General features: G+C 69.7%; 77 protein-coding genes, 6 pseudogenes and 2 riboswitches (1 of these 85 only partly in view). Of the genes and pseudogenes, 46 read left to right on the forward strand and 37 right to left on the reverse strand.

From position 1 onward, the window contains the following. Both ACF08M_RS23375 and ACF08M_RS23380 read left to right on the forward strand, forming a co-directional pair. Positions 1 to 7678 carry the 3' portion of an amino acid adenylation domain-containing protein gene (locus ACF08M_RS23375; protein WP_392187203.1) on the forward strand. 3251 nt of this gene lie to the left of the window's left edge, so only the last 7678 of its 10929 coding nucleotides appear in the window; its start codon lies off the left edge, out of view; its stop codon occupies positions 7676 to 7678. Further along, complete coding sequence (locus ACF08M_RS23380; RefSeq protein WP_392187204.1) at positions 7665 to 9365, forward strand: ABC transporter ATP-binding protein; 1701 nt, start codon at positions 7665 to 7667, stop codon at positions 9363 to 9365. The genes ACF08M_RS23375 and ACF08M_RS23380 overlap by 14 nt, the downstream gene beginning before the upstream one ends. 48 nt (positions 9366 to 9413) lie before the next feature. On the opposite strand, the gene ACF08M_RS23385 is transcribed toward ACF08M_RS23380, so the two are convergent. Further along, complete coding sequence (locus ACF08M_RS23385) at positions 9414 to 10526, reverse strand: alpha/beta hydrolase-fold protein (RefSeq protein WP_392187205.1); 1113 nt, start codon at positions 10524 to 10526, stop codon at positions 9414 to 9416. 346 nt (positions 10527 to 10872) lie between these two features. Here ACF08M_RS23385 and ACF08M_RS23390 point away from each other — a divergent pair, with 346 nt between their 5' ends. Then, entirely contained in the window at positions 10873 to 11082 is a 210-nt protein-coding gene (locus ACF08M_RS23390) for an MbtH family protein (protein WP_392187206.1), read from the forward strand. Between the two features lie 44 nt (positions 11083 to 11126). Next, positions 11127 to 11687, forward strand: coding sequence for a GNAT family N-acetyltransferase (locus ACF08M_RS23395; RefSeq protein WP_392187207.1), 561 nt, complete (start codon positions 11127 to 11129; stop codon positions 11685 to 11687). Positions 11688 to 12032: 345 nt separating this feature from the next. Here ACF08M_RS23395 and argB read toward each other — a convergent pair whose 3' ends face one another. The 5 genes and pseudogenes from argB to ACF08M_RS23420 all read right to left on the reverse strand — a co-directional run. Beyond that, positions 12033 to 12884, reverse strand: a complete 852-nt coding sequence (argB, locus tag ACF08M_RS23400) for an acetylglutamate kinase (protein ID WP_392187276.1) — start codon at positions 12882 to 12884, stop codon at positions 12033 to 12035. A 325-nt stretch (positions 12885 to 13209) separates the two neighbouring features. Further along, positions 13210 to 15528 carry a 5-methyltetrahydropteroyltriglutamate--homocysteine S-methyltransferase gene (metE, locus tag ACF08M_RS23405; protein ID WP_392187208.1) on the reverse strand — a complete coding sequence of 773 codons (2319 nt, stop codon included), beginning with the start codon at positions 15526 to 15528 and terminating at the stop codon, positions 13210 to 13212. Positions 15529 to 15687: 159 nt separating this feature from the next. Then, a riboswitch (cobalamin riboswitch) is annotated at positions 15688 to 15907 on the reverse strand. Between the two features lie 583 nt (positions 15908 to 16490). Beyond that, on the reverse strand, positions 16491 to 17885 hold the full coding sequence (locus ACF08M_RS23410) for an esterase/lipase family protein (protein WP_392187209.1): 1395 nt from the start codon (positions 17883 to 17885) through the stop codon (positions 16491 to 16493). A 619-nt stretch (positions 17886 to 18504) separates the two neighbouring features. Next, positions 18505 to 19338: an alpha/beta fold hydrolase gene (locus ACF08M_RS23415; RefSeq protein ID WP_392187210.1), complete on the reverse strand. Its 834-nt coding sequence runs from the start codon at positions 19336 to 19338 to the stop codon at positions 18505 to 18507. A gap of 130 nt (positions 19339 to 19468) precedes the next feature. Further along, positions 19469 to 19708, reverse strand: a pseudogene (locus ACF08M_RS23420) (IS701 family transposase); the annotation flags it as partial. Between ACF08M_RS23420 and ACF08M_RS23425 the strand changes: the two are divergent. The 4 genes from ACF08M_RS23425 (at position 19696) to ACF08M_RS23440 (ending at position 22882) form a co-directional block, all read left to right on the forward strand. Continuing rightward, complete coding sequence (locus tag ACF08M_RS23425) at positions 19696 to 20001, forward strand: hypothetical protein (protein WP_392187211.1); 306 nt, start codon at positions 19696 to 19698, stop codon at positions 19999 to 20001. The pseudogene ACF08M_RS23420 and the gene ACF08M_RS23425 sit on opposite strands and share 13 nt — an antisense overlap. Before the next feature lie 105 nt (positions 20002 to 20106). Further along, a complete protein-coding gene (locus tag ACF08M_RS23430) occupies positions 20107 to 21384 on the forward strand; it encodes an alpha/beta fold hydrolase (RefSeq protein WP_392187212.1) in 1278 nt (425 codons plus the stop codon). Positions 21385 to 21397: 13 nt separating this feature from the next. After that, complete coding sequence (locus tag ACF08M_RS23435) at positions 21398 to 22054, forward strand: MBL fold metallo-hydrolase (RefSeq protein ID WP_392187213.1); 657 nt, start codon at positions 21398 to 21400, stop codon at positions 22052 to 22054. A 48-nt stretch (positions 22055 to 22102) separates the two neighbouring features. Beyond that, positions 22103 to 22882 (forward strand): exodeoxyribonuclease III, encoded by a 780-nt coding sequence (locus ACF08M_RS23440; RefSeq protein WP_392187214.1) that lies wholly within the window; start codon positions 22103 to 22105, stop codon positions 22880 to 22882. Positions 22883 to 23048: 166 nt separating this feature from the next. Here the strand turns inward: ACF08M_RS23440 and ACF08M_RS23445 are convergent, their stop codons facing one another. Then, complete coding sequence (locus ACF08M_RS23445) at positions 23049 to 24338, reverse strand: Cmx/CmrA family chloramphenicol efflux MFS transporter (RefSeq protein ID WP_392187215.1); 1290 nt, start codon at positions 24336 to 24338, stop codon at positions 23049 to 23051. A gap of 819 nt (positions 24339 to 25157) precedes the next feature. On the opposite strand from ACF08M_RS23445, the gene ACF08M_RS23450 reads away from it, so the two are divergent. From ACF08M_RS23450 to ACF08M_RS23470, 5 genes are all read left to right on the forward strand, one after another. Continuing rightward, positions 25158 to 25598: a DUF6278 family protein gene (locus tag ACF08M_RS23450; protein WP_392187216.1), complete on the forward strand. Its 441-nt coding sequence runs from the start codon at positions 25158 to 25160 to the stop codon at positions 25596 to 25598. A 123-nt stretch (positions 25599 to 25721) separates the two neighbouring features. Beyond that, entirely contained in the window at positions 25722 to 26465 is a 744-nt protein-coding gene (locus ACF08M_RS23455; protein ID WP_392187277.1) for an amino acid ABC transporter ATP-binding protein, read from the forward strand. Positions 26466 to 26478: 13 nt separating this feature from the next. After that, complete coding sequence (locus ACF08M_RS23460; RefSeq protein WP_392187217.1) at positions 26479 to 27390, forward strand: glutamate ABC transporter substrate-binding protein; 912 nt, start codon at positions 26479 to 26481, stop codon at positions 27388 to 27390. A 17-nt stretch (positions 27391 to 27407) separates the two neighbouring features. Beyond that, entirely contained in the window at positions 27408 to 28052 is a 645-nt protein-coding gene (locus ACF08M_RS23465; RefSeq protein WP_392187218.1) for an amino acid ABC transporter permease, read from the forward strand. After that, entirely contained in the window at positions 28049 to 28921 is an 873-nt protein-coding gene (locus ACF08M_RS23470) for an amino acid ABC transporter permease (RefSeq protein ID WP_392187219.1), read from the forward strand. Before ACF08M_RS23465 ends, ACF08M_RS23470 begins: the two co-directional genes overlap by 4 nt. A 225-nt stretch (positions 28922 to 29146) precedes the next feature. On the opposite strand, the gene ACF08M_RS23475 is transcribed toward ACF08M_RS23470, so the two are convergent. After that, positions 29147 to 30361: an Ig-like domain-containing protein gene (locus ACF08M_RS23475; protein WP_392187220.1), complete on the reverse strand. Its 1215-nt coding sequence runs from the start codon at positions 30359 to 30361 to the stop codon at positions 29147 to 29149. A gap of 119 nt (positions 30362 to 30480) precedes the next feature. Here ACF08M_RS23475 and ACF08M_RS23480 point away from each other — a divergent pair. From ACF08M_RS23480 to ACF08M_RS23495, 4 genes and pseudogenes are all read left to right on the forward strand, one after another. Beyond that, positions 30481 to 30948: pseudogene (locus tag ACF08M_RS23480) on the forward strand (peptidoglycan bridge formation glycyltransferase FemA/FemB family protein); the annotation flags it as partial. Beyond that, positions 30945 to 32606, forward strand: a complete 1662-nt coding sequence (gene murJ / locus ACF08M_RS23485; RefSeq protein WP_392187221.1) for a murein biosynthesis integral membrane protein MurJ — start codon at positions 30945 to 30947, stop codon at positions 32604 to 32606. The pseudogene ACF08M_RS23480 and the gene murJ, both read left to right, overlap by 4 nt. A gap of 300 nt (positions 32607 to 32906) precedes the next feature. Beyond that, on the forward strand, positions 32907 to 34715 hold the full coding sequence (gene ggt / locus ACF08M_RS23490) for a gamma-glutamyltransferase (RefSeq protein WP_392187222.1): 1809 nt from the start codon (positions 32907 to 32909) through the stop codon (positions 34713 to 34715). A gap of 146 nt (positions 34716 to 34861) precedes the next feature. After that, entirely contained in the window at positions 34862 to 35614 is a 753-nt protein-coding gene (locus ACF08M_RS23495; protein ID WP_392187223.1) for a glycoside hydrolase family 75 protein, read from the forward strand. A 21-nt stretch (positions 35615 to 35635) separates the two neighbouring features. Here ACF08M_RS23495 and map read toward each other — a convergent pair whose 3' ends face one another. Then, positions 35636 to 36403 (reverse strand): type I methionyl aminopeptidase, encoded by a 768-nt coding sequence (map, locus tag ACF08M_RS23500; protein ID WP_392187224.1) that lies wholly within the window; start codon positions 36401 to 36403, stop codon positions 35636 to 35638. 41 nt (positions 36404 to 36444) lie between these two features. Here map and ACF08M_RS23505 point away from each other — a divergent pair, with 41 nt between their 5' ends. Beyond that, positions 36445 to 36714 (forward strand): helix-turn-helix domain-containing protein, encoded by a 270-nt coding sequence (locus ACF08M_RS23505; protein ID WP_392187225.1) that lies wholly within the window; start codon positions 36445 to 36447, stop codon positions 36712 to 36714. A 226-nt stretch (positions 36715 to 36940) separates the two neighbouring features. Here the strand turns inward: ACF08M_RS23505 and ACF08M_RS23510 are convergent, their stop codons facing one another. From ACF08M_RS23510 to ACF08M_RS23520, 3 genes are all read right to left on the reverse strand, one after another. Next, positions 36941 to 38032, reverse strand: a complete 1092-nt coding sequence (locus ACF08M_RS23510; protein WP_392187226.1) for a Rieske 2Fe-2S domain-containing protein — start codon at positions 38030 to 38032, stop codon at positions 36941 to 36943. Positions 38033 to 38324: 292 nt separating this feature from the next. After that, a complete protein-coding gene (locus ACF08M_RS23515; protein ID WP_392187227.1) occupies positions 38325 to 39593 on the reverse strand; it encodes an aminotransferase class I/II-fold pyridoxal phosphate-dependent enzyme in 1269 nt (422 codons plus the stop codon). 177 nt (positions 39594 to 39770) lie between these two features. Then, a complete protein-coding gene (locus ACF08M_RS23520; protein WP_392187228.1) occupies positions 39771 to 40529 on the reverse strand; it encodes an SMI1/KNR4 family protein in 759 nt (252 codons plus the stop codon). A 293-nt stretch (positions 40530 to 40822) separates the two neighbouring features. Between ACF08M_RS23520 and ACF08M_RS23525 the strand changes: the two genes are divergently transcribed. Together ACF08M_RS23525 and ACF08M_RS23530 are read left to right on the forward strand one after the other, a co-directional pair. Next, positions 40823 to 41665 (forward strand): nitrilase-related carbon-nitrogen hydrolase, encoded by an 843-nt coding sequence (locus ACF08M_RS23525; protein ID WP_362197193.1) that lies wholly within the window; start codon positions 40823 to 40825, stop codon positions 41663 to 41665. After that, positions 41662 to 42945 carry an aspartate aminotransferase family protein gene (locus ACF08M_RS23530; protein ID WP_392187229.1) on the forward strand — a complete coding sequence of 428 codons (1284 nt, stop codon included), beginning with the start codon at positions 41662 to 41664 and terminating at the stop codon, positions 42943 to 42945. Before ACF08M_RS23525 ends, ACF08M_RS23530 begins: the two co-directional genes overlap by 4 nt. A gap of 100 nt (positions 42946 to 43045) precedes the next feature. On the opposite strand, the gene ACF08M_RS23535 is transcribed toward ACF08M_RS23530, so the two are convergent. Continuing rightward, positions 43046 to 43351 (reverse strand): hypothetical protein, encoded by a 306-nt coding sequence (locus tag ACF08M_RS23535; RefSeq protein WP_392187230.1) that lies wholly within the window; start codon positions 43349 to 43351, stop codon positions 43046 to 43048. A gap of 387 nt (positions 43352 to 43738) precedes the next feature. Further along, positions 43739 to 44686, reverse strand: a complete 948-nt coding sequence (locus tag ACF08M_RS23540) for a hypothetical protein (RefSeq protein WP_392187231.1) — start codon at positions 44684 to 44686, stop codon at positions 43739 to 43741. A gap of 284 nt (positions 44687 to 44970) precedes the next feature. Here ACF08M_RS23540 and ACF08M_RS23545 point away from each other — a divergent pair. After that, positions 44971 to 45946, forward strand: a pseudogene (locus ACF08M_RS23545) (site-specific integrase). 126 nt (positions 45947 to 46072) lie between these two features. On the opposite strand, the gene ACF08M_RS23550 reads toward ACF08M_RS23545, so the two are convergent. Next, positions 46073 to 47032: an alpha/beta hydrolase family protein gene (locus ACF08M_RS23550; RefSeq protein ID WP_392187232.1), complete on the reverse strand. Its 960-nt coding sequence runs from the start codon at positions 47030 to 47032 to the stop codon at positions 46073 to 46075. Between the two features lie 85 nt (positions 47033 to 47117). Between ACF08M_RS23550 and ACF08M_RS23555 the strand changes: the two genes are divergently transcribed. After that, complete coding sequence (locus tag ACF08M_RS23555; RefSeq protein WP_392187233.1) at positions 47118 to 47708, forward strand: helix-turn-helix domain-containing protein; 591 nt, start codon at positions 47118 to 47120, stop codon at positions 47706 to 47708. Between the two features lie 89 nt (positions 47709 to 47797). Here ACF08M_RS23555 and ACF08M_RS23560 read toward each other — a convergent pair whose 3' ends face one another. Then, positions 47798 to 48085: a Tn3 family transposase gene (locus ACF08M_RS23560; protein WP_392187278.1), complete on the reverse strand. Its 288-nt coding sequence runs from the start codon at positions 48083 to 48085 to the stop codon at positions 47798 to 47800. Positions 48086 to 48271: 186 nt separating this feature from the next. Here ACF08M_RS23560 and ACF08M_RS23565 point away from each other — a divergent pair, with 186 nt between their 5' ends. Together ACF08M_RS23565 and hydA are read left to right on the forward strand one after the other, a co-directional pair. Next, positions 48272 to 48490, forward strand: a complete 219-nt coding sequence (locus tag ACF08M_RS23565) for a hypothetical protein (protein WP_392187234.1) — start codon at positions 48272 to 48274, stop codon at positions 48488 to 48490. Between the two features lie 144 nt (positions 48491 to 48634). Beyond that, positions 48635 to 50026, forward strand: a complete 1392-nt coding sequence (gene hydA / locus ACF08M_RS23570) for a dihydropyrimidinase (protein WP_392187235.1) — start codon at positions 48635 to 48637, stop codon at positions 50024 to 50026. A 185-nt stretch (positions 50027 to 50211) separates the two neighbouring features. On the opposite strand, the gene ACF08M_RS23575 is transcribed toward hydA, so the two are convergent. Continuing rightward, positions 50212 to 51081 carry a helix-turn-helix transcriptional regulator gene (locus ACF08M_RS23575; RefSeq protein ID WP_392187236.1) on the reverse strand — a complete coding sequence of 290 codons (870 nt, stop codon included), beginning with the start codon at positions 51079 to 51081 and terminating at the stop codon, positions 50212 to 50214. A gap of 148 nt (positions 51082 to 51229) precedes the next feature. On the opposite strand from ACF08M_RS23575, the gene ACF08M_RS23580 reads away from it, so the two are divergent. Further along, positions 51230 to 52144 carry an SDR family NAD(P)-dependent oxidoreductase gene (locus ACF08M_RS23580; RefSeq protein WP_392187237.1) on the forward strand — a complete coding sequence of 305 codons (915 nt, stop codon included), beginning with the start codon at positions 51230 to 51232 and terminating at the stop codon, positions 52142 to 52144. Positions 52145 to 52501: 357 nt separating this feature from the next. Here ACF08M_RS23580 and ACF08M_RS23585 read toward each other — a convergent pair whose 3' ends face one another. The 3 genes from ACF08M_RS23585 to ACF08M_RS23595 are packed head-to-tail and all read right to left on the reverse strand — an operon-like array spanning position 52502 to position 57537. Continuing rightward, the gene (locus tag ACF08M_RS23585; RefSeq protein WP_392187238.1) at positions 52502 to 54025 is read right to left on the reverse strand and encodes an amino acid permease; all 1524 of its coding nucleotides are present in this window, start codon (positions 54023 to 54025) and stop codon (positions 52502 to 52504) included. Positions 54026 to 54058: 33 nt separating this feature from the next. After that, positions 54059 to 54508 (reverse strand): hypothetical protein, encoded by a 450-nt coding sequence (locus ACF08M_RS23590; protein WP_392187239.1) that lies wholly within the window; start codon positions 54506 to 54508, stop codon positions 54059 to 54061. Continuing rightward, positions 54505 to 57537 (reverse strand): glycoside hydrolase family 2 TIM barrel-domain containing protein, encoded by a 3033-nt coding sequence (locus ACF08M_RS23595; protein ID WP_392187240.1) that lies wholly within the window; start codon positions 57535 to 57537, stop codon positions 54505 to 54507. Before ACF08M_RS23595 ends, ACF08M_RS23590 begins: the two co-directional genes overlap by 4 nt. Positions 57538 to 57749: 212 nt before the next feature. On the opposite strand from ACF08M_RS23595, the gene ACF08M_RS23600 reads away from it, so the two are divergent. From ACF08M_RS23600 to ACF08M_RS23610, 3 genes are all read left to right on the forward strand, one after another. Continuing rightward, positions 57750 to 58742 carry a LacI family DNA-binding transcriptional regulator gene (locus ACF08M_RS23600; protein ID WP_392187241.1) on the forward strand — a complete coding sequence of 331 codons (993 nt, stop codon included), beginning with the start codon at positions 57750 to 57752 and terminating at the stop codon, positions 58740 to 58742. A gap of 144 nt (positions 58743 to 58886) precedes the next feature. Continuing rightward, a complete protein-coding gene (locus ACF08M_RS23605) occupies positions 58887 to 59588 on the forward strand; it encodes a hypothetical protein (protein ID WP_392187242.1) in 702 nt (233 codons plus the stop codon). 217 nt (positions 59589 to 59805) lie between these two features. Further along, on the forward strand, positions 59806 to 61215 hold the full coding sequence (locus ACF08M_RS23610) for a cellulase family glycosylhydrolase (RefSeq protein ID WP_392187243.1): 1410 nt from the start codon (positions 59806 to 59808) through the stop codon (positions 61213 to 61215). Between the two features lie 76 nt (positions 61216 to 61291). On the opposite strand, the gene ACF08M_RS23615 is transcribed toward ACF08M_RS23610, so the two are convergent. Then, positions 61292 to 62014: an IS6 family transposase gene (locus ACF08M_RS23615; RefSeq protein ID WP_392187244.1), complete on the reverse strand. Its 723-nt coding sequence runs from the start codon at positions 62012 to 62014 to the stop codon at positions 61292 to 61294. Positions 62015 to 62202: 188 nt separating this feature from the next. Further along, positions 62203 to 62976, reverse strand: a complete 774-nt coding sequence (locus ACF08M_RS23620) for an IclR family transcriptional regulator (protein ID WP_392187245.1) — start codon at positions 62974 to 62976, stop codon at positions 62203 to 62205. A 253-nt stretch (positions 62977 to 63229) separates the two neighbouring features. Between ACF08M_RS23620 and ACF08M_RS23625 the strand changes: the two genes are divergently transcribed. Both ACF08M_RS23625 and ACF08M_RS23630 read left to right on the forward strand, forming a co-directional pair. Further along, on the forward strand, positions 63230 to 64570 hold the full coding sequence (locus tag ACF08M_RS23625; protein ID WP_392187246.1) for a phenylacetate--CoA ligase family protein: 1341 nt from the start codon (positions 63230 to 63232) through the stop codon (positions 64568 to 64570). A gap of 56 nt (positions 64571 to 64626) precedes the next feature. Next, positions 64627 to 65961, forward strand: a complete 1335-nt coding sequence (locus ACF08M_RS23630) for an MFS transporter (protein WP_392187247.1) — start codon at positions 64627 to 64629, stop codon at positions 65959 to 65961. Positions 65962 to 66554: 593 nt separating this feature from the next. Here ACF08M_RS23630 and ACF08M_RS23635 read toward each other — a convergent pair. Next, positions 66555 to 66968: a MarR family winged helix-turn-helix transcriptional regulator gene (locus ACF08M_RS23635; protein WP_392187248.1), complete on the reverse strand. Its 414-nt coding sequence runs from the start codon at positions 66966 to 66968 to the stop codon at positions 66555 to 66557. A gap of 170 nt (positions 66969 to 67138) precedes the next feature. Here ACF08M_RS23635 and ACF08M_RS23640 point away from each other — a divergent pair, with 170 nt between their 5' ends. The 4 genes from ACF08M_RS23640 (at position 67139) to ACF08M_RS23655 (ending at position 71035) form a co-directional block, all read left to right on the forward strand. After that, entirely contained in the window at positions 67139 to 68050 is a 912-nt protein-coding gene (locus ACF08M_RS23640; RefSeq protein ID WP_392187249.1) for an SDR family oxidoreductase, read from the forward strand. Position 68051: 1 nt separating this feature from the next. Beyond that, entirely contained in the window at positions 68052 to 68939 is an 888-nt protein-coding gene (locus tag ACF08M_RS23645) for an amidohydrolase family protein (protein ID WP_392187250.1), read from the forward strand. Positions 68940 to 68949: 10 nt separating this feature from the next. Further along, entirely contained in the window at positions 68950 to 70509 is a 1560-nt protein-coding gene (locus ACF08M_RS23650; protein ID WP_392187251.1) for a long-chain fatty acid--CoA ligase, read from the forward strand. Positions 70510 to 70576: 67 nt separating this feature from the next. Further along, positions 70577 to 71035, forward strand: coding sequence for a MaoC family dehydratase (locus ACF08M_RS23655; protein ID WP_392187252.1), 459 nt, complete (start codon positions 70577 to 70579; stop codon positions 71033 to 71035). A 188-nt stretch (positions 71036 to 71223) separates the two neighbouring features. On the opposite strand, the gene ACF08M_RS23660 is transcribed toward ACF08M_RS23655, so the two are convergent. From ACF08M_RS23660 to ACF08M_RS23695, 8 genes are all read right to left on the reverse strand, one after another. Next, entirely contained in the window at positions 71224 to 72252 is a 1029-nt protein-coding gene (locus ACF08M_RS23660) for an aldo/keto reductase (protein ID WP_392187253.1), read from the reverse strand. After that, positions 72249 to 73223, reverse strand: coding sequence for a Gfo/Idh/MocA family oxidoreductase (locus ACF08M_RS23665; RefSeq protein WP_392187254.1), 975 nt, complete (start codon positions 73221 to 73223; stop codon positions 72249 to 72251). Before ACF08M_RS23665 ends, ACF08M_RS23660 begins: the two co-directional genes overlap by 4 nt. 1 nt (position 73224) lies before the next feature. After that, a complete protein-coding gene (gene ligA, locus ACF08M_RS23670) occupies positions 73225 to 74532 on the reverse strand; it encodes a protocatechuate 4,5-dioxygenase subunit alpha (protein ID WP_392187255.1) in 1308 nt (435 codons plus the stop codon). A gap of 23 nt (positions 74533 to 74555) precedes the next feature. After that, entirely contained in the window at positions 74556 to 75476 is a 921-nt protein-coding gene (locus tag ACF08M_RS23675) for an amidohydrolase family protein (RefSeq protein ID WP_392187256.1), read from the reverse strand. Further along, positions 75476 to 76165, reverse strand: coding sequence for a 4-carboxy-4-hydroxy-2-oxoadipate aldolase/oxaloacetate decarboxylase (ligK, locus tag ACF08M_RS23680; protein ID WP_392187257.1), 690 nt, complete (start codon positions 76163 to 76165; stop codon positions 75476 to 75478). The genes ACF08M_RS23675 and ligK overlap by 1 nt, the downstream gene beginning before the upstream one ends. Positions 76166 to 76180: 15 nt before the next feature. Further along, a complete protein-coding gene (locus tag ACF08M_RS23685; RefSeq protein ID WP_392187258.1) occupies positions 76181 to 77206 on the reverse strand; it encodes an amidohydrolase family protein in 1026 nt (341 codons plus the stop codon). Positions 77207 to 77232: 26 nt separating this feature from the next. Then, complete coding sequence (locus tag ACF08M_RS23690; protein WP_392187259.1) at positions 77233 to 78441, reverse strand: 4-hydroxybenzoate 3-monooxygenase; 1209 nt, start codon at positions 78439 to 78441, stop codon at positions 77233 to 77235. A gap of 104 nt (positions 78442 to 78545) precedes the next feature. Continuing rightward, entirely contained in the window at positions 78546 to 79313 is a 768-nt protein-coding gene (locus ACF08M_RS23695; RefSeq protein ID WP_392187260.1) for an IclR family transcriptional regulator, read from the reverse strand. A gap of 75 nt (positions 79314 to 79388) precedes the next feature. Here ACF08M_RS23695 and ACF08M_RS23700 point away from each other — a divergent pair, with 75 nt between their 5' ends. Together ACF08M_RS23700 and ACF08M_RS23705 are read left to right on the forward strand one after the other, a co-directional pair. Continuing rightward, entirely contained in the window at positions 79389 to 80084 is a 696-nt protein-coding gene (locus ACF08M_RS23700) for a substrate-binding domain-containing protein (RefSeq protein ID WP_392187261.1), read from the forward strand. Between the two features lie 83 nt (positions 80085 to 80167). Next, positions 80168 to 80854, forward strand: coding sequence for an XRE family transcriptional regulator (locus ACF08M_RS23705; protein WP_392187262.1), 687 nt, complete (start codon positions 80168 to 80170; stop codon positions 80852 to 80854). Between the two features lie 219 nt (positions 80855 to 81073). Here ACF08M_RS23705 and ACF08M_RS23710 read toward each other — a convergent pair whose 3' ends face one another. The 3 genes and pseudogenes from ACF08M_RS23710 to ACF08M_RS23720 all read right to left on the reverse strand — a co-directional run bounded on the left by ACF08M_RS23710 (position 81074) and on the right by ACF08M_RS23720 (position 82788). Then, positions 81074 to 82060, reverse strand: a complete 987-nt coding sequence (locus tag ACF08M_RS23710) for a hypothetical protein (RefSeq protein ID WP_392187263.1) — start codon at positions 82058 to 82060, stop codon at positions 81074 to 81076. 165 nt (positions 82061 to 82225) lie between these two features. Next, a pseudogene (locus tag ACF08M_RS23715) lies at positions 82226 to 82450 on the reverse strand (SDR family oxidoreductase); the annotation flags it as partial. A gap of 35 nt (positions 82451 to 82485) precedes the next feature. Next, a complete protein-coding gene (locus ACF08M_RS23720) occupies positions 82486 to 82788 on the reverse strand; it encodes a helix-turn-helix domain-containing protein (RefSeq protein ID WP_392187264.1) in 303 nt (100 codons plus the stop codon). Positions 82789 to 82891: 103 nt separating this feature from the next. Between ACF08M_RS23720 and ACF08M_RS23725 the strand changes: the two genes are divergently transcribed. The 6 genes and pseudogenes from ACF08M_RS23725 to ACF08M_RS23750 all read left to right on the forward strand — a co-directional run bounded on the left by ACF08M_RS23725 (position 82892) and on the right by ACF08M_RS23750 (position 88973). Further along, positions 82892 to 83815, forward strand: a complete 924-nt coding sequence (locus ACF08M_RS23725; protein WP_392187265.1) for a glutaminase — start codon at positions 82892 to 82894, stop codon at positions 83813 to 83815. A gap of 310 nt (positions 83816 to 84125) precedes the next feature. Beyond that, a pseudogene (locus tag ACF08M_RS23730) lies at positions 84126 to 84650 on the forward strand (IS6 family transposase); the annotation flags it as partial. A 102-nt stretch (positions 84651 to 84752) separates the two neighbouring features. Next, positions 84753 to 85688, forward strand: a complete 936-nt coding sequence (locus tag ACF08M_RS23735; protein ID WP_392187266.1) for a GNAT family N-acetyltransferase — start codon at positions 84753 to 84755, stop codon at positions 85686 to 85688. Positions 85689 to 86632: 944 nt separating this feature from the next. Then, entirely contained in the window at positions 86633 to 87124 is a 492-nt protein-coding gene (locus ACF08M_RS23740; protein ID WP_392187279.1) for a transposase, read from the forward strand. Continuing rightward, a pseudogene (locus ACF08M_RS23745) lies at positions 87025 to 87960 on the forward strand (amidohydrolase family protein); the annotation flags it as partial. The gene ACF08M_RS23740 and the pseudogene ACF08M_RS23745, both read left to right, overlap by 100 nt. Before the next feature lie 11 nt (positions 87961 to 87971). Continuing rightward, positions 87972 to 88973: a TIGR03842 family LLM class F420-dependent oxidoreductase gene (locus ACF08M_RS23750; RefSeq protein WP_392187267.1), complete on the forward strand. Its 1002-nt coding sequence runs from the start codon at positions 87972 to 87974 to the stop codon at positions 88971 to 88973. A gap of 204 nt (positions 88974 to 89177) precedes the next feature. Here ACF08M_RS23750 and ACF08M_RS23755 read toward each other — a convergent pair whose 3' ends face one another. Continuing rightward, positions 89178 to 89957, reverse strand: a complete 780-nt coding sequence (locus tag ACF08M_RS23755; RefSeq protein ID WP_392187268.1) for a hypothetical protein — start codon at positions 89955 to 89957, stop codon at positions 89178 to 89180. Between the two features lie 208 nt (positions 89958 to 90165). Between ACF08M_RS23755 and ACF08M_RS23760 the strand changes: the two genes are divergently transcribed. Next, a complete protein-coding gene (locus tag ACF08M_RS23760) occupies positions 90166 to 90519 on the forward strand; it encodes a hypothetical protein (protein ID WP_392187269.1) in 354 nt (117 codons plus the stop codon). Here ACF08M_RS23760 and ACF08M_RS23765 read toward each other — a convergent pair. Continuing rightward, complete coding sequence (locus tag ACF08M_RS23765) at positions 90510 to 90662, reverse strand: hypothetical protein (RefSeq protein ID WP_392187270.1); 153 nt, start codon at positions 90660 to 90662, stop codon at positions 90510 to 90512. The genes ACF08M_RS23760 and ACF08M_RS23765 overlap by 10 nt on opposite strands. A gap of 188 nt (positions 90663 to 90850) precedes the next feature. Between ACF08M_RS23765 and ACF08M_RS23770 the strand changes: the two genes are divergently transcribed. Both ACF08M_RS23770 and ACF08M_RS23775 read left to right on the forward strand, forming a co-directional pair. Beyond that, positions 90851 to 92326, forward strand: coding sequence for an amidase (locus ACF08M_RS23770; protein ID WP_392187271.1), 1476 nt, complete (start codon positions 90851 to 90853; stop codon positions 92324 to 92326). A gap of 457 nt (positions 92327 to 92783) precedes the next feature. Then, on the forward strand, positions 92784 to 95357 hold the full coding sequence (locus tag ACF08M_RS23775; protein ID WP_392187272.1) for a SpoIIE family protein phosphatase: 2574 nt from the start codon (positions 92784 to 92786) through the stop codon (positions 95355 to 95357). Positions 95358 to 95437: 80 nt separating this feature from the next. Here the strand turns inward: ACF08M_RS23775 and ACF08M_RS23780 are convergent, their stop codons facing one another. Then, entirely contained in the window at positions 95438 to 96502 is a 1065-nt protein-coding gene (locus ACF08M_RS23780) for a biotin/lipoate A/B protein ligase family protein (protein ID WP_392187280.1), read from the reverse strand. A 275-nt stretch (positions 96503 to 96777) separates the two neighbouring features. Then, positions 96778 to 96974, forward strand: a riboswitch (cobalamin riboswitch). A gap of 27 nt (positions 96975 to 97001) precedes the next feature. Between ACF08M_RS23780 and ACF08M_RS23785 the strand changes: the two genes are divergently transcribed. Beyond that, positions 97002 to 98090: a HoxN/HupN/NixA family nickel/cobalt transporter gene (locus ACF08M_RS23785; protein ID WP_392187273.1), complete on the forward strand. Its 1089-nt coding sequence runs from the start codon at positions 97002 to 97004 to the stop codon at positions 98088 to 98090. Positions 98091 to 98381 lie beyond the last annotated feature (291 nt).

A 98381-nucleotide genomic window follows, 5' to 3' on the forward strand; every position in this document is an offset into this window, starting at 1 on the left:
CGCCGGTTCCTCCGGCGACTGGCAGCTCACGGGCACCACCGGTCAGCTGGGCGAGAGGCGCGATCCGAGGATGCGGCTGCCGCGCGCCCTGGAATTCAACGCGATCGCCGAACCCGACGCCAGTGGCGCGTACGAGCTGGTCACCACCATCTCCTGGCCCGAGGGGATGTTCACCGACGAGGACATCACCACCCTCGGCGAGTACTTCCGGGCCGCTCTGTGCGCGCTCGCCGTGCTCGAAGAAGGCGGCCACACCCCCAGCGACTTCGCCCTGGTGCGGCTCACCCAGGCCGATGTCGACGACCTGGACGGCCCGGCGCTGCGCGACATCCTGCCGCTGACCCCCTTGCAGGAGGGCCTGTACTTCCACTCGGTCTTCGACGACGACGCGTCGGGCGCCTACGTCGAGCAGCAGCTGCTGACGCTGGACGGCAAGGTGGACGCCGACCGGCTCGCGGCGGCGGCCACCCGGCTGCTCACGCTGTACCCCAACCTGGCCGCCCGGTTCACGGCCCTGGCCGACGGCCGGGTCGTCTCCGTCGTCGAGAGCGGCGCGGAAGCACCCTTCACCACGCTGGACCGCCCCGGCCTCACCGACGACGAGATCCGTGATCACGCCGAGCGGGACCGCCGTGCCGGATTCGACCTGGCCGCCGGGCCGTTGATGCGGTACACGCTCATCCGCGCGGGCTCCGGCCACAACGTCCTGGTGCAGACCGTCCACCACATCGTCGCCGACGGCTGGTCGGTGCCCCCGATGCTCCGCGCGCTGCTGGCCGAATACCACGCGCCGGGGAGCGTGTACCCGGTCGGCGGCTACCGCGACTACGCGGCCTGGCTCGCCGAGCGCGACCACGACGAGAGCGACCGGGTGTGGCGCGAGGAGCTCGCCGGCCTGCCCGGCCCCTCCCTGGTGGCCGAGGGGCACACACCCTCCCAACGGTTCGCCGACACCGCGGCCGTGCCCGCCGTCGGCATCGACGACGCCGCCCGGTCGGCCGGTGTGCCCCTGAGCGTGGCCGTGCACAGCGCGTGGGCGGTGACGCTGGGCGGCATCCTGCGCGGCAGGGACGTCGTGTTCGGCTCCACGGTCTCCGGGCGCGACGCGGAGGTGCCCGGCATCGGGGACATGGTCGGGCTGTTCATCAACACGATCCCCGTGCGGGCCCGTTGGGACGGCGCCACCACGGCGCGCGAGCTGCTCACCGCGGTGAAGGAACACCAGAGCACGGTGCTGGCGCACCAGCACGTCTCGCTGGCCAGGATCGGCCGCCGGGCCGGCACCGGCCCCCTGTTCGACACCCTGGTGGTGTTCGACGTGGCGACCGACGTGGACGCGCTGGGCGGACCCGGCGACGCATGGGGCATCACCGACATCGTCAACGAGGGCGCCCCGCACTACCCGTTGACGCTGGTGGTGGAACGCGCCGCCGACGGCCGTCCGCGTTTCAACCTGATCTACGACGGGGAGCTGCTGCGCCGGGAGAGCGCCGAGGCGATCCTGGGCACCTTCACCCGGACCCTCACCGGTCTGCTCGACCGGCTGGACGCCCCGGTCGACGAGCCGGCCCCCGAGCCCGGCCGGAGCCCGGCGCGGGTCTCCCCGGCGACCCTGGGCGAGCTGTTCGACGCCGCCGCGGACCGCGACCCGGCAGCCACCGCCGTCACCCAGTGCGCCCTGGACGGCGCCACACGGTCACTGACCTACGGTGAACTGGCGGACACCAAGAACGAGTTGGCCTCGGTCCTGCGCGTGGCCGGTGCCGGGCCGGGCACGCGGGTCGCCGTCGCCGTACCGCGCTCCCTGGAGCAGGTCGTCGCCCTGGTCGCGGTCGTCACCGCGGGCGGCGCGTACGTACCGCTGGACCTGGCGTACCCGGACGAGCGGCTGGAGTACATCCTCGCCGACGCCGCCCCGCAGGTCGTACTGGTGGACCGTGAACAGCGGGACCGTCTCACCCGCCTGCTGGCCCGAGCGGGCGTGGAGGCCCGCGTGCTCGTCCAGGGCGACGAGCCGGCGCAGGCCACCACTGCCGGGCCCGGGGCCGGCCCGCACGACCCCGCGTACGTGATCTACACCTCCGGTTCGACCGGCCGTCCCAAAGGCGTAGCCGTCCCGCACTCCGCCGTGGTGGCGCTCCTCGCGAACACCCGGCCCGGCATGGACTTCGGCCCGGGCGACGTATGGGTCCAGTTCCACTCCTTCTCCTTCGACTTCGCGGTCTGGGAGCTGTGGGGCGCCCTGGCGCACGGCGGCGAACTGCTGGTGCCGGAGTACGGACTGACCCGCTCGCCGGTCGACTTCCACCGGCTGGTCCGCGAGCGCGGGGTGACCGTGCTCAACCAGACCCCGTCGGCGTTCTACCAGTTCATCGAGGCCGACCGGCTCGCCGCCGAACCCGTCACGGCGCTGCGCCGGATCGTCTTCGGCGGCGAGGCGCTGGACCTCGGACGGCTGCGCGGCTGGGTCGAGCGGCACGGCACCGGCGCGCCCGAGCTGGTCAACATGTACGGCATCACCGAGACCACCGTCCACGTCACCCACCGGGTGCTGACCGACCAGGACTTCGGCCCCGGAGACGACGTCAGCCCGATCGGCGGTCCGATCCCCGGCCTGGCCGTCCATCTGCTCGACGACCGGCTGCGGCCGGTGCCGCCGGGCCGGGTGGGCGCCATCTACGTCGTCGGCGACCAGGTGTCGCTCGGCTACCTGGGCCGGCCGGGGCTCACCGCGGGCCGGTACGTGGCGAACCCGTTCGCGGCCGACGGATCCCGCATGTACCACACGGGCGACCTCGCCCGCCGCACCCTCGACGGCGAGCTGGAGTTCGCCGGCCGTGCCGACGACCAGGTGCAGCTCAAGGGCTTCCGCATCGAGCTCGGCGAAGTGGAGTCCGCGGTCAGGGAACTCGACGGTGTCGTCGACGTGGCCGTCACCGTGGCGGACAGCGGCGACCACCTCGTCGCCCACGTCGTGGGCCGGGTGCCCGGTGACTTCACCGGCCTGCTGTCCGCCAAGCTGCCCGTGCACATGGTGCCGGGCCGGGTGCTGCCGGCCGATGTGCTGCCGCTGACGGTCAACGGCAAGCTGGACCGCAAGGCCCTGACCGAGCGCGCCGCACAGGACGACCCCCCGCCGGCCACGGGGTCCGCCGAGCTCACCGCGCCGGACGGTACTTCGGTGGCCGCGAGCGACTCCGTACTCACCGCGCTGATCGACCTCTTCGCCCGGACGCTGCCCGGCGTCGCGGTGGATGCCGACACAGATTTCTTCGGCGCGGGAGGCGACAGCATCGTCGCCATCACCGTCATCAACCGGGCCAGGGCGCTCGGCCTGCCGATCGCCCCCCGGGACGTGTTCCTGCTGAAGACACCGCGTGCGCTCGCCGGCCATCTGGCCGCGCACACCCCGCAGCCCGTGGCATCCGCACCGTCCCACCGCGAGGACGGCCCGCTGCCGGCGACACCGATCATCCTGCGCCAGCGGGAACTGGGCGGATCGCTCGCCCGGTTCGCCCAGGCCAGGACGCTGGTGGCAGCCGAGGGCACCGGCCTTGCCGACGTCCGGCGCGCCGCGAACGCCGTCGTGGCCGCACACCCCGTCCTCCGGCTGCGGCTGCGCGCCGAACACGGCGTGTGGGCCCTGCGCACCGAACCCGCCCGCGAGGTCACCGTCGCCCGGACGAACGCCGCCGACGCGACGGCCGCGGCGAACGAAGCCGCCGGGCGGCTCGATCCGGAGTCCGGGGACGTCATCGCCTTCTCCTGGCTGGAGGCGAGCCGCACCCTGGTGATCACCGTGCACCACCTCGCCGTCGACGCGGTGTCCTGGCTGATCCTCCTCGACGACCTGGCCACCGCCCTGAGCGGTGCGGCCCTGCCACCGCCGACCACGTCCTACGCCGAGTACGCCGAGGCACTGGCGGTGCGCTCCGCCCAGGCGGCCGACGGCCTCGGACACTGGGTCACCACGCTCCGGGCGCCCGCGCTGCTGCCCGCGGTCCGGGGTCTGCGCGAGACCACGGTCGTGCTCGCGCCCGAGGCGAGCGACCGCGTGACGCGCGACGCGCCCGCCGCATTCGGCGTGGGTCTCACCGAATTGCTGTGCGGCGCGCTGCGCACCGCGCTGACACACATTCAGCCCACGCCCACCGACCTCGCGATCGAACTGGAGCGGCACGGCCGGGTCCCGGCCCTCGAACACCACGACTACACCCGCACCATCGGCTGGTTCACCGCGATCGCGCCGGTGCGCCTCACGGCGCACACCGACCCCGTCGCGGCGGCGCACGAGGTCGCCGAACGCCAGCCGGACGAGTGCGGACACGTCGCCTACGGCCGGCTCAGATACCTCAACCCGCAGACGGCCCCGCTGCTGCACGCCCGACCGCAGGTGCTGTTCAACTACCTCGGCCGGGGCAGCGAGTCCCAGGCGCTGCACCTCACCGGCGGCGATCACGGCAGCCCGTACGCCGTCGAGGTCAACGCGTGGACCGACGAGGCCACCGGAAGTCTGCACGCGGCCTTCACCCTCGCCGAGGGCATACCCGACGAGATCACCGAGCACTGGCGCAGCGCACTGGAGCACCTCGCGGGCGCCGCCGCGACGGCCGAGCGCACGGCACCGGTCACCCCCCTCCAACGGGGCCTGTTCTTCCAGGCCCAGATGGCGGGCGCGGCCGGACACTACGTCGCGCAGAGCTGGTTCACCTTCGACCGGCACCTGGACGCCGACGCGCTGGCCGAGGCGATGGCGTACGTGATCGCGCGGCACCCGGTGGTGGGCGCGGGCTTCACCACCGGCGACGACGGAGACCCGGTCCAGGTCCTCAAGGCGGGCCGGCGGGTCGACGTCCGCACGGTCGCTCCGAGGACCGACGCGGAAGTCGAGGCCCTGCGCACCCGGGACCGCGAGGCAGGATTCGACCCGGGCGAGCCGCCGCTGATCCGGCTGACCGTGGTGCGGCTGCCCGACGGCCGGGACGGCCTGCTGCTCAGCTACCACCTGCTGCTCTGCGACGGCTGGTCCCGCGAAATCGTGCTGCGGGACCTGTTCGACGCGTACGAGGCCGTCGTGGCGGGCGAGCCGCCGGTCGCGGTCCCGGCCGTGCCGGGCTTCGAGGACTACGCCCGGACGCTCGACGCCGAGGACCCCGCGGTGTCGAACCGCTTCTGGGCGGAGCACCTGGCCGGCCTCCCGGGCCCGACGCTGCTCGCCGGACCGGCCCCGTCCCTCCCGGACGACCTGCCGCGCGCTCTCGTGCACACGATGTCCGTAGAACTGTCGGACCTGCTGCGGGACGCGGCCAGGGTGCACGGCGTCACGCTGAACTCGGTGCTGACCGGCGCGTTCGGCCTTCTTCTCGGCGCGTACACGGGCCGCAGCGACGCCGTGTTCGGTGTGACCGTCTCGGGCCGGGAGGGCGAGGGCCACTCCGGCATCGTCGGCGTGCTGCTCAACACGGTGCCGATGTGGACGCGGGCCCGGCCCGACGACACGATCGGCGCATACCTGTCGGCCGTACAGGCGGCCCGGGTCGAGGCAATGGAGCACGAGCACCTGGGGCTCGGCGAGATCCAGCGGGCCGTCGGCCACGACGCCCTCTTCGACAACCTGTTCGTGCTCCAGAACTTCCTGGACCTGGACGCGTTCGCCGAGATGAACGCCCGGCACGGCATCACCTCGGTGCAGGCCGACGACTCCACGCACTACCCGTTCACCTGGGTCGTCACACCCGGAGACCGGCTCACGGTCAAGCTGGAGCACCGCGGCGACGATCCCGACGGCGCCCGCCGTCTCCTCGACGACTACCTCCGCGTACTGGAGGACCTCGCCCGGTCGACGGGGCCGGTGGGCGCGCTGCCGGGGCTCGCCCCGGCCCCCGAGCCCGCCGGGCGCACCGACATCGGCACGGACACCGTCGTCGACCGCTTCGACCGGGCGGCGGACCGTGATCCCGAGCGGGTCGCGCTCGTCGCCCACGGCTCGCCCATGACCTTCGCCCGGCTCCGGGACCGCAGCCGCGCGTTGGCCGGTGTGCTCGCCCGCCGGGGCATCGGACCCGGGACGGCCGTGGGCCTTGCGATCCCGCGCTCCCTCGACTCGATCGTGGCGCTGTTCGCCGTGCTGCGCGTGGGCGCCGCGTACGTACCGCTGGAACTGGACCACCCGGACGAGCGGCTCGCGGCGATCGTCGCGGACGCCCGGCCCGAGGTGATCCTCACCGTGAGCGCCGTGTCGCCCCGGCTCGGCGGCGAGCTGATCGAGCTGGACCGGCCCCTGCCCGAGGCCGACCCGTACGTCACGTTCGCACCCGACGACCCGGACCGCCTGCGGCACCCCGCGTACACGATCTACACCTCCGGGTCGACCGGGAAGCCCAAGGGCGTGGTGACCGAGTACGCCGGGCTCACCAACATGCTGATCAACCACCAGCGGCGGATCTTCGAGCCGGTCCTGGCCCGGCACGGCCACCGGGTCTTCAGGATCGCGCACACCGTGTCGTTCGCGTTCGACATGTCGTGGGAGGAACTGCTGTGGCTCGCCGACGGCCACGAGGTCCACATCTGCGACGAGGAACTGCGCCGTGACGCCCCCCGTCTGGTCGAGTACTGCGGTGAGCACGGGATCGACGTCGTCAACGTGACCCCGACCTACGCGCAGCAACTGGTGGCCGAGGGCCTACTCGACGACCCGGCGCAGCGGCCGGCGCTGGTGCTGCTGGGCGGCGAGGCCGTCACCCCGACGCTGTGGCGGCGGCTCGCCGAGACCGAGGGGACGGTCGGCTACAACCTGTACGGGCCCACCGAGTACACCATCAACACCCTCGGCGTCGGCACCTTCGAATGCCAGGACCCGGTGGTGGGCGTGGCGATCGACAACACCGAGGTGTACGTGCTGGACCCGTGGCTGCGGCCCCTGCCCGACGGAGTCGCCGGTGAGCTGTACGTATCGGGCATCGGCATCGCGCGCGGCTATCTCGGTCAGAGCGCCCAGACCGCGCACCGCTTCGTCGCGTGCCCGTTCGGCGGACCCGGCGAGCGCATGTACCGCACCGGCGACCTGGTGGTCCGCCGGCCCGACGGGAACCTGACGTACCTGGGCCGCACCGACCAGCAGGTCAAGATCCGCGGGCACCGGGTCGAACTGGGCGAAGTCGAGGCCGCGTTCGCGGCGCACCCCGCGGTGCGATTCGTTGCCGCGGTCGCCCAGCCCGACCCGCAGGTCGACGGCGCGTACCGGCTGGCCGCCTATCTCGTGCTGGAGGGCTCCGACGTGGCGCACATCGCCGGTGAGGTGGGCGCCGGGCTGCCGGACTTCCTGCGCCCGACGCATTTCGCCCAGGTCGACAGCATCCCGCTGACCGTGAACGGGAAGGCCGATACCAAGGCGTTGCCGGAGGCCAAGCCGCTCGGGGCGCTGACCACGGCGGGTGAACGCGGCCCGGAGACCGGGACCGAGGTCGTGGTGTGCGAATTCTTCGCCGAGGCACTGGACCTGGACGACGACGAGGTGAGCGCGGTGAGCGACTTCGTGTCCCTCGGGGGGCACTCCATGCTGGCGGTGCGGCTGATCGGGCTGCTCCGCCGGGAGTACGGTCCTGTGATCACGATCCGTGATCTGTTCACCCTGCGAACCCCGGAAGCGATTGCCCGTCACCTTGATGAAGACTCCTGACACGCAGCGGCCCCGCCCGGGGGCGGACATCCTGCGGACCGCACTGCGCCGGAACGTCGGCGCCATGATCCGGGGCACCGCCCTCATGGGCCTGTACCAGGCGGGGGAGACCGCCTTCCCGATCGCGCTCGGCCTGATCGTCGAGCACACGATGCAGGACCGGAGTCCGGGCGCGCTCGGCCTGTCGATCGGTGCACTGGCCCTGATCATCACGACGGTGTCGCTGTCGTGGCGGTTCGGGATGCGCGTCCTGCAGAAGGCCAACACGACCGAGGCGCACCGCTGGCGGGTGCAGGTGGCCGCCAGCGGGCTCCAGCCGGTGGCCAGGGACGTCGACCTGAAGTCCGGCGAGGTGCTGACCATCGCCACGGAGGACGCCGACCAGACCGCCGACATCATCGAGGTGGTGCCGCTGCTGATCAGTTCCCTGGTCGCGGTGGTGGTCGCGGCGGTCGCGCTGGGCCTGGCCGACATCCGGCTCGGCCTGCTGGTGATCGTGGGGACCGTCGCGATCCTGTCGGTCCTGGCCGTGATGTCCAAGCGGATCGGCGCCAGTACCCGCGAACAGCAGGCCCGGGTGGCGCGCGCGGGTGCGAAGGTGGCCGACCTGATCACCGGCCTGCGCCCGCTGCACGGCTTCGGCGGCAACCACGCGGCGTTCGCCTCCTACCGGAAGGTCAGCACGGACGCGAAGCGTCAGGCGATCACCGTGGCCAGAGTGAACGGCACGTACGCGGGCACCGCGCAGGCCCTCAACGCGGTCCTCGCCGCCGCGGTGTCCCTGACGGCGGGCTGGCTGGCGTTCGGCGGCCGGATCACCATCGGGGACCTGGTCATGGCCGTGGGTCTCGCGCAGTTCATCATCGAACCGCTCAAGATGTTCTCGGAGATGCCCAAGTACGTGATGATGGCGCGCGCGTCGGCCGAGCGGATGGCGCTGGTGCTCTCCGCGCCGCCGGTGATGACCCCGGGGCCGCAGCGTCCGGCAGCGGGCGGAGCTCTCGACATCGGCAGCGTCCGGTACGGGACTCTGCGCAACCTGAGGTTCAAGGTGTCCGCCGGCGAGTTCGTGGCGATCGCCGCCTATCAGCCACGTGCGGCGGCCGATCTCGCGTCGGTCCTCGCGGTGAACGTCGCGCCCGATGCGTACGAGGGAGTGGTGCGGGTCGGCGGGCAGGCGATCGCGGACCTGTCGATCGAGGCGGTCCGCGAGCACATGCTGGTGAACCCGTACGACGGGGAGATCTTCGCAGGCACCCTCCGCACGAACATCGACCCGTTGGGCACCAGCCGGATGATTCCCGAGGCCGTCGAGGCGTCCATGCTGACCGATGTCGTCGCCCTCCACCGCGACGGGCTCGACTACGCGGTCCGCGACCGCGGGGCGAACCTTTCCGGGGGGCAGCGGCAGCGGCTGTCCCTGGCCCGCGCGCTGGCCGCGGACACCGAGGTGCTGGTCCTGCACGACCCGACGACAGCCGTCGACGCGGTCACCGAGCAACTCGTCGCGCGCAACGTCGCGAAGATGCGCCGCGGCCGCACCACGGTCGTGATCACCAGCAGCCCGGCCCTCCTGGACGCCGCCGACCGTGTTCTCGTGCTGGACGACGGCGTCATCACCGCCGAGGACACCCACCGCAATCTCCTCGCCGGCGACGCGGATTACTGCCTGGCCGTGGCCCGGTGAAGCGCCGGGCGGTTCCGGGAACGTGCCCGAACACGTTCCCGGAACCGCTCAGTGGAGAGCCCAGGCGACATCCCTGAGCAGGGCGTGCCGCCAGCCTGCCCGGTCGTGGTCCGAAGCAGACCGGGACACCCGCACCGTCGCGCCGGCCTGTTGGGTCAGGTCCTCGGCCAGCTCGCAGTGGGGCAGCATCCGCGTCTCGTGTTCCCCCACGTCGAACGCGCACCGCAGACCGGACAGGTCGGGGTTCCGGCGCAGGCGCGCGGCGATGGCGCCGCCGACCGGGCCGCCCAGCGGGTCCGCCAGGTCCATGGCGCCGGGTGCCCACCAGAACGACGCCGACTGGAGAGCGACCCGCGAGACCAGGTCCGGGAACTCCAGCGCCGCGTACATCGCGCTCAGCCCGCCCAGACTCTGCCCGGCGACCACCAGCCGGTCCACGTCGGCCGGCACGCCGGACTCCGCGACCAGCGGCAGCAGTTCGTCCCGAACGCCCTCCCACAGTTCGGGCCTGCACCCGAACTCGGCCTGCCGGTCCTTGGCCGGCAGGAAGACGAGGGTGACGGGAGGCATCTCACCGGCGGCGACGGCCGAGTCGAACGCGGTCATGGCCGGGTGCAGGTGCAGCCAGTCGTCCCCGTCGAGCAGCAGGACCACCGGTCCGCCGCCGCCCGCCGGGTGAATGCGCACGGTGCGCCGTCCGCCGAGCCGTTCACCGGCCCAGCGGAGCCGGGTGCGGGGAAGGGGCAGGACGTCGTCGGCGCCGAGGGCGGGCCAGTGCGGCTGGGCCGGGGCGTCCGGAGTCGTGGCGATGGACCGGTCACCGCCGGCACCGGCCGGGTTGAACGGGTCGGCGTAGGCTGCGTCGCCCACGAGGAGTTGGTAGGTCACCCGCAGTCGCGCGGGCATCCGCACTTCGGCGTACCAACAGTCCGAGTCGGCCCATCGGCGCAGGGGAATCGGCGGTGACCAGCTCTCGAAGCCGATACGGGCCGGAGACCCGCGCCAGAGGAAGAGGGTCAGCCAGTCACCGTTGCCGGCAGGTGCCGACGCGGGCGTCCGCGCCGACGCCCAGAACGCTTCGGTGCCGGGTTCGCCGGGCAGCCCGAACGCGGCGAAGACGTTCTCCTCGTGGGCCGCGAGGCCGGAGCCGGGACCGGTCATGACCGGCCGGTGAGGGGGCTGACCGTCCCCTGGAAGCGCGTGACCGGGGGCGCGTTCGTGCCGTCCTCGGTGGGAACCCGTTCGATCGCCGGGCGCATGAACATCTCCTTGTGAGAGGGAAGGGGAGAGGTTAGGCTCATCGTGTATTAGGTGAGCCTAACCTAATATATTCTCTCCTTCTCTCTCCGATTCGCTTCCCGAATGGGCCCACGATGTCCCCTTATCCGACCCCATCAACTATCCCCCCGCCGTTGTGACCTGCCCACCGCCCCATCTGCACCAGCGATCTGACGCATATTCACCGTGCCGCTGTAGCAGGCCTGTTGAACTCCAGGAGACACTGAACATGAGCACCAACCCTTTCGACGACCCCGAAGGCCGCTTCCTGGTCCTGGTGAACCACGAGGGACAGCACTCGCTCTGGCCGTCCTTCGCCGAGGTCCCGGGGGGATGGACGGTCGTCCTCGGTGAGAACACCCGGGAGGCATGCCTGGACTTCGTCGAGGCCCGCTGGACCGACCTGCGCCCCCGATCCCTCGCGGCATCCTCCGACTGACCGCGCACGGCGAACCGCCCCGCCAGGGGGCGGGAAGGAAAGTCTTGACCACGGCTACGCCGCGTCCTGCCCCGCTGTCGCATGCACGCCCCGCATGGACGTCCTCCGTGCGCTCCGCCCGCGAGGAGGACGCTGCCGCACTCGCCGAACTCTCCCGGCCTTTCGTGCACTCGGGGGCGCTGCGGGAGCGGCCCGCCTCCCTCTACGCCACCCGCGCGGCCGACTTCCTCGTGACGCAGGCACCCGGAGGCTCCCTCGAAGGCTGCGTCGGCCTGCGTGTGTACCCGGCCCGTTCCGGGGAGGGCTGCGGACCCGTGGGCGTGCTGTACAACTTCTGTGTGGCCGCCCACAAGCAGGGGTGCGGGGTGGGAGCCGGACTCCTGCACGCCGTACTGGCCTTGGCGCGCGCCCAGTCGCTCGATGCCCTGTTCACGGCGACGACCGGCGGTGGCGGCCTGTTCCTTCGGTACGGGTTCGCGCCCACGACCGCGCGTCTGGCGCCTTCGTCCTGGGCGGAGTCCCTGGACCCCCGGCGCGACGCGCGGATCCTCGCCAGGGCCTTGTGGCCGCCGGCCTGCGCGGGTGCGCCGGGTCCTGCCTGCTGAGAGCCTGTCGGGTGACCTTCGATCGGGTAGCGGACGCGGTCTGGTGCGTGCGATTCCAAGGCGCCGGGATGTCCTTGTAGCGGAGCTACTTGGGCATTTCGGCAACGCGGGAAGCGTGCGTGCCAGGGCGTGACCGCCCGATCAGAGGTCACCCGACAGGCTCTGAGGCGGTGGACGGCCGCGGCGGGGCGGCCGAGCGTGTTGGTGGCGATCCTGAAGGTGCAGTCCGTGAACGTACGCCCGAGATCGCCTCACATCGTGCGGCTCCCGCCCCGCATCGGTGTCAGGGGCGGGGCGCCGCAGGTGCCCGTCGGCGGTGCGTGAGTGGCGCACCGTCCGCGGCGGTCACGTGCTTCTCCCGTTGTGGTCCGGGCTGTTGTCGGGAACCACGGTGGTGCCGGGGCCGGTCTCGCCGAGGACGCCTCGCAGCACCGCGTGCGGCACGCGGCCGTCGAGCACGTGTGCCCTGCGCACGCCGCCGCGGACGGCCCGCAGGCAGCCTTCCATCTTCGGCAGCATCCCACTCGCCAGCCCCGGCAGCAGCCTGCCCAGCGCATCGGCGGTCAGGCGCTCGATCACCTCGGTGCTCTGCGGCCAGTTCGCGTACAGCCCCTCCACATCGGTGAGCATCACCAGCCGCTCGGCATCGAGGGCCACGGCCAGGGCCGACGCCGCGAGATCGGCGTTGACGTTGTAGATCTGTCCGTCCTCACCGCGTGCCACGGGGGAGACCACCGGGACGTGCCCCTGCTCCAGGAGCGTGCGCACCATGCCCGGGTTCACGTCCACGATGTCGCCCACGAGGCCGATATCCACCGGTCGGCCGTCCACCAGGGCCGGTCGTCGCACCGCCGTCATGGTGTGTGCGTCCTCGCCCGTCATGCCCACGGCGAAGGGCCCATGGGCGTTGATGTGGCCGACCAGCTCCCGCTGGACCCGGCCGCTCAGCACCATGCGCACCACCTCCATGGTCTCCGGCGTGGTCACCCGCAGGCCCGCCTCGAAGCGGGATTCCAGGCCGAGGCGGTCGAGCATCGCGCTGATCTGCGGCCCGCCCCCGTGTACGACGACCGGGCGCAGGCCGGTGTGCCACAGCTCCACGATGTCCCGGGCGAACGTCCGTTGCAGGCTCGCGTCCACCATGGCGTTGCCACCGAACTTGACGACGACCGCGCGGTCCCGCAGTTCTTCCGGCAGGGGAAGTGACCCGGTGGACGGATCCGCCTCCGCGCGCTCTGTGACGACCGGTCTCACGTCTGCCCCCGCCTCGTTCACGAACCGTGCCCGCCGTTCCCCGACGGCATACGAACCGACGGGTGCGGACTGCCGAGATTTTCTTAGCTTAGCCTAACCTAAATAATGACAACCCTGGTGTGGATCGGCCTGTCTCCCGGAGCTTGTGCGGAGGCGCGCGGTGTGCCTGTGCGTGGAGTTGCCAACCGGGCGGGCCGAGCAGTGCCGGGCCGGCCCGCGCCGGGGCCGGGGCACGCGCAGGTGCCCCGGCCCTTCGGGCGCTTGCGGGTCAGGACGCGGGCAGTTCACCGCGGACCGTGCGGGCCGCGGTGACCAGGTTCTCCAGGGACGCCCTGGTCTCGGGCCAGCCGCGGGTCTTCAGGCCGCAGTCGGGGTTGACCCACAGCCGTTCGGCGGGAATGGCCTTCAGCCCCTTGCGAAGGAGTGCGGCAGCCTCGTCCGCGTCGGGCACGCGGGGGGAGTGGATGTCGTACAGGCCGGGGCCCGTTTCGCGCGGGTAGCCGTGAGCGGCGAGTTCGCGGGCCACCTGCATGTGGGAGCGGGCGGCCTCCAGGCTGATGACGTCGGCGTCGAGGTCGTCGATGGCCTGGACGATGTCGCCGAACTCGGCGTAGCACATGTGGGTGTGGATCTGGGTATCCGGTCGCACGCCGCTGGTGGTGAGACGGAACGACTCGGTGGCCCATTCCAGGTACGCGGGGTGGCCCGCCGCGCGCAGGGGCAGGGTCTCGCGCAGGGCGGGTTCGTCGACCTGGATGATTGAAGCCCCCGCGCTCTCCAGGTCGTCGACCTCGTCGCGCAGGGCGAGGGCGACCTGTCGGGCGGTGTCGCCGAGCGGCTGGTCGTCGCGGACGAAGGACCAGGCCAGCATGGTGACGGGTCCGGTCAGCATGCCCTTGACCGGACGGTCGGTGAGCGACTGGGCGTATGAGGTCCAGCGCACCGTCATCGCGGCGGGGCGGGAGATGTCGCCGGCCAGGACCGGCGGGCGGACGTAGCGGGTGCCGTAGGACTGGACCCAGCCGTGCTGAGTGGCGAGGTAACCGGTGAGCTGTTCGGCGAAGTACTGCACCATGTCGTTGCGTTCGGGCTCGCCGTGTACCAGGACATCGATGCCGGTCTTCTCCTGGAAGGAGATGACCTCGCCGATTTCGGCCTTGATCCGCTCTTCGTAACCGGCCGTGTCGATCCGGCCCGCGCGCAGGTCGGCGCGGGCCGCGCGCAGCTCATCGGTCTGCGGGAACGAGCCGATGGTGGTCGTCGGCAGCAGCGGCAGCCCGAGGTGGGCACGCTGGGCGGCGGCACGCCGGGTGTACGGCTGGGAGCGACGGCCGTCGGTGTCGGTGATGGCCGCGGTCCTGGCCCGTACGGCGGGGTCGTGGGTGATCGGGGAGTTCGCGCGGGAGGCGAGGTCGGCGCGGTTGGCGGCGATCTCCGCGGCGACGGCGCCAGTGCCCTGGGCCAGTCCCTTCGCCAGCGTGACGACCTCCGCGGTCTTCTGCTCGGCGAAGGCGAGCCAGCGAAGGATCCGAGGGTCGATGTCCCTTTCGGGCGCTGTGTCGAGGGGGACGTGCAGCAGGGAGCAGGAGGCGGCCACGTCGACCCGGTCGGCGAGGCCGAGGAGAGTGGCGAGGGTGGCCAGCGACTTCTCGTAGTCGTTGATCCAGATATTGCGGCCGTTGACGACGCCCGCGACGAGCCGTTTGCCGGGCAGCCCGCCGACGGCGGCGAGGTCTTCGAGGTTGGCGGCCGCGGCGTCGGTGAAGTCCAGCGCCAAGCCGTCCACCGGGGCCTTCGCCAGTACGGGGAGCGCCTCGCCGAGCCGGTCGAAGTAGGAGGCCACGAGCAGCCTGGGCCGGTCGGTCAGATCGCCGAGTCCACGGTAGGCGCGGGCAGCGGCGTCCAGCTCGGCCGGGGAGCGGTCCTGGACCAGCGCGGGCTCGTCGAGTTGGACCCATTCCGCGCCGGCCGCACGCAGATCGGCGAGTACCTCCGCGTAGACCGGCAGCAGCCGGTCCAGCAGGGTGAGCGGTTCGAAGCCGGCCGCCACCCCGGGGGCGGGTTTGGCGAGCAGGAGGTAGGTGACGGGGCCGACCAGCACAGGACGGGCGGTGTGTCCGAGCGCGAGGGCTTCCTTCAGCTCGGTGACCTGCTTGACGGAGTCGGCGGTGAAGACGGTGTCCGGGCCGAGCTCGGGGACGAGGTAGTGGTAGTTGGTGTCGAACCACTTGGTCATCTCCAGCGGCGCCACATCCTGGGTGCCGCGGGCCATCGCGAAGTAGCCGTCGAGTGCGTCGGCGCTGACCGTCTCACGATGCCGCCGGGGGACGGCGCCGACCATGACACTGGTGTCCAGGACATGGTCGTAATAAGAGAAGTCGCCGGTGGGCACCTCGTGGACACCGGCATCCGCCAGCTGCTGCCAGTTGGACCGGCGCAGACCGGCCGCCGTTTCGCGGAGGGCGTCGGCGATGACCCGGCCCTTCCAGTATCCCTCGACGGCCTTCTTCAGTTCCCGGTTCGGGCCCTGGCGGGGGTAGCCGTACACGGTGGCCCGTGCTGCCGCGGCTGCGGGCTTCGCTGTCACGGAAATCTCCTTCGCGAGATGACTCCTTGAGATCCCGGAGACGGGACACGGGCGCGAAGGGTGACGAACCGGACGGATCGGTCGCACCTCGGGGGTGCTCGTCCGTCTGGTATGTACGCCGACCCGCCCACGAGGTCACCGGGATATCCGCACGCGATCGGTCACGTGCGGACAACGGGCAGGTCTTCGGACTCGAGGGCACGTCCGCCGAGGCGGACACCTACTGGCCGTCGCTTCCCAGATCCGAGGCCCGGATCCAGTGCGTATGACGGCGGTTGTTCCCACTCACCGCTGCGGGGCAGTCCCGGATTCCCACCGGGTTCCCTCTTACGACGCGCCTGCCTGGCGGACAGGGCGAACCAGTTGCACCGGCCAGACTAGAGGCTGGGCTGTTCCCGGGGCACCGCTCTTCACATCCCGGAACGTGACATGTGACACGGGACCTGCCCGGCAACCCCGCCTCCACCGTGCACCGGAGCAACGGTGAGGCTCCTGCGTGAGGTTGGCTGCGCCGGCGCGCGGTACTGACGACGCGCCCTGCGTTCCGCCCTCCCTGTAATGCTTTCGGGGGCGCTCTTGATCCGCGATCGCGCGGCATGTCTCCAGGGCCAGGTCGCCGAGATCCGCAGGCGGAGGGGACCATGCCGGTCGGTTCGGCGGCCCCGGCGCCGACCTGGATCGTGCCCGGTGCCACGCGGTCGCAGCGGCCTGAGCGCAGTGGAGCAGGCGGTGGTCACATTAGTGGCATCGGCAAGATCTGCCGGCAAACGTGCGCCCGTGTGCCCGATCACCCCCGAACCGTCGGTGGAGACGTGCTTGGGACGGGAACCGTTACCTGCATGCAGAAAGTGCCCTCCGCTTGGACCGACAGAACCCCCTCGGCAAGGTTCATCGTCCCAACTCGGAAGGCACTTTCGTGTTCCCGCCCAAGACCCGGACGCCGCTCAAGCGGAACAGCGAGGTTAGCGGACTGTTACGCTCGGCCCCTCGACAGGGGGATTCAGGGCCGCATAGTTGTCACGATCATTCCACGTCTGGATTTTCACGCTCACTTGAGGAGCGCTGTGGGGATTGTACCGGTTCGCGCTGTAGAGTTGATAATTTCCTGCCCCCTGGAGGGAGAGATTGGCAACTCTGACCTCGCCGGCTCGGGTGGCGAAGGCCGCCTCATGGCTGCCAGGCTCATTCCTATTCTTGCTTTCCTTTCGGCTGAGCGAGAGATCTTGGCGAGTCATAACGCATTGCACGTTATCTCCGTACCCTTGCGGTGTGTAATACCAAAAGGTGATTCCGAAAGGCTGCCGATAGTGCCCGCATCCGCGGATCCGGAGGACCGGGGTAACCTCTTTTTCGGGGCTGACTTCCAGGCAGGACTGCAGCCATGCTTGAACCCAGTTATCGCCACTATTGGTCCGAGATAGTTCGTTGCACTCCGTCCTGTTTCGCATCTTGGGCGCATGCTTGTCTTTTTCCCCGTTGGTGGTTTCGGTGAGCGCGTCCAGGGCTTTTTCTTGCGTCCATGGATCGCTATAGTAGCCGTCATGCGACAGGCATGTCGTGACCACGTTATCCGCCCCCCGGAGGGTAGAAGTCTTTCCACCCCGTACATTCGGACCATTCCCTTCGTATGCCCAGCTCCCCTGTGCGGTAATTCCGAATACGACACCGTCACACAGGCCGATCTGAGGCAGTCCTCCGTTTCTGGAGTTCGTGTGGATTGCCGGCTCGTCGTCTACATTTGAGCGGAAGGTTGTGTATCGGGGGTACCCGTCAATCCCCTGCGGTGCCTCGTCACCCGAGTTGAGAGACCGCAAAAAGCTTGACCCGCTTGCCATGTCCCGGCACTGCTGATCACACTTCTTGGCAAGTTCTGCTGCGCGCCCTACCAGTCCATTGTTCCTCCATAAGAAAGCTGCAATCCGGGCAACGTCGGATGCTCCAGTCCCCACATCGGCCACGATTGTGCCGTGGTGGGGGCTTCCCATGGATACGAAATGCTTCACCTTGTCCACTCCGCCTAACTTCTTGATGTAGGCGCGTGCGACGAGACCTCCCATCGAGTGGGCTACGACATCAACCTTCCCATCCGGTGATGTTTTTGCAATTCTGTTAGCTTCTTTGGAGAAGTCCTCGGCGATGACGTCGATTCCGGGATTATCCTTACCGCTTTTCGTCATCTCGCTGTAGTCGTAACTATGCAGTTCGCTCTCTTTGTAACCCTGCGTTTTAGCATAATTCCGCATGCCGGACCAGACATTTTTGTCCGAGTTCCAACCGTGAACGAATACAATGGGGCGGTGTGAACTGTCGGCGTATGCGCTGGTCTGGGTCTGGGTCTGGTCCGGGGTGGCAGGCACGGGCTGTGCGCTGGCGGGTACAGCCGTCGTCGCCGAAAGGCAAAGTGTGGTAGCTACTGTCACGGTCCATGCGGGACTTAGTCGCTTCCCTCGCTGGGCGGTGATATTTTTCGGTGTTGCCGACGGGAGCGGAGTCTTCAAACTGCGGATCATGTTCGGAAACCTTTCGCTGTGTCTTGAGTCGAAGCATTCAGTGTGCATGCCAGTGGGCTCTGCGGAATTTCCGCCACCCGTAGGGGTGCGGAGTTTACCGGCGCAGTGGTTAAGATCATGACGCCGGAAGGGCGATACCGAATGCGACGAGCGTTCGATTCATCGCTTCCCGGCTTCACGTCATGAAATGACATCGCCAGTTCTATCAGTGCAGGGGGCTTTCATTCGAGCGATCCTCGAGGGCTGGCAAGAACCCATCGCATAGGCCGAAACGCCGAGCATGAGAGAAATTTGACATTGTTATCCTCGGCTCATACTCCAGCCGTAGATCGTGATCTTGTGACTGGGCACTCCAGTCGGTCACTTCGGCGATCAGCCTGTTCTGCTTCGCGAGGCGCACCGGGTACGCACCGAGCGCGGTCTCAACCGCGTAGTTGAGACCGCGCTCGGTGCGTGTTCCTGTAGCTCAGTTCTCGTGTATGACCGTGCGCAGGCGGGTGGCGAAGACGTCGGGGGTCTCGACGAACCCGGTGTGGCCGCCGGGGAACATCGTCGGCTCGGTGCCCAGCGCCTGGGCGAGCGCGCGGGAGGTTCGGTCGCAGAGCTGTCCGGCGGAGTCTTCGCCGATGCCCACCACGATGCGAGTGGTCGCCGCGCGCAGGGCTGCCGGGTCAGGCTGCCAGTAGGTGCTGGCGCGCATCTCGTGCGCGAACCAGCGGCGCTCGTCCGCCACTTGTTGCGGATCGCGCTCCCCGCCGAACATCTGCTCAATCACGGGCTCGGGCATCGTGATGCCGGCCTGGGCGAAGAACTTCTTCCAGGCCCCCGTCACGTCGCCGGAGAGGTAGGTGGCGATGAGGTCCTCGGTTCCTGTGCGCAGTTGCTCTCGGTCCTCCAGCAGTTCGATCAGCGGTGGCTCGTGGGCGACGATGGTGTGCACCTGGCCAGGATGGGTCCGGGCGAGGGCCAGCGCGCTGACGGCGCCGCCGCTGGAGCCCAGGACGATGGCCGGTCCCGCGTCGACGTGGGTGATCAGCCGGGACAGGTCGTCGGCGCGCAGTTGGGGTGTCGAGTCCTGGTCGGGTTCGTCGAGCTTGCTGCGGTTGATGCCGCGTGGGTCGGTGGTGAGCACGGTGTGGTCGGTGGCGAGCAGCTCGGCCAGCGGGGCGAAGGCTGCGGCGTCCATCGGGGCACCGGCCAGCACGATGAGAGGACCCTTGCCGCGCACTTCGTAGTGCAGACGTGCGCCGGGCACCTTGAGGGAGCCGACAGCAGTGGTGTCAGTCGGGTTAGTGGTCATGTGTTCTCCGGATGAGGCTGTGATGGGTCTGTCGATGACTTGGACCCTCCGGATGGTGCAGACTCATCGCTCACAGTTCGCGGCCGGCTACGAAGCACACTGGTTGGCCGGCGTGCTGGGTGACAGATCTTCATGTCTGGTTCGCGGCTTGCCGGCGGCAGCAGCCGGCCTGGGCTCGGGCCTGGTGGCGGCGTCGCCGGGCGGACCAGCCGAGCCGGTGGGCCGCATTGTGCGCGGGCCGGACGTCGAGTGCCGTGAACAGGCGCTGTATCTCGTTGCAGGTGAGTGGGATCAGCCCGTCCGGGGCGGGATGGCGGGCGTGTTCGCCGGCACGGGCGACAGCCCAGCGCGGCGGTGGTGGTGTTCTTCGCCCGGCACCGCGAACACCGGACGAGGGCCTGGCCGAACACCATCGCGCCGGGGCTGGGTCTGGTCGGTCTGCTGGCCTTCTTCGTGCTGATCCTGGAGAACCTCACGACACTGGTCGGCGGCAGCACCGCCCTGGCGATCGGCATCCCGGCGCTGCTGGCGGTGGCGCTCCTCCTGGGCCTGGTCATGGCACGACGCGGAGCGGGTACCGGATCTTCACCACGCCCATACGCTGGGCGGACAGCAGCACCATCTGGGCCCGCCGCCGTACACGCCGGGCAACCACCTACCTGATCCCCGGGGCCCCGGCAGTGCCCGGGCCCGTCGCCAAGAGAAGGTCGGAAACCGCTGGGTTCCCCCGGCGACGTGAGATCTCGTGGGATATGGGAGCGTGAACGGGTGAGTGAGACGACGACTGAAACCCTGCAATACCGCTTTGACGGGCCGGAAGACGCACCGATCCTGGTCCTGGGGCCCTCTCTCGGTACCTCATGGCACATGTGGGACCGGCAGATACCGGAGCTCATCCAGCACTGGCGGGTCCTCCGCTTCGACCTTCCGGGCCACGGCGGCGCCCCCGCCCACCCGGCCTCCGCCGTCAGCGAACTCGCCGACCGGCTGCTGGCCACCCTCGAAGGGCTCGGCGTCCAGCGCTTCGGGTATGCGGGCTGCTCCCTCGGCGGCGCGATCGGCGCCGAGCTCGCGCTGCGCCACCCGCACCGGATCGCCTCGCTCGCCCTGGTCGCCGCCTCACCCCGGTTCGGCAGCGCCGATGAATTCCGTCAGCGCGGTGTCGTCGTCCGCACCAACGGCCTGGAGCCGATGGCCCGCTCCGCGCCGGAACGCTGGTTCACCCCCGGTTTCGCCGCCGCCCAGCCGGCCATCGTCGAGTGGGCCGTCCAGATGGTCCGCACCACCGACCCCGGCTGCTACATCGCCGCCTGCGAAGCCCTCGCCGCCTTCGACATCCGCGGCGAACTCGGCCGCATCACCGTCCCGACGCTCGTCCTGGTCGGAGCCGAGGACCGGGTCACCGGACCCGGTGATGCCCGCACCCTGGTCGCGGGCATACCGGACGCCCGGCTCGCCCTCGTCCCCGGCGCCTCCCACCTCGCCCCGGTCGAGCAGCCCGCAGCCGTCATCGACCTGCTGCTCACCCACTTCTCCGCGGCCTGGCAGGACACCCTCGCGGCCATTCCCGTCCCGCCCTCCACTCCGCAGCTCTCCACCCCCGTGCTGCCCGTCGCGGAGATCACCGCCGCCACCGTGCAGCCGGAGGCCGGCACCACCGGACGCGCCGACCCGTACGAGCCCGGCATGAAGGTGCGCCGCGAGGTGCTGGGCGACGCTCATGTGGACCGGGCCCTGGGCGCCTCCGACGACTTCACCGGAGACTTCCAGGATCTCGTCACGCGCTATACCTGGGGCGAGGTGTGGACCCGGGAGGGCCTGGACCGCCGTACCCGCAGCTGCGTAGCGCTCAGCGCGCTGGTCGCCTCCGGACGTCTGGAGAGCCTGGCCGCGCATGTCACGGCCGCGCTGCGCAACGGCCTCACCCCGGACGAGATCAAGGAGGTGCTGATGCAGACAGCCGTGTACTGCGGTGTGCCGGTCGCGAGCGCCGCGTTCTCGATCGCCCAGACCGTGATTCAGGAAGAAACGACGCCCCGCCCGTAGCAGGATGGGAGCCATGAGCGCTGTGAACCCCGTGCACGTGACACTGACCAAGAAGACGCACTCCTGCATCCGTCTGGAGAAGGACGGGCGGACGCTCGTCATCGACCCGGGCGGCTTCTCGGAGCAGGACGCCGCCGTCGGAGCCGACGCGTTGCTGGTGACGCACGAACACCCCGACCACTTCGACGAGGGGCGGCTGCGCGCCGGCATGGAGGCCAACCCGGCCGCCGAGATCTGGACCCTGCGCAGCGTCGCCGACCGGCTGTCCGCGGCTTTCCCCGGCCGCGTCCACACCGTCGGCCACGGCGACACCTTCTCCGTCGCGGGCTTCGACGTACAGGTGCACGGCGAGCTGCACGCGGTGATCCACCCGGACATCCCGCGGATCACCAACATCGGCTTCCTGGTGGACGGTTCGGTCTTCCACCCGGGCGACGCGCTCACCGTCCCCGAGCGGCCGGTCGACACCCTGATGCTCCCGGTGATGGCCCCCTGGAACAAGATCTCCGAGGTCATCGACTACGTACGTGAGGTCAAGCCGCGCCGCGCCATCGACATCCACGACGCGCTGCTCACCGATCTCGCCCGCCCGATCTACGACCACCAGATCGGCAGCCTCGGCGGCACCGACCACGGCCGACTGACCCCGGGGGACTCGACCGGCCTGTGACCTCCGCCGGTCCGGCGACTGTCAGTCGGAGCGGCTAGGTTTACGTACATGCGCATCGCAACCTGGAACGTCAATTCGATCACCGCCCGGCTCCCGAGGCTGCTCGCCTGGCTGGAGAGCACCGGCACGGATGTGCTGTGCATCCAGGAGACCAAGTGCACCGCCGAACAGTTCCCGGCGGACGCGCTCCGCGAACTCGGCTACGAGTCCGCGGTCAACGCCACGGGCCGGTGGAACGGCGTCGCGCTGGTCTCCCGCGCAGGTCTGTCCGGGGTCGTCCAGGGACTGCCCGGAGGCCCCGAGTACGACGGCGTGCAGGAGCCCCGGGCGATCTCCGCGACATGCGGCCCGGTCCGCGTCTGGTCGGTGTACGTACCCAACGGCCGCGAGATCGAGCACCCGCACTACGCGTACAAGCTGCGCTGGTTCGAGGCACTGCAGAAGGCCGTCGCCGCGGACGCCGCGGGCCCGAAGCCGTTCGCGGTCCTCGGCGACTTCAACGTGGCCCCGACCGATGAGGACGTCTGGGATCCGGCGCTGTTCGAGGGCGCCACCCACGTCACTCCCGCCGAGCGCGCCGCCCTCGCCGCGCTGCGCGAGGAAGGGCTGTCCGACGTCATGCCCCGCCCGCTCAAGTACGACCGCCCGTACACCTTCTGGGACTACCGGGAGCTGCGCTTCCCGAAGAACAAGGGCATGCGGATCGACCTCGTCTACGGCAACGCCCCCTTCGCCGCGGCGGTCAAGGACAGCTACGTGGACCGGGAGGAGCGCAAGGGCAAGGGCGCGTCCGACCACGCTCCGGTGGTCGTGGACCTCGACGTCTGACGACCCTGAGCCGCAGCCGCAGCCGCAGCCGCAGCCGCAGCCGCAGCCGCAGCCGCAGCCGCAGCCGCAGCCGCGGCTTCGTGCGTGGCGGCTCCGTGCGCCACGGCAGAACCGGCGCCTTTCGGCTTCCGGGCGCCGGGCATCCCGGCCGACGAGCCCGTCGTTGTCAGTGGTCGCCGATACGGTGGTCGATGTCCTTATCCCGCTTGCTGGCTGCTTGCTGTGACCAGGACAGCCCCGCCCGTTCAGCGCCGGGCGGGGCCTCAGCCACCTCCTGTCGGACCGCGGGAATCCGGTCACGGCGCCGGCCGGCCGCGCGGAGTGTCCCCAGCGACGCCCAGGCGGTGCCCAGCGCCAGGACCATCAGCAGCGCGCTCACCCACAACGGCGAGCGGAAACCGAGCCCCGCACCGATCGCGAGCCCGCCGAGCCAGGGGCCGAGCGCGCCGCCCACATTGAACGCGGACGTGGCGAAGGAGCCGGACAGGGTCGGTGCGGCGGCCGCCAGCCGGAACACCCACGAGATCAGCGCCGTCCCCGTACCGAACGCGAGCATTCCCTGGACGAAGACGAGCGCGACCGTTGCGAGCGGGCTTCCCGCGCCCAGCGCCAACCCGGCCCAGCCGACGGCGAGAGCGACCAGACCGGCCGCGGTGAGGGCGAGGGGCCGCGCGTCGACGACCCGGCCGGCGACGGTGACCCCGACGAACGAGCCCAGGCCGAACAGTGCGAGCAGCACAGGCACCCAACCGGCACCGAGTCCGGTGACCCGGGTGGCGAGCGGTTCGAGGTAGGAGAACGCGCAGAACGTCGCCCCTTGTACGAGGGCGCTCGTCAGCAGTGTCAGCAGCAGCCGCGGGCGGGCCAGCGCCCGCAGCTCGACGCCGGCACGTGCGGGGACGGTCTCCGGCCGCGTCCCCGGAATCGCCCTGGCGATCACGACGACGGCCGGTACGGAGACGAGCGCCACGGCCCAGAACGCCGACCGCCACCCCCATTGCCCGCCCAGCGCCGCGCCGGCGGGTACCCCGGCCACACAGGCGATGGTGACGCCCCCGACCACCACGGACGTGGCGCGTGCCCGGGCCTCGGGCCCGACCATGGAGACCGCGGTCACCAGGGCCACGGCCCAGAACCCGGCATTGGCCAGCGCGCCGACGACGCGTGTCACGAGGAGCACCCCGTAGCCGGGGGTGAGCGCGCCGACCACATGGACGGCGCTGAAGACGCAGAGGAAGAACAGCAGGGCGCGGCGGCGCGGCCAGTTGCGGCTGAAGAGCGCCATCAACGGCGCCCCGACGACCATTCCGATCGCGAAGGCCGAGGTCAGCAGCCCAGCGGCCGGAATGGATACGTGGAGGTCGGCGGCGATGTCCGAGACCAGACCGGAAAGCATGAATTCGGATGTGCCCTGGGCGAAGACGGCGAGCCCGAGCGCGTACACGGCAAAAGGCATGAAGGAACCCCATGAACGGCTGATGGATGGACCAGGCAGGGGGTGTGGGCCGCGCCCGCCCATCACGACGGGTGGCAACGCGGAAGAACGTCCGGAGTGTTCATGGACGGGACTCGGCAACGCGCGGCAGGCGCCGGTGCCGGGGAATCCGCGCACGCACGCACGTACGGGTGCGTCAGGGGCGCTGACGGGGAAAGTGCAGCCCACAACGGGGTGGTCCTGCGGCGGCAGCCGGGCGGAACCGGTCCTCTCACCGGTACTCGGCCGGGTGGGATCGATTCGACAGCGGTTCGGCCACCGGCGGACCGGTGGCTAGCCTCTGTCGGACTCGGGGCTGGACATGGTCATGAAACTACCAGCTTGGATCTCCTCGTCTCCACCCCTTTGCAGCCGGACCGGCTGGAGCAACCGGAGGGACTTCGGCGCGCCCGTCGACCTCTTGCCCACGCTCAACGCCATCGCCCGCACAGGTGTGGTCGGTGGACAGTGAGTGCTCCCGAGCGCACACAGTCGAACGCGCGTTCACTTGATCGGGTTGCGGCCGTCGGGAGGCGGATTCCGCCGGCGGTCACCATGCCGGTCCGGTCGCGGCTCACACCCCGAGGTGCGGCGACCCGGGGCCGGTTTTGTGTCATGGTGAGCTGATGTTCGCATTTCGTGGCGCTGATGTGACGGGGGTCCGGTGGGAGTCGAGTGGGAGATGGTCATGGTGAACGTGGGTGAACGGGTGCCGGCCGGGGCCGACGGCCCGGTTTTCCGGTGCGATGCCGACCGTGTGGCGTCCGTATCCGGCAGTGATGGGGCGCAGGGGATTCGATCATGAACATCCCTTTCCTGGACAACTGGCGCAAGCGCCACGAGGGTACGCGCGGGACGGGACTCGCGGCCGCCGTGGCGGTCGATCCCGAGGGGGTTGCCGAATTGCTCGCCGAGTGCGAGCTGTTGCGCGTCCGGGCGGCTCAGCGGGGACTCGAACTCGACGACAGCCCGGCCTCGTTGGCGGCTCTGGACCAGTTGCCGCCGCGCTGGCGCGAAGATCCGGAGGAGCTGCCCTGGCTGGGCAATGACGCGGGGCTCTACCTCGGCACGGTGCTGGTGCGCAACGTCTCCGGCGCGATGTGGAGCATCTGGCCGAGCGGGCAGCCCGTGGTGCGGCTCGCTTCGGGGCGGGAGATCGATGTGGTCGAAGCCGGACTGGGCTGGGCGATGACGGGCAGCCCCGAACTTTCGCAGGTGTACTCGGAGTCGGCCGAGGGGTAGAGCTTTCACTAAAACCAGATAAGACGCCTTATGCCCCATTTGTGCGTGTCGAAGTCGAAGTCCCTTTTCGCGCTGGATAGTTTGCGCTGACCTCGACATAGCGACAAGTGGGTGGGGCAGGGTATGGCCGTCGATCCGTTGATCGAACTGCGGGACGTCAACAAGTTCTACGGGCAGTTGCACGTACTGCGGGACATCAATCTCACCGTAGGCCGCGGGGAGGTGGTGGTGATCATCGGCCCCTCGGGCTCCGGCAAGTCGACGCTCTGCCGGACCATCAACCGGCTAGAGACGATCGAGTCGGGCCAGATCGCGATCGACGGCAGGCCCCTCCCCGAGGAGGGGAAGGGACTGGCCCAGCTACGGGCCGAAGTGGGCATGGTCTTCCAGTCGTTCAACCTGTTCGCGCACAAGACCGTGCTGGACAATGTCTCGCTCGCCCAGCTCAAGGTTCGCAAGCGCAAGAAGGACGAGGCCGACCGGCGCTCCCGGGAGCTGCTGGAACGGGTCGGACTCGCCGCGCAGGCCGAGAAGCTCCCCGCCCAGCTCTCCGGCGGCCAGCAGCAGCGGGTGGCCATCGCCCGCGCCCTCGCCATGGACCCCAAGGCGCTGCTCTTCGACGAGCCCACCTCGGCACTCGACCCGGAGATGATCAACGAGGTGCTGGAGGTCATGCAGCAGCTCGCCCGGGACGGGATGACCATGGTCGTCGTCACCCACGAGATGGGCTTCGCCCGCTCCGCCGCCAACCGCGTGGTCTTCATGGCCGACGGGCGCGTCGTCGAGGACCGCACTCCCGAGGCGTTCTTCACCGCTCCGGAGAGCGACCGTGCCAAGGACTTCCTGTCCAAGATCCTCAAGCACTGACGGGGGCTCCGCGTTGCGTACGAGAAAAGTGCTGGCCGCCTGCGCCGGTCTCCTGCTGGCCGTACTCGCCGCCGGATGCGGCAAGGAGGGCAGCCCGCCGGTGAGGGGTCCGAAGCCCGAGCAGCTGCCGGTGTACAAGACCGACACCGCGTTCCGGCTGCCCGGATCACCGACCTGGACGAAGGCGAAGAAGCGCGGATACCTCCGGGTCGGGGCCAAGGAGGACCAGCCCTATCTCGGCGAGAAGGACCCGGCCTCCGGCGTCTACTCCGGCTTCGATATCGAGATCGCCAAGATGATGTCGGCCTCGCTCGGCTTCGACCCGAAGACGATCCGCTTCAAGACCATCGCCTCCGCCAACCGTGAGACGGCACTGCAGAACGGGCAGATCGACTACTACGTCGGCACCTACACCATCAATGCCATGCGCAAGAAGCTCGTCGGCTTCGCCGGGCCCTATTTCATGGCCGGGCAGTCGTTGCTCGTCCGCACCGACGAGCACGACATCCACGGCCCGCAGGACCTGGCCGGCAGGACGGTCTGCTCGGCCGCGGGTTCGACCCCGTACCAGCGCATCGCCGCCGACTATCCGAAGGCGGTCCTGGTCTCCTACGACACATATTCGATCTGCGTCGACAACCTGCTGACCTACCAGGTCGACGCCGTCACCACCGACGACGCCATCCTGTTGGGCTTCGCGGCCAAGGCGCCCAAGGAGATGAAGGTCGTGGGCAAGCCGTTCTCCCGGGAGCCGTACGGCATCGGAGTCCCGCGCAGCGACAACGTGCTGCGGTTCGCGCTCAACGACGCCCTGGAGGCGAACGAGAGGAACGGCAACTGGAGAAAGGCGTTCGAGGCCACACTCGGTCTGTCCGGAGCGCCCGCGCCGGAGCCGCCGCCCATCGACCGCTACCCGGCGACCTGAGAGGGCGGGCATCGACCATGGACGTACTCACCGAGAACTTCTCGCTCTACGGCAAGGGTTTCCTGGGCACGGTCGAGCTGACCGTCTACTCCTCGATCCTGGCCCTGCTCCTCGGCTTCCTCATGGCCTCCTTCCGGGTGGCCCCCATCGGCTCGCTGCGCGTACTCGGCACGGTCTGGGTGACGGTGCTGCGCAACACCCCGCTGACGCTGCTCTTCTTCGCCGTCCTGCTCGGGCTCCCGCGCTTCGGACTGGTGCTTCCCTTCAAGGTTTTCGCGGTCCTCGCGCTCGGCTGCTACACCTCCGCCTTCATCTGTGAGGTGCTGCGCTCCGGCATCAACACCGTGCCGACGGGGCAGGGCGAGGCGGCCCGCAGCCTCGGCCTGACCTTCGGCCAGACGCTGCACAGCATCGTGCTGCCGCAGGCGTTCCGTTCGGTGATCCCGCCGGTCGGCTCGACACTGATCGCCCTCGCCAAGAACTCGGCGATCGCCGGAGCCTTCAGCGTCACCGAGCTGCTCGGCACCTACAAGACCCTCAACGAGCTGGGCTACAGCATCATCTGGACCTTCGTCTGGATCGCCGTCGGCTACCTGATCATCACCCTGTCCATCAGTGCGCTCTTCAACGTGATGGAGAAGCGCTGGGGAGTCGCCCGATGACCACCCGCACCGTGCCGCCCGCCACCGCGCTCTACGACATCCCGGGCCCGGTCGCCCGCAGACGCCACCGGCTGTACGGAGTCGTCTCGACGGCCCTGATCCTCGCTCTGGTCGGCTGGATCGTCTATCTGCTCTTCCACACCGAACAGTTCACCGCCGCCAAATGGACTCCCTTCGAGTACCAGGGCATCCAGAAGCTGCTGCTGCACGGACTGGGCAACACCCTCAAGGCGTTCGGGTACGCCGCGGTGCTCTCCCTCGTGCTCGGTGCGGTGCTCGCCGTCGGCCGGCTCTCCGAACACCGGGCCGTACGCCGGCTCTCGACGCTTCTGGTCGAGTTCTTCCGGGCCATGCCCGTGCTGGTGATGATCTTCTTCATCTTCGTGGCCCTGAAGGTGCAGCCCCTGCCCGCACTGGTCACCGGTCTGACCCTGTACAACGGCTCCGTGCTCGCGGAGGTGTTCCGCACCGGAATCAACTCGGTGGACCGCGGCCAGCGCGAGGCGGCGTACGCCCTCGGGATGCGCAAGACCCAGGTCACCACCTTCGTACTGGCCCCGCAGGCGGTGCGTGCCATGCTGCCCACGATCATCAGCCAGCTGGTGGTGGCGCTGAAGGACACCTCGCTCGGCTACCTGATCACCTACGAGGAATTCCTGCACGCGGGCAAGCTCATCGCGTCCAATCTCGACTACGATCTTCCCTTCATCCCCGTGGTGATGGTGATCTCGCCGATCTACATCGGGATGTGCATGCTGCTCTCCTGGTTCGCTACGTGGGTGGCCAAGCGGGAGCGGCGCAATCCGAAGACGAAGGCCGTGGAAGTCGCACCGGCCGAACCAGGAACGCTGCTGCCGGGAGTGCAGTAGCCGGGACCCTGCGAAGCGGTCTCCGAGGAGCAGTGCCCGTCCGGCGGCAGCCGGTGATCACTTCTCGCGCAAGGGAACGGGCCCGTACGACGGGCCCGCCGAGAGCGAGGAGAAGGTCAGCTGCGCGCCGGTCGGGTCGTGCTCCGCGCACAGCGGGCCGACCGTGTCGATCGTCAGGGCGAGCCGGTGACCGGCGGCGTCCGAGGCGCCGCGCGGCCGTGCGGCTCACTTCAGCGCGCTCTTCGCCTGCCAGTCGGGCCACGCCACGTTCCAAGCCCCGTACCCGTTGCCCTCCGCGACCGTGCCCTTGGCGTCGGCGCCGGTGATCTCGAACGGGTCGCCGACCCGTACCTGCTGGTACAGCGCAGCGGCGTTGGCGTCACTCATTCCGACACAGCCCGAGCTGTGGTTGGCCACCCCGAAGTAGGCGGCGTTCCACGGCGCCGCGTGGGCGTACATCCCCGACCAGGTCAGCCGCATCGACGAGTCGACCATCTTGTCGTAGGCATCGCCCAGGCCCACCGTCTCGGAGCGCATGTTGATCGTGCCCTCCTTGGCCATCAGCACGGCCGTGCCGCGCCAGGACGCCTTCTCGCCGCCCGGGGTGCCGGCCGACATGGGCACGTCCATGACGGTCTTCCCGTCCCGCTTCAGTGCCAGCCGGTGACGGTCGAGGTCGACCTTGACCACCTGGTCGGCGCCGATCGTGAAGGTGGTCCGGTAGTCGCGGACGAACCAGCCACCGGACGGGCCCGAGTCGATGCCGTTGAGATCGGCGTCGAGCGTGACCTTCGTACCGGACTTCCAGTACTCCTTGGGCCGCCAGTCGACGCGGTCCTTGCCGGAGTAGTCCTGCAGCCAGCCCCAGGAGCCCTCGGTGTTGTTCGAGGTGGAGACCTTCAGGGCCTTCTCGACCGCCGCCCGGTCCTTCACCGGGTTGTCGAAGACGACCGACAGGGGCTGGGCGACGCCGACGGTGGCGTTCTTGCCGGGGACCAGCGTCAGCTTGTTGACCTTGTCGGCCCCGGCGGTGGTGAACCCGGCCTTGCCGCTGCCGCCCTCGGTGTCCCTCGCCTCGACGCTGTACGTGGTGCCGGGCGCGGCCACCCGGTCCGACGTCCAGGTCCTGCCATCGGCGGACATCCGGCCGGTGAGCGCCTCCCCTTCGGCCGTACTCACCGTGACCGCCTTCAGCTTTCCGGCGCCGAGGGTCACCTTCACCGGCTGTCCGGGAGCGGCCTTGGTGCCCTGGAGATTCACCGAGATCTTGGTTTCGTGTGCCGGTGCGACCCCGGACGCCCCCTTGCCCGAGTCCGACGCCGAGGCGCCGGAACAGGCGGTGATCGTGGCGCCGAGCACCGCGGTACCGGCGATCAGGGTGAGCCGGACCGGGCGGACGAGCGAGGCGGTACGGCGCGGGCGCCGGCGTGCAGAGAACAACGGAAAAACCTCCAAGACCTTGCTTCTCATCGGTAATGAGGCGTTTCACCCGACGATAGGTTCCACAAAACGACCAAATAACCAGGAAATCTTCTGTGTGACATGGACCGCAGCGCAACCGTCACCACCGGATCACCGAGGAGTGCGACGGCTTCCGGCTCGGCCGCTCCCTCGCGTACTGCCAACAGCAGTACGCCGTACTCGACGCCGAACACCCCGGCCGGATGAAGCTCTGCCTCGCCGTCCACCGAGGTGAGATCCTGGCCGCCCACACCGTGATCAGCACCGGTCGGCGGGTCCGGTACCAGACCGGCGCCTCCGCCGGCCACCGCCGGGAGGTCCGGCCCAGCAACGCGCTGCAGTGGAAGATGATGCTCGATGCCCATCGGCTCGGAGCCGATGGGCACGACATGCGCGGGGTACCCTCCACCCTTGACCCCGACGACCGCCCCTTCGGGCTGCTGCGTGGGAAGCTCGGCACCGGCGGTCAGGTCGTCGAGACCCTCGGAGAGTGGGAGACATCGGTGGGCGGAGCCGCCAACAACACCTTGTACCGGGCGTTCCGGACATACCTGGCCTGCCGATGACGGCCACCGGGACGACGCCCGCGAAGACCCCGCAGCGCACGTCCGGCTCGGTGCTGCGCAGCGGCGCGGTCATGGCCTCCGGCTCCATCGTCTCCCGGGCGACCGGCTTCGTCCGCTCGGCCGTCGTCGTCGCCGCGCTCGGCACCGGGCTCCAGGCAGACGGGTACACCGTCGCCAACACCGTGCCCAACATCCTCTACACGCTGCTCATCGGCGGTGCGCTCAACGCCGTCTTCGTGCCGGAACTCGTGCGGGCGGCCAGGAACCACGCCGACGGCGGAGCCGCGTACACCGACCGGCTGCTCACCCTCTGCACGATCGGACTCCTCGTCCTCACCGCGGTCACCGTCGTCGGCGCCCCGTGGATCGTCTCGGTGTACGCCCCCGACTACCACGGCGAACAGGCCGATCTCACCATCGCCCTGGCCCGCTACTGCCTGCCGCAGATCCTCTTCTACGGACTGTTCACGCTGCTCGGCCAAGTGCTCAACGCCCGCGACCGGTTCGGTGCGATGATGTGGACCCCGGTGCTCAACAATGTAGTGATCATCGCGGTGTTCGGGATCTATCTGGGCGTCGCGGCGGGCTCCGACGGTACGTTGACCGCGGCGCAGGCCCAGTGGCTCGGCTGGGGGACCACCGCCGGGATCGTCGTGCAGACCCTTGCCCTCGTGCCCGCGCTGCGCGCCGCGAATTTCCGTTGGCGTCCCCGGTTCGACTGGCGGGGCAGCGGCCTCACCCGCCCGCTGCGCGCGGCCGGCTGGCTCGTCCTGCTCGTGCTGACCAATCAGATCGCCTACTGGGTGGTCACCCGGCTCTCCACCGCCACCGGTCAGCACGCCGTCGAACAGCATGTGGCGGGCGGCGTGGGCTACACCGCGTACAGCTACGCCTACCAACTGTGGGTGGTGCCGCACGGCATCGTGACCGTCTCGCTCGTCACCGCGCTGATGCCCCGGATGAGCCGGGCGGCCGCGGACGACGATCTGACCGGTGTGCGACGCGACGTCTCGTACGCCCTGCGCACCACGGCCGCGGCCGTGGTGCCCGCGGTGGCCGTGCTGTTCGCACTGGCGCCGTGGGTGATCGGGGCCGTGTACGGATACGGGCGCACGGACGGTGCGGACATCACGGCGATGGCGGGGATGATGATGGCGTACGCGCCGGGGCTGATCGCCTACTCCGGACAGTACGTGCTCTCCCGGGCCTTCTACGCGATGAGCGACACCCGCACCCCGTTCCTCCTCAACCTGGTCATCGCCGCGCTCAACGCCGGGCTCTGCGTCGCCGCGTATCTGCTGCTGCCGGTCCGCTGGGCCGTGACGGGAATGGCGGGGGCGTACTCCGTGGCGCTGTTCGTGGGCTTCGGAGTCACGGCGTACGTGCTGCACCGCAGGGTCTCCGGCGCCGCCGCCCGGCCCGCACTGCTGCGGTCGCCCGGGCTGTGGGCACAGGTCCGCCTGGTGGTGGCGAGCGTGCCCGCCGGGCTGCTGGGGTACCTGACCGCCCACGCCTGCTCCGGATACGGGGACTTCGCCGCAGTGGGGGCGGGGACCGTCGTGCTCCTGCTCACGGTGGCGCTGCTGGCCGGGCCGCTCCGGCTGCGGGAGATCAGCACCGTGATCGCGGCGGCCCGGGGGCGGCTGCGGCGGGCGTGAACCCGCAGGCCACCCGGCCGTACGCCTGCGAGTTGACCACCTTCAGCAGCAGGCAGAAGGTGTTGTTGCCGTGCTGGCGTGGCGGTTTCTCGTAGTTGCGGGCCAGATAGCGGGAGGCCGCCCGGTGGAGAGAGCGCGGTGCTGACTCCGGCAACCGGCACGCCCGGCACGATGGTGCGTAGGTCGTCAGTCATGGGCGGGCATCTCGGCGGGCGACGGGACCCGGGTTCACGGGTGGTCATGACGAGGCGGGCGGCGCGGCGTTACCCTGCGGCGGACAATCCTTCACTGGAGGTGTGCATGCGACGACCCGTCGCGCGGAACGTGTCCTTGTCGGTTGTTCTCGCCGCCGCCGTCACGATGGGCGCGGCGGCCCCGTCCTCGTCCGCACCACCGTCCGGGCCAACCCCCAAGTCGCCCGTGGCGGTGGGCTACGGAGGGGCGGTGGCCAGCGTCGACGCGGATGCGTCGGCCGCGGGCATCGAGGTGCTCCGCAAGGGCGGCAACGCGGTGGACGCCGCGGTGGCGACCGCGGCGGCGCTCGGTGTGACCGAGCCCTACTCGGCAGGTCTCGGCGGTGGTGGCTACTTCGTCCACTACGACGCCAGGACGCACACCGTGGAGACCATCGACGGCCGCGAGACCGCACCACGCAGTGCGGACTCCTCGCTGTTCCTGGAGAACGGCAAGCCGCTCGCCTTCGACGACGCCGTCACCAGTGGACTGAGCGTGGGCACCCCCGGCACCCCGGCCACCTGGGCCGCCGCGCTCGACACCTGGGGCAGCAAGTCGCTGCGGCAGGTGCTGAAGCCGGCCGAGCGGCTCGCCAGGGACGGCTTCGTCGTCGACAGCACGTTCCGTTCGCAGACCGAGGGCAACCGCGCCAGGTTCGCCGACTTCCCGGCGTCCAGGAAGCTCTTCCTGCCGGGCGGCCGACTGCCGGTGGTCGGCTCGGTCTTCAGGAATCCCGACCTGGCGCGTACGTACGAACAGGTGGGCCGCAAGGGCGTCGACGCGCTCTACCGGGGTGAGCTGGCCGACGACGTCGTGCGGACCGTGCGCAACCCGCCCGTCGACCCTGAGGCCGGCCGGGTCGTACGCCCCGGCGACCTCACGGCCAAGGACCTGCGGTCCTACCGGGTGCTGCGGCAGGCACCGACGAAGGTCGGCTACCGCGGCCTCGATGTGTACGGCATGGCACCCTCCTCGTCCGGCGGCACGAGCGTCGGCGAGGCGCTCAACATCCTTGAGTCCACGGACCTTTCGAAGGCGAACGAGGCGCAGTACCTGCACCGCTACATCGAGGCGAGCCGGATCGCGTTCGCGGACCGCGGGCGGTGGGTCGGCGACCCGGCGTTCGAGGACGTACCGACGCGAGGGCTGCTCAGTCAGCGGTTCGCCGACTCGCGGGAGTGCCTGATCAAGGACGACGCGGTGCTGACCAGCCCGCTGGCGCCGGGAGACCCCCGCCATCCGGCCGACTGCCGGGCCGGTGGTACGGCCGCCCCGACGACGTACGAGGGGGAGAACACCACGCATCTGACGACGGCCGACAAGTGGGGCAACGTCGTCGCCTACACGCTCACGATCGAGCAGACGGGCGGCAGTGGGATCACCGTCCCGGGGCGCGGCTATCTGCTCAACAACGAGCTGACGGACTTCTCGTTCGCGCCGGCCAACCCGGCGGTCCACGACCCGAATCTGCCGGGTCCGGGCAAGCGCCCGCGTTCGTCCATCTCGCCGACGATCGTGCTCAGGAACGGCGAGCCGGTGCTGGCCCTCGGATCGCCGGGCGGCGCCACGATCATCACGACCGTGCTCCAGTCGCTCATCGGTGCCGTCGACCGCGGGCTGCCGTTGGTCGACGCCATCGCGGCGCCGCGTGCCAGCCAGCGCAACTCGGCCACGACGGAGCTCGAACCGGGGCTGTGGAACAGCCCGGTGCGGGCGCAACTGGAGTCGCTGGGTCATGTCTTCAAGCCGAATCCGGAGATCGGCGCGGCGACGGGTGTGCAGCGGCTGCCGGACGGGCGGTGGCTGGCGGCCGCCGAGAAGGCGCGCCGGGGCGGGGGCTCGGCCATGGTCGTGAATCCGGTCGGCCGGCCATGACGGTCCATCGATAATTCTTTCCGCGGGGTTGGTTCATCGCCGATTGTCGGCAATGAACCAGCCCCGCAGTCTTGACGGGGGCATGACTTGAGCGTCATCTTGGCCGCGTCGGTAAGGAAAGTTTCCTAATGGAAGGGCACCCCACTGTGCGTACTCGAACGCTCGCCCTCGCCGCCGCCTCCGGCGCCGCCCTGCTCGCGGCCGCCACGCCGGCGCCCGCGGCCGAGGCCCGCCCCGCCTCGGGCGCCGTGTCCGCCGCCGCGTCACGGGCGGAATCCGGCGCCGCCGGACGTGGCGCGGCGGGCATCCAGGAGGGTTCCGTCAGTGCGGCCGACCTGCTGGCCAAGGTCACCTCGTGCTCGCAGATTTCCAACGGCAAGTACCGTACGGACGAAGAGACGTCGGCGACCGTTCCGGTCTGCGGCAAGAACGGTGCCGTGTTCTGGAAGGCCGACATGGACATCGACTGCGACGGGCAGATCACCGCCGCCTGCAACAAGAACACCGACCCGTGGTTCCAGGACGACACGGCGTTCCACACCTCCGGCGACCAGCCGCTGAACGCGGAGAAGTTGCCGTACGTCGTCGTGCCGAGCAGCAGCAGCATCTGGAACTACAGCAGCGCGGGGATCAAGGGCGGTGGCGTTGTCGCCGTCATCTACAACAACAAGGTCGAGTACGCCGTCGTCGGCGACACCGGTCCCAACAAGATCATCGGTGAGGCGTCGTACGCCACCGCCAAAGCCCTCGGCATCGACCCCGACCCGAAGACGGGTGGTGCCGAATCCGGTGTCACCTACATCCTGTTCAAGAACTCCAAGGTGTCGCCGATCGAGAGTCACAGCGCCGCCGTCACTGCCGGTGAAGCGCTCGCCAAGCAGTTCATCCAGAACAACTAGGCCCGGAAGAACGGGGGTTGATCACAGTGCGGTCAGGATTCGCGGACCGTCGTCGGTGATCGCCACCGTGTGCTCCGCATGCGCCGCCCGGCTGCCGTCGGTCGTGCGCAACGTCCAGCCGTCCCGGTCCGGACGGAACGCATCCGCGCCGCTGCCGATCAGCATCGGTTCGATCGCCAGCACCATCCCGTGCCGCAACGGCATACCGCGGCCCGGCCGCCCCTCGTTGGGGACGGCCGGGTCCTCGTGCATCGACCGGCCCACCCCGTGGCCGCCGAACCCCTCCGGAATGCCGTAACCGGCCCTGCGGCACACCGTGCCGATCGCATGCGCGATGTCGCCGATCCGATTGCCGACGACCGCCGCCGCGATGCCCGCCTCCAGCGCCGCGAACGCCGTTTCCACCAGCAGGGTGTCCGCCGGCCGCGCGCGCCCGACAGTGAAACTGATCGCCGAATCGCCCGCCCAGCCGCCGAGCGTCGCGCCCGCGTCGACGCTCACCAGATCACCGTCGCGCAGCCGCTGATCGGTCGGGATGCCGTGCACGATCGCGTCGTTGACCGACGTGCAGATCACGGCGGGGAACGGAGTGGGGGCGAAATGCGGCCGGTAGTTCAGGAACGGCGACCCCGCCCCCGCCTCGCGGAGGACATCGCGGGCCAGCTCGTCGAGTTCGCGCAACGAGACGCCGACCGCCGCCGCTTCCCGTACGGCCGTCAGCAGCTGCGCCACGACCCGGCCGGTTTCGCGCATCGCTTCGATGGATGTGTCTGTCTTGAGCTGCACCATGCCAATTACTATACCGGTCACGGCGGTATTAGAATGACGGCATGGTACGAACCCCCCTGACCCCGGAAGAGCATCGCCGCGGCGAACGCCTCGGAGCGCTGCTCCGCGAGGCGCGCGGTGGACGCAGCATGGTCGAGATCGCGGCGAGCGCCGGAATCTCCGCCGAGACACTGCGCAAGATCGAGACGGGCCGCGCCCCGACCCCCGCCTTCTTCACCGTCGCGGCGCTGGCCGGGGCGCTCGGACTCTCGATGGACGAACTGCTCGTCCGCTGCGCCCCGGAGCCGGACGCGGTGCCGCTGGCCGGGTAGCGGCACGCGGGCCGCTGCCTGCCTGGTGGTTTTTTGGGTTTGCTGCCCACTACGTGAGTCACTGACCAGTTGCGCCCCCGCGGACGGAGCAGCCACCCGCGGGGACACGCGTATCAGGCACCCCCTCGGAAACCACCGGGTCCGGTGACTCGCGCACCGAGGCCGCGGCGCCGACCACGCGTTTGACCCTGTTCGGAGCGGCGGGTCCGGAGACGGCCCGCAAGGCTCACGGCACTTCGACACCGTCGGTTCGCTCGCTCCGGTCGAACCGTGCGTCGTCCCCGTGTTGGGGCGGTGGGTAGAACCGCCGGGCCCAGCGCCGGAACGGGCCGATCGGACCGTCGCCGGGCGCGAGCCGGGGCGGCTGCTGGTACTGCTTGTGATTCCAGATCGGGAAATCGGCGGCGGTGAATTCGCAGCTCGACCGGAAGATGGCACGGTCCAGCACCCGCGCCGCGGTTCGGCTCACCAACCGCGCGAGCGGCGCCGGCAGCCGGGCCGGTTCCGCGAACGCGACGCGGTTGCGCTGACGGAACTGCATCCGGTTGGGGGCGATCGCCGTCGGCAGCACCATGGTGCACATCCGCAGGCCGACCCGGGGTGTGTGCACGTCGGCGTGGAGGCAGCCCAGCCCGTAGCCGTCCACCTCCACCTCGACGACGAAGTCCCCCAGGAGCGGCGCCGACTCATGGGCCCGCATGGAGACGTGGAAGGCGGCGTCGTCGTAGACGACGGGCCCGCCGATCTCGGCCTTGGCCCAGCCGTGCAGGGTGGCGAAGTGCCCGAGGTCCACCGAGTTCTCGATGACCTCCTGGACATTGCCGGCCAGCTCCCAGGCGGCTTGACGGGCGGGCCGGTGGCCGATTTCGTGCCAGTCGGGAATGAACCAGTCCGGTGCCCGGCCGTCGTGGTGCCGCCAGACGAAGACGGCACCGTTGACCTCATGCACCGGCAGCTGCGCCAGCGGCGACCTCGGCGGCTTGGTGTCGTACCCCGTCCGCACGCACGTGCCGTCGGGACCGAACGCGAAGAAGTGGAAGGGGCATACGAGATCGTCCCCGTCGACCTTCGCCAGACCGAGATGGGCGCCGAGGTGCGGACAGTACGGACGGATGGCGCGCACCGCCCCCGTACCGAGCCGGTACAGCACCACGTCCTGGCCCGCCAGAGGCCGGGTGAGGACGGTCCCGGGCCGGAGCTCGTCGGAGAAGGCCAGTGCCGACCAGCCGCTCGGACAGGGCAGGGCAGGCACCCCCGCGGCATCGGCAGGTGTCGGTCCCTCGCTGATGGCGCGTTCGTACTCGCGTGACAGCCCCACGGCATCCCCTCTCGGAATTGGTCGCCTGGAGACTGCCCAGACCGTTCCGGGATCCTCGCGCCATGCCGTATGTCACCCGAACGGGAAGGAATGCGGCGGGCCTTGACGGCGCACGCGAAAACGGACGGCACCGCGGTCGAAGAGGCCGGCCCGCGGTCGCCGATGGGGCGGAGCCGGCTGCCGGCCACGACCGTGGTCTCGCTGTCCCGGCGGCGGGCGGCGCCGGCGCCGCCCGCCCGGCCCCTGGCGGCACGGGCCGGGCGGCGCCGTCTGCGGCGTGAACGGCTGCCGCCTACCGGGCCTGCTGCTCGTACCCCACGAGGCGGACGCAGACGGTGAGCCCCTCGATCGCCTGCTCCAGCTCGGTGAGGGACGGGTAGCTGGGCGCGATCCGGATGACCGCGTCGCGCGGGTCGTCGCCGTACGGGTGGGTGGCACCGGCCGGGGTCAGTACGATGCCCGCCCCGGCGGCACGTCGTACGACCTCCTCGGCGCAGCCGTCCGGCACTTCGAGGGTCACGAAGTAGCCGCCCTCGGGGGAGGTCCAGGTCGCCAGCCCGGTCCCGCCGAGCCCGGCGTCCAGGATCCGGGCCACCGCGTCGAACTTCGGCCGCAGCAGCGCGCGTTGGCGCTCCATGTGGGCCCGCACCCCGTCGGCGTCCCGCAGGAACAGCACGTGCCGCAGCTGGTTGACCTTGTCGGGGCCGATCGACCGCTTGGCGTTGTTGCCGAGCAGCCACTGCACGTTCGCGGGCGACGAGCCGAAGAAGGCGACGCCCGCGCCCGCGGCGGTGATCTTCGAGGTGGAGCCGAACACGAACGCCCGGTCCGCGTTCCCCGCCTCGGCACAGGCCGCGAGCAGATCGGCGATCTCGACGGGCTCGTCGGTGAGGTGGTGGGCGGCGTAGGCGTTGTCCCAGAAGATCCGGAAGTCGGGTGCGGCGGTGCTCATCGAGGCGAGCCGGGCCACGGTCGCATCGCTGTAGCAGACGCCGTCCGGGTTGCTGTACTTCGGTACGCACCAGATGCCCTTGATCGCCGGGTCTTCGGCGACGAGCCGTTCCACGGTCTCCATGTCCGGGCCCTCGGCGGTCATCGGCACCGGGATCATGTCGATGCCGAACCGCTCGCAGAGCGCGAAGTGCCGGTCGTAGCCGGGCACCGGACACAGGAACGCGATCCGCTCCTGCTCCACCCAGCGCGACTCGGCGCCCGGCGCCACGCTCAGCAAGGCGTGCACCAGGCAGTCGTGCATCAGTTCAAGGCTGGAGTTCCCGGCCGCGAGCAGCTGCCCGACCGGCACCTGCAGTATCCCGGAGAAGATCTCCCGGAGCTCCGGCAGTCCTTGCAGCCCGCCGTAGTTGCGTATGTCCGTGCCGTCGGCGGAGGTGTGCCGCCCGGCGGGCAGGCTCAGCAGTTCCTCGGAGAGGTCGAGCTGCTCCGGTGCCGGCTTGCCCCGGGTGAGGTCGAGCGAGAGCCCGAGTGCCACGAGGTCCCGGTAGTCCTGACGGGCCCGCTCAAGGCGCCCGGTCGAGGTGTCGGGGCTCGGCTCGGTGGTCATGGTGGTTCCTCTCACAGGTGCCGCGTGAATGGGGTGGCACCGGCCGAGGGCGCAAACCGCCACGGCGGGCCACCGGCCCGGATGCCGACGGTACACCGGCGTGAGCCGGGCGGGTCGACCGGCCGTCCGGGCCGTGCGCCCGGATCCCGGGCGGGCGGGCGGACGGCGGCGGGCCGGTCAGGTCGCGCCCGCGCGCAGCCAGCCGAGCAGGTCGTCCGTCACCGGCTCGCCCACCCCTTCGATGTCCGCGCCGATCGCGCCGAGACCGAGACGGAACACACGTGTGCGGTCGCGGCCGTGGCGGCGCATGAACAGCCCGCCGCCACCGCTGTCGTCCCCGACCAGCACCCACTCGGGCGCGTACCGGGGCACCTCGAAGGTCTCGTTGCGTTCTGCGATGCAGTGCGGCCCGTACACCAGAACGCCGTTGTCGAGCAGCACGCCCGGCGTCGACCGCCACAGACGGGCGACCGTGGGATTGGGGCCGTCCCCGAGCCCGCTCGACCGCGCCGTCCGAACGGCCAGGAATCCGGCGAAGGACTCCGCCACCGGGTACTCGTCGCCGTCCGTACCGTCCCGGCACACCACCGGGTACTCCCCGTCCCCGGCCTCTGCGCGCAGATCGAGGGCGAAGCTGTAGCTGTCACCGCAGTCGGGCTCGGAGGAGAAGCACAGTCTGTCACCGCTGAGCCGCCAGTCGGCGGTGACGGCGTCCGCGTCGTCGGCGAACTCGGCGGGCGTGACCGTCGCGATGTCCGCGCTCCCGGTTCGGCCGCGGCCGAACTCGGCCAGCCACCACCGGTACGACGCCGGCAACGGTCCCACGCGTGCTTCGGCCGCACGGATCAGCGCCTCCGGCACGCCCGCGGCCGGCCGGCGGCCCAAGTCCGGTGATCCCGCGATCAGGTCCCGCAGTTGTGTCACGTCAGGTCTCACGGCGCAGAGTCTGCCAGGGCGGCCACGAGGCGTCGCCGGCCGGGCCGCGGCCCCCACCGGTCACCGGGACCGCGGCGCCGGCCGGGCGGTGCGGCCGGTCACACAACGGCTCTCCGGCTCGGGGAGCGGTGCGAGCGTGTGGACCGCACGGGTGTGAAACATGATCGACTCCGCCGGTTCACGGCGATGGTCTTGCCCCGCTGTGTGACGGGGCTTACGTTCTCCTCTACGCACGTGTCTACGGGCGTAGAAACGCGTAGAGGCTCTCTGACGCCGCGTCGAAGGAGCAGCTCATGTCCCAAGTCGTACGCGCCGCACTCGTCCAGGCGACCTGGACCGGCGACACCGAATCCATGATCGCCAAGCACGAGGAGCACGCGCGCGAGGCCGCCCGCCGGGGCGCGAAGATCATTGGCTTCCAGGAGGTGTTCAACGCCCCGTACTTCTGCCAGGTGCAGGAACCCGAGCACTACCGCTGGGCCGAGGCAGTCCCGGACGGGCCGACCGTCCGGCGGATGCAGGAACTCGCCCGCGAGACCGGCATGGTGATCGTCGTGCCGGTCTTCGAGATCGAGCAGTCCGGCTTCTACTACAACACCGCCGCCGTCATCGACGCCGACGGCTCCTACCTCGGCAAGTACCGCAAGCACCACATTCCGCAGGTCAAGGGATTCTGGGAGAAGTACTACTTCAAGCCCGGAAACGTCGGCTGGCCGGTCTTCGACACCGCCGTCGGCAAGGTCGGCGTCTACATCTGCTACGACCGGCACTTCCCGGAGGGTTGGCGTCAACTCGGGCTCAACGGTGCCCAGTTGGTCTATAACCCGTCCGCGACCTCACGCGGCCTGTCCAGCTATCTCTGGCAGCTGGAACAGCCCGCGTCCGCCGTCGCCAACGAGTACTTCGTCGCCGCGATCAACCGCGTCGGCCAGGAGGAGTACGGCGACAACGACTTCTACGGAACCAGCTACTTCGTCGATCCGCGCGGCCAGTTCGTCGGCGAGGTGGCCAGCGACAAGGAAGAGGAACTCGTCGTCCGCGACCTCGACTTCGGCCTCATCGAAGAGGTCCGTCAGCAGTGGGCGTTCTACCGCGACCGCCGCCCGGACGCATACGAAGGACTGGTGGAGCCGTGAGCAGCCTGCACCGACGCCATCTTGCTGTCACTCCCGACTGGCTGGCGCTCTACTACAAGGACCCGCTGGAAATCACCCACGGCGAGGGCCGGTACGTCTGGGACGCCGACGGCAGGCGCTACCTCGACTTCTTCGGCGGCATCCTGACCACCATGACCGCCCATGCCCTGCCCGAGGTGACCAAGGCGGTCAGCGAGCAGGCGGGGCGGATCATCCACTCCTCCACGCTCTACCTCAACCGGCCGATGGTCGAGCTGGCCGAACGCATCGCCACGCTCTCCGGCATCCCGGACGCCCGGGTCTTCTTCACCACCTCCGGTACCGAGGCCAACGACACGGCCCTGCTGCTCGCCACCGCGTACCGCAGGTCGAACCAGATCCTCGCGATGCGCAACAGCTACCACGGCAGATCCTTCTCCGCGGTCTCCATCACCGGCAACAACGCCTGGTCGCCCACGAGCCTGTCGCCCCTGCAGACGCTGTACGTGCATGGCGGCGTCCGCACCCGGGGGCCGTACGCGCACCTCGGCGACGCCGACTTCATCGCGGCCTGCGTCGCCGACCTGGAGGACCTGCTCGGCCACATCCGCGAGCCCGCCGCCCTGATCGCCGAACCCATCCAGGGGGTCGGCGGGTTCACCTCGCCGCCCGATGGTCTGTACGCGGCCTTCCGGCGGGTCCTCGACCGCCACGGTGTGCTGTGGATCTCCGATGAGGTGCAGACCGGCTGGGGCCGCTCGGGCGAACACTTCTGGGGCTGGCAGGCGCACGGCGAGAACGGGCCGCCGGACATCCTCACCTTCGCCAAGGGCATCGGCAACGGTATGTCGATCGGCGGTGTGGTGGCCCGCGCCGATGTCATGAACTGCCTCGACGCCAACTCCATTTCGACCTTCGGTGGCTCCCCGGTCACCATGGCGGCCGGCCTCGCCAACCTTTCGTACCTCCTCGAACACGATCTGCAGGGCAACGCCCGGCGCGTCGGCGGACTGCTGATCGAGCGGCTGCGCGCGGTCGGCGCGGCTGCAAAGTGCGTGCGCGAGGTGCGTGGCCGTGGTCTGATGATCGGCATCGAGCTGGTGAAGCCCGGCACCGATGAGGCGGATCCGCAGGCGGCCGCGGCCGTGCTCGAAGCGGCCCGGGAGAACGGCCTGCTCATCGGGAAGGGCGGCGGTCACAACACCAGCGTGCTGCGGATCGCGCCGCCGCTCTCGCTGACCATCCCGGAGGCGGAGGAAGGCGCGGAGATCATGGCCGAGGCTCTGCGGTCGGTGCGATGAGAAGCCGCTGAACCCCGGGGTGCGGCGGCGGACCGCTGCGGGGGTGCGCGGATCGGCCGCCGTCACATCCCCGCACCGTCGTCACATTCCCCTGCCGCCGTCAGCCCGGGTGGCCAGCCGGCACCGGAGACGGTCGGGCCATCGGGTTGGCGTACAGGTTGCTCCGCGCGGTCAGGCCCTTGACCATCAGCTGTTCGATGTGCGGCACATCGGCGCGCGAGAAGATATCGAAGGTGGCGCCGTCGATGCCGATGACCAGGGTCTTCGCCTGCTTGGTACCGGACGGCAGACCGGCGTACGGGGCGGCGGCCGCCGCCTTGGAATCCTGGGCATGGGCGGCCGTGGTGGCGAGCGGCAGGGCGACGGCGGCGGCCGGCACCGTACGCGCGGAGCGCGACAGGGACACGTGATCCTCCGGGATCGGTCGGTGGGCACCGGCCATCGGGGGCGTCCGGTGCTGTGTCCGAGGTTCGCCGTCGGTGGTGATCGGACCACGCCGCGTACGGGACCAGCGCATGAGCCGTACCCGACATGTGGACCAGACCTGTCATCATTTCGTTATTCTCGGCCGTCGTTGTCGTCGGCCGACGACAACCGGCGCCTCTTCGCCCCGCTCTTCGCCACGACGGGCCCGGACGGCCCGCCGCTGATCACCTGTCAGGCGGGCCATGGCGACGGCGGTGCGGCTGCGGGACCTTCCCGTGGGACAGGGGGACGCCGACGTTCCGGCGCCCCGCAGTCCTGACGGCTTCACGGCGGCGTGCGCGTACCGAGGCGTACGGATGCGCGACAGCTACGGCGTGACGCGGTCGAACTTCACCCAGCCGCCGTGGTTCCCGTCATCCGTGCCCCAGATGGCCCGCCCGCCGGGCAGAAACGCGATCGCCTCCACCTTGCGGTCGTCCTGCTTGGTGAAACGGCGGAGCGGGGTGAGCTCGTCGGCCGTTCTCAGCCGCAGCTCGGCGACGTGCGCGTCGTTCACGGTGAGCCGTCCGGCGTCGTAGACCGCGGAGCTGAACGGTCCGTCGTCCGCACGGGGATTTGACGCCGACGACACCAGGACGGTCCCGTCCGCCAGAACCTTCAGGTCGCTGATGTGCCGCACCTCGTCCTCCTTCGGAAACGGCACGGCGAACTCCTGCCGGGTGGTGGGGGAGCCGAAGCCGAGACCGTCTGCGCCGATGGTCGCCGACGCCGCGCGTACGACGGCCTTCTGCTCGCCGCTGCCCCGGGTGGCCCACACCGCGAAGACCTTCCCCGACTCGTCGCGGTGCAGCGCGAAGCTCTCGTAGTTGTCGCCGTCGCGTCTGTCCGGCACGGTGACGGGACCGGCCTGGACGGTCGCGCGACCGTTCGCCACGACGATGTGGTACGCATCGCCGTTGCCGGCCAGGACGATGTAGTGGCCGACGAGGCCGGGCACCGCGTCGACCGCCTCCAGGTCCTTCGGCAGGACGCCGCGCCAGGGCAGTTCGGTGGTGACCGGCGCTCTGCCGGGCCTCATCCGCACGGTTGCCACCCGGCTCTCGCGGTCCGCCTTGTTGTCCCGCACGATGACGGCATCGGCCCCGTCGGGGATCACGGGTGCGCCCTCGGCCAGTGCCATGCCGCTCACACCTCCCTGGATGCCGGTCCCGACCCGGTGCCATCCGTCCGACGGTTCGGCCGCCCGGGCCCCGAGGGCCGCCGAGGTGATCGCGGCGCAGGCCGCCGCTGATACGATGATTCCGTTTCTGATCATGGGCCGAAGATAGGCCGGGGATCCTCGTGGCGGCCCGACCGGTCCCGTGAGGTCCGGGAGGTTCCCTCCCCCGGCGGTAGGGGGTTGAGGAACATCCCTGTCAGATCGTCCGCTAAGGATCCGTCGGCCCTGGTGGGCGGCTGACGGAGCGTCGACTCGGGGTCAGTCTGAAGGTGTCCCGCAGATATCGCCCTATTATCTGCGGGACGGCTGATCGCGACCTGCGGGAACGGCCGCCAGGCCGTACATGAAGCGGTCCTGTTGTCTGCGGCAAGGGGGAAACAGTGCCCGCCGTTGTACAACTGCCCGCCGGGAAGGCGCTGACCGTCCGCGCGGCGGCCGACGTCTTCCTCGAATCGCTCGGCAACCCGAACACGGTCCGCAACTACGGGATCGGGGCGGGCAAGACCGCCGAGCGGCTCGGCGAGGGCCGGCCGCTGGCGTCCGTCGCGGGCGACGAGATCGGCGAGGCCCTGGAACTGCTGTGGGGCACCTCCGCGGTGAACACCTGGAACGCCCGGCGCGCGTCGGTGCTCTGGTGGCTGGGCTGATGCGATGAGCGAGGGTACGACGGCCCAGCGGTCCCTGCCTGGGCAAAGCGGCTTACCCCGCCGGACTCCGAGGCGCCGGCCCGCTCGAAAATGGCGATCGGCTGGCTGATCGCGCAGCGGGAGGTGCATCTGCGGGAGAAGACGCTGTGGCGGATGCTTTACGAGACCACCGCCCGCGCCGAGGAGATCCTGGGCGTCAACATCGAGGAGTTGGACCTCCCGGGCGCCAGGCCCCGGTGAAGGGCAAGGGCGCCCGCCCTCGTACGCGTCGTCGCGGCGCAGTCCGCGAGGACTTCGTCCTGGAGACGGTCTACTGGGACGCTGGCACCGCCCGGTTGTTGCCTCGCCTACTCAAGGGGCGTACGCGCGGCCCAGTGTTCGTCACTCATCGCAAGCCCGGCCCTGGCAAGGTCGTCAGCCCGCGCGATATCTGTCCGGACACCGGGCTTGCACGTCTTTCGTACGGGCAGGCCCGCATGCTGCTGGACGAACCACCGCCCTCGGTGGTGGGCCGGGCACGGGCTGGGATCTGCACGAGTGGCGGCACTCCGGCCTGACCCACCTCGGCGAGGGAGGGGCGAGCCTGCTGATGCTCATGGCCAAGTCGCGGCACAAGAAGTCGGAGAACGTCCGACGCTATTTCCACCCTTCCGCAGAGGCAATCGCCGAGGTCACGAGTTTGCTCGCGCCGAGCGACGGCAGGCGTTGAATTCGGCGGTACCCGGCCTGTCGGCGCTGTCGCGAGGGCGAGCGGGGCACACCCCCTGGTACGCAGGGTCGGCAGTGTGCTGGTGCAGGAGGCTGCCGACCGCTGGCTCACAGGCGGCGCGAACGCTCATCTCTGGCCGTGGCTGAGCCAATGGGCGATGTCGGCAATGACGGCAGGGTCGACATGCTGCGGAGTGCCGTATTCGGCGGGGGTGGATGGTCCCGCGCCGGGGAAGAACAGGTGGTTGTCGGCTTCGTAAACACGGATATCGGCTTCCGGGCGGCCGACCAGGCCCGTCCGCCATCGCACCAGGTCGTCGGCGACGGTGACCTGGTAGTCGCGTCCTCCTTGGAGGATGAGCATCGGCTTGCTGACTCCGGCCGCGATTGCGACCGGGTCGTAGTCACGCAGTTCCAGCCAGTACGGCGCGGACAGCCCGAACGGCAGATCCGCTGCGGGGGTCGAGGGCGTGAGGTCCGCGCTATCGACCAGGGCGGCCTGCCGCTGGAAGGTTTCGATGACCGCCGGTGGGACCTGGTCGGGGAGCACGGTGGCGAGGTAGCTGACGACGCGGACAGCGGCGTGCTGCATCGGCTGCGTGTCACCGGCCATGATCACCAGGCCCGCCACCGCGGGTGCGGCGACGGCGACGGCGGGAGCGACCTTGCCGCCCATGCTGTGTCCGAGGACGAAGACCCGCTCGGGGTCCACCGAGCGGTGGCTACGGAGCAGGCCGACCGCGTCGACGGCATGCGGCACGTATTCCTGCGTCATCGTCAGGTCCGATGCCGCGGCCACATCGCGGTGGGCGTATGTCGCCTTGTCGAAGCGCAGCACCGTCGTCCCGCAGCTGGCGAGCCCCCAGGCCAGGTCCTTGAGCGGTTTGTTCGGCCCGCTGGTCTCGTCGCGGTCGAACGGTCCACCACCGGCGAGCAGCACAACGCCGGGGCCGGGAGCCTGCCCGCGGGGGACGCTCACCGTGCCTGACACCGCGAATGGGCCGGTGCCGACGGTGACCTCGTGCTCGCTGAAGCGGCCGGGCTCGGCATAGGGCGGTGGCACCCAAACGAGTTCTGAGCCGGTCATGGACTCTGTCGCAGAGCCGTCAGGCATTCCATCACAACCTTTCTCAATGGATGCGAACGGTAGCATGGCGTGAGATCATTACGGGATGGATGCTTTCGAACTCTTGGCCCACCCGGTGCGGTTGCGAGTGGTTCATGCGATGCGCGGCGGCAGGGAACTGACCACCGCCGACCTGTGCGGCCGCATCCGGGACGTCTCGAAGGCCACGGTCTACCGGCACGTCGACCTACTCGCAGCCGGCGGGGTCCTGGAAGTCGCCCTGGAGCGGCGCGTGCGCGGCGCGGTCGAGCGCCGCTACCGGCTGCGCCGCGACCGCGCGGGGATCAATACAGCAACGGCCAATTCACTCTCGCTCGACGACCATCGCAGCGCATTCGCCGCCGCTCTGGCGGTCCTGACTGCCGAATTCACCGCGTATCTCGACCGCGACACGGCCGACCCGGTAGCCGACCTGGTCGGCTACCGGCAGCATGCCGTCTGGCTCAGCCCTGGGGAACTGCACGGGATGATCGACGGGATGCGGGAGGCAATCGCCCCCCACCTGGCCAACGAGCCATCACCCGACCGCACGCAGTACCTGATCAGCCCGATCCTCTTCCCCGTCGAAGCGCCGCCGACCGAGACCTGCACCGATAACACCGCCGCAGGCAGCCAGAGCTCGGGACCCGGCATCTGAGCCAGGTCCACCACTGTCCCCGTGCCCGGTTTGCCCCGAAGCCCAAGCCGCACGGCCAATTCCGCCACCGAGAATGCTGATACACCTTCCTACGCATCATCGGCGGTATCGGGGGCCCGCAGCGGGCGCAGGCCGCCAGGCAGGTCGGGCAGCTGGCACGAGTGTCGGCCGAGCATGTTGACGTGGTGCCGTACGAACGGGGAGAGGCGGGCCACGTCCTCGTCGCGGACGTCGAAGCCGTCCGCCCGCAGCTGGGTTACCGCCGCACCCATGTACCGGGTGGTGAACAGCACGAGGGCGTTGAGGACCAGCCCAAGGGCGCCGATCTGGTCCTCCATACCGTCCTGGTAGCGCTGGTAGAGCTGTCCGACACCGATCCCCGCCGGGAACGGCGCCGCACCGTGCCGTGCTGTGGGCCGGTGGAGTGCCGGGCGGGGGAATCAGAAACGTCTTCAGCGGTTGGCCGCAGCGGTATTGCCACAGTGGGTAACCCACTTCTACGTTCTTCACCACGCACCTTGTCTACGTGCGTAGACCCGTTCCACCACAGTGAGGAGGGGTACATGAGCCGCACCGTCATCCACGGTGGTCTCGTCATCACCGCGTCCGACGAAATCCATGCCGACGTACTCATCGAGGGCGGCCGCATCGCTGCCCTCGCCGCACATGACAGCGACACGGCCGAGGGCTGGAGCGCCGACCGGAGGATCGACGCCACCGGCAAATACGTCATCCCGGGCGGTGTCGAAGGCCAGGGATGTTCAGCCCGAGTAGGGCCCTGACCTGTAGGAACGCGCCGATCTCGGCCTGTCGTCGGGGCGGTATCTCCTCATCGCCCCCGCCGGTGACACCCCACCGGGCGCATCGCGCAGGCAGAACGGTCCACGAGCGAGTACCCCGTATCCGACGCGAATGGAGCAGAAGCCATGACACGCACTCTGATCACTGGCGGCCTGGTCATCACAGCCTCCGACGAGCTCCACGTCGACGTGCTCATCGACGGTGGCTGCGTCGTAGCCATGGCCACCCATGACACTCATGAGTGGACAGCCGACCACATCATCGACGCTGCGCAGAAGTACGTGATCCCGGGCGGGGTCGATGCCCATACGCATATGGAGATGCCCTTCGGCGGCACGTTCGCCTCCGACTCCTTCGAGACCGGAACTCGGGCCGCAGCCTGGGGCGGCACGACGACAATCATCGATTTCGCTATCCAGCCCAAGGGCGGAGCGCTCGGCGAAGGGCTCGATGCGTGGAATGAGAAGGCGGACGGAAAGTGCGCGATCGACTACGCCTTCCACATGATCATGTCCGATGTGAACGAGTCCTCGCTCAAGGAAATGGACAGGCTCGTGTCGGCCGGCGTCAGTTCGTTCAAGCTCTTCACCGCGTACCCGGGGGTCTTTCTTTCCGACGACGGTCAGATTCTCCGGGCCATGCAGCGCGCCGGCTCGAATGGCGGGCTGGTGATGACGCACGCGGAGAATGGTCTCGCAATCGACGTGCTGGTGGAGCAGGCGCTGGCGCGCGGCGAGAGGGATCCGCGCTACCACGGTGAAGTCCGAAAGGCCCTTCTTGAGGCGGAGGCGACGCATCGAGTGATCAAGCTGAGCCAGGTGGCGAGTGCTCCTCTCTACGTGGTGCACGTGTCGGCGCAGGAGGCCGTTGCCGAATTGGCGCGGGCTCGGGACGAGGGTCTTCCTGTTTTCGGCGAGACCTGCCCGCAGTACCTTTTCCTGTCGACCGACAACCTGGCCGAGCCTGAATTCGAGGGCGCGAAGTATGTCTGCTCGACTCCGCTGCGTCCGAAGGAGCACCAGGCAGCGTTGTGGCGTGGACTTCGGGGGAATGATCTGCAGGTGGTCTCCACGGATCATTGCCCGTTCTGCTTCAAGGGGCAGAAGGACATGGGCCGCGGAGACTTCTCGAAGATCCCGAATGGCATGCCGGGTGTTGAGAATCGTATGGACCTGCTGCACCAAGCCGTCGTCGACGGGCACATCAGCCGTCGCCGCTGGATCGAGATCGCCTGCGCGGCGCCGGCCCGGATGTTCGGCCTGTACCCGAAGAAGGGCACGATCGCTCCGGGGGCCGACGCGGACATCGTCATCTACGACCCGCATGCTGAGCAGATCATGTCCGCCGAGACGCATCACATGAACGTCGACTACTCGGCCTACGAAGGCAAACAGGTGACGGGGCGGGTAGAGACGGTGCTGTCACGCGGTTTCCCGGTGATCGACAAGCGCACTTATGTGGGCCACGCGGGACACGGGGCCTATCTGCCGCGGGGAATCTGTCAGTTCGCGAACTGACAGATTCCCCGCGGGGAAATCCCTTGTTCTTCCGTCCGGGTGACACCTCGGCAGGCAGGGCTGATGCGTTCTCAGGCTGCGAGATGAAGCAGGTCGAGCGCGTGCTCGGTCCGTGACCGATAGTGGCCGGCGGCAGCGGTGAGGTTCGCCCAGTCGGTTTGGCGAAACCGCCCAGCAGCCGCCGGTCAGGGGAGCGAGGTGGCGGTACGGCGGCCACCTGTGACGCGAAGAAGGTCCAGTTTCCCCGCGTCGCTGCTTCCGGCCGCTGCCGTGTAGGTGACCATGCGCAGGTCCGCGCCGGGGACGATGAGGACGTCACAGTCGAGCAGGATGTCGCCGATCTCCGGATGCCGGATCGTCTTGCGGTCAGTCGTGTGTGGGGCGGCGGTCGTCTGCGTGGCCCAGTGTTGAGCGAAGGCGTCGGATATTTCTCGCAGTTCCTGCACGAGACGATCGAGCTGGGCGTCCGCGGGATAGCGGGACACGGCGTCCTTGAGGTCGGCGACGACCGACGCCTGGAAGGCGTCTGGTCCGCGCTCGGACCGGATGGGAAGCATTGAGGCGTGTGCGGCGCCGTTGCCGAAGAGTGCGCGGGCAAGGTTCCGTTCGGCGGTCGGGATGACGGCGGGGTCGCCGTGCAGGGCGCTCCACGTGGTGTTCCACCACACCAGGGTCCAGTCGGCGGTGAACACGCCGATCGGGACGTCGTTCAGGCGCGCGGCGAGCCGTTGGATCCCCGCAGGGACGTGGGTGCTGACCGTCCCATCCTGGGGCGGCAGGAGCCTGGCGCTTCGGTACAGCTGGTCGCGCTCGGCGCGGGAGAGCTGAAGGGCCCGGGCGAGGGCACCGACGACCTGGGCCGAGGGGCTGGTCGCGCGTCCCTGTTCCAGGCGCAGGACGTAGTCGACGGAAAGCCCGGCCAGCTGCGCCAGCTCCTCGCGGCGCAGTCCCGGGGCACGACGGCCGTCGGTCACGGTGAAGCCGGCGTCGGTCGGGGAGAGGCGGTCGCGCCAGGCGCGCAGGAGGGCGGCGAAATCGGAGCGGGAAGCAGCCATGGGTTCATTCTCGCCGTGCGGCGCCGCATCAGCCTGGGTACTGCCGGTCCTAGTGACGGGGACGGCACTGGTTGGCGCTGGCGCAAACAGCGAACGTGGGGCTGCGCCCAAGCCGGGCGACATCGGCTGACCAGTGAAGGAGCCTTCCATGGAGCACACCATCGTGATGACGGGCGCGAGCCGCGGGATCGGCCGCGTCGCCGCGGAGCAGATCCTGCGCCGGTCACCGAACGCACACCTCCTCGTCGTCGCCCGCGAATCCTCCGGCGCACGGCTCGCTGCGGAACTCGCCACGGGCGGGCACACGGTCTCGCACGTCCCGGCGGACCTCGGCTCGCTGGACAGCGTCCGCCAGGCCGCCACCGAGATCCGCGACCGGCTCGACCGCGCTGGCCTGCCGCCACTGCGCGGCTTCGTGGGCAACGCGGGTATCCAGTACACGAACGCGCTCACCGAGGGACCCGACGGACTGGAAGCCACGTTCGCAGTCAACGTGCTCGCCAACCACCTGTTCGTACGCCTGCTCCAGGACCGCTTCGCCGCCCCCGCCCGGATTGTGATCACTGTCAGCGACACCCACTTCGGCGACTTCAAGCACAACATGGGCATGGTGCCGGGCCCGGCCTGGAAGTCCCCGGACGCCCTCGCCCGCACGGGCGCCTTCCCCAAGCCGGACACCAGGGTCGCCGGGCGCACCGCGTACTCGACGAGCAAGCTGGCAGCCATTTACCTCGTGCACGAGTACGCGCGCCGCCTGCCGTCCGGAATCGACGCGGTCGCCTACAACCCGGGATTTGTCCCCGGCACCGGTCTCGCCCGCAACGCCGACCCCGTCTCCCGGTTCGCGATGCGCCGCATCCTGCCAGCGATGACCCTCACCCCGTTCGCCACCAGCCGCAAGGCGGCGGGCCGCTACCTCGCCGACGTCGTCCTCGGCGCGACCCAGGCGCCGACCGGCTCCTACGTCGACCGCAGCCGTGCGGACCGCTCGTCGGAGGAGTCGTACGACCCACAGCGTGAAGGCGAACTCTGGGATGCCGCTGAACGGTTCACCGCGGCGTGAGCAGCCAGGGCGGATGCGATGAGCGGTTCACCCCGATAGATCGAGCAGTGACCGAATGGCCCGGCTGGCAGCAGTGAACGCGACTCCTGATGATCAAGGTTGTCGAAGTCTTTGATCACGAACAGGGGTCGCGTTCGCGTGTCATCCTCCCTGATCGGTGTCCTGCGGCGCCACTGCGCAGACATCGACTCCACCTGTCCGGATCCGGACCCGCCGCAGCTCACCTGCCTGGCGGACGTGCTGGGCCGGATACCCGATCCCCGACGGGTCCGGGGCCGCCGCTACCGTCTTGGCTCCCTGCTCACGCTGTGCCTGGTCGCCGTCCTCGGCGGAGCCACCTCCCAGAGTGTCCGCCGCCTACTGCGCGGCTGCACGGTCCTTCGCGTGCCACTCCTGGGCGTCCTGGTCTGCCCGGGCGTTCTCGTCCGAGCGCAGCGGGGCGGTCGGTGCGAGTTCGGCCACAGCCTGTTCGGGCGAGAGCGCGCGGAGCCGGCGCAGGTAGCGCTCGTACCACAGCAGCGCGGCGCCGAGGAAGATGACGACGCCACCGACGTTGTAGGCCAGCGTGAGCCACAGGGCCTGCCCCTCGGGGAACGTCGAGGCCACGAAGGCGACCGCGAACACCGACAGGAGGAACACGGACATCGCAAGGCCCACGCCCCGGGAGCCGAACCGGAAGGCACGCACGGCGTCCTCGAACCGGGCCCGCAGCACCAGATAAGCGATGAGGATGAGCGCCGGCGGGAGCAGGGCCGTGGCGGCCGTCATGTTGGTGACGGTCTTCAACAGGTCGTTGATCGAGCTGCCCGCACCGAGGGTTGGGATGAACAGCAGAGGCACGACGATGGCGAACTGGATCCAGGCCCCGACGACGGGCACGCCGTGCTGGTTGAGCGTTCCGACGCGACGGCCGAAGATTCCGTCGGGTATCTCGGAGAAGAAGACCTTCACTGGCGCCGAGGTCCAGATCAGCAGGCCGCCCAGGGTCGCGACCAGCATGATGAAGCCGACGATCCGCACGACCACGTCGCCGGGCAGGCCGAAGTGCCCGGCGGCCGCCTGCATGGTCACGAAGATGCCGTTGCTGTACGACACGCTGCTCTTCTCCACGAACACGCCCATCAGCCATGTACCGAGCGCGTAGAGCAGGCCGATCGCGACGCCGGCCACGATGATCGTGCGGACGAAGGCCCGCACCCCGCCCTTGAGGTCGTTGAGGTACACGCCGATCGATTCGGCGCCGCCGACGCCCTGGATGATCCACGCCAGCGTGCCCAGGAACGCCCACACGGTGAGGCCGGAGCCCGGGTCGAGGCGCATCCCGCCGGGGGACATGTCATTGGCCGGGGTGATGCCGCCGAGGAGCCCACCCACCGCGGCGACGATGAAGAGGATCGCCATGACCAGCATGAGGGTGGACCCGAACGAGGTGACGGTGCCGATCCAGCGGGCGCCCTTGGTCGAGACCCACGTCGCGACGGCGAAGACCGCCACGGACAGTACGGCGATGAGCCAGGGCTGGATGGCCCACTCCTGGCCCAGGATCATGTAGCCCGCGTACACCAGGACGAGCGGCAGCAGCGAGATGAAGTAGAAAAGGTTCACGAACCAGTAGCAGAACGCCGTGAAGAACGCCCACCGGCCGCCGAGAGACGACTTCACCCACTGGTAGACGCCCGACTCCGCGCTGCGGTTGAGGCTCACCATCTCGGCGATCACGAGGGTGAAGGGGACGAAGTAGAGGATCGTGGCGATCAGGAAGATCGGGGCGGCGAGCGTGCCGATCGCCACGTAGTTGTTGATCACGTTACGGAAATTGAAGACTGCCGCGATGACCATGCTGAACAGGATCACCGCACCGATCGACCGGCGATTCGTCATGGAATGCTCCGGAGCTGCGGGGGTGGGATTGGGCTACTTGTTGTGGAACGTGGCGCCCTCGACGGTCACGTAGGCGACGGTCACCGTCGTGTCGGGGGAGGGCAGGACTCGGACCGCTTCGTCGGGGCCGGCCACGAGGACGGCTCCGCGGGGAACCGTGTGGCGTTTGCCGTCGCCGCGCAGGTACTGGCGGTCGGTGAGGTCGTTGTACCCGCCGACTGCTTCGAGTGCGGCCACGGGAGCGAGTTCGACCTCGGCGTCCCCGTCCACGGGGGACAGCACGTGCTGGTAGCGCCGTCGTGCGACCAGATGGTCTGTGGCCAGCGCGGGGGTGCGCTCCCGCATGGCCGTGAGCGAGTCGCCGACCGAGTACATGACACCGGGGAGCCGCCTGTCGGCGCGCAGCGCCTGGAGGGTGCGGTCCCACTTGGTCACGCCACCGAGGACCTCTTCGAGGTGAGCGTGGTCGCGGAAGATCCTCACGACGGGAACCCTTCGGTGTGGTGGGGTGCGGTCGTGGACAGGGACCGCAGGTCGAATGCGAAGCGGAACGGCTCGAAGCGGACCCGGTAGCGGTCCAGTACCTCGCTGCCCCAGGAGTTCGATCCGAGGCCGAGCACCCGGTGGTTGATGTTGACCGTCACGCGGTCCTCAGCCGCCAGGTCGGTGCGGTGGCGCGCGGCGTCGATCGCTTCTGCGGAGCAGGGCCAGGCGGAGAACGCGAAGGGGCCCGAGTCCGCCGCGCGCACGGCGAGGCCGTCGCCGTGCGGGTCGGTCAACGCCATCCAGCGCACGTCCCCGCGGTTGGCGCAGTCCTGGGGCACGACGTACGGGGTGAACATCTCATCGACCGTGCTGTGCCAGCGGCCGACCGTGGCGGCCGCGCGGGAGTCCGGGTAGTTCTCGCCGGGCCCCAGCCCGTACCAGTCGACGCGGCGCAGGTCGCCCGGGACCGCGAAGGACAGCCCGATCCGGGGCACGATGTCGCGGTAGTCACCGACGGGCTCGCCGGTGACGGCAAGCCGCACACCATCACTGGCCAGCGTCCAGGTGAGCGCGGCCTGCATGGCGATGTCGAGGGTGGGCGGTGCGATGCGGGCCAGGACTTCCACGACGACGGCACCGTTCTGCTCCCGCCACGACACCTCCCGCACCGAGGTCTGCATCAGCGACAGGAACCGCGGCGCCCAGAGTTCATCGTGTTCTTGCTGGTGGTTGTCCACGAGGGGTTTCCAGAACCCGACCCGGGGCGGTTCTGGAAGGAGTTCGCGGCCGTGGCTGCGCCACGACAGGTCGCCGGTGAGCAGGTCGACGGTGAAGTGGTCGGATGCCGGGGCCGTGACAAGGAGCGAGGTGCCCTCAGTACGGGCGATGACGGCCCCGGCGGGGGCGGTCGCCGCCGGCCGTCGCGGACGGTCGGCGACCAGCACCTGGTAGCGGCCCAGCTCGCGCATCGGCTCCGCCCACTCGTGTGCGGCGGTGGACAGGACACGGGCAGTCAGGTGCGTCTCACCGTATGCCGCGATGTCCGGGTGGACGGGCTCGCTCCACGACCCGCCGGGCGGCACGGGGCCGGGGGTGAGCGTGCGGGAGCCCACGACGCGCCCGTCGTGCAGCGTCTCCAGGACGACGACGACGTCACCAAGGTCGGTAAACCATCGCCGGTTGGTCACGGTGCACACACCGTCCGTGTAGTCGACGCGTACCGGGCAGATGACCTGCTTGTACTCGATCAGGCCAGGGCTCGGCTCCTGCCACGGGAAGACCAGGCCGTCGATGCAGAAGCTGCCGTTGTGCGGGGCGTCGCCGTGGTCGCCGCCGTAGGAGTGGTACTCGCGGCCGTCAGCCGTGGTCGCGATAAGGCCGTGATCGCACCACTCCCACACGAAGTGCCCCTGGATGCTGTCCCAGGTCTCGAACACCTGCTGGTACTCCGCGAGGCCGCCGGGGCCGTTGCCCATCGCATGCCCGTACTCACAGATGATGCGCGGCTTGGGGTGGGGGTGCTCGCCCAGGTCGTTCATCTGCGAGACACGGGAGTACATCGTGGAGATGACATCGACGACCTCGGCGTCCCGGTCCTCCTCGTAGTGCACCGGGCGGGAGGGATCGAGCTCGGTGCAGCGGCGGTACATGGCGGGGATGTTGCGTCCGTACCCGGATTCGTTGCCCAGCGACCACATGACGATCGAGGCATGGTTGCGCTGCGCCAGTACGTGCCGCTCGATCCGGTCGACGTACGCCGTCTGCCACGCCTCGTCGTCGGTGAGCCGGGACAGGTCGCCGACGTTCGCGAAGCCGTGTGTCTCCAGGTCTGTCTCGGCGACGACGAGCAGGCCGATCCGGTCGCACAGCTCGTAGAAGCGGGGGTCGTTGGGATAGTGCGCGGTGCGCACGGCGTTGATGTTGTGCTGCTTCATCAGATGCAGGTCTCGCTCGACGCGCGCCAGGCCCACGGCGCGCCCGCGGCGGTCGTCGTGGTCGTGCCGGTTGACGCCGTGCATCATGAACGGCGTGCCGTTGAGCAGAAGGCGGCCGCCGCTGATCGTCACCTCGGCCAGGCCGAGCCGGTGGGGCACATGCTCCACGGTCCCGTCGGGGCCGCGCACGACCAGGCGCATGTCGTACAGGAACGGTTCCTCGGGGTTCCAGAAGCGCGCATCTTCGACGTACAGCGTGGCGTCGATGCCCGGCGTAACGGGCCGCGACGCCACGAGGCGCTCGCCGTCGTACACCTCCCAGGTGACCTCGGGCCCTCCTGCGGTGCTCACGGACAGCACGACCTCGGCGCGGTCGCCGACGAGGCGGTACGTGCGGACTTGGAAGTCGGCGAGGTGCGTGGTGGGCCGGGTCAGCAGATAGCAGTCGCGGAAGATCCCGGACGCCCACCACATGTCCTGGTCCTCGAGGTAGGTGCCGTCCGAGTACTGCAGCACCTTGACGACCAGATGGTTCACACCGGCGTGGGCCACGTCCGTCACGTCGAACTCGGCGCTGAGCCGGGACCCCTTGGTCATCCCGACGAATGCGCCGTCCCAGTACACCTCGGCGTAGCTCTCCACCCCGTCGAACCGCAGCACGATCCGCTCACCGGGCGGGGCCTCGGGCAGGACGACGGTGCGCTGGTACACGCCGGTCGGGTTGTCGGCGGGCACGCGGGGCGGGTCGACCGGGAACGGATAGCCCTCGTCGGTGTACTGCAGCCGTCCATACCCGTCGGCCTGCCACAGGTGTGGCACGCGGACCCCGTCCCACCCGTCGGCAGGGGAGGCCAGTACCTTGGCCGGGACACGCGCGGGATGGTCGAAGAGCCGAAACCGCCACTCGCCGGTGAGATCGACGAAACCGCGCGAGCGCTGGCGGTCCATGGTCTGGGCAAGCTCGGCCGAGTCATAGCCGAAGAAGTAGGCCCGCGCAGGCAACCGGTGGCGGCCGGTGAGAGCGGGGTTCTCCCAGTCATGTGCACCAGAGGCGCCCGCAGACGACGATGAATCCGTGAAGCGGAGAGGCATAATCCGGAATGTAACCGGTTTCATCTGTGAGGGCAACACCCCGGGATCACGATGAGGATCCGCTACCGTCCCGCGCGACGGAGGCAACGGTGGTGTGGTGCACCGTCTGCGCGATACTGGCCTCGCAACAGTTCTGTCCGTCCTGACCACGGATGTCCCGCCCCCGCGAAAGGTCTTTGATGCCACCAGGCAGGCGCGGTGCCCCGCGTACCGTGACGATCGCCGACGTCGCCCGCGAGGCGGGCGTGTCCCGTGCGACCGTCTCCCGCGCGATCAACGACTCGGACCTCGTCACGGCCGAGACGAAGCGCGCCGTGCAGGAGGCGATCACACAGACCGGCTTCGTGATGAACGCGCGCGGCCGCGCTCTGGCCACCGGGCGCGCGGAGACGGTCGGAGTCCTGATCACCGAACCGCTGGACGAACTCTTCGACGACCCAACCTACGGCCGGGTGCTGCGTGGTGTCACGGAAGGGCTGGCGGGCAGCGGCTTCCTGCCGCTCATCGTTCAGGCATCCAGCGAGCCTGAGCGCGCCCTGGCGCTGCGCAGCTTCAGCCGCCGGTCAGTCGACGCGGTCATCCACCTCACGCCCTACCGGGGCAGCGACCTGCTGGGCTCCTTGGCGGGCACCGGGCTGCCGGTGGTCCTGTGCGGGCAGCTCGTCAACTCCCCCTACAAAGGCATCTTTTCCGCAGTCTACTCCGATGACGTGCGCGGAGCCCGCCTCGCCGCACAGCGGGTGGTCGCGGCAGGCCGCCGCCAAGTGGCCGCCGTCCTGGGACCCGCGGACAACCCGGCGACCGGCGACCGGCGGCGAGGGTACGAGGAGGTACTCGGGGACCGGTTGGACCCCTCGCGTGTCGTGCACACCGGCTGGGACAGTGCAGGCGGGCTCTCCGCGACGGCCCACCTGCTGGAGTCGCACCCCGACATCGACGCCATCCTCGCCGGATCGGACCGCATCGCTCTCGGAGCCCTCGCCGCCCTCCATGCCGCAGGGCGGCGCGTGCCCGAGGACGTCGCCGTCGTCGGCTTCGATGACCACACCATCGCCGCAAGCGCGTCACCACCCCTGACCACGATCGCGCAACCCCTCGCCCGAGAAGGGCAGCTCGCCGCCCAGCTGGCACTCGAGATGATCAACGGCGCCAGCCCGCGCACCGAAGTCCTCGAGATGCACCTGGTGCCCCGCCTGTCCGCCTGAACGGCCATACCGCCACCGTCTCTTCGCACTCTTCTCCGCGCTCGCCACCGTGACTGGACTCATCGCCCGCCACGCCCGGCGCTGACATTGCTTCGGCTCGGCCGACGGTCCGGCCCGTTCAGGCTGGGGAACTCCGCTGCCTGAATGGGCCAGGACAGGTGTCCGGTCTGCCGGGCCGACGGCGAGACGTTCGCCGGTGTCATCAGCGGGTGGTGGGGCGGGGCGGTAGCGGTGGGCGGCGACGTAAGCGCGGGCGCGGCCGTACTGGCGCTCGGTGGAGAACAGCCCGTAGCGGAGCTGTTGTTCGGGGTCGGTGGCCAGGGTGTCCTTGAACCGGCGGAACGCGCCGGGACCCTGGAGACTGATGTCGAGGAAGCGGGCCAGGAGCCGGTCTCCGAGGGCGGCGGTGAACTCGCGCATGTCACGGTAACCGTCCCGCGCGCCCTCACTGGCCACATACAGCCACCGCTCCTCCCCGTCCCCGTGCGCAGGGCCGGCCTCGTCCGGTTCGGATGCGTCCAGGCAGGCGTCGGGTTAGCAGACACCGGTGACACGGTCGATACGGCCACCGCCGAAGGCCGGGTCGCCTTCCAGCAGCATGGCAAGTTCCTCCAGGGCAACGGGGAGCGGCCGCAACGAGAGCGAGGCACCGGCCGCGGCCGTGTCGAGCTGGCCGGCGAGGATGTCATCGCCGGGCCAGTCCCGCTCGGACAGCGCCGCCGCACACGTATCCGCCACCCCGGCGGCCCCGTCACCCTCGACGGGGACGACATCCTCGTGGAGATCCCCCGCCTGGGCACCACGGTGGTGCGGGTGCGCCTCGGGGCCACGGCGCCACGGGGGTAGCGGAATAGCGCCTGGCGGGCGGCCCACGCTCTTCTCCGGAGGCCGGCGCCGTATGCGACGGGCACGCGGGAAACCCCCGGCGATGACGCCGGGAAGCCCTTGAAGAAAGAAGTCCCGCCAACTCCCGCACACCCCTGTGAACTTGACCCACTCGCCAGTAGCATCCGACCGGCCAGTAGCACGACGCCCGAGCAGCCCCCTCGAAAGGGTCTCCTGCATGCGCTTATCCTCCCGCGTCGCCCTCGCCGTGGCCGCCCTCCTGCTCGGCGTCCTCCCCGCGCAGGCCCAGGCCCACCCCGGCCGCGCCCCCGACCGGGTCACGGTCGGTGACCGCACCTTCATCGCCGACGGCCAAGGCCGCGCGCTCCAGTGGCGCGGCTTCAACCTCGCCGACAAGAGCAGCCGAGGCAGCAATGCGTTCGCCGGCATCCACGAGAGCGACCTCAAAGACATGGCCACCCGGGGCTTCAACCTCGCGCGCCTCGCGTTCTTCTGGGATGACCTCGAACCCACCCCCGGGCACTACGACCGCGGCTACCTCAGCAAGATGCGCCGCATCCTCGACTGGGCCGACCGCTATCACATCAAGGTCATCCTCGACGCCCACCAGGACGTATACGGCCCCCACTTCGGCTCCCGCGGCATGCCCGACTGGGCCACCCGCGACGAGGGGTTGCCGTTCGAGCCGATACCCGACGACTGGTTCTCCGAGTACTTCGAGCCATCCGTACAGACCGCCTTTGACCACCTGTACAAGGACACCGACCTCCGCGCCGCGCACGCTCGCATGTGGATGACGGTCGCCTTCGCCCTGGGCAGGCACCCGGCGCTGCTCGGGTACGACCTGATGAATGAGCCGTTCGCGAAGTTCCTCGAAGGCGAAGACCTCCCCACCGCCGCGGCCCGCTTCGAGTCCACCGAGCTCACCGAGTTGTGGAACCGCCTTGCCCGCGCGATCCGCCTGGTCGACCACAGGTCGTGGGTATTCGTCGAACCAACCGTCATCGTCGGTACCGGTGTCCCCACCCAGATGGGCCACATCGACGACCCTCACGCCGGCTACGCGCCGCACTTCTACCAGACCGCGATGGAAACCGGCGCCGACTACGACCCCAACGGCACCTTCATCCCCGACTACGAGGCCGCGATCAGCGACTACCCGACCCGTCACCGCATGCCGGTGATCGTGGGTGAGTGGGGCGCCAACCCCGACATTCCGCACGGAAGCCAGTTCGTCACCGACATGACGGCCTCCCTGGACCGCTTCTCCAGTGGCTGGACGTGGTGGCAGTGGTGCCGGGGCGGCAGCTACTGCTTCCTCGACCAGACGGGCGCCTCGAAGCCCAACGCCCAGCTGCTCGTCCAGCCGTACGCGCAGGCCGTCGCGGGCGACCCGCTCACGTTCGCGTACGACCCGGCCACCCGCACCTACACGCTCACCTTCCGCACCCGCGACAACGCGGAGGGGCCCACCCGGATCACCGTGCCCAGGGACACCTACCCAGGCGGCTACCGCGTCGATATCCAAGGCGGCAAGGCCCGTTGGGACGACCACGGCCAGACCGTCACCGTGCGCACCCACGGCAGGACCGGAGCCACCTACAGGGTCACGATCAGCCCGAGGTAGGGCGTCGTCAAGTTAACTGTGGGTGGCTGGGTGGGGGTGTGTCAGGTCGTGGTAGGGCCGGGGGCGGTGGTTGTGGTCAGGCCTTTGCAGGCGGGGCAGTGACGCCGGTGATGTGGTTCCGGATGGTGAAGCGGTGCTGCATCTCGGTGCGGTGGCCGGAGGTGGTGAGGAGGTGGTGCCGGGGCCGGAAGTGGGGCGAGATCTCACTGAACGCGGCAAGGAACTTCTGCGCGGAGCGGGGCGAGCGGAAGCCTTTCATGGCCCGTTCGCGTTGCCTTGCCGGCTGGTGGCTGTTCTCGGCCCGATTGTTCAGGCCCTTGTGGCTGCGGTGTTCGACGGAGGACATCAGGTGTTGGTGGGCCGGCCCGTAGGAGCGGCACTTGTCAGTCACCAGCACCCTGGGGGCCCGGCACTGCTTCTTCATCGGCTTGGCCAGGAACCGCTTCGCGGCCTTCGCGTCCCGCTTGGACTGGACGAGGACGTCGAGGACGTTTCCGTCCTGGTCAACGGCTCGCCATAGGTACTGCCGCGCGCCGTTGACCTTGATGAACACCTCGTCCAGGTGCCACTTGTCGCCGGCCGGGGGCCGACGGCGGCGTAAGGAGGCGGCGTACTCAGGGCCGAACCGGTCGCACCACTGGTGGATCGTCTCGTGGGAGACGATGATCCCGCGGGCCAGAAGAAGCTCCTCGACCTCGCGGAAAGAGAGCGGGAAACGGTGGTACAGCCACACCGCGTGGGAGATGATCTCCGCCGGGAACCGGAACCGCTTGTACGACGGCGGCGTGTCCACGAGCAACCCCTCCCCGAGACGATCTCCACGACGATCATCTCAAGCCCCACCGCTCAACCTGACAAAGCCCCCCGGCATGGTGCACATGGTTCGGCGGGGCCGATCCCAGCGGCGGCGCTGCTTGCTCGGATCAAATATGGGGGCGGGCAAGCCAGTTGCCGCGGCGTCCACGACCGGTCCGTTTTGGGAAGTGTTCACGTTGCGCACTGCTCGCCGATCCGGCGGTTTGCCGATCCGGCGGCTTTCCGTATCGGCTCGGCGTAATGCGTCAGATCGTGCTGGGAGAAACGCATAGTGGGGACCGCCACCGTGATGGCGCCCACGGGGCGGTCGTGTGAGTCCCGCAGGCAGGCGCCCACACCAGCCACGCCTTCTTCGGTCTCCTCCAGGCTTACCCCGTAGCCGCGGTGCCGGACCTCCGCCAGATGGCTCGCGAGCTCGCCGACCGTGAAGATCTTCGCCGTGGGCCAGCGGGGCAGGCCGTCGCGGTGCACCTCCTCCACTTCGGCCGGATCGAGTGCGGCCAGGATTGCTTTGCCTCCGGCAGAGCAGTACGCCGGCATCGTGCCGTTGTTCCGCAGTCCGACACGGAGCATCTGCTCGCTCTCGACGCCGTCGAGGAAGCGGATGTAAGTGCCCTGGAGCACCATGAGGTTCGCCGATTCGCCAAGTTGGAGCTGCAGTTCTTCCAGGGCCGGGCGCGCCGCCTTCTTCAGGGCGGTGTGTGAGACGGCGATTGGTTTCCATTGGTTGAGGGCCGGGCCGGCCCAGTACAGGCGCTGTTCGTCCTGCCGGGCGAACCCGCGGTAGCACAGCGCGCCGAACAGTCTGTGCGCCGTTGAGGGAGCAACACCCAGTTTCTCCGCGGCGGTCTTCACACTCAGGCGGTGGCCGGACTGGAGCATCGCGAGCAGTTGGAGGGCCCGGTCGACGGACTCGATCGGATACGACGGCATCTGGTTCTGCATAACAGAATTAGAACACTGAACCATTGCGCTGGCCAGAAGGTCGAGGGCAGCATGCTCGTCACAGCGCTCCGGTCAGCCGCCAAAAGTGGGACCTCCCGGAGCCGCCTCCCGCCTCGCGCAGCAACGCCCCCTTGCTGGGGCCCGGGCCTACTGGGTCGGCAAAGCGCGCGGGGCTGCCGCCCCCGAGCACCGGAGGCAGCACCCCCTTCTCCCATCCACCCCCTGCCTCCACCCGATGAAGGAGTCCATCGCCATGGCCGATGCCTACTGGGATGCCGAGTTCGACACTATGCCGTGGGACGAGTTGAGGACGTGGCAGCGCGGCCAGTTCGCCGCCTTCCTGACCAGCCTGGCCAAGAGCTCCCCCTTCTACGCCCAGCGGCTCGACGGGGTCCCCCTCGGCCAGGCGGGATCAACCGCTGTCTGGGCAGCGGTCCCGTTCACGACCAAGGACGACCTGCGCGCGGGTCAGCAGGCGGCCACCACCGATGCCCTCCTCGGCGATCTGCAGGGCGTCGACAACGGTGACATCGTCCAAGTGGTCGCGTCCTCCGGGACCACCGGAATCCCCGTTTTCTTCGGCCTCACTGATGCGGACCGCCGGAGCTGGCTGGACAGCGTCGCCAATATGTTCTTCACGGCCGGTGTCCGCCGCGACAGCGTGGTCGCGCTGACCACCGGCATGCCCCTGGTGGCGGGCGGCATGCCGTACGCCGACGCGGTGCGCCGGATCGGCGCCACCCTCGTGTGGGTCGGTGGCCAGACGACGGCCCGGATGGCAACGATCATGCAGAAGCTCAAGGTCGACACACTGATCGGTACCGCCTCCTTCGCTACGTTCTTCGCCGGCCGCTGCGAGGAGGTCCTCGGCGTCCCGGCGGACCAGCTCTCGGTGCGCACCGTCATCGCGGGCGGGGAGCCGGGCATGGGCCAGGAGGCGATGCGCGAACGGGTGCGCAGTGGCTGGGGCGCGGACCGGATCAGCGAGGTAATGGGGCTCTGCGACGTCATGCCCGGCATGTGGGCCGAGTGTCCCGAAGGCCGCGGCATGCACTTCACCGCCGGCCGTAACGTCTTCGTCGAGCTCATCGACCCCACGACGGGTGAGCCCGTGTCCTGGGAGCTCGACGCCCACGGCGAGGCCGTCTACACCACCTTCACACGCCAGGCCACCGCGGTCGTGCGGTTCCGGTCCCGCGACCACGTCCGGGTCGTGAGCACGGACTGCCCGTGCGGCCGTACCTCGCCGCTGATCCGCTGCGTCGGCCGCACCGACGACATGCTGATCTACAAGGCCATGAACGTGTTCCCCAGCGCCATCCGGGACGTCGTAGTGGACGGCTTCGCCGCCGAGATCTCCGGTCCGCTACGGCTGCGCAAGGCGCACGCCGACCAGGTCCGCTTCGATGAGGCGATCCCACTGGAGATCGAACTGCCCGAGGGCCGCGCGCCCGGATCCGCCGGCGACCTGGCTGCCCGCATCGAGACGGCGGTGCTCGAGCAGTTGCGGGTGCGGGTCGCCATCGAGTTCCTTCGGCACGGCGCCATCCCCCTCGGCGAGTACAAGAACGCCCTGACCTATGTCCGGCAATGACCCCTCCCGGCCGGCCCCACCCGATTTCCCACCCGCACGGACACAGGGAGAGTTTCATGGACCTCTTGGTGGAAATCCGTCAGTCCCGGATGAGCCGCTTCCAGATCAGAGCGGTCGCGGTGGCCCTCGTGCTTATCCTCATCGACGGCTTCGACGTTTCCGTCATGGCGTATGCGGCGCCCAGCCTGTCGCACGCCTGGCACATCGACGCGGTGACACTCGGCTATCTGCTGAGCGCCGGCCTGCTCGGCATGGCCGCCGGGTCTGTCCTCCTCACCCCGGCGGCGGACCGCATCGGCCGCCGCAAGCTGACGCTGCTTTCCATGACAATCGTCAGCATGGGCATGGTGCTGTCGGTCTTCAGCCAGGACGCAAACCAACTGATGGCCTTCCGTGCGCTGACCGGGTTCGGCGTTGGCGGCATGATGGCCAACCTGAACGTCCTGGTATCCGAGTACGCGTCGGACAAGAGCCGCGGGTCCGTCATCGGCATCTATGCCGCCGGGTATCCCATCGGGGCCACGGTGGGAGGCTTCGTCGCCAACCCGCTGATCACGCACTTCGGTTGGCGTGCGGTATTCGTGACGGGGGCAGCCCTCAGCGTGATCCTGCTCGTGATCACCTGGCGCTGTCTGCCCGAATCGCTGGACTTCCTGCTCACCTGCCGCCCCGCCGACGCGCTCGGCAGAACCAACGCGATCCTGGCGAAACTGGGCCACCCGGCCCTGACCGAGTTGCCGGTGCGGCAGGAGATGCAGCGTCCGCAGGGCGCCGCACGGCAGATCCTGACGGGGACCACTCGCTCACAGACTTTCAAGCTCTGGGCCGGCTACGGCTGCCTGGTGGCGGCGTACTACTTCGCCAACACCTGGATGCCGAAAATCATGGCCTCCGTCTCGGGTGATGATGCGCTGGGCGTCACCGTGGGAACGGTCGCCAACCTGGGTGGCATCATCGGCTGTTTCCTCTTCAGCGCCCTCGCCCGCCGATGGCACAGCCGACTCCTCCTGGCCGGCGCGCTGACCGCGGCGACCGTCTCCTACGCGCTGTTCGGACAGATCTTCGGACACATGGGTGTGGCCATGGCCGTAGTGGCACTCCTGGGGTTGCTGACCACCGCGGCCATCGCCGGGTTCTACACCGTGGCACCGAGCTTGTACGCCCCCGCCGCCCGCGCCACCGGCATGGGATGGATGATCGGCATTGGGCGGCTGGTGTCCATCTTCGCGCCCATCCTGGTCGGCTACCTCCTCTCCGGAGGATGGGCCCCACAGAAGATCTTCTTCCTCTTCACCATCCCCCTGCTTGCCTCCCTGGTGTGCGTCGTAGCGGTGAGAAAACCGCAGCCGCGGGAACTGTCTCCCGAACCAGTGGCCGCAGCATCCGAGTAGTCCGCAGGCCTCAGTACAGCCGCACGCCGGGCCGGCCAAAGGTCCATCAGGATGCGCGGTCGGGGCAGCCGACCGGCGACATCGATGAAGACGACGCCACGCACATCTGCCAGTTCCTGATGCGGCCATCGCTCCATGGGAGAAAGCTCTGCACGCCTGGTGGATTTGGAGCCCGACGACCACCAGGCCGTCGTTGGAGTACGTCACCCCCTTGTACGGCACCGCTGAAACGGTACGAGACGCGCGTCGGGCCCGGTCTCTGTGGGAGGCCGGACCTGTGCCGGGGAGGCGCTGCCGGCTACCGGCGGCGCGCAAGAACCTTGACCCAGCCCTTGGTTGGCCGCTCCTGGCTGTCAACGGCGGGTGCGGGCGCGTGGTCCGGCTGCGGCAGCCGGACTTCGCGCCCGGCCGCGACCTTCGAGCCGGCCGCCGGGCGCGACGCTGTCCTGCTCAAGCAGGTCTACGCGTACGGGACACGACACCGGCCCGTACGGCGACAATGCCGTCGTCATCCGTATGTGCGCGCTCAAGTAGCCGGCCGCGGTGGCCCGCGCACTCCTCGCGCGGGTCGCGACGGGGGCGGGTGTGTCCGGTCAGGACAGGGACCGCCATGCCTCGTTCAGCGCCTCCCGGAACGCGTCGGTCTCCTCGACGCTCAGGCCGCTGGTCATGCGCTCCTCGAGGCGGCGTGCCGACTCGGCGTACTCGGAGAGCAGTTGCCGCCCGGGCGCTGCGAGCAGGATGAGGCGCTCGCGGCGGTTGGCGGGGTTGGGTTCGCGGTGGATCAGGCCGCGGCTCTCCAGGGCGCGGACCATGTCGGCCATGGACTGGGCGGTGACGAAGGAGTCGCGGGCGAGCTGCGCTGCGGAGATCCCGTCGTGCCGCTCCAGCACGGTGAGGGCGGTGTACTGCAGTGCCGTGACCCCGGCGGGCTTGAGTAGCTCCTCCAGGCGGGCGCGCACTGCCAGCTCCGTCCTCTTGACCAGGTAGAGCAGTGACGTGCTCACGTTCTTCCTCCCGTCGTGTCGGTCCGCGTGGGGCGGCGGCCGTCCCACCTTAGAGCATTGACAGGAATCCTGCTGATTGTTCAGACTGGCGGTCATCAGGATTCCTGTCGATCCCGGCTCGGGCCGGCGTTTCGGCATTCCTCGTCCATCACTCACGAGAGGCACCTTTCATGGATCTTCAGGGCAAGGTCGCTGTCGTCACCGGCAGCGGACGCGGTCTCGGACTGGCATACGCGCAGGCCCTCGCCGCCGCCGGAGCCGCCGTCGTCGTCAACGACGTCGGCAAGGACGTGGTGGACGCCGCCGTCGCCTCGATCACGTCCGAGGGGGGCAGGGCGACCGGCGTTGTCGCGGCCGTGGGCGACAGCGAGGCCGCCCGGCAGCTCGTCGACGTGGCGGTCGAGGAGTTCGGGCGCCTGGACGTGCTCGTCACCAATGCCGGCATCCTGCGCGACCGTGTGCTGTGGAAGATGACCGACGAGGACTTCGACGACGTGGTCCGGGTCCATCTGCGCGGCACCTTCACCTGCGCCCGCGCCGCCGCCGTCCGCATGCGCGAGCAGGGCACCGGCGGCCGGCTCGTCCTCATCTCCTCCCCGGCCGGCCAGCGCGGCAACTTCGGCCAGACCAACTACGCCGCCGCCAAGGCGGGCATCGTCGCCATGGCCCGCACCTGGGCCATGGAACTGGGCCGTGCCGGCATCACCGTCAACGCCGTCGTGCCGGTCGCCGCCACCGAGATGACCAAGACCATCCCGGCGTTCGCCCCGGTCATCGAGGAGTCCGAGCGCACCGGCGTCCCGCTGCCGGACTGGCTGCGCAAGGACGAGGGCCTCGGCACCGTCGAGGACGTCGCCGCCCTGATCACCTTCCTCGCCTCGGACGACTCCGACGGGGTCACCGGCCAGGCCATCGGCATCGGCGGCGACCGGCTCGCCCTGTGGGCGCACCCCAAGGAGAAGGCGGTCGCCTTCGCCGACGGCGGGTGGAGCGCCGATGTCATCGCTGCTGAGTGGCTGGACGGCGTCGGCGCCGACCCCGAGACCTACGGCATTCCCGCGCCCCAGGCCCCGGAGGCGTGACATGGGCGACCTCGCACTCGACCTCGACCGGCTCACCGCCATCGACGTGCACACGCACGCGGAGATCTCCAAGGACGGCCACGGGGCCCTGAGCCCGGAGTTGTTCGGCGCCTCCGAGGAGTACTTCAAGGCGCACGGTCACCGGCAGCCGACCATCGATGAGACGGCCGCCCACTACCGTGAACGCCGCATGGCCGCGGTGGTGTTCACGGTGGACGCCGAGCACGCCACGGGCCACCCCCGCATCCCCAACGAGGAGGTCGCCGAGAGCTGCGCCGCCCACGCCGACGTGCTCATCCCGTTCGCGAGCGTCGACCCCCACAAGGGCCGGGCGGGCGTGCGGGAGGCCCGTCGCCTGGTGGAGGAGCACGGGGTGCGCGGGTTCAAGTTCCACCCCAGCATCCAGGCGTTCTCCCCGAACGACCGGATGGCGTACCCGCTCTACGAGGCCATCGAGGAACTCGGCGTGCCCGCGCTGTTCCACACCGGCCAGACCGGCATCGGTGCCGGCGTCCCGGGCGGCGGCGGCATCCGGCTGAAGTACTCGAACCCGATGCTCGTCGACGACGTCGCCGTGGACTTCCCCGAGCTGCGGATCGTCCTGGCCCATCCGTCGTTCCCCTGGCAGGACGAGGCCCTGGCCGTGGCCACGCACAAGCCACACGTGTACATCGACCTGTCGGGCTGGTCGCCGAAGTACTTCCCGCCGCAGCTGGTGCGGTACGCCAACACGCTGCTCAAGGACAAGGTGCTCTTCGGCTCCGACTACCCGGTCATCACGCCCGACCGGTGGCTCGCCGACTTCGGGAAGCTTGACATCAAACCCGAGGTCCGGCCGAAGATCCTCAAGGACAACGCCGCCCGCCTGCTTGGTCTGACCACGGGCTGAAGGAGACGCCGTGCTGAATCAAGGCATCGGCTCCTGGCCGGCGCGCCGGGCCCGCAAGACCCCCGACCGGGTGGCCGTCGTCCACGAGGACCGCACTCTGACCCACCGCGAGCTGCACCTGCGCGTGCTGCGCCTCGCCCACGCCCTGCGCGCGCTCGGCGTGTCGCGGGGCGACCGGATCGCGTACCTCGGGCCCAACCACCCTGCCTTCCTGGAGACCCTGTTCGCCGCCGGGACGCTGGGGGCGGTCTTCGTCCCGCTCAACACCCGGCTCGCGGCGCCGGAGCTGGCCCACAACCTGTCCGACTCGGGCAGCGTCGTCCTCGTCCACGCCCCCGAGCAGGCCGCCGCGGCCCGTGCCGCGGCGGACGAGGCGGGCGTACGGCAGCGGATTGCGCTCACCGGCCCCGACAGGGACGGAGCCCTCGGCTACGAGGAACTGCTCGCCGGCGCCGGGACCGGCCCGCTGGACGAGGCCGTGGTGCCCGAGGACCCGTGCATGATCATGTACACCTCCGGGACCACGGGCCGTCCCAAGGGCGCCGTCCTCTCCCACGCCAACATCACCTGGAACAGTGTCAACGTCCTCGTCGACACCGACCTGTCCGGTGACGAGGTCACCCTCGTCATGGCCCCGCTGTTCCACACCGCCGGGCTCAACATGACCTGCCTGCCGACCCTGCTCAAGGGCGGCCGGGTGGTCCTCCTCGGCGCCTTCGACGCCGAGCGCGTCCTGGAGCTGATCGAGGACCTGCGCGTGACGTACATGTTCGGCGTCCCCACGATGTACGACGCCATGGCCGCCCGACCCCGCTGGGCGACCACGGAGCTGTCCAGCCTGCGTACCCTCAACTGCGGCGGCGCCCCAGTGCCCGCCCGCACCATCGCCGCGTACCTCGACCGCGGCCTCGCCTTCAGCCAGGGCTATGGCATGACCGAGGCGTCCCCCGGCGTTCTTTTCCTGGACCGGGAACAGACCTCGGCCAAGGCCGGCTCCGCCGGGGTGCCGCACTTCTTCACCGACACTCGCGTCGTGCTCCCGGACGGCCGCGAGGCCGGATCGGGCGAGCGCGGCGAGATCCTGGTCCAGGGCCCCCACGTCATGACCGGCTACTGGGAACGGCCCGGGGTCACCGAGGCGGCTTTCACCCACGAGAACGACGGCGGGCGCTGGCTGCGCACCGGAGATGTCGCCCGGCTGGACGGGGACGGCTACGCGTACATCGTCGACCGGGTCAAGGACATGTTCGTCTCCGGCGGCGAGAACGTGTACCCGGCCGAGGTCGAGGACGTGCTCCTCACCCACCCCGCCGTCGCCGAGTGCGCCGTCATCGGCGTACCCGACGCGGTCTGGGGTGAGGTCGGCCGCGCCGTCGTCGTCCTCCGGCCCGGCGCCCGCGCCGACGAGGACGAGATCCTCGGCCACCTCCACGGTCGGCTCGCCAAGTACAAGGTCCCCAAGTCCCTCGTCCTGACCGGGGAATTGCCCCGTACGGCCTCCGGCAAGATCATCAAGGCCGCCGTGCGCAACGCGTACGCGGACGGTCCCGGAGACCGTCCGCACGCCTGACAGGCGCCCGGCACCCCACCTCTGCGGGCGGCGTCCCTCGTCGCCCGCGCCATCGGAAGGATCCGCCATGCCCACCACCGCCCACGGCCTCGACGAGCTCAAGGCACTCACCGGAGCCGCCCTCGGCTGCACCGACTGGCTCGACATCACCCAGGAGCGGGTGAACACTTTCGCCGACGCCACCGACGACCACCAGTGGATTCACACGGACCCGGAGAAGGCCAAAGACGGCCCGTTCGGCGGCCCGATCGCCCACGGCTACCTCACCCTCTCCCTCATCATCCCGCTCTTCGGTGAACTGCTGGAGATCACCGGGACCTCCATGAGCGTCAACTACGGCCTGGAGAAGGTCCGTTTCCCCAGCCCCGTGCCGGTCGGCGCGAAGATCCGTCTGCACGGCGCCGTCGGCACCGTGGAGGAGGTCAAGGGCAACGGCGTGCAGATGCCGCTGACGTTCACCGTCGAGGTCGAGGGCAGCGAGAAGCCGGCCTGCGTCGCGGAGGCGGTCTACCGCCACTACGCCTGACGGACAGCTGTCGGCTCCGGGTCGGCGGCCTTCCAACCGCACGAAAGGGGCGCGGTACCGGGACCACTTGGGTACCGGTACCGCGCCCCTTTCGTCCTGCCACGAACGTACGCAGACGAGCCCGGCGCCTTGGAATCGCACGCACCAGACCGCGTCCGCTACCCGGTCGAAGGTCACCCGGCAGGCTCTCAGCCGGCGCGGCCGCAGCGCTCGGTGTCGATCTCGGGCAGCGTGGCCTCGTTGTAGCGGGCCCCGTGCACCGTTGTGGCGTTCAGCACTCGTCCTGCCGCGTTGAGCACCTCGGCGGGTATCTCGGCGTCGAGTACGGACAGGTTCTCCCTCAGGTGGTCCACCGACCGGGTCCCCGGGATGGCCACGATGTGAGGTCCCCGGGAGAGGACCCAGCCGAGAGCCAGCTGGGGCAGGGTGAGCCCGGCCTCGTCGGCGATCTTCTCCAGATCGCCCCGCAACGTCAGGTTGGCCGGATAGTGGCGCTCGTCGAAGCGGGGCATGTTCCGCCGGATGTCGTCGGCGGGAAGGACTGCCAGGTCCGGCGGGGCGGCCGTGAGGAACCCCCGGGCCAGCGGGCTGAACGCCACCAGGGAGACGCCAAGTTCACGGGCTGCCTCCAGCGTCCCTTGCTCCGGATTGCGCGACCACAGGCTGTACTCGTTCTGCAGCGCGGCGATCGGATGCACGGCGTGGGCCCGCCGCAGAGTCGCGGCGGACACCTCGGACAGGCCGAGCGCCCGTACCTTGCCGGCCTCGACGAGCCCGGCCATCGCCCCGACGCTCTCCTCCACCGGCACCCGCGGGTCGAGCCGGTGCAGGTAGTAGAGGTCGATGGCATCGGTACGCAGCCGGGCCAGCGCCTCGTCGGCGGTACGCCGCAGGGTCTCGGGCCTGCCGTCGATGACACGTCGGCCACCGACACCGGTCATGCCGCACTTGCTGGCCAGCACGATCCGGTCCCGGTGGCCGGCGAGTGCCCGGCCGACCAGCTCCTCGTTGGCGCCGAAGCCATAGAGCGCGGCGGTGTCGAAGAGTGTGATGCCCTCCTCCAGCGCCGTCAGGAGCAGCTGCTCGGCGTCCTCTGCCGAGGGCGCGACTCCGTAGGCGTGGCTCAGGTTCATGCAGCCCAGGCCGAGCGCCGGCACCTCGAAGGGGCCGATCCGGCGCGACGCGCGGCCCGGGGCCGCTTCCGTCGTCGTGGTCACGGGCGGGAGAAGGAGTCGAGCTGCTGCTCCAGCGCCGCCAGCGTCCGGTAGCAGGCCATCACCTGGGCGATGGAGGAGTTCGGCTCGCGGCCCTCGCGGATGGCGGCGACGAACTCGCGGTCCTGGAGCTCGATGCCGTCCATGGACACATCGACACCGCTGACGTCGATCGGCTCGTCCTTGCCGGTGACGAGGTCGTCGTACCGGGCGATGTACGTACCCGTGTCACCGATGTAACGGAAGAAGGTACCGAGCGGCCCGTCGTTGTTGAACGACAGGGACAGGGTGCAGATGGCGCCGTTCTCCGCGCGCAGCTGGATGGACATGTCCATCGCGATGCCGAGCTCGGGGTGAATCGGGCCCTGGACGGCGTTGGCCTGCACGACCGGCGAACCGGTCTGGTAGGCGAACAGGTCGACGGTGTGCGCGGCGTGGTGCCACAGCAGGTGGTCGGTCCAGGACCGCGGCCGGCCGAGGGCGTTGAGGTTCGTACGACGGAAGAAGTACGTCTGCACGTCCATCTGCTGGATGCCGAGCTCGCCGGCCCGGATCCGCTGCCGCACCCACTGGTGGCTGGGGTTGAAGCGGCGGGTGTGCCCCACCATCCCGACCAGCCCGGTGCGCTGCTGCGCCTTCAGGCAAGCCTCGGCGTCGCCGAGCGAGGCGGCCAGCGGAATCTCGACCTGGACGTGCTTGCCCGCTTCGAGACACGCCAGCGTCTGCTCGGCGTGCATCGGCGTGGGCGTGGCGAGGACGACGGCGTCGATGTCGTCCATGGCCAGCACCTCGTCGAGAGTGGCGACGCCACGGCCGATGCCCTGCTCCGCAGAGAACTTCCGGGCGTTCTCCAGCGAACTGCTCACCACGGCGGCCACCTCGACGCCCTCGATCCGCCGGAGCGCGGCGGCGTGCTTGGCGCCAAAGGCGCCACCTCCGGCCAAAGCAACCCGGAGGGTTCGGTCGTCAGTCATGTCACTCCTTCACAGCGGGCTCGTCGGCCCGCGGGCGGTTTTCCAGGATCAGGTGGCCGACGGCGGTGTTGGACGCCGGAACATGGTAAAAGCGGTGCTTGACCTCGACCTTCCCGGTCCCGTCGACATCACTCAGGGCACCGCGGGCGATCAGCCACATGACCAGCTCGATGCCCTCCGAGCCCGCCTCCTCGACGTACTCCAGGTGCGGCACCCGCGCCAGGCCGGCCGGATCCTCGACCAGCCGGTCGAGGAAGGCGTTGTCCCACTCACGGTTGATGAGACCGGCGCGGGGGCCCTGGAGCTGGTGGCTCATGCCGCCGGTGCCCCACACCTGGACCTTCAGCGGCCGGTTGTACGACTCGATCGCCCTGCGCAGCGCCCGGCCGAGCTCGAAGCAGCGGGCGCCCGAGGGCACGGGGTACTGCACCACGTTGACGTGGAAGGGGATCACCTTGCACGGCCACTTCTCGACATCGCCGAACATCAGCGACAGCGGGACGGTGAGGCCGTGGTCCACGGTCATCTCGTTGGCGAGGGTGAGGTCGAAGTCGTCCCTGATGAGCGAGTGCGCGATGTGCGCGGCCAGGTCGGGGTCACCCTCGATGCCGGGGACGGGACGGGGCCCGTACCCCTCGTCGGCGGTGGCGTAGGCCGCGCCCGTACCGAGCACGAACGTCGGGATCAGGGACAGGTCGAACGACGAAGCATGGTCGTTGTAGACCAGGAAGATCACATCGGGGAGGTTCTCCTTCTCCCACTCCTTGGAGAACTCGTACCCGTCGAAGACCGGCCGCCAGTAGGGCTCCTCGGTCTTGTCGTGGTCCATCGCCGCGCCGATCGCGGGCACGTGGGAGGTGAAGACCGCACTGGTGATCGTGGCGTGTTCGGCCGGGGGCGCCGGGTCGGCGTGCGCCGCCTCCAGGACGGCGTGGTCGATGCGGTTGCCCTCGACGGAGCGGCCGCCACCGACCATCATGGCGCGGTACTGCTCCTCGGTCATGCCGGTCATCGAACCCGCCATCTGCTGGAACGAGAACCCCAGGGTCGCGCCCCACTTGGCGAGGAAGTAGATGTTGCCGCCCTCGCGCATGGCGGCGTTGAGGTCGCGGTCGAGCAGGGCCTGTTTCTGTTCCTCCCGCAGCGGCCAGGAGTCCAGGTAGGCGCGCTCGTCGGCGAGGTAGCGCTCGCGGTTCTCCGCCGTCATCAGCGACATGCAGAACTGATTGAGGTGGTAGCCCTTGGCGGACTGCTCGGCGTCGAAGATGGTGGTCCCCGGCACCAGCTTGTAGGTCTTGTCCAGTGACATGGTGGCCTCCGGTCGTGGGCGGGTCAGTCGGCCTCCGGCCAGTACAGGCGCGTGGGGTTGTCGACGAGGAGCTTGCGCTGCAGCTGCGCGGTCGGTGCGATGTGCGGGATGAAGCCGACCAGCAGACCGTCGTCGGGCATGTGGTCGGTGAGGTTCGGGTGGGGCCAGTCGGTGCCCCACAGCACCCGGTCGGGGAACTCCTCGACCACGCGTCGGGCGAACGGCACGACGTCGCGGTAGGCCTGCCGCTCGCCGTCGACAGCCGGCGGGCCGCTCACCGACAGCCGCTCCGGGCAGGTCACCTTGCACCAGATGTCGGGTCTTGCCCGCAGGAAGTCCAGGAACGTCTCGAACTCCGGGCCGTGCGGGTCCTTGGTGACATCGGGCCGGCCCATGTGGTCGATGACCAGGGGCACCGGGATCGAGAGGAAGAAGTCGCGCAGGTCGGCGAGGTCAGCTGCCTCGAAGTAGAGGACGACGTGCCAGCCGTAGGAGACGATCCGTTCGACGACGTCCTGCAGGTCCTGCTGCGGTGCCGCGTCGACGAGTCGCTTGACGAAGTTGAAACGTACGCCGCGGACACCGGCCTCGTGCAGCTCCCGCAGCTCGGTGTCCGAGATCCCGGGCCGTACGGTGGCGACGCCCCGGGCCAGCCCTCCGGAGACCCGCAGAGCATCGGTCATGGCGCTGTTGTCGGCGCCGTGGCAGGTCGCCTGGACCACGACGTTGCGGGCGAAACCCAGGTGGTCGCGCAGCGCGAAGAGCTGGTCCTTGGACGCGTCGCATGGGGTGTACTTCCGCTCGGGCGCGAACGGGAACTCGGCTCCCGGACCGAAGACGTGGCAGTGCGCGTCGACGGCGCCCTCGGGCATCTGGAATCGCGGCCGGCTCGGACCGGCGTACCAGTCCAGCCAGCCAGGAGTCTTCTCGAAGTTCGTCATCATCAGTCCTCGTAGCGCAGGCCGAGTTCGGCCAGTGGGCCGCGCATGCCGTACATGTCCAGGCCGAGCTCGCCTGCGCGGAACCGCGCCCGCTTGCTCTCCTCGCCCGCCTCGCGCCGGGCCGCCGCCTCGGCGACCTCAGCGGCCCGCTCGCGCGGTACCACCACCACACCGTCGCCGTCCGCCACGACGACGTCGCCGGGCCGCACAAGAGCGTTGGCGCAGACCACCGGCACGTTGACCGAGCCGAGGGTGGCCTTGACCGTGCCCTTGGCATTGATCGCCCGGGAGAAGACCGGGAAGTCCATCTCCTCCAGGGTCGCCCCGTCGCGTACACCGCCGTCGATGACCAGGCCCTGGCCACCGCGGGCGCGGAACGAGGTGGCGAGCAGGTCGCCGAAGAATCCGTCCTCGCTCTCGGTCGTGCAGGCCGCGACCACCACGTCGCCTTCCTGGATCTGCTCGGCGGCGACGTGGAGCATCCAATTGTCGCCGGGCTGCAGCAGCACGGTCACCGCGGTGCCGCACAGCCGGGCGTGGGGGTGGACGGGGCGCAGGTAGGGGCGCATCAGCCCGGTCCGTCCCATGGCCTCGTGGATCGTGGCGACGCCGAATGCCGACAGCGCGGCGACGTCCTTGGGGTCGGCGCGGGTGATCGAGGTGTGGACGACACCGATCTCGGTGTGTTCCATGGTTCTTCTCCTGGGTCAGTGGCCGGCGGCGGTGAGGCGGGCGGCGAGTCGGGGGTAGACGCGCAGGGCGTTGCCGGAGTAGACAGCGGCGCGTTCCTCGTCGGAGAGGTTCGCGGTGGCCTCGACGTACCGCTTCGTGTCGTCGAAGTGGTGGCCGGTGCACGGGTCGATGTCACGCACCGCGCCGATCATCTCGCTCGCGAAGAGGATCGAGCGGCTGGGGATGACCTCGGTGAGCAGGTCGATGCCGGACTGGTGGTAGACGCAGGTGTCGAAGAAGACGTTGTCCAGCAGTGTCTCGGGATCCGGCCTGCCCAGCGCCATCGCCAGGCCGCGGAACCGGCCCCAGTGGTAGGGCACCGCGCCGCCGCCGTGCGGGATCACGAACCGCAGAGTCGGGAAGTCGGTGAACAGGTCTCCCTGCATCAGTTGCATGAACGCCGTGGTGTCGGCGTTGAGGTAGTGGGCGCCGGTGGTGTGGAAGGCCGGGTTGCACGACGTACTGACGTGGATCATGGCCGGGATGTCGTACTCGGACATCGCCTCGTAGACCGGGTACCAGCTGCGGTCGGTCAGCGCAGGCGCGGTCCATCTGCCGCCCGACGGATCGGGGTTGAGGTTGACGGTCACCGCGCCGAGCTCCTCGACTGCGCGGCGCAGCTCGGGCAGACAGGTCGCGGGGTCGACGCCCGGCGACTGCGGCAGCATCGCGCCCATCGCGAAACGGCCGGGGTAAAGCGTGCTGACGCGGTGGACCAGGTCGTTGCAGATCCTGGCCCACACCGAGGAGACCTGGAAGTCGCCGATGTGGTGGGCCATGAAGCTGGCCCGCGGGGAGAAGATCGTCAAGTCGCTGTCGCGCTCGTTCATGAGCCGCAACTGATTGCCCTCGATCGCCAGGCGCAGGTCGTCGTCGGTGATGACCAAGTCGTCGGGGTCGGGCGCCTCCTCGGGAGAGCCGACCGCCGCCACCTGTCGGTCCCGCCACTGCGCCAACTGCGGCGGCGCTGTGGTGAAGTGACCGTGACAGTCGATGATCATGGGTTGTCTCCTGGTGGTCGTCCTGGTCAGTGGGGACGGGTGGGCCAGCCGGTGTACTGCTCGGCGAGATAGGTGCGACCGGCGCGGGTGCTGACCACGTTGTCGAGCTCGCCGAGCTGGCGTCGCAGGTCGAACGGCGTGCTGCCGGGCGCGGTGTGCAGCAGTTGGGTCATCCAGTAGGAGAAGTTCTGCGCCCGCCAGACCCGCTGCAGGGCACGCGGCTGGTATTCGTCCAGCGCGGCTTCGCCCGCACTGCCGAGTGCTTTCAGTAGGACATCGGCGAGCACCTTCACGTCGTGCAAGGCGAGGTTGAGGCCGCGAGCACCGGTCGGCGGCACCGTGTGCGCGGCGTCGCCCGCGAGCGCCATCGAGCCCCAGCGCATCGGCTCCTGAACGAACGAGCGAAACCGCAGGACCGTCTTCTCCAGGACTGGTCCTTCCTTGAGGCGGAAGCCGTCCTGGCCGGCCACGCGGGCCTGGAGCGTCTCCCAGATGCGGTTGTCCGGCCAGGCGTCGACGGACTCTTCGGGGCCGCACTGGAAGTACATCCGCTGCACGGTCTCGGTGCGCCGGCTGATCAGTGCGAACCCGTGCTCGGAGTGGGCGTAGACCAGCTCGGGTGCGCTCATCGGAGCCTCGGCCAGGATGCCGAACCACGCGAAGGGGTACTCCTTGCCGTACCGAACCCGCCCGTCCTCGGGCACCAGGTCGCGGCACATGCTGCGCGACCCGTCCGCACCGACCACATACCGCGCCCGGATCTCGTGGCGGGACCCGTCGGGTGCGATATAGCGCACCCGGGGAGCATCGGTCGTGACGTCGAGGACTTCGGTGTCCTTGACCCCGAAGTGAACCACGCCGCCATCGCGGTCCCGGGCGTCGGCCAGGTCGATGAACACATCGGTCTGCGGATAGAGCCACACCGACGCGCCCAACAGCTCCTTGAAGTCAATGTGGTGCGGCCGGCCGCCGAAGCGGAGCTCCACCCCTTTGTGCTCACAGCCGTCGCGCAGAATCCGGTCGGACACGCCCGTCTCGACCAGATCCCGGGCTGCGTCGGCCTCGAGGATTCCGGCCCGCTGGGTCGTTTCGATCTCGCGGCGGGTGCGGGTGTCGACGACGATCGTCTCGACTCCAGCACGCCCGAGCAGGTGCGCCAGCATCAGGCCGGCTGGACCGGCACCGATGACAGCGACGGGAACCGAGGCAACGGTGTCGACGGCGGCGTCGGCCATGGCATCTCCTGAGCAACTGCGAACGTTCCGAACACCCCGAACGTTGGCACCCGGGACCGTAGCTGGTCGCCGGTGTTTCCGTCAGGCGGAAGCCCGCATGAATGTCAGGCCGTAGTACGGGTACGCCGTCCGAGTTCGTCGGAGATCCCGTACGCAGCCCGCAGCAGCGGCTCACGCAGACCCCGGGCACGGTCCGCGCTGCGCGCCGCGATCACGATCCCCAAGGCGGCGCTGACGGGCCCAGTCCGGCCGATCCTCACCGGTGCGGCCACCGCAACCGTGCTCTGCGAGAGCTGCCGGTCGCTGACGAAGACCTGCTCACGGCGGATACGGTCCAGCTGCGTGCGCAGCGTCTTCGGATCAGTGACGGTGTGCGGAGTCCAGGCCCGCAGTGGCGATTCGAGGACCTCCTCCTGAATCTCCAACGGCGCGTGCGCGAGCAGCACCCGCCCCATCCCTGTGGAACCGACGGGGAACCGCGACCCGACCATCGTCAGCAGCTCTACCGACCGGTGCCCGGCGATCCGCTCGATGAACACGAGCTCCGTGCCCTCGCGTACCGCGAGTTGGACGTTCTCGTGGGTCGCCTCGTAAAGATCCTGCATGAACGGCAGAGCCACATCACGCAGAATCTGGGTACGGGGGCAGCCTGAAGCAATCTCCCAGAGCCGCAGTCCAACATGCCAGGACCCGCCCTCCCCGCGTTCCAGCGCTCCCCATTCCGCCAGCTCCGCGACCACCCGGTGCGTCGTGCTCAAGGCCAGGCCCGTGCGCTGTGCGATCTCGGACAGAGTCTGCGACGGGTTCTCTCGGTCGAAGACCGAGAGAACCTCGAGGACTTTTCCAGCTGCCGTGCTCCGGGTTGTGCTCACGCGGTCAGTCTCGCAGACCGGCGTTGAGCTCCCCGATCGAGCGCCGTACCATCTGCCGGACACCAAGGAGGCGACGTGGACCGAGAGATCTCTGGACTGTCCTCGATGGCGACGCGGCCGATACTGGCCGAGCTGTCCGAACACATCCGGCTCGCGCACGGGCTTCCCGTGCGTTTCGAGGCCGGCGGCGGGGTCGAGATCGCCCGGCGGGTGCGCGAGGGCGCCGAGGCCGACCTGCTCGTGCTCGCCGACGGAGCGCTGGCCACGCTGGAGAAGGACGGGTACCTCCTGGCGGGCACGGCGCGACCGCTGTGGATCTCCCAGGTTATTGCTGCCGTGCCAGAGGGATCACCGGTTCCAGTGATCGGCTCGGAATCCGACCTGCGGGCTGTTCTGAGGTCCGCAAAGAAGATCGCCTACTCAACCGGTCCCAGCGGGACGGCCTTGATCGATCTGATCAGCCGACTGGGTCTTGCCGACGAGCTTTCCGACCGGCTGGTCCAGGCACCACCGGGGGTTTCGGTCGGCAGTCTGCTGTCATCCGGCCAGGCCGATCTGGGCTTCCAGCAGCACAGCGAGCTGATGGCTCTGCCGGGCGTTGCCATCGTCGGCCCGCTGCCAGGTGACACCGCCATCAGTTCGACATTCAGCGCAGGAGTGCTGGCCTCCGCATCCCAGCCGAGCCGTGCCCTCGAAGTCCTCGACCTCCTGCGCTCCGACGCGGCGTCGAGGACCGCCCAAGCCAGGGGCATGCGGGCGTCCGGACACTGAGAGCCTGTCGGGTGACCTTCGATCGGGTAGCGGACGCGGTCTGGTGCGTGTGATTCCAAGGCGCCGGGAGGGACTGCGGGGACATGTCGCTGGATGGGAACGGGGCGGTGTCCGTGGCCGCGACCAGCAGTACGGACTCGGCGCTCAAGCGGGCCCGACTTGCACTGAACATGACGCTGGAGGAAGCATCCGACGCACTTGACGCAATCACCGGCGGAGCGACGGACGCGAGCCTGATGAGCGCGTGGGAATCCGGCCGGCGGCGTACGGGCAAACGGAATCGGGCCGGTCTGTGCCGGTTATACCGGGAGCGCCCGGAGGCGCTGTTCGCCCATCAGGACGGCGCGGCCACCAGCGTGCTTGAGACCTCCGGTACTGCTGTGGTGGTCAAAGTCCTCACTCGTTGGACCGACTTGGTCGAGGCGGTGGTCGGCGTTGCCGCCGGAGCGCGCGAGCAGCTGGTCGTCACCGGAAGCCGGTCGCGGGAGAAGGCGTACTTGTCGGCGATCGAGACGGCTATGGCCCAGCAGCCGGACTTGGTCCACTACCGGGTGCTCTACGGGCCGCCGCGGCACCTGGCGCTTGCTGACCACCTGGTGCGGCTGCTGGAGCTGCGCGACCCGTCCGCACGTCGTAACGGCGTGAAGACCCTTCACATCGGGATGGTGGCGTCAATGCGCCCCCACTCTCCGTGGACCCCGACGAACACCATCATTTTCTCCTTCGTCCTGTGGCGGAGCCTTGCGACGGACGTTGTAGGCCTGGTCTGACAATGGTGTCCCCCGGGCGGAGCAGCGCGCTACGCGGTCTGCGGTACTGGTCTCGCCCTCTGTGATGGCAGGCCCAGTCCGTTGTTGACGGGTGCTGTGCGCCACCCAACGGTAGATGCTCTGGCCGCGTCGGCGGGGTTGCCCGTGTCAGCGCTCCTCGTAGGCGGGCCTCTGCTTGGCTGGCGTGGGGCGGCGGAAGGCACCACCGCCCCGCCACGGTCACTTGTCCGGTGTGCCCGTCTCAGCACTGGCCTCAACCAGTTTGGGCCGTGCGACAGGTGCGCCGTCGTCGAGCGTGATGCGCACCGTGTGCTGGGTTCCCCTGCCGACGGTGTCGAGCTCGTTGGCGAACCGGTCGTACGCGGTGGCCGCCAGGGCCCAGTCGGCGGTGAGGAACTCGGCCTTGTCCCGGGTGTCCCACAGAGCGATCAGGAGCGCGATCAGCGACCGCCCGGACAGGGCGACACGTACCCGTCCATCCTTGATGTCGTCGACGTTGGGCGGGGTACGGAAGTGCGTCTGATTGGTGCTCAGGCCGGTGAGGTACTCCCACGTGTCGCGGTGGCACACGAGCTCCGCCAGGGCGACACCGGCCGCCTTCATCAGCCGGACACCGTGCTGCACTTCCGGCGCGAGCCCCTCAACAACAAACTGCTCCTGGCGGCGGGCCTGCGGCGGGATCACCGGACCGGACTGCGTGGCGGGTGCCGTGCCGCGGTACGCGGCCGCCGCCGCCTGCTTCAGCACGTCCTGGCCGTTTCCGTTCTGGGGGCCGACCCCGGCGGGACGGATGTCGGAGGTGTGGGGGACCGGGCCGGGCTCGCTGTGGTTCATGGGCTCCTCTTCGGATTCGGAAGACGTGTCGGTTTCAGGCAGGGGGCGGGTCTCAGCAGCCGGTGCGTCGGTGTTCTCCGGCGGCGCGGGAGGGGGAGCGGCGAGCAGCGCCTGAGCCAGCTCGGTGCGGGCCGTTGCCAGGTCTCGCCGTGTGTCGGTGACGTCCGAGATCAGCCGTTCCTGACGGCGGCGCAGTTCCCGGTTCTCCTCGCACAGCCCGGAGGTGCCTGCCTGGACGGTCTCCAGGATCTTCAGGTACTGCTGGTGTATCGCTTCCTGCCTGTCCGTCACGGGCTTCAGCTGGGCCTCCAGCTGTCCGGCCAGCTCCTTCTGAAGCCCTTGCAGGGCCTTCTCGAAGTCCGCTTTCCTCATGTATCTGTCCGATCACCTTCTGTTAATGACGGTCGGAACCTCCCCACTCTGCAGGTCCGGTAATGCGATGATTTCCAGCCGCCCATATCCGGTCGCGGAACATGGCGGGCCGGAATCAGAGAAGCCCGCACCAGGTTCGCCGGCTCCGTCCGCCCGGTACCGGGTTCAGGGGAGTGGGGTGCCACCGGTCGCGTTCGCGATCTCACCCGTGATGAAGGAGGCGTTCGACGAGGCCAGAAACACGTAGGCCGGTGCCATCTCGGCAGGCTGCGCGGGACGGCCGAGCGGGCTCTGCTTGCCGAACTCGCGGGTGTCGGGCAGTGTGGCCGGGATGAGCGGCGTCCACACCGGCCCGGGGGTCACCGCGTTCACGCGGATGCCGTTGGACGCCTAATAAACCATGGGAACGGGCTTTGGCGGGTGTTTCAGCCGAAGTGTCCGGCGCCGCTCTTCTCGCGGCTCGCAGCGCTTCTTCCGCCGCCCTCGCCGTCCCCGTCGTTCTCGTCACTCGCATCGTCCTGGTCATCGGGGACCCAGCGCAGTACGTCGCCGGGCTGGCAGCCGAGGGTGCGGCAGATCGCGTCGAGCGTCGTGAACCGCACCGCCTTGGCGCGCCCGTTCTTCAGCACGGCGATGTTGGCGGGGGTGATGCCGACGGCGGCGGCGAACTCTCCGACCGACATGTTGCTTTTGGCGAGTTGCACGTCCAGGTTGACGACGATCGCCATCACACCACCTCGGCGATCTCGGCGTGGCGCGGGGGTACCGCCCGCCGTGTCACCGCGGCCGACCGGCACAATTGCGGACGATGAACCACCGCACGAACCCGGAGTGACCGTGTCCTCGTCTTTCCAGCCGGTCCTGGACCGTATCGCCACCGACATCGCGAACACGCCGGGCCGGGGTCGGCCCGCCGACTACATTCCGGCCCTGGCCTCGGTTGATCCTCGCCGCTTCGGCATGGCCGTCGCGGAGCTGGACGGGACGGTGTACGGCGTCGGTGACTGGCGGGTGCCGTTCTCCGCACAGTCCATCACCAAGGCCTTCACACTCGCCCTGGCTCTGTCCCTAGAGGGCGAAACCCTGTGGGAGCACGTGGGCCGCGAGCCCTCCGGCAACCCGTTCAACTCCCTGGTGCAGCTCGAATACGAGCATGGCATCCCGCGCAATCCGTTCATCAACGCGGGCGCCCTCGTCGTCACCGACCGCTTGCAGGCCCTGACCGGGAACGCGGTGAACACCCTGTGTGAGTTTTTGCGCGCTGAGAGCGGCAAAACGGATCTCACCTTCGACAAGGAGGTCGCCGCTTCCGAGTCCGCGCACGGCGCCCGCAACGCCGCGCTGGCGCACTTTATAGCGTCCTACGGCAACGTCACCAACCCGGTGCCTGTTCTCCTGGACCAGTACTTCCGGCAGTGCTCGATCGAAGCATCCTGCGCGGATCTCGCCCTGGCCGCCGGATTCCTGGCCCGCCACGGGGTCCTCTCCGACGGCTCCCGCCTGCTCACGCGCAGCGAAGCCAAGCAGGTCAACGCGGTCATGCTCACCTGCGGCACATACGATGCCGCTGGCGACTTCGCCTATCGTGTGGGCCTGCCCGGCAAGAGCGGCGTCGGTGGCGGCATCATCGCCGTCGTACCTGGCCGCTGCACCCTGTGCGTGTGGAGCCCCGGCCTGGACGAACGCGGCAACTCGGTGGCGGGTGTCGCGGCCCTGGACCGCTTCACCACACTGACGGGGCTGTCGGTGTTCTGACCGGTGCCGGCCTCGGTACTGGTGTGATCGCCTAATCAACTGTCGCCGGTTCCCCGAGGAACCCAGCCAGCTGGTGGCCGACTGTGGTCGTCAGCTGTCTTCCTGGTTTTCATGGAGCCGTCTGGGCGTGCGGAGTGTGCCCGGCGGTTCCTGGCAGGTGCTGCGGAGCCTGGCTGGTCCAGATTCCCGCAGCAGTCCCGAGGGCACTGTCGCGTTGACTGGCCGGGTGGGTTGATCTTCTGGGTTGGTCGTGCCGGGGAGGGATTCGTTCGTGTCGTCCGCGTCGCCGTCGTACAAGGGCCACCGGTAGCCGGTGGAGGTGATCGCGCACGCGGTATGGCTGTACTTCCGCCTCCCGCTGTCCTTCCGCGAGGTCGAGGAGCTGATGCTCGAGCGCGGCGTCATCGTCTCCTACGAGACGGTGCGCCGGTGGTGCCTGAAGTTCGGCCAGGCCTACGCGAACAGCCTGCGCCGCAGGCGTCCTCGGCCCGGCGACAGATGGCACTTGGACGAGGTCTTCATCAAGGTCAACGGCGAGGTGAAGTACCTGTGGCGGGCCGACGGCGTCGACGGCAACGTGTTCGACATCCTGATCCAGACCCGCCGCGACAAGGCCGCGGCCAGGCGTTTCTTCCGCAGACTCCTCAAAGAGACCGGCACGGTGCCGCGGGTGGTCGTCACCGACAAGCTCCGCTCCTACAGCGCCGCCCACCGCGAGGTGATGCCCTCGGTCGGGCATCGCTCCCACAAAGGACTGAACAACCGGGCGGAAAACTCACACCAGCCCACCAGGCAGCGCGAGCGCGCGATGAAGGGCTTCCGCAGCGTCGGTGGCGCTAAAAACTGCTACTGAGCTCGCCGGTGCTTGACCTGCTACTCTTCGAACGTACCGCACCTCTTGGCGGCCTCTCACACTCTCCTTACTCAGAGGTTTGTCATGCCGTCATCTCTCAAGGTGCGCCTGTTCCACCGCGACGACCGTGATCAACTGACCGAACTGGTCAACGCCCATGTCGCCGCCGTCATCCCCGGCCTCTCCGTCTCCGTGAACACGGTGCTGAGCCAACTGCAGCGACGTCCTGACGAGCTCATCCTCGACCCCTGGGTCGTCGAGCGCGTCACACTCGTTGCCGAGCAACGTCGACACGTCGTCGCGGCGGCCCACCTGCTGCGCTACGGTGCCGGCCCCACGACCGGCGAGGACTACCGTGACGCCGGCGTCATCGAATGGTTCGTGTTCAGGCCGCCGAGTTCCTTCTGGCCGGACTCCGAGTCCGCGGCCGAGGTCCTGATGACCGCGTGCCTTGCGCAGATGACGCGCTGGGGCGTGGCACGGCGTTATGCCGAGGGGCAGCTCCCGGCACCGGGAGTCTGCGGTGTCCCGGCTGCATGGGCGCATATCCGGGCCTTCTACCTGCGGGCCGGATTCGCTCCCCTCGGCCCCACCGAGACGCTGCTGATGGCCGAGGTGACCGACCTCGCGGAACGGACGGCCGCAACGAGGCTCCCGGGCACTACCGTGCAGCGCACCCTCGGTGAATGCGGAACCCGGTTCTCCGCCCGACAGGGCGAGAACATCATCGGGTACGTCGAGGTGGACACGTCCCTGGACCGGCCCGAGCGGTACGCGCGAAACGGAGGGCTGGCCGACCTGTCCGACCTTCACGTCAACGAGCGCTACAAGGGCACGGGCGTCGAAAGATGTCTCCTCGCGCACGTTGCCCGCTGGCTCCGGCTGGCCGGCGTCGACCGGCTGCTTGCCTGCGCTGCGGCGGACGACCCAGGGGAGGTCGAAGCACTCAGCGAGTACGGCTTCCAGGAGCTGTCCTCCATGGAACGGGGATGGGTGCACCGGCCCGCCGCCGGGAGTTGAAAGCCCCCAACCTTCTGAGTCGCCATCCGAGCAGGCGGCTTTGGCTCCCGTCCGTCCGACCCGCAGGTGGTAGCCCGCGACTGCGGCGCGGACGGGCGGACAGGGCAGCGGTGTCGAGCGGAACCAGGAGCACGGTCCCCTTCCGGCCGGGAAGCCAGACCCGCAGCGTTGGGTCCTCCGACCGGCGACAGGGCACGGGGTGAAGCCTCGCCCGGCGTCGAGTTACTGCAGAACGGAGCGGGGAAGCGCCCGGACCTGCTGCTGGAGAGTCGCTGATCCCTTCGTTCGGTCGGATTGACTCCCTTGGGCGGCGAGCCGCGGGAGGGCCGTGCCGCGCACGGCCCGGGTAGCCCCCGCAGGGGTGCTGCCTCCGAACGCGCGGCAGCCGAAGCGCCGGCCGTGAAGCCGCGCAGCAGTTTCGGCATCGGGCGTCGCCGGTAGCGGGGCGGCTTCCGCCTCCGGCCGGGCTTCCCCGTCCCCCGACGCCGAGACGCTGGCACAGGCGTGCGCGGTCCTGGCCGGCGCTGCGCACACGGGACTCTGCCGTTCCTGGGGTGTCTCGACCTGGATCCGCGCCCGCTCATGGACTTCGACGTGCCGTGCCCTGATGTCCTCATGGTCCGGGCGGGCTGCTGGTTGGGGTCGGCGTCCTCGAAGTGACCGAGGCCATGGCCAAGCGGTGGTGTCCGTCGCAGGTGTGGGGCATGAGCCCCTTCGGTGGAAGTACGGCCGAGGCGGTGTGGGAGCGCTTCGCCCCGCGGGTCTTCCTGCGGAATCCCACGCCAGCCACGAAGGTCCAGGCCGCTTTCCGCTCCTCCTACGGCCTGCCCCGGGTCGACGCGGTCGCGGTCGGCACAGACGACATCCATCACCTGCGGGAACCGACCGAGGCCCTCCGTAACGCCGGCTGCCCCTTCGAAGCCTGGTTCCAGGAGCGCACGCGCATGGTGCCGCCGACGCTCACGGATGAGCAGTGGGCATCTGTGGAGGACCTCTTCCCAAGACCCAAGAAGCGGTCCAGGATTGTTCCCCCGCGACTCGCGTTCGAGGCGTCGTTGTACAAGGTTCGGCACGGCCTCATGTGGAAAGATCTGCCGGAGCACGTCACTCAAGGGAAGCGCCCACAGAGCCTCTACCAGCGTGCCCTTGAGTACCTGAAGACCGGAGCTTGGAAGAGGGCGGTATGCGCACTGGGCGACTACGACGGCACACCGGTTCCGCCCCTTTACGGTCTACCGGACCTTTGCATCACAGGTACCTTCGACCCGCGCCCGGGCGGCCCCGCGAAGCGCGGTGTGGCCGGGGGAGACGTCACGATGTCCGAGGGCGCGCCCGCACACGTTTCAAGCTGTTCATGGCCTATCCCGGTGTCTTCTGCAGCGACGACGGCCAGATCCTGCGCGCCATGCAACGGGGCTCCCACAACGGCGGCCTGATCATGATGCACGCGGAGAACGGCATTGCCATCGACGTCCTCGTCGAGCAGGCGCTGGCCGAGGGACGCACCGATCCGCGCCACCACGGCGATGTCCACAAGGTGGCGCTGGAGGCCGAGGCCACCCACCGCGCCGTCCAGCGCGCCCGTGTTGCCGGGGCCCCGCTGTACATCGTGCACGTGTCCGCGGACGAGGCCGTCGCCGCCCGCCACAAAGGACTGCCGGTCTTCGGCGAGACCTGCCCGCAATATCTCTTCCTCTCCACCGACAACCTCGCCGAGCCGGACTTCGCGGGCGCGAAATACGTCTGCTCCACCCCGCTGCGTCCCAAGGAACACCAGGCAGCACTCTGGCGCGGCCTCAGGAACAACGAACTCCAGGTCGTCTCCACCGACCACTGCCCCTTCTGCTTCTCCGGCCAGAAGGAGATGGGCCGCGGGGACTTCTCGAAGATCCCCAACGGCATGCCCGGCGTGGAGAACCGGATGGACCTGCTCCATCAGGCGGTCGTGGACGGCCACCTCTCGCGCCGCCGCAGGATCGAGATCGCCTGCGCCTCCCCGGCCCGGATGTTCGGCCTCTACCCGAAGAAGGGCACCATCGCCCCGGGCGCCGACGCCGATGTCGTCATCTACGACCCGGCGGCCGAACAGACGCTCTCCGCCGAGACCCACCACATGAACGTCGACTACTCGGCGTACGAGGGAAAGCGGATCACCGGCCAGGTCGAAACCGTCCTTTCGCGCGGTGAAGTCGTCATCGACGGACGGAAGTTCACCGGCCGGGCCGGTCACGGCATGTACACCCCGCGCGCCACCTGTCAGTACCTGGACTAGGAGCACCCGTCATGGACTTCGGACTCGTCCTCCAGACCGACCCGCCCGCCTCGACCGTCGTCGGCCTGATGCGCCGCGCCGAACGCAACGGCTTCCGCTACGGCTGGACCTTCGACTCGACGGTGCTCTGGCAGGAACCGTTCGTCATCTACAGCCAGATCCTCGAACACACCGAGCGCCTCGTCGTCGGCCCCATGGTCACCAACCCGTCCACCCGCACCTGGGAGGTCACCGCCTCCACCTTCGCCACCCTCAACGACATGTTCGGCAACCGCACCGTCTGCGGCATCGGGCGCGGTGACTCGGCGATGCGGGTCGCCGGACGCAGGCCCAACACCCTCGCCCGCCTCGGCGAAGCCATCGATGTCATCCGCGACCTCGCCGAGGGGCGGGAGGCGAGCGTCGACGGGCAGCCGGTCCGGATCCCCTGGGTGAGGGACGGCAGACTGCCCGTCTGGATGGGCGCGTACGGCCCGAAGGCGCTCGCCCTCGCCGGACAGAAGGCCGACGGCTTCATCCTCCAGCTCGCCGACCCGTTCCTCACGGAGTGGATGGTCAAGGCCGTACGGGACGCGGCGGCGGAGGCGGGCCGCGACCCGGACTCCGTGACCATCTGCGTCGCCGCCCCCGCGTATGTGAGCGACGACCTCGGCCACGCCCGCGAGCAGTGCCGCTGGTTCGGCGGCATGGTCGGCAACCACGTCGCGGACCTGGTCTCCCGGTACGGCGAGCACTCCGGACTCGTTCCCGAGGCACTGACCGCGTACATCGCCGGACGGTCCGGCTACGACTACAGCCATCACGGCCGCGCCGACAACCCCGACACGGCCTTCGTGCCGGACGACATCGTCGACCGGTTCTGTCTGCTGGGCCCCGCCGAGGCGCACATCGAGAAGCTCCGGGCCCTGCGCGACCTGGGAGTCGACCAGTTCGCCGTCTACAACATGCACGACGCGCGCGAGGCGACGATCGACGCCTACGGCTCGCAGATCATCCCCGCCCTGGCCACCTGACCACTCGACCACCTGACCACTCGACCACCTGGCCCCCGGTCGGTCCCCCCACGGTTGTCCGTACGCCCTGCGCCCCGCCTCGCACGGCACCGCTCCCGAGCGAAGGGTCCAGCCGCCATGACGTCGACCGTCCCACCCACACCGCCCCTTCCACCGGTCCCACCGCAGGACCGGAGGTGCTCGGCGGGCGCTCCCGCGCCGCCGTCACAACGGCGAGATCCGACGGCTCAGCAGCGCGTTGATGTCGTACGTCTGATTCTGCGGCGGCGTGGCCGTGGGCACCGGCTCGTCGAAGGCTGAGAAGCCCACGACCGCGTTCGCCCCGCCGCCCCGGACCGTGATCCTCAGCGGATACGGCTTGCCCGTGGCCGCGACGTACGTCGTCAGCGTCCTGCCGTCGCCGAGGCGGGTCACCGGTACCGCCGGAGCCCCGTCGAGCGTGGTCCTCCTGCCCTTGTTCAGCGTCCCGCGGCCGTTGTCCGCGTGGTCGCCGAACAGGTTCCGGAAGGTGTCCAGATCGCATCCGTTCACCACGTCGCGCAGCCTCGGATCGGCGGCCGAGCCCTTCATGTAACGCCCGTTGAGGATCGCGGCGAAGGCCGGGCCGCTGTCCGGAACCTGGCTCTTCCAGAAGTTCGCGTCCGGCTTGACCCAGACGTCGTCGCCGCGCTTCACGATCCGGACCGACCCCTGGCTCCTGCCCAGGTCCACCGAACCGGTGCAGTTGCCGTCCCGGTCCAGGATGAGGTCCAGGGCCATCGACGGGTTGCCGCCCCTGCCGAGGTCACCGTGCGCGCTGAGGCGCAGGGAACGGGCGCTCAGGAGCGCGTCCCGGGAGCGGTCGGCGATCTGCTGGGCGGAGAGCCTGTCGATGCCGTTGTCCGCCCGCGCCGCACCGCCGCCGATGACGCCCCCGCTCGTGAGTCCCAGCACCACGACCGCCGCCCAGACGGCCTGCCGGGTGCCGATGAGTCGGCCGGTCACGGCGCCTCCCTCGAAGGGCCCGTCGGGCCTGTTCAGGTGTGCGATCCGATCGTTTCGAGCGTACGCCGGGCAGTGGGGGGTCGCGCGACGGCGGACTGCCGCCGTCGCGCGTACACAGGGTGATGTTCTGCCTCGTTTTGTGTCATGAACGGCGGGGGACGGTTGCCGACGCACCGAGTTCGTCACCGACGAGGAGGAACAGGAAGACATGAAGCTGTCCATGGGGAGCGTGTCCGGGACCGTGCTCCGGGGCGTCGTCGTCGCCGGGTCGGCCGCGGCGCTCGTGATGCCCGCGACCGTCGCCACCGCTCTGGCGCCGGGGGCGACACCGCCCGGTCTGTCCTGCGAGACCGGAAAACATGAGATCGACGACTACACGGGCTACGCGCTGTGCCGCAACGACGGAAGCGCGGCGCAGACCTTCTGGGTACATCTGGTCTGCGGCTGGTCGCCGGACGTGGACGGTGAGCACGTCACGCTCAACCCGGGACAGTCCGGTCAGTCCACCGCGCACTGTGCCGGCCTCGGGACCGGTATCGGCGAGATCAGCGTTCAGCCGTAGCCGTAGCCGTAGCCGTAGCCGTAGCCGTAGCCGTCGCCGTAGGCCGCGCGGCGGCCGACGGGCCGCTCCGGTGCCCGTACCGGTCGGGGGACGCGCCGCACCGTCGGATGCGTCTCGAAATCTCCCTCGAACTCCGCTTTCACGCACTCCCCACCAGTACGTTTGCCGTTCACTTCCACCGGTGGACCCGGCCAGGGGCACGGACACTCTCCGGCCAGTCTCCTCCGAACGGTTGAGCGGATCGCCCACGACTCGTTACTCTCCGGTAAGTTCGTTCGGGCGTACAGGTGCGGGCGCGCGCACCCGCCGATGCGAGGAAGGCGGGCAGCCCATGTCCTCAACGGAAGCCGTCGAAACCACCGAACCGGTCGGCCCGGCCGGACTGGCCGACAGCGCACGGGAGCTGGTCGAGGGCCGCACCACCTCGACCGAGCAGGTCTCCGCGGCCCTGACCCGTATCGAAGGGAGCCAGGGCACCCTCAACGCCTTCCGGCATCTGCGCGTCGAGGCCGCGCTGGCCGAGGCCGCCGAGGCCGACCGCAGGCTTGCGGCGGGGGAGCGGCTGCCCCTGCTCGGGGTGCCGGTCGCCGTCAAGGACGACACCGATGTCCTCGGGATGCCGACCTACTTCGGCTGCGACGGCCGGCTGCCCGCCGCCACCGCCGACAGCGAGGCCGTACGCAGGCTCCGGGCCGCCGGAGCCGTGATCGTCGGGAAGACCAACTCCTGCGAGCTGGGCCAGTGGCCGTTCACCGAGGGGCCCGCCTTCGGCGCCACCCGCAACCCGTGGAACACCGCGCACACCCCCGGCGGCTCGTCCGGCGGTTCCGCGGCCGCCGTCGCGGCCGGGCTCGTACCCGCCGCGCTCGGTTCGGACGGCGCCGGGTCCGTCCGTATCCCCGCTGCCTGGACCCATCTCGTGGGCATCAAACCGCAGCGCGGCCGGATCTCCGTCCACCCGCAGAACGACGCCTTCCAGGGCCTGACCGTCAACGGGCCGCTGGCCAGGACCGTCGCCGACGCGGCCCTGTTGCTCGACGCGGTCGCCGGCCCCCACCCCGACGACCCGCATCGCCCGCCGCCCGTCGAGGCATCGGCCGCCGCCCGCCGCGATCCGGGCAGACTGCGCATCGCCCTCGCCTGGCGCCCCCCGCTCACCCTCACCGGCTCCGCACCCCACCCCGACGTGCGGCGGGCCGTCACCGCACTGGCCGAGGCCCTCGCCCGCCTCGGCCACGACGTCGAGGAGGCCAGGCCGCGCTACGGACTGATCGGCCTCGGCTTCGTCCCGCGCGCCACCGTCGGCATCGCCGAACTCGCCGCCCGCCACCCCGACCCCGCCCTTCTCGACCCGCGCACCCGCAGTGCCCTGCGTACCGGCACCCGGCTCGGTGGCCGGGTGGTGCGCGCGGCCAGGGAGCGCGAGGTGCGCCAGCACCGCAGGATCGGCGCGTTCTTCCACACGTCCCGGGCCGGCGCCGGCTACGACGTACTGCTCACCCCGACGACGGCCCTGCCCCCGCCCCCGATCGGCAGGTTCGACGGGCTGAGCGCCTGGCGCACCGATGTGACGATGGCCGAGGCATGCCCGTATGCCTGGCCCTGGAACGTACTGGGCTGGCCCGGCATCAACGTGCCGGCCGGGTTCACCTCCGACGGGCTGCCCGTCGGCGCCCAGTTGCTCGGCCCCTCCCGCAGCGAGGAACGGCTGATCTCCCTCGCCGCCCAGCTGGAGGCCGACCGCCGCTGGTACGAGCACCGGCCCCCCGCACCCGCCCCCTCCGTCAGGCCGGGCGGCGGGCGCTGACCCCCCACCCGCCCGCATCAGCACACCGTCCGGGGTCTCGTATGGGAGCGGCACCCCGCTCCCGCCGCCGCCATGTCGTCCGATCGCCGCATTCGTCGCCGGACCACCCGACCGGACCACCGCGTCCGGTTTCGAGAACCTCAGCTGCCGGGAGCGCGAGGCCGGCGCACCGGCCGCCCGCGGTCCCACCGACGAGGAGACCACCGCACACAGGGTGGTCAGCCCGTACACCGTGAAGACCCGTGTCAGCCGGGCCACGGCCGAACCGGGTGTCCGCGACCGGGCGCAGCTCGTCGTCCTCGCGTACGGGCCGGGCCGCGTCGCACCCAGGGCCCCCGGATCCTGACGCCGCACCGCGGTGGCTGCCGCCCGCCCGGTCCGTGGTCACCGACATTCGCACGGGAGCGCCGAAGGCGGGACCATGGAGCGGAACGGAGTGGATGGGTGGTGAGCCAGTATGGCGTCCGCAGGCTCGCAGTCGGCGCCCGGAGCCGAACCGTCGCAGCCCAGCACGCCTCAGCACTCCTTCGACACGGCGAACGAAGCGACCGCGGTGGTCGCCGGGACCGGAACGGTCATCGGCTGGACGCACAGCGCGGAGGATCTGCTCGGATACCACGCCGCGGAGGTGGTCGGGCGGTCCGCCGGTTTCCTCCTCGCCATGCCCGAGGACCCGCTACGGGTGGCGGGCATCGCCGAGCGGTGCCGCGCGGGCGTGGGCTGGAGCGGCGTCGCCGATGTGCGGCGGCACGACGGGCAGCGGGTCGCCGTGGATCTGCGGGTCTCAGCCGCGTTCCACCTGGACGGCCGGGAGTGCTTCCTGGTCTCCGGGCGCGAACGCAGGACGGAGTTGGCGGTCGGGCAGTCCGTGCTCGACGCCTTCCTGACCAGCTCACCGATCGGTATGGCGGTGATGAACCCGCAGCTGCGCTACGTCTGGATGAACGACACCCTGGAGCACATCGGCGGCGTCCCGCGGGCACAGCGGGTGGGCCGCCGGATGAGCGAGGTGCTCCCGGGACTGGAGGCCGACGCCATAGAGACGCTGATGCGCGGAGTGCTGGACACCGGGGTCCCCGTCATCGACTACGAGTACCGGGGCTGGAGCTGGGCCGATCCGCACCGTGAGCGCGCCTATTCCACCTCGTTCTTTCCTCTGACCAACGGCGGCGACACCGTCACCGGCATCTGCTACATGGTTCTGGACGTCACCGACCGGTGGAAGGCCCAGCAGCGCCTGGCCCTGGTCAACGACGCCGGCGCCAGCATCGGCTCCACCCTGGACGTGATGCGCACGGCTCAGGAGCTGGCCGACTTCGCGGTGCCGCGGTTCGCCGACTTCGTCGTCGTCGACCTGCTGGAGCCGGTCGCCAGCCCGGAGGAGCCCGGCCCCTGGCCCCTGGGCACGGGCCCCACCGCCGCGGGCCTTCGCCGTTCGGGCCCTGCGGGGCCGGACCTCTCCGCCTCGGGCCCGTCGGGTATGGGAGCCGCCGGTCCCGGTACCGACAGCGCGTCGGGCCGGCCGAAGCTGCGCCGCGCGGGGATGAGCTCGGTGCGGGAGGGCTGCCCGGAGGCGGTCTACCAGGTCGGGGACCTGGTGGACTCCATACCCCCGCCCCACGGCGTCCGGTTCCTCAGCGACGGCGAACCCGTTCTGATCCCGGTCCTCGAGTCCGTCCGGCGGCTGTGGGCGGTCGAACAGCCCGCCAGGGCGGCGACCATCCGCGACTTCGGTCTCCACTCCCTCATCGCCGTACCCATGCGGGCCCGGGACACGGTGCTCGGCTTGACCACCTTCGTGCGAACGGTGAACCTGGTCCCCTTCGAACCCGACGACGTGCTGCCGGCCCGCGAAATGGTCGCCCGGGCGGCGGTGTGCGTGGACAACGCCCGCCGCTACACCCGCGAGCACGCGGCGGCGCTGACCCTCCAGCGCAGCCTGCTCCCGCACACACTGCCCGGAGGAATGGCCCTGGACGTGGCCTCCTCATACCTCCCGGCGGACGCCAAGGACGGTGTCGGGGGCGACTGGTTCGATGTGATCCCGCTCTCCGGCGCCCGGGTCGCCCTGGTGGTCGGCGATGTCGTCGGCCACGGCATCAGCGCCGCCGCCAGCATGGGCAGGCTCCGCACCGCGGTGCACACCCTCGCCGACATGGACCTTCCCCCCGACGAACTGCTGGCCCACCTCGACGACCTGGTGCTCCGCCTGAGCGACGAAGAACCCGACGGCGAGGCCAGCGGCGCGACCGTCCTCGGTGCCACCTGCCTGTACGCGGTCTACGACCCGGTCACCCAGCTCTGCACGATGGCACGCGCCGGCCACCCGCCCCCCGTCGTCGTCGCCCCGGACGGGCGCGTCAGTTTCCCCGAACTGCCCGCGGGGCCCCCGCTCGGCCTGGGCGGGATGCCCTTCGAGACCGCCGAGACCGTGCTGCCGGAAGGCAGTCTCATCGGCCTCTACACCAACGGCCTCATTGAAGGCAGGGACCGGGACATCGACCTCGGCATGTCCCGCCTCGGCGCCGCCCTGTCCCAGCGCGGACTTCCTCTCGACGCACTGTGCGCGACGGTCGTCGAGCAACTGCTCCCCGTACCCCAGCCCGACGACGTCGCCCTGCTGCTCGCCCGCACCCACGAGCTGAGCGCCGACCACGTCGTCTCCTGGGACGTGCCCCCCGACCCGGCCGCGGTCGCCGGCGTCCGGGCCCGCACCGCGCGCCTGCTGCGGGCCTGGGGCCTGGAGGAACTGGAGATGACGACCGAGCTGATCGTCAGCGAACTGGTCACCAACGCGGTGCGCTACGCCACCGGACCGATCCGGCTGCGGCTGCTGCGCCAGTCCGTCCTGATCTGCGAGGTCTCCGACGGCAGCAGCACCTCCCCCCGGCTGCGGCACGCCAGGACGACCGACGAGGGCGGGCGCGGCCTCTTCCTCGTCGCCCAGCTCACTCGCCGCTGGGGTACCCGCTACACGCCCGAGGGAAAGATCATCTGGACCGAGCAGGAGCTCCCGGCGACGGTGGCGTGAAGGCGACGGTGGCGTGAAGCCTCGGTACGCCCGTTGCCGGGGGCGTGGGGCACGGACGGGGCGCGGTGCGGCCCCAGGGGTTACGGCACTCGGGCCGTCCACTCGGCCGTACCGAACTTGGTGCGCACGAGCTCCTCGGCCCGGGCCAGCTCCTCGGGGGTGACCTGGCCGCGGGTGAGACCGTGGCGCTTGCGGAAGGAGTCGATCATGTTGTCGATGACGGTTCCGCGCGGAAGTCCGGTCTGCCGGCGGAGCGGGTCGACGCGCTTCTTGGCGCTCTTGGTGCCCTTGTCGGACATCTTCTCCTTGCCGATGCGCAGGACATCGAGCATCTTGTCGGCGTCGATGTCGTAGGACATCGTCACGTGGTGCAGCACGGCGCCGGGCCCGCCGTCGGGGCCCACGACGCGCTTCTGGGCGGCTCCGGCGATCTTCCCGATCTCGGTCGCGATGTCGTTGAGCGGCTGGTACCAGGCTTTGATGCCCATGTCGCCGAGAGCCTCCAGGACCCAGTCGTCGAGGTAGGCGTAGCTGTCGGCGAAGGAGAGACCGGAGACGAGGGACTGGGGCACGGCGAGGGAGTACGTGATGGTGCTGCTCGGCTCGGCGAACATGGCGCCGCCTCCCGAGATGCGGCGGACGACAGTGACGCCGTGGCGGTCCGTACCGACGGGATCGACCTCGTTGCGCAGGGACTGGAAGCTGCCGATGATGACGGCGGGCGAGTCCCATTCCCAGACCCGGAGCGTCGGCGGGCGCCGGCCGGCGGCGACCTCCGCCGTGATGACCTCGTCGAGGGCCATGTGGAGTGCGGGGGACTGCGGGGCCTCGTGGATGAGCTGCCAGTCGTAGTCGCTCCACTCGGTGGCGTGCGCGAGGGCCCGGCGTACGGCGACGGCCACCCCCTCGGAGCTGAGGCCCAGCATCACGGTCGAGGGAGGAAGGGCCGCGTCGATCCGGGCGGCGAGCCCGGCGGTGTCGGTGTGGGCGGGGGCGCCTTCGAGCGCCGCGTCGATCGCGAGAATCGCCTCGTCCGGTTCCAGGAAGAAGTCCCCGGCGACCCGTACGTTGCGCAACGCCCCGCCCTCGACGTCCAGATCGACGACGACGAGCTTTCCGCCCGGGACCTTGTACTCACCGTGCACAGCCATGCCTCCAGGTCTGCCCGACTCTTCCGCGAACCGGCTCCGAACAGCTACAACGCCCTGGGCACGCGATTTAATCCGCCGTCATGAGGCGGGCGTGCGCGGAGAGCCCCCTCGCCGAGGCCGCCCGGGCCCATGCCCTCGTCGAACAGCGACGCAACCCCGGCACGGTCGTGCTCGTTCCCCGGGCCATTCCCCTCCCGGAGGCCGCGGGTCACGACCCGCGGGGAACCATCGCGCACTCCACGGGACTTGTAGCCGCCGTTCGCGGGAACCTAGAGTGGGCGCGTCGTGGTGTTCGGGAAGACCGGTGAAAGACTCCAGAAGTCTCAGGCCGGAGCGGCCCTCGCCACTGTGATCGGGGAGTGTCCGTCCCACTGACGCCACTGGCCGCAGCGCGCGGCTGGGAAGGCTGGGGCGGGCACGAGCGAACCCGTCAGCCAGGAGACCGGCCACGGCATCTCACGAAGTCATCCACGAGGTGCTGGAGCGTGACCGTATGACCCTGCCCGAATCCGCTGTGTTCACGTGGCGGCGCGAGGACACCATCCGTACCGCGGGGCTGCTCGTGGTGATCGCGGCTCTGCACGTGGTGGCGTTCGGTGTGCTGTTCCTGCTGGTCGTGCCGGAGCACTACCAGGTCGGTTCCAGAGCGTTCGGCGTCGGGCTCGGGATCACCGCCTACACGCTCGGCATGCGGCACGCCTTCGACGCCGACCACATCGCCGCCATCGACAACACGACCCGCAAACTGATGGCCGACGGCAAGCGGCCCGTGTCGGTCGGCTTCTGGTTCGCCCTCGGACACTCCAGCGTGGTCATCGCCATGGCGGCACTGGTCGCCGGGGGAGCGCGCCTCGCGGGAGTGCTGATCGACGAGGATTCGGGCGCGCACCAGGTGCTCGGTGTGGTCGGCACGACCGTCTCCGGGTCCTTCCTCTACCTGATCGCCGCATTGAACCTGGTCGCGCTCGCCGGCATCCTGCGCGTGTTCAGGGCGATGCGCGCCGGCCGTTTCGACGAGGCCGAGCTGGAGCAGCACCTGGACTCGCGAGGGTTCATGAACCGGATCCTGGGCCGGTTCACCCGGTCCGTCACCCGGCCCGGCCAGATGTATCCGCTCGGATTCCTCTTCGGTCTCGGCTTCGACACCGCCACGGAGGTCACCCTGATGGTCATGGCGGGCAGTGGTGCCGCGGCCGGTCTGCCCTGGTACGCGATCCTGTGCCTGCCCCTGCTGTTCGCCGCCGGGATGAGTCTGTTCGACACGCTCGACGGGACGTTCATGAACTTCGCCTACCAGTGGGCCTTCTCCAATCCCGTACGCAAGGTCTTCTACAACCTCGCCATCACGGGCCTGTCGATCGCGGTCGCCTTCCTCATCGGCACGATCGAGCTGGTCACCGTACTGCACGACAAGCTGGATCTCCGGGACTCGGTCACGAGCTGGATATCCGGCCTGGACCTGGGCAACGTCGGCTACATCGTCGTCGGACTCTTCGTGCTGGTGTGGGCGGCGGCGCTGGTGTACTGGAGGATTGCGAAGGTCGAGGAACGCTGGACGGCCCGCGCCGCCGACAGTGGCTGACGCCGGGTGCTTCGTCCGACTCGTGCGCGGCGGCGAGGAGCAGTTCCGCTCGTGCGATCCGGGCGCGGCCACCCGGGAGCGGACTGTGCATGGAGGCATGACGTGGGTGGCGTACGCCTCACGTGCTGAGGGAAAGCGGTCCGGGGCCGGGTGGTGAGTGGACACCACGCGGCCCCGGACCACCGGGACTGTGCCGGAGAGGGCGGGTCAGCCCTTGCGGGAGTTGACCTCTTCGGTGAGCTGGGGCACGACCTGGAAGAGGTCGCCGACGACGCCGTAGTCGACGAGGTC

The organism is Streptomyces sp. NPDC015032, from assembly GCF_043080425.1.
GTDB lineage: Bacteria > Actinomycetota > Actinomycetes > Streptomycetales > Streptomycetaceae > Streptomyces.

Excerpts from the sequence above, each read along its gene's own strand:
- ligK (WP_392187257.1), bottom strand. The coding sequence starts at position 76,165 with ATGGAACACACCGAGATCGGTGTCGTCCACACCTCGATCACCCGCGCC.
- ACF08M_RS23390 (WP_392187206.1), top strand. The coding sequence starts at position 10,873 with ATGAGCACCAACCCTTTCGACGACCCCGAAGGCCGCTTCCTGGTCCTG.
- ACF08M_RS23740 (WP_392187279.1), top strand. The coding sequence starts at position 86,633 with ATGGTGCCGCCGACGCTCACGGATGAGCAGTGGGCATCTGTGGAGGAC.
- ACF08M_RS23435 (WP_392187213.1), top strand. The coding sequence starts at position 21,398 with ATGAGCGCTGTGAACCCCGTGCACGTGACACTGACCAAGAAGACGCAC.
- ACF08M_RS23685 (WP_392187258.1), bottom strand. The coding sequence starts at position 77,206 with ATGATCATCGACTGTCACGGTCACTTCACCACAGCGCCGCCGCAGTTG.
- ACF08M_RS23710 (WP_392187263.1), bottom strand. The coding sequence starts at position 82,060 with ATGAGGAAAGCGGACTTCGAGAAGGCCCTGCAAGGGCTTCAGAAGGAG.
- ACF08M_RS23455 (WP_392187277.1), top strand. The coding sequence starts at position 25,722 with ATGGCCGTCGATCCGTTGATCGAACTGCGGGACGTCAACAAGTTCTAC.
- ACF08M_RS23555 (WP_392187233.1), top strand. The coding sequence starts at position 47,118 with ATGGATGCTTTCGAACTCTTGGCCCACCCGGTGCGGTTGCGAGTGGTT.
- ACF08M_RS23470 (WP_392187219.1), top strand. The coding sequence starts at position 28,049 with ATGACCACCCGCACCGTGCCGCCCGCCACCGCGCTCTACGACATCCCG.
- ACF08M_RS23580 (WP_392187237.1), top strand. The coding sequence starts at position 51,230 with ATGGAGCACACCATCGTGATGACGGGCGCGAGCCGCGGGATCGGCCGC.
- ACF08M_RS23625 (WP_392187246.1), top strand. The coding sequence starts at position 63,230 with ATGGCCGATGCCTACTGGGATGCCGAGTTCGACACTATGCCGTGGGAC.
- ACF08M_RS23575 (WP_392187236.1), bottom strand. The coding sequence starts at position 51,081 with ATGGCTGCTTCCCGCTCCGATTTCGCCGCCCTCCTGCGCGCCTGGCGC.
- ACF08M_RS23640 (WP_392187249.1), top strand. The coding sequence starts at position 67,139 with ATGGATCTTCAGGGCAAGGTCGCTGTCGTCACCGGCAGCGGACGCGGT.
- ACF08M_RS23505 (WP_392187225.1), top strand. The coding sequence starts at position 36,445 with ATGGTACGAACCCCCCTGACCCCGGAAGAGCATCGCCGCGGCGAACGC.
- ACF08M_RS23775 (WP_392187272.1), top strand. The coding sequence starts at position 92,784 with ATGGCGTCCGCAGGCTCGCAGTCGGCGCCCGGAGCCGAACCGTCGCAG.
- ACF08M_RS23525 (WP_362197193.1), top strand. The coding sequence starts at position 40,823 with ATGTCCCAAGTCGTACGCGCCGCACTCGTCCAGGCGACCTGGACCGGC.
- murJ (WP_392187221.1), top strand. The coding sequence starts at position 30,945 with ATGACGGCCACCGGGACGACGCCCGCGAAGACCCCGCAGCGCACGTCC.
- ACF08M_RS23750 (WP_392187267.1), top strand. The coding sequence starts at position 87,972 with ATGGACTTCGGACTCGTCCTCCAGACCGACCCGCCCGCCTCGACCGTC.
- ACF08M_RS23705 (WP_392187262.1), top strand. The coding sequence starts at position 80,168 with ATGTCGCTGGATGGGAACGGGGCGGTGTCCGTGGCCGCGACCAGCAGT.
- ACF08M_RS23595 (WP_392187240.1), bottom strand. The coding sequence starts at position 57,537 with ATGCCTCTCCGCTTCACGGATTCATCGTCGTCTGCGGGCGCCTCTGGT.
- ACF08M_RS23770 (WP_392187271.1), top strand. The coding sequence starts at position 90,851 with ATGTCCTCAACGGAAGCCGTCGAAACCACCGAACCGGTCGGCCCGGCC.
- ACF08M_RS23630 (WP_392187247.1), top strand. The coding sequence starts at position 64,627 with ATGGACCTCTTGGTGGAAATCCGTCAGTCCCGGATGAGCCGCTTCCAG.
- ACF08M_RS23620 (WP_392187245.1), bottom strand. The coding sequence starts at position 62,976 with ATGCAGAACCAGATGCCGTCGTATCCGATCGAGTCCGTCGACCGGGCC.
- ACF08M_RS23380 (WP_392187204.1), top strand. The coding sequence starts at position 7,665 with ATGAAGACTCCTGACACGCAGCGGCCCCGCCCGGGGGCGGACATCCTG.
- ACF08M_RS23605 (WP_392187242.1), top strand. The coding sequence starts at position 58,887 with ATGGGCCAGGACAGGTGTCCGGTCTGCCGGGCCGACGGCGAGACGTTC.
- ACF08M_RS23655 (WP_392187252.1), top strand. The coding sequence starts at position 70,577 with ATGCCCACCACCGCCCACGGCCTCGACGAGCTCAAGGCACTCACCGGA.
- ligA (WP_392187255.1), bottom strand. The coding sequence starts at position 74,532 with ATGTCACTGGACAAGACCTACAAGCTGGTGCCGGGGACCACCATCTTC.
- ACF08M_RS23415 (WP_392187210.1), bottom strand. The coding sequence starts at position 19,338 with ATGACCACTAACCCGACTGACACCACTGCTGTCGGCTCCCTCAAGGTG.
- ACF08M_RS23675 (WP_392187256.1), bottom strand. The coding sequence starts at position 75,476 with ATGATGACGAACTTCGAGAAGACTCCTGGCTGGCTGGACTGGTACGCC.
- ACF08M_RS23690 (WP_392187259.1), bottom strand. The coding sequence starts at position 78,441 with ATGGCCGACGCCGCCGTCGACACCGTTGCCTCGGTTCCCGTCGCTGTC.
- hydA (WP_392187235.1), top strand. The coding sequence starts at position 48,635 with ATGACACGCACTCTGATCACTGGCGGCCTGGTCATCACAGCCTCCGAC.
- map (WP_392187224.1), bottom strand. The coding sequence starts at position 36,403 with ATGGTGCAGCTCAAGACAGACACATCCATCGAAGCGATGCGCGAAACC.
- ACF08M_RS23760 (WP_392187269.1), top strand. The coding sequence starts at position 90,166 with ATGAAGCTGTCCATGGGGAGCGTGTCCGGGACCGTGCTCCGGGGCGTC.
- ACF08M_RS23645 (WP_392187250.1), top strand. The coding sequence starts at position 68,052 with ATGGGCGACCTCGCACTCGACCTCGACCGGCTCACCGCCATCGACGTG.
- ggt (WP_392187222.1), top strand. The coding sequence starts at position 32,907 with ATGCGACGACCCGTCGCGCGGAACGTGTCCTTGTCGGTTGTTCTCGCC.
- ACF08M_RS23385 (WP_392187205.1), bottom strand. The coding sequence starts at position 10,526 with ATGACCGGTCCCGGCTCCGGCCTCGCGGCCCACGAGGAGAACGTCTTC.
- ACF08M_RS23565 (WP_392187234.1), top strand. The coding sequence starts at position 48,272 with ATGAGCCGCACCGTCATCCACGGTGGTCTCGTCATCACCGCGTCCGAC.
- ACF08M_RS23450 (WP_392187216.1), top strand. The coding sequence starts at position 25,158 with ATGAACATCCCTTTCCTGGACAACTGGCGCAAGCGCCACGAGGGTACG.
- ACF08M_RS23540 (WP_392187231.1), bottom strand. The coding sequence starts at position 44,686 with ATGATCAGAAACGGAATCATCGTATCAGCGGCGGCCTGCGCCGCGATC.
- ACF08M_RS23445 (WP_392187215.1), bottom strand. The coding sequence starts at position 24,338 with ATGCCTTTTGCCGTGTACGCGCTCGGGCTCGCCGTCTTCGCCCAGGGC.
- ACF08M_RS23665 (WP_392187254.1), bottom strand. The coding sequence starts at position 73,223 with ATGACTGACGACCGAACCCTCCGGGTTGCTTTGGCCGGAGGTGGCGCC.
- ACF08M_RS23785 (WP_392187273.1), top strand. The coding sequence starts at position 97,002 with ATGACCCTGCCCGAATCCGCTGTGTTCACGTGGCGGCGCGAGGACACC.
- ACF08M_RS23585 (WP_392187238.1), bottom strand. The coding sequence starts at position 54,025 with ATGACGAATCGCCGGTCGATCGGTGCGGTGATCCTGTTCAGCATGGTC.
- ACF08M_RS23610 (WP_392187243.1), top strand. The coding sequence starts at position 59,806 with ATGCGCTTATCCTCCCGCGTCGCCCTCGCCGTGGCCGCCCTCCTGCTC.
- ACF08M_RS23440 (WP_392187214.1), top strand. The coding sequence starts at position 22,103 with ATGCGCATCGCAACCTGGAACGTCAATTCGATCACCGCCCGGCTCCCG.
- ACF08M_RS23465 (WP_392187218.1), top strand. The coding sequence starts at position 27,408 with ATGGACGTACTCACCGAGAACTTCTCGCTCTACGGCAAGGGTTTCCTG.
- ACF08M_RS23515 (WP_392187227.1), bottom strand. The coding sequence starts at position 39,593 with ATGACCACCGAGCCGAGCCCCGACACCTCGACCGGGCGCCTTGAGCGG.
- ACF08M_RS23735 (WP_392187266.1), top strand. The coding sequence starts at position 84,753 with ATGCCGTCATCTCTCAAGGTGCGCCTGTTCCACCGCGACGACCGTGAT.
- ACF08M_RS23720 (WP_392187264.1), bottom strand. The coding sequence starts at position 82,788 with ATGGCGATCGTCGTCAACCTGGACGTGCAACTCGCCAAAAGCAACATG.
- ACF08M_RS23550 (WP_392187232.1), bottom strand. The coding sequence starts at position 47,032 with ATGACCGGCTCAGAACTCGTTTGGGTGCCACCGCCCTATGCCGAGCCC.